This is a genomic window from Sphingomonas sp. (assembly GCF_017304635.1).
In the GTDB taxonomy this organism is placed as follows: Bacteria; Pseudomonadota; Alphaproteobacteria; order Sphingomonadales; family Sphingomonadaceae; genus Sphingomonas.
Map to the genome: position 1 here is coordinate 1 of NZ_JAFKMA010000001.1, position 113,374 is coordinate 113,374.

General features: G+C 66.8%; 108 protein-coding genes, 2 tRNA genes and 2 rRNA genes (1 of these 112 cut by a window edge). 56 read left to right on the forward strand and 56 right to left on the reverse strand.

Features of this window, described 5'->3' with window-relative positions:
• The 3 genes from J0I47_RS00005 to J0I47_RS00015 all read left to right on the forward strand — a co-directional run.
• A 23S ribosomal RNA gene (locus J0I47_RS00005) occupies positions 1-383 on the forward strand; the annotation flags it as partial.
• 131 nt (positions 384-514) lie between these two features.
• Positions 515-629: ribosomal RNA gene (rrf, locus tag J0I47_RS00010) — 5S ribosomal RNA — on the forward strand.
• A 112-nt stretch (positions 630-741) separates the two neighbouring features.
• Positions 742-818: transfer RNA gene (locus tag J0I47_RS00015), tRNA-Met, on the forward strand.
• A 77-nt stretch (positions 819-895) separates the two neighbouring features.
• Here the strand turns inward: J0I47_RS00015 and J0I47_RS00020 are convergent.
• The 5 genes from J0I47_RS00020 to J0I47_RS00040 form a co-directional block, all read right to left on the reverse strand.
• Complete coding sequence (locus J0I47_RS00020) at positions 896-2,095, reverse strand: histidine-type phosphatase (protein WP_294044391.1); 1,200 nt, start codon at positions 2,093-2,095, stop codon at positions 896-898.
• Position 2,096: 1 nt separating this feature from the next.
• Positions 2,097-3,119 (reverse strand): Ca2+-dependent phosphoinositide-specific phospholipase C, encoded by a 1,023-nt coding sequence (locus tag J0I47_RS00025; RefSeq protein WP_294044392.1) that lies wholly within the window; start codon positions 3,117-3,119, stop codon positions 2,097-2,099.
• Positions 3,120-3,202: 83 nt separating this feature from the next.
• Positions 3,203-5,881 (reverse strand): TonB-dependent receptor, encoded by a 2,679-nt coding sequence (locus J0I47_RS00030; RefSeq protein WP_294044393.1) that lies wholly within the window; start codon positions 5,879-5,881, stop codon positions 3,203-3,205.
• A gap of 251 nt (positions 5,882-6,132) precedes the next feature.
• Positions 6,133-7,332, reverse strand: a complete 1,200-nt coding sequence (locus J0I47_RS00035) for a DUF2252 family protein (protein ID WP_294044394.1) — start codon at positions 7,330-7,332, stop codon at positions 6,133-6,135.
• A 9-nt stretch (positions 7,333-7,341) separates the two neighbouring features.
• A complete protein-coding gene (locus J0I47_RS00040; RefSeq protein ID WP_294044395.1) occupies positions 7,342-8,601 on the reverse strand; it encodes an Nramp family divalent metal transporter in 1,260 nt (419 codons plus the stop codon).
• A 284-nt stretch (positions 8,602-8,885) separates the two neighbouring features.
• On the opposite strand from J0I47_RS00040, the gene J0I47_RS00045 reads away from it, so the two are divergent.
• From J0I47_RS00045 to J0I47_RS00055, 3 genes are all read left to right on the forward strand, one after another.
• The gene (locus tag J0I47_RS00045; protein WP_294044396.1) at positions 8,886-9,755 is read left to right on the forward strand and encodes an aldo/keto reductase family oxidoreductase; all 870 of its coding nucleotides are present in this window, start codon (positions 8,886-8,888) and stop codon (positions 9,753-9,755) included.
• An 85-nt stretch (positions 9,756-9,840) separates the two neighbouring features.
• Positions 9,841-10,443: a TetR/AcrR family transcriptional regulator gene (locus J0I47_RS00050; RefSeq protein WP_294044397.1), complete on the forward strand. Its 603-nt coding sequence runs from the start codon at positions 9,841-9,843 to the stop codon at positions 10,441-10,443.
• A 321-nt stretch (positions 10,444-10,764) separates the two neighbouring features.
• Positions 10,765-11,175 carry a hypothetical protein gene (locus tag J0I47_RS00055; protein WP_294044398.1) on the forward strand — a complete coding sequence of 137 codons (411 nt, stop codon included), beginning with the start codon at positions 10,765-10,767 and terminating at the stop codon, positions 11,173-11,175.
• A gap of 75 nt (positions 11,176-11,250) precedes the next feature.
• On the opposite strand, the gene J0I47_RS00060 is transcribed toward J0I47_RS00055, so the two are convergent.
• Entirely contained in the window at positions 11,251-11,922 is a 672-nt protein-coding gene (locus J0I47_RS00060) for a TetR family transcriptional regulator (protein ID WP_294044399.1), read from the reverse strand.
• Between the two features lie 78 nt (positions 11,923-12,000).
• Between J0I47_RS00060 and J0I47_RS00065 the strand changes: the two genes are divergently transcribed.
• Positions 12,001-13,410 carry an MFS transporter gene (locus J0I47_RS00065; RefSeq protein ID WP_294044400.1) on the forward strand — a complete coding sequence of 470 codons (1,410 nt, stop codon included), beginning with the start codon at positions 12,001-12,003 and terminating at the stop codon, positions 13,408-13,410.
• A complete protein-coding gene (locus J0I47_RS00070; protein ID WP_294044401.1) occupies positions 13,407-15,041 on the forward strand; it encodes a carboxylesterase family protein in 1,635 nt (544 codons plus the stop codon). The genes J0I47_RS00065 and J0I47_RS00070 overlap by 4 nt, the downstream gene beginning before the upstream one ends.
• A gap of 53 nt (positions 15,042-15,094) precedes the next feature.
• On the opposite strand, the gene J0I47_RS00075 is transcribed toward J0I47_RS00070, so the two are convergent.
• The 3 genes from J0I47_RS00075 to J0I47_RS00085 all read right to left on the reverse strand — a co-directional run bounded on the left by J0I47_RS00075 (position 15,095) and on the right by J0I47_RS00085 (position 21,086).
• Positions 15,095-17,362 (reverse strand): TonB-dependent receptor, encoded by a 2,268-nt coding sequence (locus tag J0I47_RS00075; RefSeq protein WP_294044402.1) that lies wholly within the window; start codon positions 17,360-17,362, stop codon positions 15,095-15,097.
• Between the two features lie 212 nt (positions 17,363-17,574).
• A complete protein-coding gene (locus J0I47_RS00080; protein ID WP_294044403.1) occupies positions 17,575-18,633 on the reverse strand; it encodes a glycosyltransferase in 1,059 nt (352 codons plus the stop codon).
• Complete coding sequence (locus J0I47_RS00085; RefSeq protein WP_294044404.1) at positions 18,630-21,086, reverse strand: aminotransferase class I/II-fold pyridoxal phosphate-dependent enzyme; 2,457 nt, start codon at positions 21,084-21,086, stop codon at positions 18,630-18,632. Before J0I47_RS00085 ends, J0I47_RS00080 begins: the two co-directional genes overlap by 4 nt.
• A 155-nt stretch (positions 21,087-21,241) precedes the next feature.
• Between J0I47_RS00085 and J0I47_RS00090 the strand changes: the two genes are divergently transcribed.
• From J0I47_RS00090 to J0I47_RS00105, 4 genes are all read left to right on the forward strand, one after another.
• Positions 21,242-21,592 carry a poly(R)-hydroxyalkanoic acid synthase subunit PhaE gene (locus J0I47_RS00090; RefSeq protein ID WP_294044405.1) on the forward strand — a complete coding sequence of 117 codons (351 nt, stop codon included), beginning with the start codon at positions 21,242-21,244 and terminating at the stop codon, positions 21,590-21,592.
• A 98-nt stretch (positions 21,593-21,690) separates the two neighbouring features.
• Complete coding sequence (locus J0I47_RS00095; protein ID WP_294044406.1) at positions 21,691-22,761, forward strand: alpha/beta fold hydrolase; 1,071 nt, start codon at positions 21,691-21,693, stop codon at positions 22,759-22,761.
• Positions 22,758-23,291, forward strand: coding sequence for a GNAT family N-acetyltransferase (locus tag J0I47_RS00100; protein ID WP_294044407.1), 534 nt, complete (start codon positions 22,758-22,760; stop codon positions 23,289-23,291). Before J0I47_RS00095 ends, J0I47_RS00100 begins: the two co-directional genes overlap by 4 nt.
• Positions 23,292-23,346: 55 nt before the next feature.
• Entirely contained in the window at positions 23,347-24,153 is an 807-nt protein-coding gene (locus J0I47_RS00105) for an alpha/beta hydrolase (protein WP_294044408.1), read from the forward strand.
• A gap of 167 nt (positions 24,154-24,320) precedes the next feature.
• Here the strand turns inward: J0I47_RS00105 and J0I47_RS00110 are convergent, their stop codons facing one another.
• The 9 genes from J0I47_RS00110 to J0I47_RS00150 form a co-directional block, all read right to left on the reverse strand.
• Complete coding sequence (locus tag J0I47_RS00110) at positions 24,321-24,767, reverse strand: phasin family protein (protein ID WP_294044409.1); 447 nt, start codon at positions 24,765-24,767, stop codon at positions 24,321-24,323.
• Positions 24,767-26,293, reverse strand: coding sequence for a wax ester/triacylglycerol synthase family O-acyltransferase (locus J0I47_RS00115; protein WP_294044410.1), 1,527 nt, complete (start codon positions 26,291-26,293; stop codon positions 24,767-24,769). The genes J0I47_RS00110 and J0I47_RS00115 overlap by 1 nt, the downstream gene beginning before the upstream one ends.
• 212 nt (positions 26,294-26,505) lie before the next feature.
• Positions 26,506-28,377 carry an ABC-F family ATP-binding cassette domain-containing protein gene (locus tag J0I47_RS00120; protein WP_294044411.1) on the reverse strand — a complete coding sequence of 624 codons (1,872 nt, stop codon included), beginning with the start codon at positions 28,375-28,377 and terminating at the stop codon, positions 26,506-26,508.
• A 60-nt stretch (positions 28,378-28,437) separates the two neighbouring features.
• The gene (locus J0I47_RS00125; RefSeq protein WP_294044412.1) at positions 28,438-28,680 is read right to left on the reverse strand and encodes a hypothetical protein; all 243 of its coding nucleotides are present in this window, start codon (positions 28,678-28,680) and stop codon (positions 28,438-28,440) included.
• Between the two features lie 65 nt (positions 28,681-28,745).
• Positions 28,746-29,126, reverse strand: coding sequence for a response regulator (locus J0I47_RS00130; RefSeq protein WP_294044413.1), 381 nt, complete (start codon positions 29,124-29,126; stop codon positions 28,746-28,748).
• On the reverse strand, positions 29,123-29,590 hold the full coding sequence (locus tag J0I47_RS00135) for a JAB domain-containing protein (RefSeq protein ID WP_294045821.1): 468 nt from the start codon (positions 29,588-29,590) through the stop codon (positions 29,123-29,125). The genes J0I47_RS00130 and J0I47_RS00135 overlap by 4 nt, the downstream gene beginning before the upstream one ends.
• A gap of 107 nt (positions 29,591-29,697) precedes the next feature.
• Positions 29,698-30,180: a hypothetical protein gene (locus tag J0I47_RS00140; RefSeq protein WP_294044414.1), complete on the reverse strand. Its 483-nt coding sequence runs from the start codon at positions 30,178-30,180 to the stop codon at positions 29,698-29,700.
• A 40-nt stretch (positions 30,181-30,220) separates the two neighbouring features.
• Positions 30,221-30,589 carry a hypothetical protein gene (locus J0I47_RS00145; protein WP_294044415.1) on the reverse strand — a complete coding sequence of 123 codons (369 nt, stop codon included), beginning with the start codon at positions 30,587-30,589 and terminating at the stop codon, positions 30,221-30,223.
• Positions 30,590-30,643: 54 nt separating this feature from the next.
• Positions 30,644-31,303: a helix-turn-helix transcriptional regulator gene (locus J0I47_RS00150; protein ID WP_294044416.1), complete on the reverse strand. Its 660-nt coding sequence runs from the start codon at positions 31,301-31,303 to the stop codon at positions 30,644-30,646.
• Positions 31,304-31,574: 271 nt separating this feature from the next.
• Between J0I47_RS00150 and J0I47_RS00155 the strand changes: the two genes are divergently transcribed.
• Genes J0I47_RS00155 through J0I47_RS00165 form a run of 3 tightly spaced genes read left to right on the forward strand, consistent with a single transcriptional unit; the run spans position 31,575 to position 36,262 of the window.
• Positions 31,575-32,966: an MFS transporter gene (locus J0I47_RS00155; RefSeq protein WP_294044417.1), complete on the forward strand. Its 1,392-nt coding sequence runs from the start codon at positions 31,575-31,577 to the stop codon at positions 32,964-32,966.
• A complete protein-coding gene (locus J0I47_RS00160) occupies positions 32,963-35,077 on the forward strand; it encodes an alpha-galactosidase (RefSeq protein WP_294044418.1) in 2,115 nt (704 codons plus the stop codon). The genes J0I47_RS00155 and J0I47_RS00160 overlap by 4 nt, the downstream gene beginning before the upstream one ends.
• A 51-nt stretch (positions 35,078-35,128) precedes the next feature.
• Complete coding sequence (locus J0I47_RS00165; protein ID WP_294044419.1) at positions 35,129-36,262, forward strand: glycoside hydrolase family 68 protein; 1,134 nt, start codon at positions 35,129-35,131, stop codon at positions 36,260-36,262.
• Here J0I47_RS00165 and J0I47_RS00170 read toward each other — a convergent pair.
• Complete coding sequence (locus J0I47_RS00170; protein WP_294044420.1) at positions 36,259-37,290, reverse strand: substrate-binding domain-containing protein; 1,032 nt, start codon at positions 37,288-37,290, stop codon at positions 36,259-36,261. The genes J0I47_RS00165 and J0I47_RS00170 overlap by 4 nt on opposite strands.
• A gap of 147 nt (positions 37,291-37,437) precedes the next feature.
• On the opposite strand from J0I47_RS00170, the gene J0I47_RS00175 reads away from it, so the two are divergent.
• Complete coding sequence (locus J0I47_RS00175; RefSeq protein WP_294044421.1) at positions 37,438-38,832, forward strand: glycoside hydrolase family 32 protein; 1,395 nt, start codon at positions 37,438-37,440, stop codon at positions 38,830-38,832.
• Here J0I47_RS00175 and J0I47_RS00180 read toward each other — a convergent pair.
• Positions 38,829-40,328: a tryptophan halogenase family protein gene (locus J0I47_RS00180; protein ID WP_294044422.1), complete on the reverse strand. Its 1,500-nt coding sequence runs from the start codon at positions 40,326-40,328 to the stop codon at positions 38,829-38,831. The two genes, J0I47_RS00175 and J0I47_RS00180, sit on opposite strands and share 4 nt — an antisense overlap.
• Positions 40,329-40,443: 115 nt before the next feature.
• Positions 40,444-42,990, reverse strand: a complete 2,547-nt coding sequence (locus J0I47_RS00185; RefSeq protein WP_294044423.1) for a TonB-dependent receptor — start codon at positions 42,988-42,990, stop codon at positions 40,444-40,446.
• A gap of 234 nt (positions 42,991-43,224) precedes the next feature.
• Between J0I47_RS00185 and J0I47_RS00190 the strand changes: the two genes are divergently transcribed.
• The 10 genes from J0I47_RS00190 to J0I47_RS00235 all read left to right on the forward strand — a co-directional run bounded on the left by J0I47_RS00190 (position 43,225) and on the right by J0I47_RS00235 (position 51,080).
• Positions 43,225-44,607, forward strand: coding sequence for a putative 2OG-Fe(II) oxygenase (locus tag J0I47_RS00190; protein ID WP_294044424.1), 1,383 nt, complete (start codon positions 43,225-43,227; stop codon positions 44,605-44,607).
• Between the two features lie 245 nt (positions 44,608-44,852).
• The gene (locus tag J0I47_RS00195) at positions 44,853-46,187 is read left to right on the forward strand and encodes a tyrosine-type recombinase/integrase (RefSeq protein WP_294044425.1); all 1,335 of its coding nucleotides are present in this window, start codon (positions 44,853-44,855) and stop codon (positions 46,185-46,187) included.
• Positions 46,184-46,537 carry a hypothetical protein gene (locus J0I47_RS00200; protein ID WP_294044426.1) on the forward strand — a complete coding sequence of 118 codons (354 nt, stop codon included), beginning with the start codon at positions 46,184-46,186 and terminating at the stop codon, positions 46,535-46,537. Before J0I47_RS00195 ends, J0I47_RS00200 begins: the two co-directional genes overlap by 4 nt.
• Before the next feature lie 79 nt (positions 46,538-46,616).
• A complete protein-coding gene (locus J0I47_RS00205) occupies positions 46,617-46,853 on the forward strand; it encodes a DNA-binding protein (protein WP_294044427.1) in 237 nt (78 codons plus the stop codon).
• A 9-nt stretch (positions 46,854-46,862) separates the two neighbouring features.
• Positions 46,863-48,257: a DUF3987 domain-containing protein gene (locus J0I47_RS00210; protein ID WP_294044428.1), complete on the forward strand. Its 1,395-nt coding sequence runs from the start codon at positions 46,863-46,865 to the stop codon at positions 48,255-48,257.
• Between the two features lie 340 nt (positions 48,258-48,597).
• Positions 48,598-49,173, forward strand: coding sequence for a hypothetical protein (locus J0I47_RS00215; protein ID WP_294044429.1), 576 nt, complete (start codon positions 48,598-48,600; stop codon positions 49,171-49,173).
• A 116-nt stretch (positions 49,174-49,289) separates the two neighbouring features.
• A complete protein-coding gene (locus J0I47_RS00220) occupies positions 49,290-49,466 on the forward strand; it encodes a hypothetical protein (RefSeq protein WP_294044430.1) in 177 nt (58 codons plus the stop codon).
• Positions 49,466-49,858, forward strand: a complete 393-nt coding sequence (locus tag J0I47_RS00225; protein WP_294044431.1) for a hypothetical protein — start codon at positions 49,466-49,468, stop codon at positions 49,856-49,858. The genes J0I47_RS00220 and J0I47_RS00225 overlap by 1 nt, the downstream gene beginning before the upstream one ends.
• Positions 49,852-50,532 carry a hypothetical protein gene (locus J0I47_RS00230; protein ID WP_294044432.1) on the forward strand — a complete coding sequence of 227 codons (681 nt, stop codon included), beginning with the start codon at positions 49,852-49,854 and terminating at the stop codon, positions 50,530-50,532. Before J0I47_RS00225 ends, J0I47_RS00230 begins: the two co-directional genes overlap by 7 nt.
• Complete coding sequence (locus J0I47_RS00235; RefSeq protein WP_294044433.1) at positions 50,529-51,080, forward strand: hypothetical protein; 552 nt, start codon at positions 50,529-50,531, stop codon at positions 51,078-51,080. The genes J0I47_RS00230 and J0I47_RS00235 overlap by 4 nt, the downstream gene beginning before the upstream one ends.
• Before the next feature lie 216 nt (positions 51,081-51,296).
• On the opposite strand, the gene J0I47_RS00240 is transcribed toward J0I47_RS00235, so the two are convergent.
• From J0I47_RS00240 to J0I47_RS00255, 4 genes are all read right to left on the reverse strand, one after another.
• A complete protein-coding gene (locus J0I47_RS00240) occupies positions 51,297-52,133 on the reverse strand; it encodes a hypothetical protein (RefSeq protein ID WP_294044434.1) in 837 nt (278 codons plus the stop codon).
• Between the two features lie 12 nt (positions 52,134-52,145).
• Complete coding sequence (locus J0I47_RS00245) at positions 52,146-52,673, reverse strand: hypothetical protein (protein ID WP_294044435.1); 528 nt, start codon at positions 52,671-52,673, stop codon at positions 52,146-52,148.
• Positions 52,657-53,067, reverse strand: a complete 411-nt coding sequence (locus J0I47_RS00250; RefSeq protein ID WP_294044436.1) for a hypothetical protein — start codon at positions 53,065-53,067, stop codon at positions 52,657-52,659. The genes J0I47_RS00245 and J0I47_RS00250 overlap by 17 nt, the downstream gene beginning before the upstream one ends.
• Before the next feature lie 192 nt (positions 53,068-53,259).
• Positions 53,260-53,336, reverse strand: a tRNA-Pro gene (locus J0I47_RS00255).
• A gap of 223 nt (positions 53,337-53,559) precedes the next feature.
• Here J0I47_RS00255 and yajC point away from each other — a divergent pair.
• The 5 genes from yajC (at position 53,560) to J0I47_RS00280 (ending at position 58,232) form a co-directional block, all read left to right on the forward strand.
• The gene (gene yajC / locus J0I47_RS00260) at positions 53,560-53,910 is read left to right on the forward strand and encodes a preprotein translocase subunit YajC (protein WP_294044437.1); all 351 of its coding nucleotides are present in this window, start codon (positions 53,560-53,562) and stop codon (positions 53,908-53,910) included.
• The gene (secD, locus tag J0I47_RS00265; protein WP_294044438.1) at positions 53,910-55,493 is read left to right on the forward strand and encodes a protein translocase subunit SecD; all 1,584 of its coding nucleotides are present in this window, start codon (positions 53,910-53,912) and stop codon (positions 55,491-55,493) included. Before yajC ends, secD begins: the two co-directional genes overlap by 1 nt.
• 104 nt (positions 55,494-55,597) lie before the next feature.
• Entirely contained in the window at positions 55,598-56,545 is a 948-nt protein-coding gene (gene secF, locus J0I47_RS00270) for a protein translocase subunit SecF (RefSeq protein WP_294044439.1), read from the forward strand.
• Positions 56,545-56,916, forward strand: a complete 372-nt coding sequence (locus J0I47_RS00275) for an Mth938-like domain-containing protein (protein ID WP_294044440.1) — start codon at positions 56,545-56,547, stop codon at positions 56,914-56,916. Before secF ends, J0I47_RS00275 begins: the two co-directional genes overlap by 1 nt.
• Before the next feature lie 77 nt (positions 56,917-56,993).
• Entirely contained in the window at positions 56,994-58,232 is a 1,239-nt protein-coding gene (locus tag J0I47_RS00280) for a DUF3089 domain-containing protein (protein WP_294044441.1), read from the forward strand.
• A 19-nt stretch (positions 58,233-58,251) separates the two neighbouring features.
• On the opposite strand, the gene J0I47_RS00285 is transcribed toward J0I47_RS00280, so the two are convergent.
• A complete protein-coding gene (locus tag J0I47_RS00285) occupies positions 58,252-59,424 on the reverse strand; it encodes a glycosyltransferase (RefSeq protein WP_294044442.1) in 1,173 nt (390 codons plus the stop codon).
• Positions 59,425-59,493: 69 nt separating this feature from the next.
• On the reverse strand, positions 59,494-60,318 hold the full coding sequence (locus J0I47_RS00290) for a class I mannose-6-phosphate isomerase (protein WP_294044443.1): 825 nt from the start codon (positions 60,316-60,318) through the stop codon (positions 59,494-59,496).
• Between the two features lie 138 nt (positions 60,319-60,456).
• On the opposite strand from J0I47_RS00290, the gene J0I47_RS00295 reads away from it, so the two are divergent.
• Positions 60,457-61,395 (forward strand): outer membrane protein assembly factor BamD, encoded by a 939-nt coding sequence (locus J0I47_RS00295; RefSeq protein ID WP_294044444.1) that lies wholly within the window; start codon positions 60,457-60,459, stop codon positions 61,393-61,395.
• 270 nt (positions 61,396-61,665) lie between these two features.
• Positions 61,666-63,330 (forward strand): DNA repair protein RecN, encoded by a 1,665-nt coding sequence (gene recN / locus J0I47_RS00300; protein WP_294044445.1) that lies wholly within the window; start codon positions 61,666-61,668, stop codon positions 63,328-63,330.
• Here the strand turns inward: recN and J0I47_RS00305 are convergent.
• Positions 63,327-63,653, reverse strand: a complete 327-nt coding sequence (locus tag J0I47_RS00305) for a hypothetical protein (protein WP_294044446.1) — start codon at positions 63,651-63,653, stop codon at positions 63,327-63,329. The genes recN and J0I47_RS00305 overlap by 4 nt on opposite strands.
• 98 nt (positions 63,654-63,751) lie before the next feature.
• Between J0I47_RS00305 and ligA the strand changes: the two genes are divergently transcribed.
• Positions 63,752-65,830 carry an NAD-dependent DNA ligase LigA gene (gene ligA, locus J0I47_RS00310; RefSeq protein WP_294044447.1) on the forward strand — a complete coding sequence of 693 codons (2,079 nt, stop codon included), beginning with the start codon at positions 63,752-63,754 and terminating at the stop codon, positions 65,828-65,830.
• A gap of 187 nt (positions 65,831-66,017) precedes the next feature.
• Positions 66,018-69,275 (forward strand): carboxypeptidase regulatory-like domain-containing protein, encoded by a 3,258-nt coding sequence (locus tag J0I47_RS00315; protein WP_294044448.1) that lies wholly within the window; start codon positions 66,018-66,020, stop codon positions 69,273-69,275.
• Between the two features lie 63 nt (positions 69,276-69,338).
• On the opposite strand, the gene J0I47_RS00320 is transcribed toward J0I47_RS00315, so the two are convergent.
• On the reverse strand, positions 69,339-71,615 hold the full coding sequence (locus J0I47_RS00320; RefSeq protein WP_294044449.1) for a TonB-dependent receptor: 2,277 nt from the start codon (positions 71,613-71,615) through the stop codon (positions 69,339-69,341).
• Positions 71,616-71,671: 56 nt separating this feature from the next.
• On the reverse strand, positions 71,672-72,088 hold the full coding sequence (locus tag J0I47_RS00325) for a hypothetical protein (protein WP_294044450.1): 417 nt from the start codon (positions 72,086-72,088) through the stop codon (positions 71,672-71,674).
• A 90-nt stretch (positions 72,089-72,178) separates the two neighbouring features.
• Here J0I47_RS00325 and J0I47_RS00330 point away from each other — a divergent pair, with 90 nt between their 5' ends.
• The 3 genes from J0I47_RS00330 to J0I47_RS00340 all read left to right on the forward strand — a co-directional run bounded on the left by J0I47_RS00330 (position 72,179) and on the right by J0I47_RS00340 (position 75,008).
• Positions 72,179-73,330, forward strand: a complete 1,152-nt coding sequence (locus J0I47_RS00330) for a histidine kinase (RefSeq protein WP_294044451.1) — start codon at positions 72,179-72,181, stop codon at positions 73,328-73,330.
• Positions 73,327-74,133: a LytTR family DNA-binding domain-containing protein gene (locus tag J0I47_RS00335; protein ID WP_294044452.1), complete on the forward strand. Its 807-nt coding sequence runs from the start codon at positions 73,327-73,329 to the stop codon at positions 74,131-74,133. The genes J0I47_RS00330 and J0I47_RS00335 overlap by 4 nt, the downstream gene beginning before the upstream one ends.
• Before the next feature lie 122 nt (positions 74,134-74,255).
• Positions 74,256-75,008, forward strand: coding sequence for an isocitrate lyase/phosphoenolpyruvate mutase family protein (locus J0I47_RS00340; protein ID WP_294044453.1), 753 nt, complete (start codon positions 74,256-74,258; stop codon positions 75,006-75,008).
• 136 nt (positions 75,009-75,144) lie between these two features.
• Here the strand turns inward: J0I47_RS00340 and pyrE are convergent, their stop codons facing one another.
• The 9 genes from pyrE to hisG all read right to left on the reverse strand — a co-directional run bounded on the left by pyrE (position 75,145) and on the right by hisG (position 84,050).
• The gene (gene pyrE, locus J0I47_RS00345) at positions 75,145-75,741 is read right to left on the reverse strand and encodes an orotate phosphoribosyltransferase (RefSeq protein ID WP_294044454.1); all 597 of its coding nucleotides are present in this window, start codon (positions 75,739-75,741) and stop codon (positions 75,145-75,147) included.
• Between the two features lie 48 nt (positions 75,742-75,789).
• On the reverse strand, positions 75,790-77,829 hold the full coding sequence (locus J0I47_RS00350) for a prolyl oligopeptidase family serine peptidase (RefSeq protein WP_294044455.1): 2,040 nt from the start codon (positions 77,827-77,829) through the stop codon (positions 75,790-75,792).
• A 163-nt stretch (positions 77,830-77,992) separates the two neighbouring features.
• Positions 77,993-80,110, reverse strand: a complete 2,118-nt coding sequence (locus J0I47_RS00355; protein ID WP_294044456.1) for a sodium-translocating pyrophosphatase — start codon at positions 80,108-80,110, stop codon at positions 77,993-77,995.
• 100 nt (positions 80,111-80,210) lie between these two features.
• Positions 80,211-81,053: a thiamine-phosphate kinase gene (gene thiL / locus J0I47_RS00360; RefSeq protein ID WP_294044457.1), complete on the reverse strand. Its 843-nt coding sequence runs from the start codon at positions 81,051-81,053 to the stop codon at positions 80,211-80,213.
• The gene (locus J0I47_RS00365) at positions 81,050-81,226 is read right to left on the reverse strand and encodes a DUF4169 family protein (protein ID WP_294044458.1); all 177 of its coding nucleotides are present in this window, start codon (positions 81,224-81,226) and stop codon (positions 81,050-81,052) included. Before J0I47_RS00365 ends, thiL begins: the two co-directional genes overlap by 4 nt.
• Before the next feature lie 11 nt (positions 81,227-81,237).
• On the reverse strand, positions 81,238-81,711 hold the full coding sequence (gene nusB / locus J0I47_RS00370) for a transcription antitermination factor NusB (RefSeq protein ID WP_294044459.1): 474 nt from the start codon (positions 81,709-81,711) through the stop codon (positions 81,238-81,240).
• A gap of 1 nt (position 81,712) precedes the next feature.
• Positions 81,713-82,108: a hypothetical protein gene (locus tag J0I47_RS00375; RefSeq protein ID WP_294044460.1), complete on the reverse strand. Its 396-nt coding sequence runs from the start codon at positions 82,106-82,108 to the stop codon at positions 81,713-81,715.
• A complete protein-coding gene (gene hisD, locus J0I47_RS00380; RefSeq protein ID WP_294044461.1) occupies positions 82,105-83,391 on the reverse strand; it encodes a histidinol dehydrogenase in 1,287 nt (428 codons plus the stop codon). Before hisD ends, J0I47_RS00375 begins: the two co-directional genes overlap by 4 nt.
• A complete protein-coding gene (gene hisG / locus J0I47_RS00385; RefSeq protein WP_294044462.1) occupies positions 83,388-84,050 on the reverse strand; it encodes an ATP phosphoribosyltransferase in 663 nt (220 codons plus the stop codon). Before hisG ends, hisD begins: the two co-directional genes overlap by 4 nt.
• A gap of 170 nt (positions 84,051-84,220) precedes the next feature.
• On the opposite strand from hisG, the gene J0I47_RS00390 reads away from it, so the two are divergent.
• Positions 84,221-85,321: a DUF2332 domain-containing protein gene (locus J0I47_RS00390; RefSeq protein WP_294044463.1), complete on the forward strand. Its 1,101-nt coding sequence runs from the start codon at positions 84,221-84,223 to the stop codon at positions 85,319-85,321.
• Here the strand turns inward: J0I47_RS00390 and J0I47_RS00395 are convergent.
• The 7 genes from J0I47_RS00395 to J0I47_RS00425 form a co-directional block, all read right to left on the reverse strand.
• Positions 85,318-86,223 carry an alpha/beta hydrolase gene (locus J0I47_RS00395; protein WP_294044464.1) on the reverse strand — a complete coding sequence of 302 codons (906 nt, stop codon included), beginning with the start codon at positions 86,221-86,223 and terminating at the stop codon, positions 85,318-85,320. The genes J0I47_RS00390 and J0I47_RS00395 overlap by 4 nt on opposite strands.
• A gap of 157 nt (positions 86,224-86,380) precedes the next feature.
• Positions 86,381-87,643: a DUF1996 domain-containing protein gene (locus tag J0I47_RS00400; protein WP_294044465.1), complete on the reverse strand. Its 1,263-nt coding sequence runs from the start codon at positions 87,641-87,643 to the stop codon at positions 86,381-86,383.
• Positions 87,644-87,850: 207 nt separating this feature from the next.
• Positions 87,851-88,921, reverse strand: coding sequence for an HD-GYP domain-containing protein (locus J0I47_RS00405; protein ID WP_294044466.1), 1,071 nt, complete (start codon positions 88,919-88,921; stop codon positions 87,851-87,853).
• Between the two features lie 134 nt (positions 88,922-89,055).
• On the reverse strand, positions 89,056-89,958 hold the full coding sequence (locus tag J0I47_RS00410; RefSeq protein WP_294044467.1) for a pirin family protein: 903 nt from the start codon (positions 89,956-89,958) through the stop codon (positions 89,056-89,058).
• Positions 89,955-90,395 carry an NUDIX domain-containing protein gene (locus J0I47_RS00415; protein ID WP_294044468.1) on the reverse strand — a complete coding sequence of 147 codons (441 nt, stop codon included), beginning with the start codon at positions 90,393-90,395 and terminating at the stop codon, positions 89,955-89,957. The genes J0I47_RS00410 and J0I47_RS00415 overlap by 4 nt, the downstream gene beginning before the upstream one ends.
• A 167-nt stretch (positions 90,396-90,562) precedes the next feature.
• Positions 90,563-91,273, reverse strand: a complete 711-nt coding sequence (locus tag J0I47_RS00420; protein ID WP_294044469.1) for a glutathione S-transferase — start codon at positions 91,271-91,273, stop codon at positions 90,563-90,565.
• Positions 91,260-91,556 carry a BolA family protein gene (locus J0I47_RS00425; protein WP_294044470.1) on the reverse strand — a complete coding sequence of 99 codons (297 nt, stop codon included), beginning with the start codon at positions 91,554-91,556 and terminating at the stop codon, positions 91,260-91,262. Before J0I47_RS00425 ends, J0I47_RS00420 begins: the two co-directional genes overlap by 14 nt.
• Before the next feature lie 39 nt (positions 91,557-91,595).
• Here J0I47_RS00425 and J0I47_RS00430 point away from each other — a divergent pair, with 39 nt between their 5' ends.
• From J0I47_RS00430 to J0I47_RS00450, 5 genes are all read left to right on the forward strand, one after another.
• Entirely contained in the window at positions 91,596-92,198 is a 603-nt protein-coding gene (locus J0I47_RS00430) for a J domain-containing protein (RefSeq protein WP_294045822.1), read from the forward strand.
• A gap of 165 nt (positions 92,199-92,363) precedes the next feature.
• The gene (locus J0I47_RS00435; protein ID WP_294044471.1) at positions 92,364-93,572 is read left to right on the forward strand and encodes a PLP-dependent transferase; all 1,209 of its coding nucleotides are present in this window, start codon (positions 92,364-92,366) and stop codon (positions 93,570-93,572) included.
• A 17-nt stretch (positions 93,573-93,589) separates the two neighbouring features.
• Positions 93,590-93,988 (forward strand): Co2+/Mg2+ efflux protein ApaG, encoded by a 399-nt coding sequence (gene apaG / locus J0I47_RS00440; protein ID WP_294044472.1) that lies wholly within the window; start codon positions 93,590-93,592, stop codon positions 93,986-93,988.
• Between the two features lies 1 nt (position 93,989).
• Positions 93,990-94,547: a GNAT family protein gene (locus tag J0I47_RS00445; RefSeq protein WP_294044473.1), complete on the forward strand. Its 558-nt coding sequence runs from the start codon at positions 93,990-93,992 to the stop codon at positions 94,545-94,547.
• Positions 94,520-94,786 (forward strand): hypothetical protein, encoded by a 267-nt coding sequence (locus tag J0I47_RS00450; protein ID WP_294044474.1) that lies wholly within the window; start codon positions 94,520-94,522, stop codon positions 94,784-94,786. Before J0I47_RS00445 ends, J0I47_RS00450 begins: the two co-directional genes overlap by 28 nt.
• A 59-nt stretch (positions 94,787-94,845) precedes the next feature.
• Here J0I47_RS00450 and J0I47_RS00455 read toward each other — a convergent pair whose 3' ends face one another.
• The 4 genes from J0I47_RS00455 to J0I47_RS00470 form a co-directional block, all read right to left on the reverse strand.
• Positions 94,846-96,072 (reverse strand): hypothetical protein, encoded by a 1,227-nt coding sequence (locus J0I47_RS00455; RefSeq protein WP_294044475.1) that lies wholly within the window; start codon positions 96,070-96,072, stop codon positions 94,846-94,848.
• 65 nt (positions 96,073-96,137) lie between these two features.
• On the reverse strand, positions 96,138-98,123 hold the full coding sequence (gene parE / locus J0I47_RS00460; protein WP_294044476.1) for a DNA topoisomerase IV subunit B: 1,986 nt from the start codon (positions 98,121-98,123) through the stop codon (positions 96,138-96,140).
• 48 nt (positions 98,124-98,171) lie between these two features.
• Complete coding sequence (locus tag J0I47_RS00465; RefSeq protein WP_294044477.1) at positions 98,172-98,393, reverse strand: hypothetical protein; 222 nt, start codon at positions 98,391-98,393, stop codon at positions 98,172-98,174.
• A gap of 35 nt (positions 98,394-98,428) precedes the next feature.
• Entirely contained in the window at positions 98,429-99,112 is a 684-nt protein-coding gene (locus J0I47_RS00470) for a GcrA family cell cycle regulator (protein WP_294044478.1), read from the reverse strand.
• Positions 99,113-99,215: 103 nt separating this feature from the next.
• Between J0I47_RS00470 and J0I47_RS00475 the strand changes: the two genes are divergently transcribed.
• The 7 genes from J0I47_RS00475 to queE all read left to right on the forward strand — a co-directional run bounded on the left by J0I47_RS00475 (position 99,216) and on the right by queE (position 105,725).
• Complete coding sequence (locus J0I47_RS00475) at positions 99,216-100,025, forward strand: ABC transporter permease (protein WP_294044479.1); 810 nt, start codon at positions 99,216-99,218, stop codon at positions 100,023-100,025.
• 106 nt (positions 100,026-100,131) lie between these two features.
• On the forward strand, positions 100,132-100,593 hold the full coding sequence (locus tag J0I47_RS00480) for a hypothetical protein (protein ID WP_294044480.1): 462 nt from the start codon (positions 100,132-100,134) through the stop codon (positions 100,591-100,593).
• Positions 100,594-100,731: 138 nt separating this feature from the next.
• Positions 100,732-101,928, forward strand: coding sequence for an aspartate aminotransferase family protein (locus tag J0I47_RS00485; RefSeq protein ID WP_294044481.1), 1,197 nt, complete (start codon positions 100,732-100,734; stop codon positions 101,926-101,928).
• A 150-nt stretch (positions 101,929-102,078) separates the two neighbouring features.
• Positions 102,079-102,999 carry an ornithine carbamoyltransferase gene (gene argF / locus J0I47_RS00490; protein ID WP_294044482.1) on the forward strand — a complete coding sequence of 307 codons (921 nt, stop codon included), beginning with the start codon at positions 102,079-102,081 and terminating at the stop codon, positions 102,997-102,999.
• A gap of 156 nt (positions 103,000-103,155) precedes the next feature.
• Positions 103,156-104,055 carry an Hsp33 family molecular chaperone HslO gene (locus tag J0I47_RS00495; protein WP_294044483.1) on the forward strand — a complete coding sequence of 300 codons (900 nt, stop codon included), beginning with the start codon at positions 103,156-103,158 and terminating at the stop codon, positions 104,053-104,055.
• Between the two features lie 325 nt (positions 104,056-104,380).
• On the forward strand, positions 104,381-105,073 hold the full coding sequence (gene queC / locus J0I47_RS00500) for a 7-cyano-7-deazaguanine synthase QueC (protein WP_294044484.1): 693 nt from the start codon (positions 104,381-104,383) through the stop codon (positions 105,071-105,073).
• Positions 105,074-105,083: 10 nt separating this feature from the next.
• Entirely contained in the window at positions 105,084-105,725 is a 642-nt protein-coding gene (gene queE / locus J0I47_RS00505; RefSeq protein ID WP_294044485.1) for a 7-carboxy-7-deazaguanine synthase, read from the forward strand.
• A gap of 42 nt (positions 105,726-105,767) precedes the next feature.
• On the opposite strand, the gene J0I47_RS00510 is transcribed toward queE, so the two are convergent.
• The 3 genes from J0I47_RS00510 to lipB all read right to left on the reverse strand — a co-directional run bounded on the left by J0I47_RS00510 (position 105,768) and on the right by lipB (position 107,616).
• Positions 105,768-106,442, reverse strand: a complete 675-nt coding sequence (locus J0I47_RS00510) for a hypothetical protein (RefSeq protein ID WP_294044486.1) — start codon at positions 106,440-106,442, stop codon at positions 105,768-105,770.
• Positions 106,443-106,626: 184 nt separating this feature from the next.
• On the reverse strand, positions 106,627-106,857 hold the full coding sequence (locus J0I47_RS00515; protein WP_294044487.1) for a hypothetical protein: 231 nt from the start codon (positions 106,855-106,857) through the stop codon (positions 106,627-106,629).
• Positions 106,858-106,929: 72 nt separating this feature from the next.
• A complete protein-coding gene (lipB, locus tag J0I47_RS00520; RefSeq protein ID WP_294044488.1) occupies positions 106,930-107,616 on the reverse strand; it encodes a lipoyl(octanoyl) transferase LipB in 687 nt (228 codons plus the stop codon).
• Positions 107,617-107,770: 154 nt separating this feature from the next.
• Between lipB and J0I47_RS00525 the strand changes: the two genes are divergently transcribed.
• Positions 107,771-108,601: a hypothetical protein gene (locus J0I47_RS00525; RefSeq protein ID WP_294044489.1), complete on the forward strand. Its 831-nt coding sequence runs from the start codon at positions 107,771-107,773 to the stop codon at positions 108,599-108,601.
• Positions 108,598-109,362, forward strand: coding sequence for a hypothetical protein (locus J0I47_RS00530; protein ID WP_294044490.1), 765 nt, complete (start codon positions 108,598-108,600; stop codon positions 109,360-109,362). The genes J0I47_RS00525 and J0I47_RS00530 overlap by 4 nt, the downstream gene beginning before the upstream one ends.
• A 76-nt stretch (positions 109,363-109,438) precedes the next feature.
• Here J0I47_RS00530 and rpmB read toward each other — a convergent pair whose 3' ends face one another.
• Positions 109,439-109,729, reverse strand: coding sequence for a 50S ribosomal protein L28 (rpmB, locus tag J0I47_RS00535; RefSeq protein ID WP_294044491.1), 291 nt, complete (start codon positions 109,727-109,729; stop codon positions 109,439-109,441).
• Between the two features lie 163 nt (positions 109,730-109,892).
• Here rpmB and J0I47_RS00540 point away from each other — a divergent pair, with 163 nt between their 5' ends.
• From J0I47_RS00540 to J0I47_RS00550, 3 genes are all read left to right on the forward strand, one after another.
• On the forward strand, positions 109,893-110,132 hold the full coding sequence (locus J0I47_RS00540) for a hypothetical protein (RefSeq protein ID WP_294044492.1): 240 nt from the start codon (positions 109,893-109,895) through the stop codon (positions 110,130-110,132).
• 21 nt (positions 110,133-110,153) lie between these two features.
• Positions 110,154-110,582 carry a nucleoside deaminase gene (locus J0I47_RS00545; protein ID WP_294044493.1) on the forward strand — a complete coding sequence of 143 codons (429 nt, stop codon included), beginning with the start codon at positions 110,154-110,156 and terminating at the stop codon, positions 110,580-110,582.
• Between the two features lie 165 nt (positions 110,583-110,747).
• Positions 110,748-112,046, forward strand: a complete 1,299-nt coding sequence (locus J0I47_RS00550; RefSeq protein ID WP_294044494.1) for a hemolysin family protein — start codon at positions 110,748-110,750, stop codon at positions 112,044-112,046.
• A gap of 188 nt (positions 112,047-112,234) precedes the next feature.
• On the opposite strand, the gene J0I47_RS00555 is transcribed toward J0I47_RS00550, so the two are convergent.
• Complete coding sequence (locus J0I47_RS00555; protein WP_294044495.1) at positions 112,235-113,071, reverse strand: hypothetical protein; 837 nt, start codon at positions 113,069-113,071, stop codon at positions 112,235-112,237.
• Positions 113,072-113,130: 59 nt separating this feature from the next.
• Positions 113,131-113,374 carry the 3' end of a phosphoribosylamine--glycine ligase gene (gene purD / locus J0I47_RS00560; RefSeq protein ID WP_294044496.1) on the reverse strand. Its footprint extends 1,064 nt past the window's final position, so 244 of the gene's 1,308 nt are visible here — the last part of the coding sequence; its start codon lies beyond the right edge, outside the window; its stop codon occupies positions 113,131-113,133.

Sequence of the window (113,374 nt, forward strand, 5' to 3'; positions counted from 1 at the left end):
CTCGATGTCGGCTCATCACATCCTGGGGCTGGAGCAGGTCCCAAGGGTTTGGCTGTTCGCCAATTAAAGTGGTACGTGAGCTGGGTTCAGAACGTCGCGAGACAGTTTGGTCCCTATCTGCCGTGGGCGTCGAAATTTGAGAGGAGTTGACCCTAGTACGAGAGGACCGGGTTGAACGTACCTCTGGTGTACCTGTCGTCGTGCCAACGGCGCAGCAGGGTAGCTATGTACGGACGGGATAACCGCTGAAAGCATCTAAGCGGGAAGCCTCCCTCGAGATAAGATTTCTTAGGACGGTGGTAGACCACCACCTTGATAGATCGGATGTGGAAGCGCGGTAACGCGTGGAGCTAACCGATACTAATTGTCCTATTCGCGCTTGATGAGTCCCACCATCAATGACAGCTTTGGGCTGTCTGGTTGGATGATTGAGTTCGACGCCAGATTGAATTGATTACGATTGCATAAGGTGCATCGATTTTAGACCCTTCACCCGCATCCGCAGGCTTCATTGCCTGGTGGCCATAGCGTCGGTGTCCCACCCGATCCCATCCCGAACTCGGCCGTGAAACCCGACTGCGCCGATGGTACTATCGCTCAAGCGATGGAAGAGTAGGTCGTCGCCAGGCATTGCAGCTTGCGGACGCGCGTGGAGAGAACCCATTCACTTGTCTGCCCGCGAAGGCACGCCTCGCCTCCGCCCATCGCGGAGGCGTTCGTGTCTCCGGGGCATCACGTTGGCGCGGGGTGGAGCAGCCCGGTAGCTCGTCAGGCTCATAACCTGAAGGTCACAGGTTCAAATCCTGTCCCCGCAACCAACCCATTTTCTCAAAAATCCGATCGGTACTCGGCGTCGTAGTCGGGAGCCCATTTGAAACGTGTGTCGACCGCTCGGCTAGCGCGTTACGTGCATTGCCTGAGCGGTGTGTCGGCGCAAGATCAGCGCAAACCGACGTGTCGAGCAGAGCGTGCCGCAAGCAGGAATCCGAACGGCGGTGAGAGTGAAGGCGCGACCGGTGGTGCGCAGCATCACTGGCGACTGCGTGCGATAGGATATGCGGACGAACGTTCGCCGAGTTCGCGGGTCGCGCAACCGCTCGAACAGCAGGCCGCCGCCTGGCGGGATGTCGTTGACGGCATAACCGGGCGCGATCAGGTCGATTCCCAGCACCGCCGCCAGCGCGGTGACGTTGGTGTCATGCCCGACCAGCACGTCCAGCCGCGGACCGTGCGCGAGCGACGAGAGGACGCGCTTGCCGAGCCCGGCCGCCTGGTAGGCGGCCATGTAAGGCGGCCGCGTGAAGACCGCGAACAACGCGGCGTGCAGCGTTCCGAGCCGCCGCAACATCGCTGCGCCGGCTCGGCCCCAACCGACGGATGCGGTCGGCATTCCTTCGAGATATTGGAGCAGCAGTATCTGGGCGATGCCCGAGCTTGACCGGATCGGGCCCTTCAGGACGATACCGTGACCGTCCGGGTCGGCGCTGATGTCGGCCGGGCCGGTCGCGAGACAGTCGCCGCCGCACGCGAGCACGCGGTCGAGCAGCGCCAGCGCCCGGCGGTGCCGTCGGACCAGCGTCGGCATCCCGCCGGTCGTGTGATTGATGTCCGCGATCGCGGCACCGGCGTCGAACGATGACGGCCGGCCGGCGAGCGGTTCGAACAAAGGGTCGGTCACGCCGGGGTCGCGGTGGTCGACGGCCAATCCGCAGCCTGGGGCGAAACCGCGTGCATATGCCTCGCCGCTGGCGATCGTGCGGTCGACGCTGTTGGTCGTGATCCGCACCGTCCCGGCCACTGGACAGCCGGTGGCGGGGAGCAGTCCGCGCATCGCCAGGAAGCGACGATCCGCCGCGGCGACGATCTCCAGCATTTTCGCGCCGTGGGGCGTGATCTGCCCATCCGGCACGCTCCAGCGAGGCCAGGGGGCCGCCGTGCGAGTCGCTTCCGGAACTTCGCCGAGCAGCGGCGCCCGGATGCCGTGCCGGATCACCAGCACGGCGCGCTCGACGATCAGCCGCGAGCGGGCGAATGCCGGTTCCGTCGGCGACACGGCTAAGACCAGCAACAAGGCCGCATGAAGACTACGGCGCATGTCAGGGCGTCACGGTGCAGCGATAGGTCACGCGCAACGGGTTGCACCGCGCCATGCGCGCGTCGGGCAGGGTCACGGTAAAACCGAGCCCGATCGGATCGGGGGCGCCGGGATAATAATCGGTGCTGACGGCCTGGGCGCCGCTTTCCGCCGCTGCCTGTGCCTTGCGCTGGTCGTGCGCGCGCGCTTCGACCGTGTTCGCGTCGGTGCGGGTGCGCACGATCACGCCAGCCTTCACCCAGTCGCGGATGCGCGCGCCATCGGCCAGCGGATCCTGAACGATCTGGATCGCGCTTTCGGGTTGGTCGTCGGGATACCAGCCGAACATCGCACGCCCCGCGAGCGACGGGTGGCCCGTGCGATAAGCGTCCGAGACGGCCGGGCGCACGTCGAACAGGATGTAGATTCGTCCCCGCGCCGCCGCGAGCGACGGCCAGCCCCGCGTGCGCACCGCCTCGCGCAAGGTGGCGGATCGTCCCCGCACCTCGTCGGGCGTGATGAGGCGGCGGCCGGGAATGGCCCGGCGAATTTCCACATCCAGCGCGTCGAGCAGCCGCGCATCGTCGAGCGGCAACGGCTGCGTGATCGGCAGGTCGCTCCTGGTGTCGGCTGCGTTGATGGTCAGCATGATCGGCAGATGGCCCGGATGCGCCCGCGACCAGGCGTCGATTTCGCCCAGACAGCGCTGGAGCGTCACGCAATCCGACAGATAGTCGATGTCGGGAATGTGGAAGACCTTGAAACCCGGCTTCGCCATCGCCGCGCGATCGAAGCCGGTCGCTTCGCCCGTCGCGTGCGCCAGCCGCTCGCCGGCCGGATCAGCGTAGCGTCCGCCCTCCGGATCCGCGAAGATATCGATTTCCAGCTGACGCACGCCGCGATCGAGCTGTCGCGACAACGGCAAATGATAATAATCGAGTGCCGCCGCCAGCTTCGGATCGCGCCGGTACAACTCCGCCATCACCGCCGCCGGAATCCGCGCCTTGAAGCTGTTGTGCGATCCCAAGACCTGGATGTCGTTCATATGCAGTGGCGGACGCGACGGAGGAGCGGCGACGGCCGCTCCTCCCAGCATAGCCATCGCCACAAGGATCGATGGTCCGCGCATCAGAATTGCGCCCGCACGCCGAACAGCACGGTGCGGCCCCAATAGTTGATCTCGCCGAAGCGCAACGCGTCGTCGTTGTAGGTGTAGAGATGGGCACCCGACAGGTTGATCGCCTCCACGCTCAGCGTGACGTTCGGGATCACCCGTACCGCGATGCTGCCATCGAGTGTCCCGAACGGCGCGGTATAGGTCGGCGCCTGCGTGGTACTGCCGGTGCTCGACAGGTAACGGTCGCGCCAGACGTAGGACAGCCGAGCGGACAGCGGCCCCTTGTCGTAGAAGCCGACGATATTGAAGCTGTTCTTGGACAGGCCGATCAACTGATCCCTGATCGGGCGCGAGCCCGCCGTGTAGCTCGCCTTCACCGACGTGTGGGTATAGGACGTCTGCACGCCCAGCCCGTCGAACGGCGCCGGCAGGAAGGTGAAAACCTGGTTGTAGGCCGTCTCCAGCCCATAGACCTTCGCATTGCCGCCATTGACCTGCGTCGACAGCAGGACGGTGCCGCGTCCCGGAATGTCGATGTTCACGTTCTGCTGCGTGATGTAATTGTCCATCGCCTTGTAGAACAATGCCCCGGTCAGCGATCCCGAACGGTTGAAATACCATTCGAGCGACCCGTCGAACTGCGTCGCCAGGAACGGCACCAGCTGCGGATTGCCGCCGCTGGCGGTCGGCGCGTCGGTGGACACGGTGATGCGCGGGGCGCTGTCGGTGACGTTGGGACGCGTCAGCACGCGGCTTGCCGCCAGCCGGGCGATCAGGTCGTGGGTCAGTTCGGCGCGCAGGTTGAAGCTGGGCAGGACGTTGTTGAACGTCTTCGGAAAGCTCGCCGGGGTCGGCGCGGAGCCGATCGTCAGCGTCCCGCTCGCGACCTGATCGGTATGGACGTAGCGCGCGCCGATATTGCCCGTCACAGCGATCCCGCCGAGGTCGAAGCCGTAATCGGCACGGACATACCCGCTCGCCACCTTCTCGGTCACCACGAACGACGAACGCAGGTCGCCGGCCGTCAGCGGTGATGCCTGCACGTCCGGCGTGAAGAACGCGTTCAGGTAGACGCCCGTCACCGGCACGAGGAACCGGCGCAGCGTGTTGCCGTCGACGCCCTTGAGGAAATCGTCATACGGCATCTGTTCGTACGCGCCGCTGCCCAGCGAGGTCAGCGGCGTGGTGGTGCCCGTGGCGACGATGAAGTCGCGGCGGAAGTAATCGCGCTTGCGCCAATGATACTCGATGCCGGCCGCGAATTTGGTGAAGAATCCACCGACGTCATACGTCGCGTCGCCGCGCGTGAAGAAGTCCCAGTCCTTGCTGTTCTTCGGCGCGATGTTGAACTGGTAGAGGCTGTAATTCGCCGGGTTGGTCGGATCGACCGTGGTGGTGAAGGTCGGGATGACCTTGTAGCCCGCCGACGCGTCATAGGTCAGCGGCGCGAAGAACATCGCGCGGCTGCGCACCGTGCCCACCCGGTAATCGGGGTGGAAGCTGTGCGCGAACGACCAGTTCGCGTCCCCTGACAGGTGCCAGCGATCGGCATCGTAGGTCTGATGCAGCCCGACCGTCAGCAAATCGTGGCGGTTGAGGCTGTATTCGCGGGACGCCATGAACCGGACGTCGTTGATCGTCGCAGCGACCACGGTCTTGCCGTCGGTCTTGACCGTGGACGGCACGATCACCGGGCGATGGCCGGACACGCTGGTGTCGTCCGGATAGATGTCGAGGCCGAATTCGTCATAGGCGACGTCGAGCCGCGTCGCGAGGATGTCGAGCGTCGTTTCCAGCCCCGCCGCCGGGCGCCACTGCGCGGAGATCATGCCCGACAAGCGCTGACGCTGTTCGGTCTCGATCGTCGGGCGCGTGCGGGTCGGCGTGTAGAATCCCGCGGCCAGCCCGCCTGCCGCCGCCGCCGTGAACTTGTCGAGGTTCCAGCCGAAGTTCATGAAACGATCGTTGCGGACCGCCTTGCCCCAATATTGCGCGCCGGCGAGGAGACCGAAGGTGCCGTCCGCATTGGTCGCGCTGGCGATGACGGTCGCGTTCGGCTTCACCTGATGCGTCTGGCTGGTGTAGGTGCCGCGCAGGTTGAGCGTGGTCTTGTTACCGACGTCGAGCGGGCGGAACGTCTTGACGTCGATATTGCCGCCGAGCGCGCCTTCGGTCATGTCGGCGGTCGGCGTCTTCACGACGTCGATGCTGGCGGTGAACTCCGCGGGCAGCATCTCGAACCGGAACTGGCGACCGTTGGCGCCGCCATTTTCGATCAGGTCGTTGAGCGCGACCGTCCGGCCGTTGAGCAGGGTGCTCTGGAACTGCGGGCCGAGGCCGCGCACGCTGACGTACAGGCCCTCGCCGCGCGGCCGTGTGATCGCGACGCCGGTGACGAGTTGCAGCGCTTCCGCCACGTTCTGCGTCGGGAACTTGCCGATATCGGTCGAGCTGATCGAATCGAGCCCGTAATCCGCGCGGCGCTTGGCCTCCGTCGCGGCACGCAGGCTGCGCGCGTAGGTGCCGTTGACCACGACTTCCTGCCCGGCATCGGCGTCGGCACTCGTGTCGGCCGCGGCTTGCGGAGCCTGAGCGTCCTTGCCCGCCGTCTGCGCGTGTGCGGCGGACGAGATGCCAGTCATCAGGACGCACGCCACCGAGCCCAGAAACAGGCTTCGATACATTTTCATTTGTAGAATCCCCCAAAGATGCGACCCTTGGCCGCTGCCGGGGCACCTAGGAGTGGCTGGTTTCAGTGCGGCGAAATCGCGATGACAGAATGGCGACGATCGCGCGCGAGGCGGCATCGTTGATCGGTGCATCGATGTCGCGCGGTTCGCTCACCGCGTGAAGAAGCCGGAAGGCTGTGAGCCTAAGCCGACCTCCATCCGATGCTGCACGCGGTGTTACACGCCCGATCGGCGCAGGTTGGTCTGGACGATCAACTCGCCCGCGCCGGATGTTCCGCCACGCTCCGGCAATGTTCGAGGTAGCCGACTTCGTGGCGGCCGGCGAGTTCGAACACGCTGCGCCATAGCCAGGACGGCGCGTCGTCCGCGTGGCGGTGGGACAGGAGGGTCTTGCGCCAGTGTGCCCGGTCGGCGGCGTCGAGCTGGCGGCCATGCGCCTTGCCGACGACATAGGCAAGGTAGTGCGCGGCGCGCACCGCTTGTTCGGTGTTGAACTGGTCGACTTCGATCTTGAGGTCCTGTGGCATCAATTCGCGCACGAACACCGATGCGTCGAGGAAGCGCGCTGCCGCGATGCGCTCGCCGAGATTGGGGGAAAGCGCGCGCGCCGCCGCAACCACGCGCTCGGCCGGGATGCCCGGCATGCGCGCGCCCTTGGCCGCCGGTGCGACCGGCTTCACCGCTTCCTTGATGTCGACGAGCGCATATTCGCGATCGCGTTCGTCGCCGAGGTCGAGAATGGCGGCGAGCCGTCGCAGGCCGAGCGAACTGCATCCCTTCACCCAATAAGCGGCATCGACCAGCTTGACGCAGTCGTCCGCCTGCCGCTGCTTGAGCGCCAGCACCATGCGCGTCACGCCCGCGTCGTCGAACACCGCGTCGACGCCCCGCCGTTCCGCGGCGGTCAGGTCCCAGAACCTTTTGCCCAGCGGGATTTCGGGCTTCACATCCTCGAGCCGTTCCTTCGCTAAGTGGCGCCAGCGTCGTCCCAGCGCGCGCCGTTTCACCGTTCGCACCGCGTCGGGTTCCGGCCCGTGGTCGTCGCCGTCGGGTGCGTCCAGCGCGCCGACATAACCGGCCACCATCTGCTCCAGCATGTGCGTCGTGGTCACGCCCGGCAGGTCCGAACTGCGCGCGGCCGTCGCCAGCGACAGGCCGAGGCGGATCACGTCATGCAGCGGATTGCCGATCACCGCCTGGTCGAGGTCGCGGATCTGGATGGCGACATGGCCGCGCGCGTCGGCGATCGGGCCCAGATTGCCGACATGGCAATCGCCGCAGATCCAGATGGCGGGTCCGTCCGGCAGGTTCGCCGCAGCGCGGGACTCGGCCAGCCACTCGTAGAACTTCGCCGTGTTCCCGCGGACATAGGCGTGCGTCGACCGCGCCATCTTCATCGTCCGGCGAGCATCGAGAATGGCGGTCCGCTCGTCGGCGTCGGGTAGCTTCATGTGATCTCCTCAGGGCAATACCACCATGGCGACGGCGGCGGCGGCCATCACGCCGGTCGCGATCCAGCCCAATGCCAGCAAACGCCGCGGCGCGGTGAAACGCCCCATCGTGTCGCGGCGCGACACCACGACCATCATCACCGCCATGATCGGCACCGCGACCACGCCGTTGACGATCGCGCTGTAGAAGAGCGCCTTGATCGGATCGAGCGAGGACCAGTCGATCACCACGCCCAGGATCGTCGCGGCGGCGATGATCGAATAGAAGCCGACCGCTTCCCACGGCTTGTGTTCGAGCCCGCATTTCCAGTCGCGCGTCTCGCCCACGGCATAGGCCGCCGACCCCGCGAGCACCGGCACCGCCAGCAGTCCGGTGCCGATGATGCCGAGGCTGAACAGCAGATAGGCGAAGCGGCCGGCGACCGGTTCCAGTGCCGTAGCGGCGTCGGCGGCGGTCTCGATCGTCCTGCCCGATTGGTGGAGCGTCGCCGCCGTCCCGATGATGATCGCGATCGCGACGAGGTTGGAGACCGCCATCCCGACCAGCGTGTCGATCCGGATCCGGCGGAACTCGCTACGCGCCTGTTCGGGGGCTTTCAGCAGGGGCTTGGCGTCGGGTTTCTGCGCGACTTCCTCGACCTCCTGCGCGCTTTGCCAGAAGAACAGATACGGGCTGATCGTCGTGCCGAAGATCGCGACGATGAACGAGACGCTCTTCGCGCCGTCGAGCTGCGGGACGAGCCCGCCGAGTACGTCGCGCCACTCGACATGAATGACCAGCAGCAGCGCGACATAGGCGAACAGCGCCAGCGTCAGCCACTTGAGGAACGCGGCATAGCGGCGATAGGCGACGAACAGTTGCAGCATCAGCGAACCGACCGCGAACGCGACCGTCATCACATGCGCGCTGATGCCGAACGTCAATTCGGCGGCGCTGCCCATCGCGGCCAGGTCGGCGCCGATGTTGATCGTGTTGGCGACGAACAGCAGCACGACGAGCCCGGTGACGGCGGGCCGCCAGATCACCTGTGCCATGTTCTTCGACAGGCCGCATCCGGTCACGCGCCCGATATGCGCGCTCACGAGCTGGACCGCGCACATCAGCGGGTAGCTCAGGACCATCGTCCATAGCAGGCCGAACCCGAACTGGGCGCCAGCCTGCGAATAGGTCGCGATGCCGCTGGGATCGTCGTCGGCCGCCCCGGTGATAAGCCCGGGCCCAAGCTGATCGACCAGCGCGACCGAGCGGATGCGATTGCGGACCGTCATCGAGCGGCTGATGTCGCGGATATCGAGAGCGGGGCTACAGGCGATCCTGAAAGCGAAACGGCATCGAACATACGCAAACTCCAGTCGATACGGATGCGAAACCGTTCAGCCGGTCGGTGGTTCCCTGCGCTAACCTTCTGATATTCCGTTGAACCCGGAAAGTGCGAGGCGGATTCCAGTGCTGGTTCAGCCGCCCAGGCGTTCGTCATGGCGCGCTCACGCCGATCTCGCGCCCATGCAACGGTTCGCGCCACCTGTATGTTGAGCGACAAAGGAGACGGTCCATGATCGAACGGGCAGGTATCTATTCGCTTGGCGGCCGCATGGTAAAGCGGCTCGGCTATGGCGCGATGCAGCTTGCGGGACCCGGGGTGTTCGGGCCGCCGCGCGATCCCGATCAGGCGTTGGCGGTATTGCGCGCCGCGGTGGCGGCCGGCGTGAACCATGTCGACACCAGCGATTTCTATGGCCCGCACGTCACCAACCGGCTGATCCGCGAGGCGCTGTCCCCCTACCCCGACGATCTGGTGATCGTGACGAAGATCGGCGCGCGGCGCGGCGAAGATGCCTCATGGTTGCCGGCGTTCGAGCCCGACCAACTGGTTCGTGCGGTCGAAGACAATCTGACCAATCTCGGCCTGGAGTCGCTCGACGTCGTCAACCTGCGGCTGATGTTCGACACGCACGGCCCGGCGGAGGGGCCGATCGCGGCGCCGCTGAAGGTTCTCGCCAACCAGCAGCGGCAGGGGCTGGTGCGGCAGATCGGCATCAGCAACGCCACGCCGACGCAGTATCGCGAGGCCCGCGACATGGTCGACATCGCGTGCGTGCAGAACCAGTACAATCTGGCGCATCGCGACGACGATGCCTTCATCGACGCGTTGGCGGAGGATGGCGTCGCCTACGTCCCCTTCTTCCCGCTCGGCGGCTTCAGCCCATTGCAGTCGGCGGCGTTGTCGGCGGTGGCCGAACGGTTGAGCGCCACGCCGATGCAAATTGCCCTGGCCTGGCTGCTCCAGCGCTCGCCCAACATTCTGCTGATTCCGGGGACGTCGTCGCTGGCGCATCTGGAGGAAAATCTCGCAGCGGCCTCGCTGACGCTGCCGGACGATGCCATCCGCGAGCTCGATGCGATCGGAGCGAAAGCTCCTTAGGATACGACACGACTACGGCCGGCGGACAGCTTCCCAACTCGACGCGTCTGGACTTGGCTTATCGTCGCATTATATACCGGCCGTTATGGAACATGCCGTCGTTCGTGGCCGCCCGCGTGAGTTTTGCGTCGATCAAGCGCTGGTCGCGGCGTTGCGCGTGTTTTGGAGCAAGGGGTATGAGGGCGCGTCGATGACCGACCTCACCGATGCGATGGGGATCACGCGCCCCAGTCTCTACGCCGCGTTCGGCAACAAGGAAGAGTTGTTCCGCAAGGCGCTCGACCTCTATCAACGCGAGAAGCTGAGCTATATCAGCGAGGCGCTGGAGGCGCCGACCGCGCGCGGGGTCGCCAAGCATTTGCTGGAGGGGGCGCTCGCCAACCAGACCGGCAAGTCGGAGCCGCATGGCTGCCTGGGCGTCATCAGTTCGGTTGCGTGCGGGGCGGAGGCCGAGTCGATCCGCCAGGACGTGCTCGAACGCGGCAAGATCGCGCATGCGGCGCTGGTCGAACGGATGGAACGTGCGATCGCGGATGGCGACTTTCATGGTCTTGCCGACGCCGATGGCATCGCCAATTATCTACGCGCGTTACTGCAGGGCATGGCGGTGCAAGCGGGGGCCGGCGCCTCTCGCGAGGAATTGCAACGGCTGGTCGATACCAGCCTGGCGGTCTGGCCGAGCCGATAGGATCCCGGCTCGACAGCGCCGATCGGATAAAAATATCGGTCGGTATAAAATAAAGCTTGATCCGTCTCTGGCCAGTTTATATACTGCATGGTACAGAACGAGGATCGACCACGCCACTCAGAGTCAAGGGAACAGGCCAGACGCGTATCGTATCCTGACCTGCCGTTAGCATAACCGTCGTCCCCAGTTGTCCGTGACTCCCCGTCGCGCTTTGCGGGACTGCTCGTGTCCGATGAACAGATTGCCCGGCGATGCCCCGTCGCCGGGAACGGGCCGGCGCTCGCCCCACGCGCCGGCCCCAAGAACAAGGAGGAAATGGCCATGGCCTATCTCGATTTTCCCGCGACCGGTGGCGGTGCCGCCGTACTCGATCGCCCCGCCGCGCCGCCCCGGCACTTCCAGCGCATCGGCAAGCCGGCCGAATTGACTCCGCTCGAGTGGCAGGTCGTGGCGCTGGCGCAGCGCGACAAGCTGACCTCCATCCGTCCGGCCGGGCGAGTGACGCGCGCGATCCGCTGGCTGTTCGGCTTGCGGGTGTCCAATGCCCTGTCGGACGACCGCCTGGAGGCACTGCGTCGGATTGCCGTGCTCAGTTGGTATCGCGGGTTCGCGGTCGCATCGGCCGAAGTCCGCGCGTTTCTAGCGGCGGGCTTCACCCCCGATCAATACGAACTGCTGCTGGAGCGGATCAGCGCCGCTCGTGCGCCGTTGCCACGGCAGTTCCGCCGATGAACATGGCGTCCCCCGTCGATGCCATGCCGCAACGGCTACCGCTCTAGCAGCGCGCCGCCTGAGCCCGCTCCCCGGTCACTTGCAGATCGCGCGGAAGCCGCCGGCCATGAATGTGGCCATGTATTGCTTTACCGCGATGAAGTCCTCGGACTTGGCAAGGCCGCCGGACAGCTTGTCGATACGGCCGGTGCGGGCGAGGGTGAGCATCAGCGCGCCGGTGACGAAGTGATAGCCCCAGAAGATCGCGGCTTCGTCGGCATCGGGCATTGATTTCTTGAGCAGCTCGATCAGCCGTAACACCACCGGATCGAAATTCCTGTCCATCAGGTCGGCGCCCCAGGCCGGGGTGTTGGCGACCTGCGCACCGAGCTTGGCGTAATTGCGCCAGCCTTCGCCACCATCGATATAGAGGTCGAGATCGGTGTCGAGGAAGGCGTGGAGCGCGCCCTCCAGCGTCGGCTTGCCGCCACACGCGCGCTCGTAATCGTCGAGCGCCTGCATCCGCCGTTCGCTGGTGACCGCCGCGCGGCGAGCGAAGACGGCGTCGAACAGGGCTTTCTTGTCGTCGAAATAATAGTTCAGCAGGGTGTGGTGGACGCCCACTTTCTCGGCGACTTCCTTCAGCCGGACGCCATACAGGCCATGCTGCGAGAACAGTTCCTCGGCGGCGTCGAGGATCTGTTCGACCGTTTCCGCGCGCTGCTCGGCCTTTCTGGAACGGCGCTTCGGGGCGGCGGTCTGAGTCACGCCTTTCCCTTCACTGCTCGACGCTCGTCCGTCAAGCGATGCGTCCGAGACATTCACTCAAACGATAGTGATGTTGACATGACGTCGGGCCGCGTCATGATGGCGGAAAACGGCCAGTCGGGATCGGGCCGGGATCGGGAGAGCGAGGATGAGGGGTCGATCGGTCGGGCCGCTGCGGCGAATGGTGCCGGTGTTCGCATGAGCGTGTCGTCCCCGACCGCGCCACCCCGGATCGCCCCCGGCGCCTGGGTCATGCTCGTCGCGCTGACCTTCGTCTATGTGCTCAATTTCCTCGACCGGCAGTTGCTGGGCATCCTCGCCAAGCCAATCCAGGACAGCCTGAAGATCACCGATGGCCAGCTCGGCCTGCTGAGCGGACTGTATTTCGCGTTCTTCTACTGCTTCATCGCGATCCCGATCGGGTTTCTGGCGGATCGCATCGATCGTGTGAACATCCTGTCGCTCGCCTGCGCGATCTGGAGCGCGGCGACGACCGCGTGCGGGCTCGCCACGACCTATCCGCAACTGGTGATCGCCCGGATGACGGTCGGGTTCGGCGAGGCCGGCGGCGTGCCGCCATCCTACGCGCTGATTACCGACACCTTTCCGCCGGGCCGGCGCGGCATGGCGTTCGGCATCTACAATCTCGGCCCGCCGATCGGGGCGGCCTTGGGGATCGCGTTCGGGGCGTCGATCGCGGTGTGGTTCAACTGGCGCGCGGCGTTCATCACGATCGGCGCGATCGGCATCGTCACCGCCGTCCTGCTCAAGCTGCTGATGCGCGAGCCGGTACGCGGCGCGACCGATGCCGTCGCGACCGACCTGTCGGGCGGAAGGGCAGGGTTCGGCGCGACGCTCCGGATGTTCTTCACGCATCCCGTCCTGATGCTGGCATCGCTTGCAAGCGGCGCGACGCAGTTCGTGACCTATGGCCTCGGCAATTTCGCGGTGCTGTTCCTGCAACGCGAAAAGGGGATGACCCTGTCGGAAGTCGCGGTGTGGTATGCACTGGTCGCGCTGATCGGGATGAGCACGGGAATGATCCTGTCCGGCCGCGTGATCGACCGTTTCACGCAGCGATCGCGCGTCGTCTATGCGGTCGCGCCGGCGCTGTCGCTGGTGGTCGCGTTGCCGTTCTTCCTCGGCTTCGTTTGGGCGCCGGGCTGGCCATTGGCGCTGGTGTTCCTGACGATCGCGAACGTCTTCAACTACTTCTATCTCTCGTCCGCCGTCGCGCTGGTTCAGGGGGAGGTGCGGCCGGACCAGCGCGTGCTGTCGGGTGCGCTGCTCCTGCTGGTGATGAATTTCATCGGCCTCGGTCTTGGCCCGACCTGGGTCGGCGCGGTGAGCGACTGGTTCAAATCGCACGGCTACGCCCATGCGCTGCAACTGGCACTCTACACGCTGTCTCCTGCCTATCTGGTGGCGATCGGATTGTTCCTGCTGCTCGCCCGGCGGCTCCGCACCGAAGAAAGGATGTCGCGATGACGTTGCGTACGATAGCGGCGCTGGCTGCCGCGACGATGGCTATCCCCGCTGGCGCGCAGACGGGGCCGGTGGTCGCGGCTCCCTCGGGCGCGGTGAGCGGGGTCGCCGATGGCGACGTGACCGCGTTCAAGGGCATCCCCTATGCCGTCCCGCCGGTCGGTGCGCTGCGCTGGCGCCCGCCGGTCGCGATGAAGCCGTGGCAGGGGGTGCGCGCCGCGACCGCGTTCGGCCCGGCCTGCGTTCAGCCGCAGAGCAAGGCGCCGGTCTCGGTCTATTCGCCGCCGCAGCCGATGCCGGTCAGCGAGGATTGCCTGACGCTCAACATCTGGGTGCCGAAAAACGCGCGCCATGCGCCGGTGTTCGTGTGGATCCACGGCGGCGCGCTGGTCGGCGGGTCGAGCCGCGAGCAATTGTACGATGGCGGCAAGCTGGCCGAGCGCGGGATGATCGTCGTGTCGATCAACTATCGGCTCGGCGTGCTCGGCTATCTCGCGCACCCCGCGCTCAGCGCCGAATCGCCGCAGCGCGTGTCGGGCAATTACGGCCTGCTCGACCAGATCGCGGCGCTGAACTGGGTGCGCTACAACATCGCGGCGTTCGGCGGCGACAAGGGCAACGTGACCATCGCCGGCGAGTCCGCGGGCGCGCTGAGCGTCATGTACCTGCTGGAATCGCCGCTCGCGCGCGGACTGTTCCACCGGGCGATCGCCGAGAGCGCTTACATGGTCACCATGCCCGAGTTGAAGAAGGCGACCTACGGCATGCCGTCGGCGGAAGCCGCCGGGCAGATGCTGGGCGGCGCGGTGCAGGCGCCCGACTTGGCGACACTGCGCGGAATGGGCGCGCAAGCGATTACCGACGCCGCCGCCAAGGCCGGCTGGTCGCCATGGGGCGTGATCGACGGGCTGGTGCTGCCGGCGCAGATGACTGCCACGTTCGATGCCGGAAAGCAGGCGGCGGTGCCGATCCTGGCCGGGTTCAACCAGGGCGAGATCCGGTCGCTGATGATGCTGGCGCCCAAGCCGCCCGCCAGCGCCGATGACTACGCGAAGGTCATCCGTGATCGTTACGGCGACCTCGCCGACGCTTTCCTCACACTCTATCCGGCCGCCGACTACACCCAGAGCATCATCGCCGCGACGCGCGATGCGCTGTACGGCTGGACTGCCGAACGACTGGTGCGCAAGCAGACCGCACTGGGGCAACCGTCCTATCTCTACCTGTTCGATCACGGCTATCCGGCGATGGACGAGGCCGGGCTCCACTCCTTCCACGCGAGCGAATTGCCCTACGTCTTCGGCACGATCGATCGCACCCCGCCATTGTGGCCGAAGATCCCGGCGGACGCGAACGAACGCGCGCTGTCGGATGCGATGCTCGATTACTGGGCAAGCTTCGCCATGACCGGCCGACCGCTGGCGGCGAACGCGCCGGCCTGGCCCGCCTTCGGCCAGGCGATGCGCTACATGCATTTCGCCGCGACGCCGCAGCCGGGCACCGGCCTGATGCCCGGCATGTACGTGCTCAACGAGCGCGTGGTGTGCCGCAAGGCGAAGGCCGGGATCGCCTGGAACTGGAACGTCGGTCTGGCGGCGCCCAAGCTGCCGGGGCGAACCGCCGGCTGCGACTGACCGACTGCTGCGGCATGATCGCGATCATCGCGATCGTGCCGTTGCATTACGGCCTAGAAGGCCTTAAGCACCTTGACCCCGTACTGCCGCGGCGACCCCGCGAAATAGAGCCCGCTGTTCAGCGCGGCGACGTAATGCTGGTCGGTCAGGTTGGTCGCATAGGCGGTGAGCGTCAGCGTGCCATGGGTGTAGGCGATCTGCGCGTTCAGGATCTTGCGCGCCTGCAACAGGTCGCCGCGATTGACGTTCTCGAACAACGTCGCCCACTGGTTGCCGACATAGCCGAAATTGGCGCGCGGCGTGATCGTGTCGCCGTTCGCCAGCTTGGCCTCATATTCCGCGCTCAGGTTGAACGTGACGTTCGGCGCATAGGTCTGGCGCCGTCCGGCAAGATTGATGCAGTTGGTCGCGGTCGCGGCACCCCCTTTCAGCGGATCGCACGCGCCGGTCGCCGCCGCGCGCGGGTCGCTGGCGTAGAACTGACCGAGTTCGCTGTGCAGCACGTTGACGCCGGCGCCGAACTTGAACCCGCCGACCGTGGCGTCGATCTCGCCCTCGAACCCGTAGATCTTGGTCGCGTTGGGCACGTTGAGTTCGATCCCGAAGGTCGGGAAGGTCGGATAGCCGATGATGACCTGGAAGTTCTTGTAGTCGTTGTAGAAGCCGGTCAGCGTCGTGCGGACGTGGCCGTTCGCCCAATTGGCCTTCCAGCCGGCTTCGTACGACGTCACGCGCTCCGGCTCGAACGGCGCCGGGTTGCCCAGCCCGACCGGCACGTTGAGCCCGCCCGGCCGGAAACCGGTCGCGACGAAGCCGTACAGATACTGGTCCGGGCTCAGCTTCCAGCCGAGCGACGCCTTGTACGAGAAATTATCCGACTTGACTGTCTGCGTCTGGTTGATCGGCGTGCCGTATTGCAGCACGTTGACGTAATTGGTCGAGCGGCTGGCGGTGTAGCGGCCGCCGAGTTCGAGCTTCAGGTTCGGCGTGATCTGCAACCCGATCTGGCCGAAGCCCGCCAGGCTACGCTCCGGATTGCGGCCGGCGAGCTGGTATTTGCACGCCGCCAGGTTGAACCCGTAGCACACGTCGATCGTGAAATTGTCGAACGGCCGCGGAAAGAAATAGGTGTTCCACATCCCGAACCCGCCGATCAGCCACGTGAAGCGGCGATTGTCGGGCGAGGTGATGTTGAACTCCTGGCTGAACTGAGTCTCCGTCACGGTATCGAAGAAATACTGGTTCTTGATCGTGCCGGTGGTCGGATCGACGATGTTCGACGCGGTGCCGTCCAGGTCTGCCCTGTAGAGCGTGTTGCCAGTCTGGAACCCGGTGACCGAGCGGAACTTGGTGCCGTCGTTGGTGTCGTATTCGAGCTTCAGCACCGAGCGCACGAACTTGTCGCGCGCCCCCTGCGGCGTGTTGAGCTGGATGTCGTACAGGTCGCGCTTGTATGCCGGATACGCATCGCTGTGCTGCCAGAACGGCGAGGCGGGGTAGGCGCCCGAATCGAGCCAGTCGACATCGGTCTTCGACAGGACCGAGAAATGGTCGTTCGGCTTCCACAGGAAGCTGACGCGCCCGGCGAGATAGCCGAGGTTGCCGGGATCGTAGGGATAGGCGCTGCCGCCCGCCCCGGTGATGTGGAAGAAGCTGTCGCGACGCTGCCCGAACAGCGCGATGCGCGCGGCAAAGGTGTCGCTGACCGGAATATTGATCGCGCCCTGAATGCCGAAGTCGTTGTAATTGCCGTAATTCGCGTTGACGTAGCCGCGAATGCCGCCGTTGATGACGGGATCGTTGGTGTTGACGAACACCGCGCCGCCGGTCGCATTCTGTCCGACGATCGTGCCCTGCGGCCCGCGCAGCACCTGGATGTTGGCAACGTCGAAATAGGGCTCCATCTGAAAATAGCCGGGAAAGGTCGGCACGCCGTCGCGATAGGTGATGACGCCGGTCGTCGTCTGCGTATTGTGCTCGGCCTTGCCGATACCGCGGACGTTGAAGTCGTTGCCCTGGCCGAAATTGTTGACCACGATCGACGGCATCGCGAACTGCAACGCATCGACGTTCGTCACGCCCTTGTTGCCCAGATCGGTCCCGGTCAGGACCGAGGCGGACAGTGGCGAGGTCATCAGATTCTCGGTTCGGCGAGTCGCGGTGACGACGATCTCGCGCGGCGCATCTTCCGCGGTCGCGGTCTCGTCGGTCTGCTGTGCGGGGGCGGACGTAGAGGCGCTCGGTGCGGTCTGTGCCGACGCTGCTCCGCTACAGACGACCGCAAGCGCCGATGCGCTCAGCAACCACAGGCAAGCCTTCATGCCATCCTCCCGATCTTTCTCGCACGCTCTCAGGCGGCCGGCGGCGAAAATGGCGCAAAAACTCATCGCACACAATACTATTTCTCATGAGAGTGAATGTCTGTTTGGCAATGCGCTTAGTCGCGTCGCAGCGATGGTGAGGATTGAGTTGCCATCGCTCGCTGCCTTCTGGCTGACGGCCAGGCTGCCAGATGCCGGCTTGTGATTGGGGGTCAGGCAGCGCGTCCGCGTTTCGCCTTGGCGCTGCCGCGCAGGCCCGCCATCAGCAACTCGTCGAGCCGCGTGTAACCGAGCCCGAGATGATCGGGGCGAATGCCTGCCGCCTGGCCGATGCTGACTGTCCCGGCCTTGAGCGCCGTGCGGACCATCTTGCCCCAGCGAAGCGCGGTTTCCCAGCGGATCAGGCGTAGATTCTCGTCATCGATCGGGCGCGTCGCGAGAAAATGCGCTTGCAGCCCGGTGAGCAGCGCGCCGATTTCGGCCAATGTCGCCGCGTCGGGGACGGCTTCGCCCTCCATCAGGTGCCGCACGATCAGTCGCGCCTTGGCGTCGGGCAAGGCGACGCCTTCGTCAGTGTAGCGCTCGGCAAGGACGCGCGTGGCGTTGGCCTGCATCGTTTCCGTATAACGCTGCGACGCGCCGCCGCCGTGGCGACGGTAGAGGAGGAGCGGCTCGTCGATCCGGGCGATCCCGCCGTGCCGCGCTAGGCGGTGGTAGAGGTCGAAATCCTCGGCATAGCGATAGTCGGGTCGAGTGAACTCGCCGGCGGGCAGCGCCGCGCGGCGGATCATGGCGGTGGACCAGACCAGCGGATTCTCGATCAGCAACAGCCACTCGATCAGGCGCGGCGTGGTCACCGCGGCCTTGGCATGCGCGCTGACCGCGCCGTCCTCCAGGATGTTGGCGCTCGCTCCGACCAGGGCGATGTCGGGGTGCGCGTCGAGATAGGCGACCTGGCGCGCGAAGCGGTGCGGCAGGCAGATGTCGTCCTGGTCGAGCCCGGCGAGGTAACGCCCGCGCGCTTCGGTCACCGCGCGGTTGCGGCTGCGCACCGGGCCGCCGTTTTCGTCGGCATGGATCACGCGCAGGCGCGGGTCGCGCACGGCGGCGAGCACCTCGCGCGTGTCGTCGGTCGAGCAATCATCGACCACCACGATTTCGAAATCGGCGAAGCTCTGCGCCCACAGGCTGTCGAGCGTCTCGCCGGTCAGCGCCGCGCCGTTATAGGCGGCCATGACGACGCTGACGGTGGGCGCAGGCGACGGGGTCACGCGACCGCCTGGACCGCTTCGCCCAGCACCTGATCGACGATCATCTGGCCGACGTCGTTCTGCCACAGCCACAGACCGTTGGCCTGCCCGCGGAAGCTCGCCTCGCCGCCGAGCCGACCCCACGGCACGAACCCGGCCGCGAGCCCGATGCCATAGGCGCCGGGGATCGGACGGTCGTGCGCGTCGAGCAGGCGGCAATGCCGATCGACCATCGGCCGCCCGGTATCGGCGGCGAGGGGAAGCGGGCGGCCCTGATCGTCGCTGAGCGCCAGCGCATGCGGGCGATAGCCGAGCGCGCCGACGACGAGGTCGGCCTGCTCGATGATCGTGCGAGCACGGGCTTCGTCGTCGCCGATCCGGTGCGTCGCGACGCGTGGCTCGGGCGCGCGGCCATCGACCTGCAACATGCGCAGCACCAGCTCACGCGCCTCCAGCCGGAACCCGCCGAGGCGATAGACGAATCCCGACACTGGGCAGATGTCATCGTCGCCGAAATCAGTGAAACTGTCGGCGCGCGCGGCGTCGGGGGAATGGTAGAAGGGGCGCAAGGGGCGGCGGTGGAGCAGGGTGATGCCGCCGGCGCCGAATGCGATGCCGGGGCGGCTGCGCAGCATCAGCGCGACGCTGGCGAGCGCGCTGGTCGAGCCGCCGATGACGGCGACCTTCGGCGCGCGTTTGCTGCGCAGCAAATCGGCCGCGCGATCGAGCCCGCCGAGCGCCAGTAGCTCGTCGGATTGCATCAGCCGGCCGGCCGCGAGTCGATGCAGCGGGGCGCCCGCGACTTCCTCCGTGGCCAGGCGGTCGAGCGGCTGGTAGCCACCGGTCGCAACGACCAGATTGGCGGCGCGATGCTCCCGCTCGCGCCCGTCGGACAGCCGCCGGACGGTCACCGACCAGCCGCCGCTTACGCGCTTCGCGCTCACCACGTCGTGTCCCGTCGCGACGCGTCCGCCGTTCTGGGCGACGATTCCCGCGAGCCGGTCGCCGGTCACGCGGAGCAGCGGGCCGGCATCGACCAGCGGTACGCCAAGCGCGCCGACGAACTTGGCGACCTGCCGCGCGGCGGGATGGTCGATCAGCGTGGCGATTTCCGGATAGGGATTGTCCTTGACCGCCGACAGGAACGTCTCCGCCGTCGAATCCGACGAGATGGCGTAGCGGCCGAGCCGCCCGCCGCCGAGCGCGTCGTCGCGCTCGGCGATGGTCAGGCCGGCCTGCGCGAGGGCGGCGAGCTGGCCCTGCTTCGCCGCCGCGGTCAGCAGCGCGGTGCCGGCGGGGCCGCCGCCGACGACGATCAGGCGATCCATCGCGCGCGGGCTTGCGGCGATGCGCGGCGCGCGCGTGGCGGCGTTGACGCGGCTCGCGATCCACGCCGCATCCTCGGCCGTCATCCTGTCGGTGATCGGCAGCGAGACGATCCGCGCAGCGACGTCGTCGGCGACCGGAGTCGGTCCGGCGAGCGCATGGTCGCGGATCCACGGTTGTTGCCCCAGATGCGGGCTGAAATAGGCGCCGCAGCCGATGCCGTCGGCCGCCAGCGCGGCGATCACGCGATCGCGATCGGCATGCGGTGGGAGCAAGGCGGGCAGGAATTGCGTCGCGCGGCGTTCCCCGGCGACCGTCTGCAACGTCACGCCGTCGAGACGGTCGCGATACGCCGCCTCGACCGCGCTGCGGCCGGCGACAACGTCCCTGATCTCGGCGAGCTTCAGCCGCGCCATCGCGGCGACGATCTCGGCCATCTTGGCGTTGATGCCGGGCATCACCGCCGACCGGCTGCCGGCGAACCCGAAATTGTTCATCGAGCGCATGTCGTCGATACGCGCCGCGTCGCCGCAATGGATCAGGCCGCCCTCGGCGACGGCGAAGGTCTTGGTCGCGTGGAGCGAATGGACGATCGCGAACGGCGCGCCGCTGCCGAAGCCGCGGCCGGCGGCGTCGATCGTGCCGAGCGAGGCGGCGGCATCGACCACCACGCCGACGCCGTAGCGCTCCGCCAGCCATGCATAGCGGTCGAGGTCGATCGCCGTCCCGAACGTCGCATAGGGCACGATCACCGCGACGCGGTCGCCATGCCGCTCGAGCAGGCGTTCCTCCGCCGCCGGACAGAGCGTCCAGCTCTCCGGATCGATATCGCCGATCAGCGGGGTCAGCCCGCACCATTCGGCCGCCTGCGCGGTCGCGGCGAAAGTCATCGCCGGCATCAGCGCGAGCCGACCCTTCGCGCCCTCGCGACCGATCGCCTGGCGGATCGCCAGCATCAGGCCGAGCGTCGCATTGGCGACCCCCAGGCACGCGCCCCGTCCGCCGAACAGCCGCTCGGTCGCCTCAGCCTCGAACGCGCGCAGCTCGGGGCCGTTGTTCGAATAGACGCCCGACGCCTCGACGCGGCGGAGCACGTCGAGATGCTCGCTGAGCCGCGGCGGGTTGGGATCGACCAGGGGAAAGCGCATGGATGCCATGGTCGCGGCTTGTGCCAGCGCGACCTTAAAAAAGCGGTTACGCGCACCGTAAGCAACACCGCGCCGGTGCCCCATCCGCGACATGCTGCACTCGTTCCGCGCAGCAATTCGCTTGACGCGTCGCGCCGCGCGACTCAGGATGTGTCATGACCAATACCGATCCGGCCGCGCTGTTCCGCGAGATGCTGGGCGAATGGGAGAAGATGGCCAACACTGTCGGCGGCGGGTTCGCCCGCTCCGACGAGTTCGCCCGCGCCATGCACGGCGCGACCGCGGCGCAGCTCAACTCGCAAGAAGCGGTCGGCGCGATGATGACGCGCGCGCTCGCCGCCGCCAACATGCCGAGTCGCGCCGAGATCGAGGACCTGTCGGCCCGGCTCGCGCGGATCGAGGCGCAACTCGCGCGGATCGAGGAGCGGCTCGGCGGCTCGCCCCCGCGCGCCGACCGGCCCAAGCCGAAACGCACGCGCAAGCCGCCGTCGGAGAAAACGGGCTGAGCCGTCCCTCCGCCAGTATTCCTGCGAAAGCAGGAGTCGAGGGCCACCGGCGCTTCGCCTGCGGCTCTGGGCTCCTGCTTTCGCCGGAGCGCGCTTAGATGGCCACCGCGCCGCTCGACTTCGCCGACGCCGCCGCGCGAGAATTCGAGCGCGCGATGCAGCGCAATCTGAAGGGGCTCGACTATTTCCGCACCAGCGGCCCGTCGCTCGGCGCGACGCCGAAGGACGTACTGATCGAGCGCGGAACGATGCGGCTCTACCACTACCACGCGATGAGCGACGAGGTGTACCGCATCCCCGTCCTGCTGGTGATGGCGACGACCAATCGCGGCTACATCTTCGACATGGTGTCGGGGCAGAGCTTGGTCGAATATCTGCTGCGCGCCGGGTTCGACGTGTTCATGCTCGATTGGGACGCGCCGCGCGCCGACGAGAAGTCGCTGAGCCTCGAAAGCTACGTGCTCGACTTCCTGCCCGCCGCGGTCGCGCGCGTGAAGGCGGAAAGCGGCGAGGACGACATCAACCTGGTCGGTTACTGTTTCGGCGGGGTGCTGTCGCTGCTGTGGGCGGCGCTGCATCCCGGGGCGGGGCTAGCCAACCTCGTCACCTTCACGACGCCGGTCGACTTCGCGCAGATGAAGCTGTTCCAGGCCTGGGCCGACCGCCGCTTCTTCGACGTCGACAAACTGGTCGACACGCTCGGCAATTGTCCGGCGGATCTGCTCTACACCGCATTCGACATGCTGCGGCCGGCGGCGCGGACCGCGGGCAACATCCGGCTCTACGACAATCTGTGGAACGACGAGTTCGTCAAATCCTACCGCATGTTCGATCGCTGGACATCGGACAGCCTGCCGCTCGCGGGCGAATATTTCCGCCAGACGACCAAGAAGCTGATCTGGGACAACCAGTTGATGGAGGAGCGGCTGGAGGTCGGCGGTCGCCGCGTAGATCTGGCGACGATCACCGCGCCGTTCCTGCACGTCACCGCCGAACACGACCATATCGTGCCGACCGCCGCCTCCGCGCCGCTGCTCGGGATGATCGGATCGGCCGACAAGAGCGAGATCGTACTGAAGGGTGGGCATGTCAGCCTGGTCGCGGGCGGCAACGCGATCAAGCGGCTGTGGCCGAACCTCGTGCAATGGCTGGGAGAACGATCGACATGAGCCACGCCATCCGCCGTTTCCGCGAGCAGGATCGCGACGCGATGATGGCGTTCGCGGGGGCGCTGCCCGAGCATGACCTGCTGTTCCTCAGCCGCGACATCCGCGAACCGCGCGTGATCGCGGCATGGCTGGCGGCGATCGAAGCGGGCGAGATCGACAGCCTGGTCGCCGAGGAGGACGGCACCATCGTCGCGACCGCGGCGCTGGTCCGCGATCCGCTGGGCTGGTCAGCGCATGTCGGCGAGGTGCGGTTGCTGGTGTCGGCCGACCGGCGCGGGGCTGGGCTCGGGATCGACCTGCTCCAGGGCATCTTCATGATCGCGCGCGATCGTGGCCTCGCCAAGCTGGTCGCGCGGATGACGGTCGATCAGGCCGCGTCGATCGCGTTGTTCAAAGGCGTCGGGTTTCGCGCCGAGGCGATGCTGAAGGACCATGTCCGCGGCCGCGACGGCCGCAGCCACGACCTCGCCATCCTCAGCTACGACGCCGCGCGCGTCGCGGCGCGGCATCGGGCGGCGGGGATCGAATAGGGATCGAAAGGCGGGACGGCGCGTAGAGGTCGCTCGCGGGGCAGGAGAAACGTGAATGCCGAATGCCGTACAATCGACGCCGGTCGGACCGACCATGGTCAAGGCGCCGTCCGCTTTCCTGGCGCTGACCGAATTGCCGCGCGCGTTGATGGAGCTGGGCTCGCTGCCGTTCGCCGCGCCGCTGCTCGCGACGCTGCCGCAGGGCGATGGGCATCCGGTGATCGTGCTGCCCGGGTTCGTCACCAGCGATCGCTCGACCGGTATCCTGCGCGCGTTCCTGAAGCGGCACGGTTATCAGGCGCATACCTGGAATCTCGGCCGCAACCTCGGCCCGCGCGCGATCGGGCGCGAAGGGGAGAAACTGCTCGCGCGCGTCCAGGCGGTGTACGAGGCGACGGGACAGAAGGTATCGCTGGTCGGGTGGAGCCTGGGCGGCGTGATGGCGCGGCTCGTCGCCAAGCGCATGCCCGATGCGATCCGTCAGGTCATCACGCTCGGCTCGCCGTTTTCGGGCAGCCCCAAGGCGACCAACGTCTGGCGTGCCTACGAATTCCTGACCGGGCAGAAGGTCGACGACGACCATACCAGGGGTCAGCTGCACGAAGTGTCGGCACCGCCCCCGGTGCCCTCGACCGCGATCTATTCGCGCGGCGACGGCGTGGTCGCGTGGCAGAATTGCTGCGAGGAAATCGGGCCGATGTCTGACAACATCGAGGTCTATGGCAGTCATTGCGGCCTGGGCGTCAACGCCGCCGTTCTCTACGCGATCGCCGACCGGCTGGCGCAGGCGGAGGATGCGTGGCAGCCGTTCGACCGCAGCGGCTTGCGCGCGTGGGTGTATCCGTCGGCGGGACATGCGTGAGGTTGGGCTGACACCTCAATCACGTCATCCCCGCGAAAGCGGGGACCCATCTTGGATGCTATCGGCCAGACTCAACGGTGGTGTTGTGAGGCGAGCGTAGGACATGGGTTCCCGCTTTCGCGGAGATGACGCAGTTGGCTGGGCGGCCGTTGAAGCGGGCCCGATCCTCAGCCCTTCTTCCCGCCGCCCATCGCATCCTTGCCGAATTGCATGATGAGCTCGCCGATCTCCCGCGCGTGGGCCAGACTGCGGGCGCCTTGTTCGCGCAGGTAATCGCCCTGGATCTTTGCGACTTCGGCCGGGTTCTTCGCTCCCGCCGCCTTGCGCATCGCGGCGAAGGCTTCGTGGCTGTTGCGTTCGGCCTGTTCGATCATCTTTAGCCCGACCGACGAGCCCTGCTTCGCGATCTTCTCGCCGGAGGCGCGCAGGCCCTCGCCGATGCCCTCGACCCGGTCGGCGGCAGACTTGGCGCCGGCGGCGGCGCGGTCGGTCGCATCCTTCGTCGCCTGCGCCGCGCGGTCGGTCGCGTCCTTGGCGCGCTCGGCGGCCTTGTCGGTCGCGTCCTTCGCGCGCTTGGCTTGCTTGTCGATCGCGTCCTTGACCTTCTTCGCCATCACTTCGCTCCTTTGGCTGCGCGCCCGGAGGCAGGTCTGGGCGCGGGTTTGCGGGCAGGCTTGTTCTCGTTAGCTTCCTTCTTCGGTGCTTCCTTCTTCGGCGCGGCCGGTTTCAGCGCCGCCGCCTTCAACGCCGCGAACGACGCGCGCAGGGCGTCCGCATAGGCGTCGGGATCCGGCAGCATGTCGCGGTCGGCGGTGAACGACACGGCGATCGTATCCACATAGGAATAGACCGGGTGGATCAGTCCCATGCTGTCGAACACCGGCGCGGTGCCCATCATCGCCAACATCTTCGCGCCGCAGAAATAGAGCGGTACCTTCGGCCCCGGCACGTTGGTGACTACGACGTTGAACGCGGGCGCGTGCATGTTGGCGGCGCCGACTCGCGTGTAGAGCCGCGCGCCCAGCCCGGCGAGGCCGGAAGGGATCAGCTTCGAATAATCGGCCAAGTTCTTCGCCCCGACCGCATTCGTCATCGCCTTCGAATTGACCGCCTCGTCATGGACGAAGCGCAGGCGTTCGAGCGGGTCCTCGATCTGCGTGCCCAGACCCACCACCATCGCCGAGACGAGGTTGCCGAGCGCGGCCTTCTCCCCCTCCTGCCGCACCGAGATCGGTGCCATCGCGGTCAGCGTCTCCTTGGGCAGGTCGTTCCTGTCCTTGAGGTAATGGCGCAGCGCTCCGCCGACCACGGTCAGGATCACGTCGTTCACGGTCGCATCGGGCACCGCTTCCTTGATGGCGCGGACCTCGGCCAGCTTGAACGGCACCGCGTCCCACACGCGGTGCGCGGAGACCTTGCCGTTGAACCGCGTCTTGGGGGCGGGACGCGTGTTCTTGAGGCTCACATCGCCCTTGCCCGCCTGCACCGCCAGCTTGGCCATGCCGGGCAGCGAGCGCCCGATCGTCTCCGCGATCCGCATCGGCTGGAGCAGGTTGTTGAAATAACTCCGCGTCAGCAGGTCGGCGACGCGCGGCATGTTCTCGGGCTGCCACGTGTCGGGCTTGTCCGGCGCGGCCACGTCCGGATTAAGGTCGTGGACGGCGGCCGACATCTCGACCCCCGACATGCCGTCGATCGCGGCGTGGTGGACTTTCGAGACCAAAGCGAAGCAGCCAGGCGGCAGGCCGGGGATGTTGTCGAGCCCCTCGACCACGGTGAATTCCCACAGCGGCTTGGTCAGGTCCATCGGCCGCGCATGCAGTCGCGCGACCTGGATGCACAGCTGGCGCCAGTCGCCGGGTTTGGGCAGCGCGATGTGGCGAACGTGGAATTCCAGGTCGAACTCGGGATCCTCGATCCAATAGGGATGGTCGACGTCGAACGGCACGCGCACCAGCCGCTGGCGGAACGATCGCGCGCCGGGCAGGCGCTGTTCGATGAAGCGCAGGATGTCCTTGAACCGCACGAACCCGCCGGGCGCGGTCGCGGGATCGTAGATGCCGACCGAGCCGATGTGCATCGGCGTGTGCGGGGTTTCGAGATAGACGAACGACGCGTCCTGCGCGCTCAACTGCTGCATCGGGCGGCTCTCCTGCTCGCGCCGGGTGTGGCCGGTCGCGGGGCGAGCGTAGCAGAGGTAGGGCGAGGGGGCGAATCGGTGATTTGTAGAGCGCGTGCCAAAAACGTACCGTCACCCCGGCCTCGTGCCGGGGCCCACCGCGCCGCAAAACCAACAGTCGCGGTGCTGGCGGCGCGGTGGATGCCGGGACGAGCCCGGCATGACGGTTTTGCTTACGCCGCGATCGCTTCCAGCTTCTCGCTCGCCTCCATCCACGCCGCCTCGGCCGTCTCGATCTTCGCCTCCACCTCGGCGCGGCGCTTCATCAGGTCGGTCATGGTCAGCTTCGTCAGCGTCGCGTCGGCCGAGGACGGGTCGAACATCGCGCGGTCGATCGCGCTGCGCTGTTCGGTCAGCCGGGCCAGTTCCGCCTCCGCCGCCTTCGCCGCCTTGCGCAGGCCCTGGCTCGCCTCGCGCGCTTCGGCGGCGGCGCGGCGTGCGTCCTTCTTGTTGAGCTTCGACACTTCCTTCGCGGTGTCGGCGGCGTCCTTCGTCAGCACGAAGGCGATGTAATCGTCCAGGCTGCCGTCGAATTCCTTCGCCGTTCCGCTGTCCACGAGAACCAGCCGGTCGGCCGTCATCTCCAGCATGTGGCGATCGTGGCTGACGATGACGACGGCGCCCGAATATTGGTTGAGCGCCTGGATCAGCGCCTCGCGTGCGTCGACGTCGAGGTGGTTGGTCGGCTCGTCGAGGATCAGCATGTGCGGCGCGTCGCGAGTGATGAGCGCGAGCGCCAGCCGCGCACGCTCGCCGCCCGACAGCTTGCCGACCTTCGTGATCGCCTTGTCGCCCGAAAAGCCGAACCGGCCGAGCTGACCGCGCACCGCGCCGGGCGTCGCGCCCTTCATCTGGATCGTCATGTGCTGGAGCGGAGTCTCGTCCGCGTCCAGTTCCTCGACCTGATACTGCGTGAAATAGCCGACGCGCATCTTGCCCGACGCGGTCATCGTGCCGTCCATCGGCGCGAGTTGCGCGGCGAGCAGGCGGGCGAGGGTGGTCTTGCCGTTGCCGTTGCGGCCGAGCAGCGCGATGCGATCGTCGGGGTCGAGCCGCAGGTTGAGGCGGCTGAGGATCGGCGTCTCGCCATAGCCGACGCTCGCGAGGTCGAGCGTGATGAGCGGCGGGCGCAGCTCGCTCGGATCGGGGAAGTCGAAGCTGAGCGACGGATCGTCGAACAGTTCGGCGATCGGCTGCATCCGCGCCAGCGCCTTGGCCCGGCTCTGCGCCTGCTTCGCGGTCGAGGCGCGGGCGGAGTTGCGGGCGATGTAATCCTGCAACTTCTCGCGCTCCGCCTGCTGCTTCTGGCGGGCGGCGGCGATCTGCGCCTGGCGCTCGGCCCGCTGGCGCTCGAACGAATCGTAGCCGCCGGGGTAGAGCCACAACTTGCCGCGCTCGAGGTGGAGGATGTGGTCGACCACGTTGTTGAGGAAGTCGCGCTCGTGGCTGACCAGCACGATCGTCGCGGGATAGGATTTCAGGAAATCCTCCAGCCACAGCACCGCTTCGAGGTCGAGATGGTTCGACGGCTCGTCGAGCAGCAGCAGATCGGGCTGCGAGAACAGCAGGCTGGCGAGCGCGACGCGCATCTTCCACCCGCCCGAAAAGCTGTCGAGCGGGCGGTGCTGCGCCGCTTCGTCGAAGCCCAATCCGACCAGGATCTGCGCGGCGCGGCTGGGCGCGGTGTAGGCGTCGATCGCCATCAGCCGGTCGTGCACCTCGCCGAGACGGTCGGGGTCGTGGCTGGTCTCGCTCTCCGCCATCAGCGCGGCGCGTTCGGTATCGGCGGCGAGCACCGTCTCGAACGGGGTCGCGTCGCCGTGCGGCGCTTCCTGCGCGATATAGCCGAGCCGGGCGCCGCGCGGCATCGCCGCCTCGCCGGTATCGGGCTCCAGCATGCCGGCGATCACGCGAACCAAAGTCGTCTTGCCGGCGCCGTTGCGCCCGATCAGCCCGACGCGGCTCCGCGGCGGCAGCTTCGCGGTCGCGCCGTCGAGGATCGTCCGCCCGCCGAGGCGGACCGTGATGTCGGTCAGGTTGAGCATGATGCGGCCGCCAATAGGCGCGTTCGCCGCATCCGTCATCCCCGGGCGGCGCGGGTGGGCTCAGCCGCCGGTCTTGGGTCGTCGCGGGTCGATCGTGGCGGGACAGCGCGCCCGCGCCTTGTCGGCGATGCGGCGCCAGTTGGCGGCGACGCCGGCATCGTCGCTCAGCGCGGCCTGCCCGTCGGCGATCTCCGCCGCGCGCGCGCCGACCTCGCCGACCAAGGCGGCGGCGAATTCCTCCAGCAGATCGTCGACGGCCCTGGTGGGGCCGGCAGGGTGGGGCATCGCGCGATCGGTTTCCATGGTCGGGCGCGCTTGCTGCCACGGCGAGCCATCGCCGCGCAACGGTAATTGGAACCGGTTGGGAACTATTCCTGGGCGGCGTGGAGCAAAGCGGCGATCGCGCAGGCCAGTTTGGTCGGATCGTACGGCACCGCGATCACCCCGGCCGCCCCCATCGCGCGATACTGCGCACGATCGCTTTCGCCGATGCGGCGGGACAGGAACACGATCGGCGTCGTGCGGCAGGCGGGCAACCAGCGCACCGCCTCGACCATAGCCTGGTCCATGTCGCGCGTCGTCGCGCCGAGCAGGATCAGGTCGAACGGCGTATTCCGCTTGCGCAGCAACGCCAGCGCGGCGTGCGCCGATTCGGCCGTTTCGACCGCGAAGTCGCTATCGAGCTGAAGCGCCAGTCGCGTGACCGTCCTGAGATCGGGATCGTCGTCGACGAACAGTGCACGGATCATCGCGCAGCGGCCATGGCCAGCGCGGGCGCCACCTGGGGAGTGGAACGCCCGCGCTGACGCTTCGCCGCGCATGCGCTGACGAAACCGGAACGGGTGACGATGAAATGGTCGACGAGCTCGATCCCCAACGCGTCGAGTGCGTGGTCGAGGGCGAGCGTCTGGGCGATGTCCGCGCGGCTGAATTCGCGCGTGCCCGACGGATGGTTGTGCGCGACGATCACCTTCATCGCGCGGACTTCCAGAGCGCGCGCGGCGATCGTGCGAATCGAGAAAGGCGCGCTGGTCGGCGTGCCGATGCCATGCAGTTCGTCGGCGATCAGTCGGCTGCCGGCGGTGAGGTAGAGGATCCGGACATGCTCGTCGGCCTCGTCCGCCAGATGCGTCATGAGGTACGCGTTGAGCGCGGCCGAATGCGGCAGCACCGGCCGTTGGTCGAGCCCGGTGCGCGTGACTTGGCGAAGCACCTGTCGCGTCGCTTGCAGCAGCGCGACGACGCGACGGTCGTCGGCGACCCGCAACTGCCGCGCCGGCGGTGCCGCGAGCAGCGATTCGAGCGAGCCGAACTCGGTAATCAGCCGATCGGCGAGTCCCGGTCGATCGCCGCCGACCGGCCCGAGGAGTCGCTCCAGGAGCTTTCGGGTCCGAACCGTTTCACGCGATTGTGGTGCCGGAGCGTGCCGAGCCAGAGCAGGACTAGCATCGGATAAGCCCATACCACGCTGCTGATCCAATAGAGCAGCGGCAACATCCGCGGATCGGCGATCTTGAGCAGATGCCCCATCACCTGCAGCAATTGCATCGCCGCCATGCCTATCGGCCAGTACCGGTTGGCCCGTAATGCAATGGCCAGCAACGCGATCAGCAGCGCCGTGTCGACGCCCATCGTCCCGACCTCGACCCCATGCCATTGCATGCCCAGGCGATTGGTGATGATCGACAGGATGAAGGCCAGAAGGAACAATCCACCGACCAAACGCTCGGGCTGACCGCCACGCCATAACGCATAGCCGCACACCCCTAGCCAGGGGAGCAAGAAGAGGAGAGCGGTCGCCACCGCCGGAAACGATCATGATCGCTGCTCCTCGTCAAGCAATCTACGCAGCGACCTTCAACGTACGCTTCGCGGGTTGAGCCAAGTTACCCGAGCTCGGGCATGGCCATGACGGACCCCAATCGTCATCGCTGGCACCCAGGATCTTGGCGACGCGGCCATATTCCTTGTGCGCTTCGGTCAGCATGCGGCGGCCCTCGACCTGCGCGGTGATGGCTTCGCTCAGCTTGGTCAGCGCCGATTGCGCGAACCCGGCGGGCAGCTTCGCATCGGCGAACTGCTCGATCGTCGTGCCCATCAGCCTGGTCAGCGTGGTGATCGACGCATCGGTATCGCGCTCGGCGGCGAGCACGGCGGCGGAAACCGCCAGGATATGCGAATATTGCGGATGACTGGTTGGATCGACGCGCATCTTGCCCTCCGTCGCGCCAACCGCGACGGGTCGAGCGCGCTCAATGCAACGGCGTCAGTGCGAAAGCGATTTGAGGAACGTCGCCAACCCGTACAATGCCCCGACCCCAGCACTCACCGCGAAGAATGCAAATCCGATAATCACGGTGGCGGCCAGGATCAGTGCGCCCCTGGTCGTAATCGACAAGTCACTCGGTCTCGCCCCCTCGGCGATCTCCCGGAAGACGTCGCGCCATGTTGGCCGACCCGGAACACCGCCGAAGCGCCGCTGATCGATGACGGCGTCGTTGAGCAAGTCCAGCGGCCGGTCGCCATCGATCGAGCGGTCGAATGATCCACCCGGCGCCCCGCCGACCAGCCCCAGATTTTCGTATGCGAATTTCTGGGGGGCGAAATCCTGGGGTGTGCCGAGAGCGACTTCGTGCTCGGCGAGCAGCATCGCGGCATGCTTGCGGTCGCGCGCGCCCAGCTTCGTCCGCGCCGACCCGATATAGGCGTCCACCGTCCCCGCCGCGATGCCCAGTTCGCGCGCGATCTGCCCCGATCCCTTCAACGCGCGCACGCCGCGCAAGCACTCACGCTCGCGGGGGGTCAAAGCGTCGAAAGCGGAATCGTCCATGGCTTTGCTGATACCCGGTTTGCACGAATGATTCACTATAAAGTGACCGGCGCGGGCGCAGTGCTGGATAAGGTCTATGCATTTGTCGTCGAGCAATCGGCGCCCACGAACACCCTCGATCGACGCCGTGCAATGACGCGCAACCGTGGTTTTCCATTATTCGTGACCGGCAAGGCTGGAAGGGTCGTAAGGCTTCGATTGGGGTCTGCCAGCGATATCGGGCGTTTACAGAAACGTCGATATCTCGGTCCTGTAGTGGGATGGTTGCCTCGCCACATTTCCGGCCAAAGGCATTTACAATCGATTGCAGTCATGATTTATCGGCTCTGACACATCCGGCGGCAGATCGGGTACAGGAGAGGTATCCATGACCGGTGACCGCAAGCCCCACCTTCCGTTCTTCCGCATTCTCGAGATGAATCTCGGCTTCCTCGGCCTGCAATTCAGCTTCGGGTTGCAGCAGGGCAATATGGCGCCGATCTATTCCTATCTCGGCGCGAAGGAGGCGGAACTGCCGTTGCTGCTGCTGGCCGGGCCGCTGACCGGGCTGATCGTGCAGCCGATCATCGGTGCGCTGTCCGACCGCACGACCGGACGCTGGGGCCGGCGGACACCGTATTTCCTGTTCGGCGCGGTCCTGTGTGCGCTGGGCCTGTTCTTCATCCCTTTGTCCAATTCGCTGCTGATGGCGCTGTCGCTGCTGTGGCTGCTCGATGCCGGCAACAACATCACGATGGAGCCGTACCGCGCCTATGTCTCCGACCGGCTGTCGCCGCCGCAGCACGAGATCGGCTTCCTGACGCAAAGCGCGTTCACCGGGCTGGCGCAGATGCTGGCGTTCCTGACGCCGGCGATCCTGGTCTTTTTCGGGATGAATCAGGATTGGGTCGATGCGCACGGCATTCCGTACACGGCGCGCGTGGTGTTCATGATCGGGTCGGCGCTGTCGCTGGCGACGATCCTCTATTCGGTGAAGCGCGTGCCCGAACTGCCGCTAGACGCTGCGGAGATCGCCGCGATGCGGGCCAAGCCGCGCGGGGTCGCGGCAACCTTCGCCGAGATCGCGGAGGCGATCCGCGACATGCCGCCGGCGATGCGCAAGCTGGGGCTGATGAGCCTGTTCCAATGGTACGGCATGGCCGCCTATTGGGGCTATGTCGTCTATTCGATCGGGCGATCGGTCTATCACACGGCCGACCCGCTGAGCTCGGGCTTTCACAGCGCCGTCCTGACCAACGGCGTGATGGCGGCGTTCTACAACGGCATCGCGTTCGTCTCGGCGTTCCTGATGGTGCCGGTGGCCAAGCGGATCGGGCCGGGGGTGGTGCACGCCGCGTGCCTGGCATTGGGCGGAATCGGCATGCTCGTCCTGCCGCATGTCGGGTCGGCGACGATGCTGTTCCTGCCGGCGATCGGCATCGGGCTCGCTTGGGGCAGCATCATGGGCAATCCGTACGTGATCCTGGCCGGGTCGATCCCGCCCGAGCGGACCGGGGTCTATATGGGCATCTTCAACATGATGATCGTCATCCCGATGATCCTGATCGCCTTCACCCTGCCGCTGATCTACGGCGGCGAGCCGGTGACGGTGTTCGGCCTGTTCACGATTCCCACGGTGGTCGACGTGCTGCACGGCGACCCGCGCAACGTGCTGACGCTGTCCGGGCTGATGATGGTCGCGGCGGCGGGATCGGTGCTGTGGGTGCGCGAGGGGCGCCGCGGCGTGATCGCGCCATCGTCGCGACCGGCCTTGTCGTGAGCGACTGGCTGGCGCTGCATGGGCGCCGTTCGAGTATCGTGCTGGAACGGTCGGCGGGCGCGCCGATCTGGCGGCATTGGGGCGCGCGGCTGGCGGCGGACACGCCGCTGGCGACGATCGAGGCGAGCCAGTCGCCGCTGTCCTTCTCCCCCGATAGCGGCGTGCCGCTGACGACCGCGCCGGGGTTCGGGCTCGGCTGGTTCGGGCCGAGCGTGCTGCTTGCCGACCGCGACGGGCGCGACTTCACTTGCGCGTTCGAAACGACTGGGACCGAACAAGCGGGACAGACGATCAGCATCCGGCTGGTCGATCGGGCCGCGCGGATCGCGCTCGACCAGACGCTCGCGCTCGACCCCGACAGCGACGTGCTGACGCTGTCCGCCGTCCTGACCAACCAGGGTGACGCGCCCCTCGCCGTGCGCTGGCTGGCGGCGGGGATGCTACCGTTGCCGGCCGACTGCGCGACCTTGCGATCCTTCCACGGCCGCCACAACGCCGAGTTCGTCGAGACGCGCGAGCCGATGCCGAGCCATGCCTGGCTGCGACAGGAACGACGCGGGCTGACCGGGCATGCCGGCCCGCCGGGCCTGTTCGTGCTGGGCGAGGGCGCGGACTGGCACCGGGGCGAGGTGCGCGGCGTGCAGCTGGCCTGGTCGGGCAATCATGAGCTGCTGATCGAGTGTCAGGCGGAGGGCGGCTGGACGCTGGCGGCCGGCGCGTGGCTGGCGCCCGGCGAAGTGCGGCTGGCGCCGGGCGAGAATCTCGCGACACCGGCGCTGCTCGCGACCTATTCGCCCGACGGACTGAACGGAGCGAGCGCGAATTTCCACACCGCGATCCGCGCGCGATTGCCGTGGGCGGAGGGGCGGATGCGGCCGCGGCCGGTCCATCTCAACAGTTGGGAAGGGCGGTATTTCGACCAGGACGAGGCGGCGATGACGGCGCTGGCGGAGCGCGCGGCGGCGGTCGGGGTCGAGCGGTTCGTGGTCGACGACGGCTGGTTCGTCGGGCGGCGCGACGATCGGGCGGGGCTGGGCGACTGGACGGTCGATCGCGCGAAATATCCGGCCGGGCTGCGCCCGCTCGCCGATCATGTCCGCGGCCTCGGCATGGAATTCGGGCTGTGGGTCGAGCCCGAGATGGTCAACGCCGACAGCGACCTGTTCCGCGCGCATCCCGACTGGGCGCTGGCGGTCGCGGGGCGGCCGGTCGTCACCGCGCGCCATCAACTGGTGCTCGATCTGTCGCGGGACGAGGTGCGCGATCATCTGTTCGATGCGCTCGACACGCTGCTCCGCGAGTTGCCGATCGCCTATCTGAAGTGGGATCATAACCGCCATCTCGCCCCCGCCGGCGGCAGCGATGGGCGCGCACGCTATGTCGCGCAGGTCGAGGGCGTATATGCGCTGATCGACCGGTTGCGCGCGGCGCATCCGGCGGTCGAGATCGAATCCTGCGCGGGCGGGGGCGGGCGGATCGACGCGGCGATGGCGGCGCGGACGCATCGCTTCTGGGCGAGCGACAATCTCGACGCGGTCAGTCGAGTCGCGATCCAGCGCGGTTTCCTGGCGTTCATGCCGCCCGAGATGATGGGCGCGCATGTCGGCGCCAGCCCGGCGCACGCGACGGGTCGCCGGCAATCGCTCGCTTTTCGCGCCGCCGTCGCGCTGCCGGGGCATTTCGGGATCGAGCTCGATCCGGCGCGGCTCGCCGCGGACGACGTGGCCGAGCTGGCGGCGTGGGTGGCACGCTACAAGGCCCTGCGCGATCGGCTGCACGCCGGCCGGACATGGCTCGGCGAGGGTAGTGACGGGATCGTGTGGCAGGCGGTCGGCTCGACCGATGCCATCCTGCTGTTCGTGACGCGGCTGACTCCGCCGGTCGGCCGCGACGCACCGGTGCGGTTGCCGATGATGGCGGGCGAGGGCGACCTCGACGTCCGCCTGCTCGCGACGGCGTCGGACGGCCGCCACGCCGAGGAACCGGCGCTGTTCGCGGCGATGCGCGGGGAGGGCGTCCGCTTGTCGCGCGACGGGATCGCCGCCGCCGGCCTGCCGCTGCCGCCGATGCGCGCGGAAAGCGTCGCGATCTTCGAACTGGTGGCGGCATGAGGGTTTATCGCATGCGCTATCCGCACCTCACTTTTTCTGGGACCATATCGCATGGCTGATCCTGCCGACCTCATCCGCTGGCGTCCGTCCGCGATCTCGCGCTGGCGGCCCGAGCGCTTCGACGTGGCGGCGGCCGAGCTGCCGCTGATCGCCGCGTCCGACGCGCGGCCGATCCTGCCCGAGCTCGATTTGTGGGACAGCTGGCCGCTCGAGCATCCCGACGGCCGCATCGTGCGGCGTGGTGGACGCGAGTGGTGGTTCATGCTGTCGGCACCGCGCTTTCCCGATCCCGGACAGCGCCACGACGCCGCGCGGATCCGGTTGATCGCGCGCGATGGCGACGGCTGGCACGATTTCGGTCCCGCGCTGCCCGACGATGCCAATCCCGGCAGCCGCGAATGGGCCGGCTCCGCCGTCTTGTGGGACGAGGACGGCCATCTGTCGCTGTTCTTCACCGCCGCCGGGCGGCGCGACCGGCCGCACAGTTTCGAGCAGCGCATGTTCGTCAGCGATGCCCGCCTGACCGACGACGGCATCACCGGCTGGACCACCCCGCGCCAGATCGTCGCGAGCGACGGCCGCCGCTATTCCCCCGCCGACGAGGCCGATGGCGAACCCGGCGCGATCAAGGCGTTCCGCGACCCCGCTTTCTTCCGCGACCCGGCGACGGGCGCCGACCATGTGCTGTTCGCGGCGAGCGCAGGGTGGGACGCGGATTCCTATAACGGCGTCGTCGGCGTCGCCACGCGCGACGGCGACGGCTGGCGGCTCGACGATCCGCTGGTCGAGGCGGTCGGCGTCAACAACGAGCTCGAACGGCCGCATATCCGGATGTTCGGCGGGCGGTATTACCTGTTCTTCTCGACCCAGGGGCGGACGTTCTCGCCCGAATGGCAGCGCGGCCCGAACGGGCTGTACGGACTGGTCGCCGATACGGTGCGGGGGCCGTGGCGGCCGGTCAACGGCTCCGGGCTGATCGCCGCCAACCCGGCGAGCGAGCCGACCCAGGCGTATAGCTGGTGGGTCGACGGCGACGGCCGCGTCCACAGCTTCATCGATCATTGGGGGATGCGGGGGCGCGGATTCGCCGACGATCTCTCGCTGCTGCGCGGCCAGTTCGGGGGAACGCCGGCGCCCGTCTTCGCGATCGCCGCGGACGGCAACGGCGTCCGGATCGAGCGCTAGGCGCTGTCGCGCACGACGAGCTCGACGGGGAGTACGACCGAGGGGTCGTCCTCGCCGCCCATCCGCGCGAACAGGGCGTCGATCATCAACCGCGCGCCGTGCCGGATGTCCTGCCGCACCGTGGTCAGCCGCGGCACAGTCTGCGTCGCCAGCGGCAGGTCGTCGAACCCGACCACCGCGATCCGTTCCGGCACGGCGACATCGTGATCGGCGAGCACGCGCAACGTCGCCATCGCGGTCAGGTCGGAATGCGCGATGATCGCGTCGATCGAGCCGTCCAGCCGCTCGATATGCGCGGCGATATCTTCCTCCATGCCGTCGGCGGCGAGGTGGGTCTTCAGCACCGCGATCTCGCCGATGCCTGCCGCCTGCGCGGCCTCGCAGGCCCCGCGATAGCGTTCGGCGATCTCCGGCGGCGCGATGTCGCCCATGAACGCCAGCCGCCGCCGCCCGCTCGCGATCAGGTGATCGGCGGCGAGCCGTCCCCCGGTGCGGTTGTCGGAGCCGATCACGCATTGCCGCTGGCCGTCGGCATGGTGGCCCCAGACGACGAGCGGCCGGCACCAGGCGGCGACGCGCTCGATCGTCGCGACCTGGTTCGACTGGCCGATCACCAGCACGCCGTCGAGCATACCGGAATCGACGATCCGTTCGAGCCAGTCGTCGTCGTCGGGCACGACGCGCGACAGCATCAGGTCGTAGCCCGCCTCGGTCAGCCCATCGGCGAGGTAGCCGAGCAGCGCCATGAAGAACGGGTCGGAGATATGCTGGGTGCGGTCGTGGCCCAGCGGCACGACGACGCCGACGACGCCGGTGCGTTGCGTGCGCAGCTTGCTCGCCATCTGGTTGGGGCGGAAATTGTGTTCGCGGGCCAGCGCCTCGATCTTCTCGCGCGTCTTGGCGTTCACCACCGACTTGCCGGCGAGCGCGCGCGACACGGTGCCCGCCGACACGCCAGCCATTTTCGCCAGATCGTCGAGCGTGCGGATCGTGCGGCCGCCGCCTGCGCGTGGATTACCCGTTTTCATTCAACCCCTTGGCACGGCCGATTGCCGGTGTGCCGAGCCATTGTAACGTTCTTCCCGGCAAAATCCACGCTTTGCGAACACGGTATTGCAATCGATTGCATAGAGCGATAGCGCAGTCGGCGTTTCGCCTTTCACCGAGGACATGCGATGCGCCCCGCCTATCACTATGCGCCTGCCGCGAACTGGCTGAGCGATCCCAACGGGCTCGTGTTCGTCGATGGCGAGTGGCATCTGTTCTACCAGTACAATCCGCACGGCGACCAATGGGGGCACATGGCCTGGGGCCACGCGATCAGCCGCGATCTGGTCGCGTGGGACGAGCGCCCGCCGGCGCTGCTGGAGGACGAGCGGCACCTGATCTTTTCGGGCAGCGCGGTGGTCGATACGGCGAACAGCGCGGGGTTCGGGGCAGGGGCATTGGTCGCGATCTACACCGGCGCCAGCCAGCAGGGCGGGCATCAGGTCCAGTGCCTCGCCGCGAGCAACGACGGCGGGCGCAACTGGCACAAGTTCGACGGCAATCCGGTGCTCGACCGCGACATGGCCGATTTCCGCGATCCCAACGTGTTCTGGCACGAGGGGACACGGCGCTGGATCATGGTCGTCGCGCTGTCGAACGAGGATCGCGCGTTGGTCTATGCATCGGACGATCTGAAGGCGTGGCGTGAGGTGTCGGCGATCGGGCCGTTCGGGCTGACCGGGCGCGTGTGGGAATGTCCGCTGCTGATCGAACTGCCGGTCGAGGGCGGCGAGGCGACGCGGTGGCTGTTCAAGGTCGACCTGCTGGCGGGCGGGCCGGGCTCCGGCGCGATCGCGCTGACCGGCACGTTCGACGGGGAGCGGTTCGCGGCCGATCGCGATGCGACCGGCGAGGTGGCGGTGATCGAGGTCGATTACGGGCGTGATTTCTACGCGGCGATCGCGTGGCACGCCCCGCGCGATGCCGCCGGGCGACCGTGCTGGATCGGCTGGATGGGCAATCACGGTTATCAGGCGAGCTTGCCGCACCGCGGCTGGCGCGGGGCGATGAGCGTGCCGCGCTGGATCGGGTTGCGGGTCGAGGGCGACCGCTATCGGCTGGTGCAATCGGTCGAGCCGGCGGTCGCGGCGGCGTTCGTGCCGATGCAGCGCTGGTCGGGCATCGCCATCGAAAGCCGCATCCCGATCGCGTCGCGGATCGGGCTCGTGCGGCACGATCCGTCGCAGCCGGTGACCGTGACGCTGACGGATGCGGCGAGCGGTCGCGTGACGATCGCGATCGGAGAGGGCGGCATCGCGATCGACCGCGCCGCCGCCGTGCATGGCGCGTTCGACGCGACCGTGGATACCGCCGCGTTCGACGGCGCGATCGACCTGTGGCTCGACGTCGCGACGCTGGAGATCGCATCGGCGGACGGCGGCACCTGGGCGAGCCTGCAACATTGCCTGAGCGGGGAGATGGTCACCGTCCGGGTCGAATGCGCGGCCTTGGTGGATGTTGCGGTGGCGGCGTTCGTCGGCGAGGCCGACCTGCCCGCACGGAGTATCGCCGGCGCCCGCTAGGACGCGCGGCAATTCGCGGCGATGAAGTCGCGATGCAGCGGCATCCGCGCCGCCTCGGCGGTCATCGCGGCGCTCACCTTTTGCAGCCAGTCGTCCGACGCGGCGCGATAATCGAGGATCGGGTCGAGCCGCTCGGGCCAGTTGAACTGGCCGATATGCACCGCGGTCCACGACGCCGGGCCGAACAAGTCCATCTCGCGCGCGATCAGCCGGCCGAACCTGCGGAAATGGTCGATCTTGAACTGGAGCGTGTCGGGGATCGGCATCGCCGCGCACTGGCGCCACAGTGGCGAATCGTCGCGCTCGGTCAGCTTGTAGTGCAGGATCAGGAAATCGCGGATCCGCTCGGTCTCGTTGGCGGCGACGCGGTTGAACTCGTCGGTCACGACCGGATCGAAGTCGCGGTCGGGGAAGAAGGCGAGCAGCTTGGCGATGTTCGCCTGGATCAGGTGCAGGCTGGTCGATTCGAGCGGCTCCATGAACCCGCTCGACAGGCCGACCGCGATCACGTTCCGGTCCCAGCTCCGCCGCCGGCGGCCCGTCACGAAGCGCAAGGTCCGCGGTTCGGCCAGCGCCTCGCCGTCGAGATTGGCGAGCAGGGTCGCCGTCGCCTCGTCGTCGCTGATCCGCGCGGAGGCATAGACGTAGCCGTTACCGGTGCGATGTTGCAGCGGGATGCGCCATTGCCACCCGGCCGCGCACGCGGTCGATCGCGTGTAGGGCGTGAAATCGGGCGACGACGCGCACGGCACCGCGACCGCGCGATCGCACGGCAGCCAGTGCGACCATTCCTCATACCCGACCGCCAGCGTTTCCTCGATCAGCAGGCCGCGAAAGCCCGAGCAATCGATGAAGAGGTCGGCGGCATGCACGCGGCCATCGTCCATCGTCACGCTCTCGACGAAGCCGCTCTCGCCGGTCCGCTGCACCGACTGCACGCGGCCTTCGTGCCGCACGACCTCGCGCGCCTCGGCATAGCGGCGGAGGAACGCGGCATAGAGGCCGGCGTCGAAGTGATAGGCATAGTCGAAGGTCGACCGCACATTGCGCGGATCGCTCGACGGGCGGTCGAACCGGTTCGCCTTGGCCGCCGCCCACGCCATGCTGAGATCGTCCAGCGACAACGTTCCGCCCCGCGCACGCAGCGCCAGCCAATGCTGGTGGACCGCGGCGATGTCGAACGGCCGGCCGAACGTCCCGAACGGGTGGAAGTATCGATGCCCGACCCGCGCCCAGTCGACGAACTGGATGCCGAGCTTGAACGACCCCTGCGTCGCGCGGAGGAACTCCGCCTCGTCGATCCCCAGCGTCCGATTGAACAGGCGGATCGTCGGGATCGTCGCCTCGCCGACGCCGACCGTGCCGATCGCCTCGGACTCGATCAGCGTGATTGCACAGCCTTGCGGCAGGGCGTTGGCAAGCGCGGCGGCGGTCATCCATCCGGCCGAGCCGCCGCCGACGATCACGATCGAACGGATGCGGCGGTCGGACGTCATGGGCACGCTTTCTGCCGGACGGGCCGGGCAAAGAAAAGACGGGCCGGAAGCGTCATGCCTCCGGCCCGCCAGTGGCCGCGGGTAGCGAACCGCGCGGCGGGAGTAACTGTCGAGGTCAGAAGCTGAACCGCACCGATGCCTTGATCGCGCGTCCCTGCGCCGCGCCGGCGTTGAGCAGCGTGTTGTTGCTGCCGCCGACGAAGCCGGCCGCCCCTTGCAGCGCGACGACGTTGAACAGGTTGTACGCTTCCAGCCCGAGTTGCAGATGCTCGACCGGCCGCACCCGGATGAACGCGCCGAACAGCGCCGATCCCGGATAGATGTTGCCGTCGCCGCCCGGCGTGCTGGTCTGGCCGTTGACGCTGATCCCGACCTCGCCGGCCTTGGCGATGTCGTAGCTCAGCAGGCCGGTATAGGTCAGGTCTGGGATGTTGGGCGACTTCAGGAACGGCTGGCCTTGTGCCTTCGACACCTTCGAATCGTCGTACGTCGCGCTCAGCACCAGGTTGAACCCGCCGTTGCGATAGGTCGCGAACAGCTCGACGCCCTTGTCGCGATAATTGCCCGAGATGATGCAGGTCGGGGTGTTGACGCCCAGGATGTTGAAGCAGTTGGTCTGCGAGATCTCCTGCGACGAGATGGTGTATTTCGAATAGAAGCCCGTCAGTTCGACCGTGTACCGACCGCCGAGCAGGTCGCCGCGATTCTTCAGGCCGAGTTCGTATTGCGTGACCGGGAAGCGCGCATTGGCGAGGCCCGCCGAGCTCAACGTGCCGTCCGCGTTGAAATAGGACGGGGTCGAGCGCGTCAGGCGGTCGGCGTTGAAGCGGACGCCGTGCGAATAGCGGCCGAACACCGACAGCGACGGCGTCACCTTGTACAGCGCGCCGATCGAGTAATTGGTCGTGCTCTCGCCGAAATTGATGTTCTCCTTCGCCCCGTCATAGCCGAGCTGCGGGATCGAGGTGGTGACCTGCGCGCCGGTGCGGGGATCGGTCTGCACGATCTGCGCGGTCTTGACCGCCGTGCCCGAACTGCCCTGCGCCCAGCCGGATCCGTGGAAGAATTCCTCACGGATGCTGCCGTCGATGTTCAAATTGCCGATGTCGAGGCTGAGGTCGGCATAGGGCGCGTTGTCGGTAAAGGTCGCGTCGAACTGCTGGTTCCAGCCCTGATTGAACCCGGTCTGACCGCCGACCGCGAGCAGGTTGCCGGTCCCGTTGGGGCCGCTGACCAGATCGAGCTGCGCCGGGTTGCGCCCGGTCGCTTCGTTGATCGATCCGTTCGAATGCCAATCCTCGGCGATGCGCTGCGAATAATAGAAGTATCCGACCTTCAGGTCGAACTTCACGCTGCCGCCCAGGTCGCCATGGTACGACGCCGACAGGTCGTTGGCGACATGGTCCATGTGCGACATGTTGGTATGGACCGACGAACTGGCGCTGACATAGGTGCCGGTGAACAATTTCCCTGCATTCGGCCCGTTGGCGTAGATCAGCGACTGGCCCGCACCGACCGCGCCCGACGCCAGCCCGGCGCCGTAGAATTGCACCGCGAAGGTGCCGCTCATCCGCGCGACGCGCGCATTGTCGTCGATCGTGAGCCCGCCGCCGAAATCGTAATGTGTCTGCAACTGGACGTATTTCTGCTTGGTGCTGATGCCGTCGAGATTCTGCGTCTGCAACGAGCCGTCGGCATTGGCGAACAGCGCGTTCGAATTGAGCGCCGAATAGCCCGGAGCCTGGTTGCGCACGTCGCAGAGCGACGACGGGCGGATGTTGCTGACGCGATTGCCGCTCAGCGTGGCGGCGGTGATGCAGCCGTTATAGCTCGGCTCGCGCGTGTCGGCGACCTTGAACAGCAGCCGGACGTAGCCGCGATTGTCGGCCAGATCCTTGGTGATGTTGCCCTTCACCAGGTACGAGTTGCTGACGTTGTACGCGGCATGCTCGACCCCGCGGCCGACGTCGTAATAGCCGCCCAGGTTGTAATAGGTCGAATCGTTGATGCTGCCGCCGATCCGCGCGTTCAGCTTCGTGAAATCGTAATTGACGCCCTTCTCGATCTCGACGAACCCGCCGTCGTTGCGGCCGGTATAGCTGATATGGTTGAGCACCGCGCCGATCGCCTGCGACGCCAGCGTCGAGGCGGTGCCCCCGCGGATCGCCTCGACGCGCTGCGTCTGCGGGTCGGGATGCGTCCAGTAATCGTTGTTGCCGAACTGGATGTCGCCGAACAGCACGGTCGGCAGGCCGTCTTCCTGCACCTGCACGAACGGCGAGCCGCCGGTCGGGGTGCGCAAGCCGCGGACACCGATGTTCGAGTTGCCGCCGTCGCCCTGCGTACCCGCGACCTGGATGCCGGGAATCAGGCGATAGAGTTCGGCGGTGCTGGTCGCGTTGAAGTTCGCGATATCCTTGGCATCGACCGAGCTGATCGAGGTCGAGGTGTTGAGCTTGCTGCGGTCGCCGCGCGACGCGGTGACGACGATGTCGGCCAGCGTGTCCTGCCCGGCGGCGGGATCGGCGGGCGCCGCGCTCTGGTCGGCCGGGGCCGGGGAGCCGGCGGGCGGCGGCGCGGTCTGCGCCAGCGCTGGCGCTGCGACCAGCGCCAGCCCGATCGCGGTGACCGACGCACAGGTATAAAGGCCCGAAATTCGCATAGATCCCCTCCGAAACGATTTGACGTACTCCTTTCGCGGAGCATCGAGAGCCTATCTGCAATGTATTGCAATCGATTGCAAGTGGTTTTCGCAAAGGATTGCAGAGTTCGGCCAAGTGGCTATTTTGCTTGGATTCCGGGGGCAGGGGGAGGGGCCGATGACAATGCCGAGTATCCGGCCGATCCGCCTGGTTTCGGATCGAACGCCACACCACTCTGTCCGCAAAGGGATGCCGTGCCGGTGACCAATGCGGCGCGCGACCGGCTGAGGCAGGGATTCGCCTTCCGCGCGACGCAGCGGATTGAGGAGGCGGTCGCCACGATCGACGACGCGGCGGCGCTGGCGCCCGACGACGCCGCGATCGCGCTGGCGCAGGCGCGCATCCACTGGGAAAGCTGGCGCCCCGCCGCCGCCTTGTTCGCGCGCGTCACCGAACTGGCGCCCGACGATCCCAACGCGATCGGCGGGCTGACCGCGGCGCTTGCCGTCGAGGGGCGGCACGATGCCGCGGACGCCTTGCTGCAAGCGACCGTGACGCGTCACCCGGCATGGGTGGACGGTCATCTGCAACTCGCGCAATTGCGGCACGGTGCGGCGGCGGACGCGTTCGACCGCAGTTTCGCCGCGGCGACGCGGGTCGTGCCGACGCACCTGCCGCTATGGCTTGCCTGGTTTCGCCTGCTGGCGACGGCGCGCGACTGGGCCGGCGCGCGGCGCGTGCTCGCGCAGGCGACCGCGCAAGCGGGGCGGCAGCGCGCGCTCGATCTCTGCGCGATCTTCCTGGCCAGCGAATCCGACGAAGCGGCGACCGATCCCCGGCTGTTCGACGCGGCGGCGGGCGTCGACGACCCCGGGCTCGACCTGTGCCGCGTGCGCTTCTGGTTGCGCAACGCTCGCCCCGATCGGGCCGAGGCGATCGCGCTGGCACGGATCGACGGGCCGGCCGCGCGCACCTTCTGGCCGTATCTGTCGCTGGCCTGGCGACTGATGGACGATTCGCGCGCAACGTGGTTCGATGGCGGCACTGCCTATATCGCGGCGACCGACATCGAGATGCCGCCGGCGGAGCGAGCCGCCCTCGCGGCCACCGTCCGCGGATTGCTCGCGACCGGCCGCCGCCACCTCGAGCAATCGGTCCGTGGCGGCATCCAGACCGAGCGCAACCTGTTCTTCCACCACGATCCGACGATCCAGCGCGCGCGCGGACGCGTGGGGACGGCGGTCGCCGACTATATCGCGGCGCTGCCGCCGATGCTCCCCGGCCATCCGTTGCTCGGGCCGGCGCGCGACACGATGCTGTTCGAGGGTAGCTGGTCGGTGCTCCTGCGCGGGGACGGCCACCACGCGCCGCACACGCACAGCCGCGGATGGATCAGCTCGGCATTCTATCTCGACCTGCCCGATACCGCAGGCGACCCCGACCCCCATGCCGGCCACCTCGCTTTCGGCACGCCACCGCTGGAGCTCGGACTGGATTTGCCGCCAATCCACCGCGTCGAACCGGCCCCGGCGAGGCTGGTCCTGTTCCCCTCGACGACATGGCACGCCACGCTGCCCTTCGCGACGGGCGAGCGGTTGACGATAGCTTTCGACGTCGCGGTGCCCGCCGCCGGATGATGCCAGGATGAGTAACGCGGGCCTGTCCGCCAAATATTTGGTCGGGGCGACAGGATTCGAACCTGCGACCCCCACACCCCCAGTGCGGGCCAGCGAGTTTTCCGGGCGTTACCCAAATTTACGCCAGATGCCGTTAACCACGGATTTCCGCCGTTTTTGAACTACCGGCCTTTACAACCGATGGCGTCCAGTGGCACCAGATTACCGAAATCTGATGCCCATTTGATGCCCGGAGCGATGCCCACATGGCAAGGTCGAAGCTAACGAAGACGGTCGTTGATGCGCTCGAACCGCGCGACAAGGATTACGTCGAATGGTGCGGCAAGCTGTCAGGCTTCGGCTGTCGCGTGCGCCCCAGCGGTCGCAAGGTGTTCATCATTCAATACCGCATTGGCGGGGTTGGCACCGTCCGCAAACAGAACATCGGTAAGTATGGTCCCGGCGGGCTTACCGTTGATGAAGCATGGGATCGGGGAGACAAGCTTTTGCGCGTTGCGCGCGATGGCATCGATCCTGCCGCAGCGGAGAAAAAGAAGAAAGCCGAACTGACTGTCGCCGAACTATGCGACGAATATATCGAACGCGGTTGCGGGAATAAGCGCGCATCGACCGTCGATACCGACAAGGCCGCGCTTGATAACCACGTTAAGCCGTTGCTCGGTTCGAAGAAGATCAGCGACGTTACCGACGCCGATTTCAAGGCGTTCATGCGCGACGTTGAGAAGGGCAAGACGGCAACAACGATCGTGACGAAGAAGGGCGAACGTCCCGGCGTTCGCGGCGGCGCTGGCGTTGCCCGTCGCACGGCCCGCGTGTTGAGCGGCGTATTCACCTACGCGGTTGGCGAAAAGTATCTCGAAAAGAACCCGCGCGGCACCGTGAAGATCGCCAAGGACAACGAGAACGAACGCTACCTTAGCGCCGACGAAATCGATCGGCTCGGCGCCACGATGCACGAAGCCGAACACGCCGGCTTGCCGTGGGCGTTGCGGGAAGGCGCCAAGGCCAAGCATCGCGCCAAGGACGCCGACACGCGCCGCGCCCCGAAAATGTCGCCGCACGCCATCGCCGCCATTCGGCTGTTGCTCGCAACCGGAATGCGATCGGGCGAAGTGTTGACGCTCAAGTGGGAATTCTATGACGCCGAAAACGGCTTCCTGTATCTGCCTGTTACGAAGACGAAGAAGCGCGTCGTCGTGCTTTCCGACTTCGCCCGCGAAATCCTCGATACGCTCCGCAAGACCGCCACGAAGGGCCATCCCTACGTCATCGAAGGCGAAGGCGAAAATGAACACCGCACCGACTTGAAGCGGCCTTGGGCGCAAATCATTGCCCACGCTGGCCTTGGCAAAGTGCGGCTTCACGATATCCGCCACACCTTCGCGTCGCACGCCGCGTTGGACGGCATCAGCCTGTCCGTTGTGGGCAAGCTGCTAGGCCATAGCCAAACCGCCACGACGGCGCGCTACACGCACTTCGCCGAAACGGCGTTGCGTGCCGCCGCGAACCGGGTCGCGACGCCGCTTTCCGACAAGATCGCGCGCCAATCGAACGTCGTCCCGCTTAAGGCTGCGTCGTGACCGCGAAGCGCGGAAGGCCGGTTGGCACGAAACGACGTGCCGAAGCCATCGCCGCCGCCCGCGCGATCCTAGCCGGTCAATTCGCCGACGTGCGCGAAGCTGCTACCGCATTGCGCCCGGCGCGCATTGGCAGCGATGAAGGCTTTCGCGACTTCATCGCAACCGTCGAAGAAGAACTACATGCGATTGCCGAAGTCGAGCCGGTTAGCATTCGCGCCGCTCGCGCATCGAAGGACCGGGGCCGCAATCGTCGCGCGCAACCGATCGTGCAGCGTCAAGAAATGAACGCGACGAAGCGGCACATCAATGACGTGTTGGGATGGTCGCTGCAAATCCGCGATCCGAATTAATTCCCCCCTGTAGGGCCGATCGGGGCCGGATATCCGAAGCCATCTCGCGCCACCCCGGCGCATTCAAGGAGATGGCAGTATGGAACCCGCTTGTATGCGCCGCGACAAGGCGGCGGACTATCTCAAGGAGCGATACGGCTTCGGCTCGGCCAACACGCTTGCCAAGCTGGCGGTGATCGGCGGCGGGCCGGTGTTCCGGCGAATCGGGCGCTGGCCGGTCTATACGGCGGCGGACCTAGATGCGTGGGCAGCGTCGCGCATGTCGGCGCCGGGCCGATCGACCGCCGAAGTCGGCTCCGCGCGTAGCGCCGCATAGGAACGCCCAATGTCCGACGTAACGCCGCCGCCCGGATTGGTCGGCGAAGTGGCGCAGTTCATTTACGCTGCTGCGCCGCGCCAGATCGAAGAAGTCGCCCTTGCGGGCGCTATCGGTTTTGTCGCCGGTATCGTCGGTCGTTCCCACAATGTGAACGGGACCGGGCTAAACCAATATGTCCTAGTCCTAGCTGACACTGGAATGGGCAAGGAAGCCGCCGCATCCGGTATCGGGCAAATCATCAGCGCGCTAACGAAACCGTCGCCGGGAAACCCGTTCGGGTCGGCTCACGCGGCAAGTTTCGTTGGACCGTCCGATATGGCATCGGGTCAAGGTCTTTTGCGAACTTTGTCGCGTCGAAAGCCGCCATCGTTCGTTTCGATCGTCGGCGAATTCGGACTTCGCTTTGCCCAAATGGCGCAACCGCGCGTGAACGCCGCCGACGCCGCGCTGCTTCGCGTGATGTTGGACTTATACAACAAGAGCGGCGAAGGCCGGGTATTGGGCGAAACGGTCTATAGCGAGAAAGAACGGGATACCGCCGCGATCGTCGCGCCCGCTGTCTCATTCCTTTGCGAAAGCACGCCTAGCACCTTCTTCGAAAACCTAAGCGAAGCGATGATAACCAATGGCTTGCTTCCGCGCTTCATAATCATGGAGTTCAAAGGCAAGCGCCCCGCACGCAACAAGGAGGCTGACAAGGTTCGCCCCGAACTAGCTATGCTAGAGCGCATCGCAAATTTGATGAGTTATTGCGCCAGCGCAAATCAGAACAATTCCGTTACGCATGTCACGATGGCTTCGGACGCCGAAGAATACCTAGATCGCTTCGATTTGTATTGCGACGAACGGCACGACGAAGCCACCAATGACGTAAACCGCGAATTGTATAGTCGTGCCCACATGAAGGCGGTCAAGCTTGCCGGTCTGATTGCCGTAGGGGGCGATTTCGAAAATCCGATCGTCACGCTCGATATCGCAATGTGGGCAACCGCACAGATCGAACGCGATATCGCTCGGCTTATCGTCCGGTTCGATAGCGGCGACATTGGTGTCGTTGCCGGAAACGAGGCGAAGCAGGAACAAGCCGTTCTACGGTGCATACACGAATATCAACATGGCGAGTTCAAGCGGTTCGCCAACTACGGTGTATCCGAAGAAATGCACAACATCGGCGCCTTCACGCAAACTTACATATCGAAGCGTGTCCGCAACCTTCCCGCATTCGATGATAAAATTGGGCGCACGAAGGCAATCGAACGGGTGTTGCACAGTCTCGCCCACACTTCGGCGGTGATCCAAGAATTCTCAACCGAACAGACGCTTGCGACATTCGGCACAAGAGCGCGCACATTCATCGTCAACGACTTCGACGCTTTCAATGCCATGCTTCGGTCGCCGTAGACTGGGCATAAGAGCCGAAAACCGCAGAAATCCGCCATTTAAGAACGTAAGAAGATAGAGCAATCGGACCCCACCGCCCCCGACCCGGCGCCTTGCTGCTCAACTGTCTCTTATCTTCTTATATTCTTAAATGAAGTAAAAGATAAGGTATTACAGTAGTTTAGCTGTCCAATGGATTTCTTACCGCTCTCTTATTTCGCCGACCACCGCACGCATGGTGTGCGACTATGCGGTTCATTGTTCGGCGATTCTCGCGAAGTTTCAAACGCTTGCGGAGTGCGCGTGATCGCCGCCGAATTGTGGGCAGCATATAGGTAGCAATTAATTCGAGGCATTCGACATGACCAACGATATTCAGTTCAATGACAAGGCGCATTCGATCATTTCGGATTTGCTCGACCGCAACGAAGATCGGCTTGTTCGCAACAGGGATTGCGAACCGGAGCGGGCCAACGATCGCCTTGCATATGACTATATCATGCGATGCGCGACCATGAGCCGGGGCGCGACGACATTCATATTTCACGATGAGCGCGTCGGAACGGAGTGCTTCCTGTTCGATCTTCACGGCTCGCTCGCGAAAATTCGTTCGAAGCGTAACCGGGTCGCTTGCACGGCGCAGCTAATGCAGTTTCAGCGGGATTATTTCCCGCAATACAATTCCATTCTACGGCTCACGTATCTGAATGAACTTTCGAAGATCGATCATAGACAAAACTGCATTCTAAACGGAGTAATAAAGTTAGCTGCCGCAAAATTGCCGAACGTTCGAAGCGATATTCGACGCAAGCTTCGAAGTCTAGGTTATGGATACGATGCATTATTGGTTGCTGATGACACGCTAGAGCGGGAATTAGCTAGGCCAAGGGCAGGAATATTCACGATCTCGCTTGACAATACTTCCGAGTCGGCTTGATAAAAGGGACGGAATTAGGCTCTAACTGGCTGAATATCGTGTCTTGGACTTCGCAAAAATCGCAGGAAACAGCGCCTCCCGCGCCGACCCCCGCCCCCCGGCGGTATCGGTGCCGCTTGGACACCGCGACGGACGTGCGCCGTGAGATGCAACGCATCTACCGGGAGAGCCGGTCGCAGATGATATCGGTCGATCACGCGAGCAAATGGGCGAACATGCTGTCGCTGATCGTGCGCGCGATCGAGACGACGGAAATCGAGCGCCGACTCGACGCGATCGAGGCGCGGGGCTGATGACGCTTCGGGGCATCAAAGGCCGGTTGAGTCGGGCGGAAAGCAACGGCGGGGCCGACGACAAGGGGCCGATCCCGCGCGTCCTGTTTGTGGGCATCAACGAAACCAAGGCCGAAGCCTTGGCGCGTTTCGCCGAACAGTATCCGCACCGCCCGGCAAATCACGCGCTGCTTATCCTGCCCTCAAAGCCGCGCACGCCGGACGAAGAAGCGATCTACGAAACCCGCTTCGAATTATCGCAACGTGCCGTTGTGCAAGCCGCGCAAAGCGAGCGCCGCGCGCCCGTCGTTACGCCCGTCGCCGACGTGCCGCCGCACCTAGCCCGATATTGGAAAACTGCCCCGTCGAAAGCGTCGATCGACGCGCCGGGGAATTGGAGGCCGAAATGCTAAATCGCAACGATACCGCGCTTCGTTTTGTCGAGCGGATGCAAGTCCCGACCGGGCGCCATGCGTCGTTGGGGAAGCCCGACGAATACAGCAACGAACCGCGACGGCTTATTCAGGCGGCGAATGATGCGATGGCTAAGGCCGTCGATGTAGTCGTTCGGGTTGCCAAAGACGAAGGTCGCACCGTCGCCGCTCGAAATCATCGGGCGATGCAGGAAGCCGATGCGCTTGGCGCGACGCTCGCCAAATCGCGTGACGGCTTGCGCACCGAAGCCGATAAGGTCGAAGCTGCCGCAAGGGCGATGATCGCCGACAAGTTCACGCTCGACCCATCCCGATCGTTTTTCCACAATTTGAAGCACGCATGGGTTGCGGAAAAGTATCGCGATCCTGCCAACGGCAAAGTGGCGATCGACAAGGCAATCAAGCAGGATTTCGAACTGGCGGCGGTGATCCATTCCAACGAAGGCTATCTTTTGGGGATGAGCGATGAAGTTCGATTGAACTTCGCGTCGCACGGCCTTTTAGCGCATATTCCCGAAGCCGACGCCGAACTTGGGCGGGCCGATGCCCTTCGAACCGTTGCCGATCGCTATGACGGTGTGATTAAGGACGCGCATTCGTCGTTCTATCTGCGCGGTGCAGCGATGGCTTACGAACGGACGCACGTCGAATGAATGCGCTCGCACAACAGCGCCTTGCCGCGCTCGCCGGTTGGTTCGACCGAAACTCGCGCCAAGGTTGGACGCCGCTCGGCGACAAGCTGTTGATCGGGCAGTTCGCCGCGATCGTGCCCACAAACTTCGCCGAACCGCCGCCGGTCGTTGACTATCACCCCGACGCATTGCCGTTCTTCGTGAGCGACGAAGCTTGTGTGGGCATGTCGTTTGCCGACTTCGAAACCGGCGCCCCCGCGACGCAGGATCGCGGCGATCAGCGACTATCGCACGTGCTATGGTTGGTGAACGACGGCAAGCTGCCGCCCTTCGGCCTTGTGCCCTTGATCGACCCGCGAGAGCCGATCGGGGAGGCGGTGGCGCGGGCGGGGCTGGCGATCGACCTAGACGCCTTCCCGGTGCTGGCGGTGCCCCTGTGGCCGCTCAACGCCAACGCGCAATATGTCCTAGGGCATCGGCTCCCCTTTGCGCCCAAGCCCGGCGCCGCCGACCCAGACATGCCGACCGACCCCATGCCCGCCGGTTTCGTCGGCAGCGATCGATTCTAAGGCTTCGTCGCGCGATAGTGGTCCTTCGCTATCCGACGCAGCGGGGGAGTAGCCGTCCGGTTGCACCGAACCGGGCGGCTATTTCGTCTTAGAGGCGACCGCAACATCAATGATGCGAAGGTCGCGGGTCGGAAAAGACGAATTTTCGGCGTGTTTTCAAAGGTTCGCTGCCGATCACCGCCGCTTCGAACATTGTGGGCAGCATATGGGTAGCAATTACGTTGACGCTGGTTCGTTTTCGCTGTTCGGCCGCACTTGCGCGAGTTCCCATTTGACGTAGTTTTTGTGACCGCAGGAGCATGAGAACGAGCCAACTTCGTCATGCTTCATTTCCATGAAATAACGCCAAGGCAAATGGCATTCGGCGCGGCAAGACTCGCAATTCACGTCGATGGTTTGCGGTTCAAAATAGAAATCTTCGCCCTGCTTTTCCGTCTTCCAAGTCAGTTTGCAATTCGGATTGATGCAATGAATTTGTTGGCCGTGACGTAACAGTTTTGCCCGACGCTTGTTCTTTTCGCCGCATGCCGGGCAATCAAATGAGACTTCCATGCCGATGCCGCTAAAGGTCATCGTTCCCTTTGCGAGACGGCGAAGTTCCTCAACGACTTCCTCCACCTTCGCACGAATAGCGGTTTTGTCGCCGTAGTCGGCAATGGCATCGTCTCGGTTTTTGGGAACACGGACGTGTAGCGCCAGTTTTGCAAGTGCTTGCCACATTTTCGAGATGCGTTTCGGATCGAAGCCAATTTCCGTTCCGACTTCCACGAAATCGTCATCTTCGGGCTTAACGTCCGGATTGCGACCAACCATTAGGGTCATGGTTTCGGTGACGTTTTCGTCAACGTCGGTCATTAGCGTGTTGACGATCTGGCCGGGTTGCCACTTTTTAAGCTGATCGTGGGATATGTAGTCGTGACGCTGGCGAAGTCGGTCGTAGCACACCTTCTCTAGCGCAAGGCGTGCTTCGAGCGCGGCATACGTGACGCTTTGATCGGTATCCTGATCGAGCAAAGCCGTGATGCGTTCAATGATCGGTGGAATATTGAGCATGGCACGAGCCAGTTAGCCGAAGCCGATCCGCTTCGGTGGACGACCGCCATTCGTCCAAAAATCGAGCGCATCGCAGATATGGCCGTATGTGTCTTCCGCGATCGATTTCATCGCGGCAAGTAGCTTCGCGTCGTCCTTCATGTCGAATGAAAGCGCGCCGTTCATCATTGGCGAATTCAGGGTTAGTTCCGTCCCGTCGCGATCGATATCGATCGGCCAAACGATGACAACGTTCGGCAACACGGCGGGACCGGCCTCAAGCTGGATACCAAGCCCAATCGTTTTGCCCTGTTCGCTGGACGTGACGGCATCATGTGGGCTGTCAACGCGCTCATAGCGATCATATTCGGGCGTTGGGCCATGATCGAATTTGTAGAAATAGATGCTAGATTCGTCGCAACCGCAGCTTTGTGCGACTTCGTGTCGAAGCACCGCCGCGATCCGATAATGCACCAAACGTTCGTCGCCGCCGCGTTCTAACACGGCCTTGAACTTATGGCTGATTGTCGCCCAACGATCGGCGCTACTGGCTTCGGCCATCTTCCAATTCCTTCGGGGCTTCGTCGCTCGGCACCTTACTGTCCGTTTCGATCGATATTTCGCAACCGATTTCGCGGAGCCGGTCTTGTTCGTCCCGACTGATTTTCAGTGCGCCATCGAATTTCAGCGAGAATTTGCCGCCCTTCTTTGCGAACGGCTTCAATGTGCGGTAGATGCCCGCCAGCAATAGCCCTGTTTTCGCGGCGTCGTTGACGATGATCCAAATTTGATGGGCTTCGGTGAGCGCCGCCGACTTATTTAGGTCTTCGGTGATGCTAAAGCTATCGTCGCCATCCGCCTCGGCCTTGTTGGCGAATGCCCACAACGCATCGCTCGCCTCGTCGTCGTTCGTCCGGATACCGATATCGGCGTGATCGCCCCACGTATCGAGCATTGCAGCACCCCCGTTCGCTGTTTGAAGCGGCATTTCGACGCGCGACGAAGGTAAGTGCGAGGCCGAATCTTTCCAAGGTTTCGGCGGGTAGCGCGACAAGCGCAACTGCTACCCATATGCTACCCGTAAGAGCCGTTTCGGCGACCACAGCGCGGGCGTCGCTGCTAATTTGTTGTTTTTGCTCTCTGAAATTGGTCGGGGCGACAGGATTCGAACCTGCGACCCCCACACCCCCAGTGTGATGCGCTACCAGGCTGCGCTACGCCCCGACCAGGCGAGGCCGCCTGTCGAGGCGGCTTCGGAAGGCGGGCGTCTAGGGCGTCGGGGGCGGGGATGCAAGCGGTAGCGCGCCGCGTGCCGTGCGGCGGACACGGCACGCCGGTTGCGTGGCCGCGCGCATGGTGATAGCGCGCGGCGCTTGATGCCGGCGCCTGGTATATCCGGGTTTTTCGGGGGAACGCGCCGGACCCGCCTTATCGAATCAGGACGACGATGCTCATTCCTTCCGCTTACGCCCAAGCCGCCGCGACCGCGCCGGCCCCCGCCGCCGATGCGTTCGGCGGAACCGCGATGTTCCTGATGCAGATGCTGCTGATCGGCGTGGTCTTCTACTTCCTGATGATCCGCCCGCAGCAGAAGCGCGCCAAGGCGCTGCGTGATTCGCTGGCGGCGATCAAGAAGAACGACCAGGTCATCACGTCGGGCGGCATCCTGGGCAAGGTGAGCAAGGTCGCCGACCCCTATGTCGAGCTCGAAGTGGCGCAGGGCGTGAAGATCCAGGTGGTCAAGGCGACCATCACCGAAGTGATCCAGCCCGTGTCGAACAAGCCGGCCAACGACTGATGCTCGATTTCCCGCGCTGGAAGGTCTGGTCGATCGTCGCGGTGCTGGTGGCGCTGTGCGCGCTGGCGGTGCCGAGCTTCTTTTCGGAGGACCAGACCAAGGGTTGGCCGGTCCATCCCCGCATCAACCTGGGTCTCGACCTCGCCGGCGGCAGCTACCTGCTGCTCGAGGCGAATACCGACGACCTCATCAAGACGCTGGTGAACAACAAAGCGCAGGACGTCATCAACGAGATGCGCCGCGCGCCCGCGATCAAGACGGGGACGGTCTCGACCGACGGCGGCAAGGTCAGCTTCATGCTGCAGAATGTCGGCCAGCTCGAAGATGCGCGCCAGCGGCTGCTCTCGATCACCGGCGGCGGCGCGGGCATGACCGGCCAGCGCGTGTGGGACATCGCCGTCGTCAATTCGTCGACCTTCGTGCTGACCCCGACCAAGGCGGGTACCGACCAGCTCATCAAGGATGCGATGAACTCCGCGACCGAGGTCGTGCGCACGCGCATCGACAAGCTCGGCACGCGCGAGCCGACCATCCAGCAGCAGGGCGGCAACCGCATCATCGTCCAGGTCCCGGGCCTGAAGGACCCCGCCGCGCTGAAGGAACTGCTCGGCAAGACCGCCAAGCTCGAGTTCAAGATGGTCGACGAACGGCCCTACACGCCGGGCATGGTCGTGCCGCCCGACGACGAGGTGCTGCCGTACAAGGAAGGCCCGCCGGGCTCGAAAATCCTGGTCCAGCGCCAGGCGGTCATCACCGGCGACCAGCTGACCTCGGCCAAGCAGGCGTACAAGCAGGAGGACAACAGCCCGATCGTCGACTTCAGCTTCGACAGCGTCGGCGGCAAGAAGTTCGCGCAGGTGACGCAGGTCAATATCGGCCGGCGCTTCGCCGTGGTGGTCGACGGCGAAGTGATCTCGGCGCCGCGCATCAACTCCGCGATCCTGGGCGGCTCCGGCTATATCGAGGGCAGCTTCACCGTCGCCTCGGCCAACACGCTGGCGATCGCGCTGTCGTCGGGCAAGCTGACCGTGCCGTTGAAGGTGGTCGAGGAATCGAGTGTCGGTCCCGACCTCGGCAAGGACTCGATCAACGCCGGGATCAAGGCGTCGATCATCGCGGTCGTGCTGGTCGTGCTGTTCATGCTGGCGACGTACGGCCGGTTCGGCATCTATGCCGACTGGGCGGTGGTCATCAACGTGCTGGTCATCATGGGCGTGCTGGCGGTCATCAACGGGACGCTGACGCTGCCGGGCATCGCCGGCTTCGTGCTGACGATCGGCACCGCGGTGGACGCGAACGTGCTCATCAACGAGCGTATCCGCGAGGAACGCCGGCGCGGGCGCAGCGTGATCCAGTCGGTCGAACTGGGTTACAAGGAAGCCAGCCGCACCATCTTCGAGGCGAACATGACGCACGCCATTTCGGGCGTCATCATGTTCCTGCTCGGCTCGGGCCCGGTCAAGGGGTTCGCGGTCGTCCTCCTGATCGGCATCGCGACCAGCGTGTTCACCGCCGTCACCTTCACCCGGATGCTCGTCGTCCTCTGGCTGCGGAAGAACCGTCCGCAGACCATCAACATATGACCGCTCCCATCATCGTCGCCCCGGCGCAGGCCGGGGCCGCCGCGTTTCGGCCGGCCCCTTGCAACATAACGACCCCGGCCTCCGCCGGGGTGACGGGTTAGATTATGCGCCTGCTCAAGATCGTTCCCGACAACACCAACATCGATTTCGTCCGCCTGCGCTACTGGGCGTTCGGACTTACCGCGCTGCTGACGCTGGCGGCGATCGCGCTGGTGCCGCTGAAGGGCCTCAACATGGGCGTCGATTTCGCCGGTGGCCTGATGATCGAATACAAGTTCGCGACGCCGCCGGGCGTCGACCAGGTGCGGAGTTCGGTCGATCGCCTCGGCCTGGGCGACGCCGCGCTGCAACAGCTCGGCGATCCCAACCGCCTGTCGATCCGCCTGCCGGTGCAGCAGGGCGGCGAGGACGCGACCAACGTGGCGGTGACCAAGGTCACCAACGAGCTCGCGAAGGACTTCCCGGGCTCGTCGTTTCAACGCCAATCGACCGTTTCCGGCAAGGTTTCGGGCGAATTGATCCGTAACGGCGTTCTCGCCGTGGTGCTCGCGGTGATCGGCATCTGCCTCTTCGCGATCTTCCGCTTCGAATGGCAGTTCGGCGTGTCGACCGGGGTCGCGATCCTGCACGACGTATTGATGACGCTCGGCTTCTTCGCGCTGACGCAGTTCGAGTTCGACCTCAATATCGTCGCCGCCGTGCTGACCATCATCGGCTATTCGATCAACGACAAGATCGTCATCGACGATCGCATCCGCGAGAATATGCGCCGCTACCGCAAGATGGATATGCGTGAAATCATCAACCTGAGCGTCAACGAGACGCTGCCACGCACCGTCATGACCTCGCTGACGATCCTGCTGGCGCTGTTCTCGCTGCTGATCTTCGGCGGGCACGTGCTGCGCGGCTTCACCGCGGCGATGATTCTGGGCGTGTTCGTCGGGACCTATTCGTCGATCTACGTGTCGTCGTCGCTGCTCATCACGCTGGGCCTGCGGGCCGAGCCGGTCGCCGATGCGCGCGGCAAGCCCGCCGGCGAGCGAGTCGGCTGATGCGGATGGACCGGGCCCGCGCCGACGGGCCGGTCGTCGCCGGAATGTCGCCGCAGGGATTTCGCGTCGACGAGAACGTCTATCGCGCACTGACGCTGACGCCGCAGCGCGCCGATGGCTGGACGCCGCCGCCGCTCGTAGCGCTCGACGAGGCGGCGCTGGCGGCGATCCTCACGCTCGATCCGAAGCCCGAATTCCTGCTGCTCGGCACCGGCGCGACGCTGGTGCGACCGCCGCCGCCGTTCGTCGCGGCGCTGACCGTGCGCGGCATCGGGCTGGAGGCGATGGACAGCCGCGCCGCCGCGCGCGCCTGGGGCGTATTGCGGGGCGAGGGGCGCTGGATCGTAGCGGCGTTCTACCCGATCGCCTGACGCGGCACCGGCACGCTTGATCGCACCGTGGCGCGCGATAAGCTTCCCGCGACGGAATCACCTGGGGAGGGGTTGGCATGCGACAGTGGTTGACGATCGGTGCGCTGATGGCGGCGGCACCAGCGCTGGCACAGACGACGGCGGTGCCTGCGCCGGTGGCCGGTGCTCCGGCAGTGCAAGCGGTGCCGGCCGCACCGGTCTACGCGCCGATCCCGGCACCGGTCTACACCAACGACGATGCGTGGCTGTGCCGACCGGGTCGCAAGGACGCCTGTGCGGCCGACCAGACCGTCACCGTCATCCAGGCCAACGGCCGGCGCAGCATCGCCAGGTTTAAGGCCGATCCGCAACCCGCTTACGACTGCTTCTACGTCTATCCGACGGTGTCGCTCGACCCGACACCCAACAGCGACCTCAACATCGGTGACGAGGAACGCGCGGTCGCGGCGTCGCAGGCGGCGCGGTTCACGTCGAAGTGCCGCGTCTATGCGCCGATGTATCGCCAGGTCACGCTGACCGCGTTGCGCGACATGCTGGCGGGCAAGGCGACCCAGGCCGATCGCAGGCTCGCCTTCCTCGACGTGCAGGCGGCGTGGTACGATTACTGGAAGCGGTCGAACGGCGGGCGCGGCGTCGTGCTGATCGGGCACAGCCAGGGCGCCGGCATCCTGAAGCAGCTCGTCGCCGACACGATCGAGCAGAATCCCGACATGCGCCGCAACATGATTGCCGCCTATCTGATCGGCACCAACGTCGCGGTCCCGGCGGGCGGCGAGTTGGGCGGCGACTTCAAACGGACCAAGCCATGCCGGACGACCGACCAGTTCGGCTGCTTCGTCAGCTATGCGAGCTTTCGCGCCGATTCGCCGCCGCCGGCCAACAGCCGGTTCGGCGTGATCGCCGATCGCCCGGGCATGGTTGCGGCCTGCACCAATCCGGCGGCGCTCGGTGGCGGCAAGGTGGTCAGCGATGCGATCTTCGGCGCGAAGGGGGCGGGGCTGGCCTCGGCGCCGATGGGTCCGTGGACCAGCGACGGCGCGCCGGTGACGACGCCGTTCGTGTCGGTGCCCGGGCTGATCTCGACCGAGTGCGTATCGAACGGCGGGTTCAACTACCTCGCCGTGACGGTCAATGCCGATCCCAAGGACCCGCGCACCGACACGATCGTCGGCGACGTGATGATTAACGGGATGGTCGCGAAGGAATGGGGCCTGCACCTGATCGACATGCCGGTCGAGATGGGCAACCTCGTGTCGCTCAGCGAGCGTCAGGCGGCGGCATGGCGCGGGACGCCGATGCCGGCGTCGCGGCGGTAAGGAAAGGCGCTCGCGGTCGTCAGCGTGCCGCGGCGACCAGCCCCGCCAGATGGTCGTACAGTCCGGCGGCGTTCGCCGCCCAGGTGAAGCGCTCCGCCCCCGCGCGGGCGGCCGCTTGCGGGGTGCGATCGGCCAGCACCGCGGCGATGCCCGAGGCGAACCCGGCCGCCGAGCGGCCGACGATCCGGCCATAGGCGCGCTCGGTCACGACCTCGGTCGCGCCGCCGACATCGGGAATGACGATCGGCGTGCCGCACGCCAGCGCCTCGATCCAGGCATTGGCGAGACCCTCGCTCGTGGACGCCAGCGCCATCACGTCGGCCGCGCCGAGCAGTTCGGCCATCTCGCCATGCGGCACAGCGCCGAGCAATGTCACGCGATCTTGCAGTCCGAGCTCGGCGATCAACTCGGTCAAAGCGCTGCGCCGGTTGCCTTCGCCCGCGATCATCAGCCGCGCGTTGGGCAGTGACTTCATCGCGGCGACCACGATCTCGTGCCCCTTGCGTTCGATCAGCGCGCCGTTGGAAACGATCAGCGGCCCGTTGACCTTTAGCGCCGCCTTGGCCGCACCGCGATCGCGCGGCGCGAAGGTGCCGAGGTCGACTCCGGTGCGGTGCACACGGATGCGGTCGGCGGGCATGCCCATCGCCACCATGTCGCGCTTCATCGCGTCCGACACTGCGAGCAGGCCGGCGGCCTCCAGCCCGGCGCTACGCACCTGGCGCGCTGTCGCGGCGGCGTTGCCCCAATGGTGGATGTCGCTGCCGCGCGCCTTGATCGACACCGGCACGCCGAACGCCCTGCCCAGGACAGCTGCGGCCGGACCGTCGGGAAAGAAAAACGAAGCGTCGATCACGTCGAACGCGAATTCGCGCCGCAGGTCGCGGAGCAGCGGCAGCAGGGCGCGCGTCAGCGACCTGGCATGAAACCGCCCGCCCGTCCCCGGCACCGCGAGGAAGCGCGGGCGATAGACGTCGAGCCCCTTCCACTGTTCGCCGAGCGGCAGCTTGGCGAGCGCCGCGTGCCGCCCGCGCAGCGACAGCGGCGCCGGCGGCAGACCGACCGGCGCGACGACGCGCAGCTCGACGTCAGGATGCGCGGCGAGCCCGAGCGTCTGGCGCTCGACGAAGATGCCGAAATTGCGCCGCGTCGCATCGGGAAACAGGGTCGACAAAGTGAGGACGCGCAGCATGACGGCGCACCTTAGCGGCGAAATGGTTAACGCGGACGAAACCGTCCGGCGGATACGACCTATCCTGGGTTAGATCCGCCGATCGCCGGGATAGGCGAACAATATGTCGCTGCCTGCCTCCGCATAGATATGTGCGGTCCCGGTCACGGTGACGCATTCGCCCGCGCGCCACGCGACGCCATCGGCTACGCCCGCACCCTTCAGCGGTGTCAGCCAGGCGGTCACGCCATCGGGCAAGGTGACCTCGCGATCGCCGCCCGCCCAGCGTTCGAGCACGAATTTCGGCCCTTCGACCAGGATCGTGCGACCCTCGCCGACTTCGCCGACGATCGGTTGCGGGGTGATCGGGTTGGGGTCGGCGACCGCCAGCCCGTCGTCCAGGTGCAGTTCGCGGTCTGAGCCGTAATCGTAGAGGCGATAGGTGAGGTCGACGTTCTGCTGCGTCTCGACCAGCGTGATGCCGCCGCCGATCGCGTGGATCGTGCCGGCGGGGCAGTAGAGGAAATCGCCCGCCTTGACCGGTTTCCAGTCGAGCATGTCGACGATCGACCCGTCCTCCGCGCCCTGGCGCAACGCCTCCCGCGTGGTCGGCTCCTTCGTGCCCATGGCGATCGTCGCGCCCGGTTCGGCGTCGAGGATCACCCAGCATTCGTCCTTGCCGCGCGGGAAGCCGGCCTTCTGCGCCTCGGCATCGGTCGGATGGTCCTGCACCGACAGCCGCTCGCCGGGGAACAGATATTTGATGAGCAGTTCGGGCTTGCCGGCATCGGGCGTCTGGAACCAGATCTCGCCGATCGGCGGCGCATCGGGCGCGGGGTTGGCGAAGCCGGGCCACAGATCGTGGCGACCCCACGGTTTCTCGACTCGCTTGGTGGCCAACAGGGTCGCGGTCATCGGCAATCGTGCTCCTGATTGAAGATAGCGGCCCGCCAACGCGCAGGCCAGCGGATGCGATCCCCTGACGCTGCCGCGAAAAAGCCACAAGCGAAAACCATTGTTCGCATCCCCGCCGCTCGGCTAAGGCACCTTTCCATGCGTATCTCCTATCGTCCGATCGTCCTCGCGCTGACCGCTGTCGCCATTCTTCCCGTCGCGGGCTGTGCCGGCCGGGGCGGCCTGAAGAAGGGCGACCTGCCCTATGTCGCGCGCGACGTCGGCACACTCTACACGCTGGCGAAGCGCCGGCTCGACCAGGGCCGCTACAAGGAAGCGGCGCAGCTGTTCGACGAGGTCGAGCGCCAGCATCCCTATTCGATCTGGGCCCGCCGCGCGCAGCTGATGAGCGCGTTCAGCTATTACATGGACCGCAGCTACACCGAATCGATCCAGGCGGCGCAGCGCTTCATCTCGGTCCATCCGGGCAACCGCGACGCGGCCTATGCCTATTATCTCGTCTCGCTCGGCTATTACGAACAGATCGCCGACGTGACGCGCGACCAGAAGATCACGCAGCAGGCGCAGGACGCGCTGGGCGAAGTGGTGCGGCGTTTCCCGACCTCCAAATACGCCGCCGACGCGCGGTTGAAGATCGATCTGGTCCGCGATCACCTGGCCGGCAAGGAAATGGAGATCGGTCGCTTCTACGAGACGCGCGGGCAATGGCTGGCGGCGACGCTCCGCTTCCGCGCGGTGATCGACAATTACCAGACGACGACCCACACGCCCGAAGCGCTGATGCGGTTGACCGAGACCTATCTGGCGCTCGGCGTGCCCGAACAGGCGCAGAAGGCGGCGGCGGTGCTCGGCGCCAACTACCCCGGCACCGACTGGTACAAGCACGCCTACGACCTGATGCAGAAGCATCCGTACAAGCCGGTCGCGCCGCTGGCAGCCGGCGAGCCGGCGATCCCGCTCGGCATGAAGGATGCGCAGCCGGTCGCGCCGGGCACCCCGGGCGTCGCCGCCAAGGACGAAGGGCGCGGCTCGACCGGGACCAGCAACACCGGCGGTGCCGGCAACCTGCCGAAGTAAGGCGTTTTCCTACAGGACATCGACCTGATATCCCCGCCGGCGGCGCAGGCCGTCGCGCGAGAGGAGGTTCGGTGGCGCGGGTAGTACGGGGCGCGGGAGGTCGCGCGCGGGGGCGACCCGGCGTGATGGAAGCGTCGCGGCCGGTATCCGCACCTCGCCGATTGCGTGAAGTTCGCCCGGCACCTGACCGGTCTACCCCCGTCAAGTTTGTCAACTTTGCCGCCGTGGACGCCCGTTGCCGGGGCGGGGTGCGCTCCCTAATGAAGGGTGATGCTGACCGCGCTGGCCATCCGGGACGTCGTGTTGATCGAGGCGCTCGACCTCGAGTTTCGCGACGGCCTGGGCGTGCTGACCGGGGAGACCGGGGCGGGCAAGTCGATCCTGCTCGACGCGCTGGGGCTGGCGCTGGGCGCGCGTGCCGATAGCGGGCTGGTGCGTGCGGGCGCCGCGCAGGCGGTGGTCACGGCGAGCTTCGACGTCGCGCTCGAAGGCGGCCCGATCGCCTCGCTGCTGGCGCAGAACGGCCTCGACGTCGAGCCCGGCGAGCCGCTGATCGTGCGCCGCATCGTCAAGGCCGATGGCGGCAGCCGCGGGTTCGTCAACGACCAGCCCGCCTCGGCCGGGCTGCTGCGCGAACTCTCGCAGCATCTGGTCGAGGTGCATGGCCAGCACGACGATCGCGGCCTGCTGGCCCCGGCCGGGCATCGCGCGCTGCTCGATGCGTTCGGCCGGTGCAGCGCGGCGGCGACGGCGCGCGCCTATCGCGGCTGGCGCGAGGCGGAGGATGCGCTGGCGGTGGCGCGGGCCGAGATCGACGCCGCCGTCCGCGACCGCGATTGGCTCGAACATGCGGTCGGCGAACTCGACGCGTTCGCGCCGGAGCCGGGCGAGGAAGAAGCGCTGGCCGATCGCCGCCGCGTCATGCAGCGGTCGGAGAAGATCGCCGACGACCTCGCGGCGATCGACCAGTTCCTGGAAGGGTCGGACGGCGGATTGTCGCGGCTGCGCCAGGCGGCCCGCGTGCTCGAACGCGTCGCCGACGCGCATCCGACGCTGGCCGACGCGCTGGCCGCGATCGATCGCGCGGTGACCGAGGGCGCGGTGGCGGAGGATCGGCTGAAGGAAGCGCGCGACGCCCTGTGGTTCGATCCCGCCGCGCTGGAGGGCGACGAAGAACGGCTGTTCGATCTGCGCGCGCTCGCCCGCAAGCATCGCGTCCAGCCCGACGACCTCGCCGCGCTGGCCGACGACCTGCGTGGCCGGCTCGACCGACTTAATTCGGGCCAGGAGGGCGTCGGCGCGCTCGAATCGCAGGTCGCCATGCGCAAGGCCGAGTACGAACGGGCGGCGGATGCGCTGGCGGCGGAGCGGCAGGCGGCGGCGGGCCGCCTCGACACGGCGGTCGCGAGCGAGCTCGCCCCGCTCAAGCTCGACGCCGCGCGCTTCCGCACGGTGGTCGCGCCGCTCCCGCCCGAGCAATGGGGGCCCGGCGGCAAGGACCGGGTCGAGTTCGAGATCGCCACCAATCCGGGCGCGCCGTTCGCCGCGCTCGCCAGGATCGCGAGCGGCGGCGAACTGTCGCGCTTCATCCTCGCGCTGAAGGTTGCGCTGGCGGAGGAAGGCGGAGCGGCGACGATGGTGTTCGACGAGATCGACCGCGGCGTCGGCGGCGCGGTGGCGTCGGCGATCGGCGATCGGCTGGCGCGGCTGGCAGAGCGGACCCAGGTGCTGGTGGTGACGCATAGTCCGCAGGTCGCGGCACGTGGGAGCCGGCATTTCTTCATCGCCAAGTCGTCCGACGGCACCGTCACGCGCACCGGCGTCCACGCGCTCGACGAGGGCGAACGCCGCGAGGAGATCGCGCGGATGCTGTCGGGCGCGACGATCACCGACGAAGCCCGCGCGCAGGCCGGGCGGCTGCTCGAAGTCGCCTAGAAGGGCAGCTTCAACCGCACCATCGCGGCGGGGCCGCAGAAGCCGCCGACGCAATGCTGTTCCGCGTGGCTGTCGATCGTGCCGTTACCGACCTTCGCCGTCATCGGCGGCAGCGGCGTGCCGTTGGGCGGCGGGCCGATCGGGCGCAGGCGATAGCGTTCGCTGTCGCTCTTGCCGCACACGACGACGTCGTCGCTGTCGCCGTCCTTGGGCGGGCAGGACCGGACCAGCGTCGTCGATGGCGGCAGGAGCGGACCGATCGTCCGCGGCTTCGCCGGTGGATCGAGCACCACTTGCGCCACCATCAGCATCGCGACGAGCATATGCCATCTCCCCCGCCTATCAGGATCGCTGTCGCAGCCAAACGCAGCCAAAATGCGGCACGCATTCCCTCGCCGGGCGGCTCTGCTAAGCAGGCGCGATGACGACTCCGCTGCCCGCCGACGACATTGCCGCCGCCGCCGAACTCGAAACGCTGGCGGCCGAGATCGCGCGGCACAACCGGCTCTACCACATCGACGACGCGCCGGAGATTTCGGATGCCGATTACGACACGCTGGTACGTCGTAATGCCGCGATCGAGGCGGCGTTCCCGCACCTTGTCCGCACCGACTCGCCGAGTGCGAAGGTCGGCGCGGCGCCCGCCGGGCATCTGGCGAAGGTGGCGCATGCCCGGCCGATGTTCAGTCTCGACAACGCTTTCGACGACGATGAGGTTCGCGAGTTCCTCGGCCGGGTGCGGCGGTTCCTCGCGCTTCCCGAGGGCGCCGCGACCTTGCTGACCGCCGAGCCCAAGATCGACGGGCTGAGCTGCTCGTTGCGTTACGAGAAGGGCCGGCTGGTCCAGGCGCTGACGCGTGGCGACGGCCAGGTCGGCGAGGACGTCACCGTCAATGTCCGCACCATCGCCGACATTCCCGCCGTCCTGCCCGCCGGGGCGCCCGACGTGTTCGAGGCGCGCGGCGAGGTCTATATGGAGAAACAGGCGTTCGCGGCGCTCAACGCGCGCCTGCTCGCCGAGGCGGACGATCCCGAGAAAGCGCGCCAGTTCGCCAATCCGCGCAACGCCGCCGCCGGATCGCTGCGCCAGAAGGACGCGACCGTTACCGCGTCGCGCCCGCTGCGCTTCTTCGCCTGGGGATGGGGAGAGGCGAGCAGCGTGCCGGGCGATACGCAGAGCGCGGCGATCACGGCGATACGCGACTGGGGCTTTCCCGTAACGCGCCAGTTCCAGGCCGGCGGCGACCTCGACGCCGCGCTCGCCGCGTACAAGGCGATCGAGGCGGAGCGCGCCGACCTTCCGTTCGATATCGACGGCGTCGTGTACAAGGTCGACCGGCTCGACTGGCAGGCGCGGCTCGGCTTCGTCGGCCGCGCGCCGCGCTGGGGTCTCGCCCACAAATTCCCGGCAGAGCGCGCGCAGACGACGCTCAACGCGATCGAGATCCAGGTCGGGCGCACCGGCAAGCTGACCCCGGTCGCCAAGCTCGAACCGGTAACGGTCGGCGGCGTCGTCGTGCGCAACGCGACGCTGCACAATGCCGACGAGATCGCGCGGCTCGGCGTGCGGCCGGGGGACCGCGTCGTCCTGCAACGCGCCGGCGATGTCATCCCGCAGATCATCGAAAATCTGACCCGCGACGAATCGCGTGCTGCCTGGACCTTCCCCGACCATTGCCCGCAATGCGGCAGCGAGGCGGTGGCCGAGGAAGGCGAAGTCGACGTGCGCTGCACCGGCGGGCTGATCTGTCCGGCACAGCGGCTCGAGCGCTTGAAGCATTTCGTCTCGCGTGGCGCGCTCGACATCGACGGGTTCGGTGAGAAGACGCTGGTGGAGTTTCTCGATCTCGGCTGGATACGCGAGCCCGCCGACATCTTCCGGCTTGCCGCGCATCGCGACGAGCTGGTCGGGCGGGAGGGCTGGCAGGCGAAGTCGGTCGATGCATTGCTGGCGGCGATTGAGGCGCGGCGCCAGCCCGATGCGGCGCGACTGCTGTTCGGGCTCGGCATCCGTCACATCGGTTCGGTCACGGCGCGTGACCTGATGAAGATGTTCGTCGAGCTTCCCGCGCTTCGCGCCGCGGCCGAAGGCGTGCGCGCCGGCGATCCGGACGCGGCCGAACGCTTCGCGCTGATCGACGGCGTTGGTCCGGCCGTGGTCGAGGCGCTGGGCGATTTCTTCCACGAACCGCACAATCAGCAGGTGTGGGACGACCTGCTCGCCGAAGTGGCGCCGCCGCCGTTCGTCGTCGCGACTCGCGAGTCGCGAGTAAGCGGGATGACGATCGTGTTCACCGGCAGCCTGGAGACGCTGAGCCGCGACGAAGCCAAGGCACAGGCCGAAGCGCTGGGCGCGCGAGTCGCCGGATCGGTGTCGGCAAAGACCGGGCTTGTTGTGGCCGGACCGGGCGCCGGATCGAAGCTGAAAAAGGCCGCAGAGCTGGGGATCGAGGTGATCGACGAGGCGGGATGGGGAGCGATCGTCGCGGCGGCTAACTGACTTTGCGGTGATGCTTTTCTGCAACGCAGCATAACGATTTCCCGGCTGTCCACAGCCTGACCTTGCACTGTCATCGAACCGACATATTCTGCGTTCATGGGGCCGAGCAGCGGTGAGAACACCGGGCTTGGGCGGTCAGCGCCTTTAAGGGGAAACCATGCGACATCATCTGTTTATCGGTGCGGCCATGGCCGCGCTCGTCATGCCTGCCGCGGCCTACGCGCAGGAAACCACTGCCACCATTCGCGGCACGGTGACCGCCAACGGCACACCCGTCGCTGACGCTCAGGTCGTCGTCACCGACGTCGCCTCGGGCACCAAGCTGCAGACCAAGAGCGACGGCGCCGGCGCGTTCACCGCAGCCGGTCTGCGTGCCGGCGGTCCCTACTCGGTCGAAGTGACCAGCGCCTCGGGCAGCACCACCGTCACCGACATCTACACCGTCGTCGGTCAGCCGTACGAGTTGCCGGTCGATCTGACCGCTCAGGCGGCGCAGGGCGGTACCACGAACGACATCGTCGTTACGGCTTCACGGGTCCGCGGCGCCGGCGTGATCGGCAGCGGCCCGGCCACCGTGCTGACTGCGCAGGACATTTCGAAGGTCGCCTCGGTCAACCGCGACATTCGCGACCTAATGCGCCGCGATCCGTTCGCGACGCTCGACACGTCGCAGTCGACCGGCCGCCAAGTGACCTTCGCGGGTACCAACCCCCGCTTCAATCGCTTCACGGTGGACGGCGTGCCGATCACCGACAGCTTCGGTCTCAATCCTGACGCGCTCCCGTCGCGCCGTGGCCCGGTACCGCTCGATTCGATCGGCGAGTTCCAGACCAAGGTCGCGCCGTACGACATTCGCGAGGGCTTCTTCCAGGGTGGCGTCATCAACGCCGTGCTGCGTTCGGGCACCAATTCGTTTCAGGGTACGGGCTTCTACAGCATTAACACCGACGGTCTGACCGGCGAGCATCTGAAGCCCTATGTCACCAACACCACCGGCTATGCGCCGCAGCCCAAGTTCAGCAGCAAGGATTACGGCGTCGAACTGTCGGGCCCGATCATCAAGGACAAGCTGTTCTTCATGATCGCGGCGGAGCGTGTCCGTGCGACCAATCCGTTCAACGTCGCCGCCAACTCGCTGACTCAGGCGCAATACGACCAGATCACCAGCATCGCCAAGACCAAGTATGGCGTCGATGCCGGTGGCAAGCTGACCAGCCAGGGCGACAAGGACGACCGTATCGTCGGTCGTATCGACGCCAACATCGCGACGGGCCAGCGCCTGTCGCTGACCGGCATCTACACCAAGGACGCGATCAACGTCCTGGGCTTCAACAGCGCCACGTCACAGTCGACGCTGTCTAACGACTACGTCAAGCCGAACCGCCTCTGGGCGGGCGTCGCGACGCTGAACTCGACCTGGTCACCGGTACTTTCGACCGAAACCCGCGTCATGTACAAGGATTACAAGAGCGGTCAGAACCCGATCCTGGCGAAGACCGCGTTAGCGCTGGTCTGCAGCGACGCGGGCACTTCAGCGGCGATCACCGTCGGCACCGCCACGCAGTGTTCGTCGAACGTGACGTCGCTGGGCATCGGGCCGCTCGGCTCGGCGCAGACGAACGTGCTGCAAACCAAGACGTTCGACGTGCAGGAACTGATGCGCTTCTCGTTCGGCGACCATAACGTCCGGGCTCTGTACGATTACCAGCACGTGTCGAACTACAACCTGTTCATCGGGCAGACGGCGCAGCCGGCCGGTATTTCGTCGGGCGCGTATGGTGCGTACTATTTCGACTCGATCGCCGCGTTCCAGGCGGGCACCGCGCAAGCGTTTGGTTACGCCAACGCTACGACGGGTAACCCCAACGATGCCGCTGCGCGCTTCAGCTATGCCACCCACACGTTCGGCCTGCAGGACGACTGGCGCGTCAACTCGTCGCTGACGGTGACGGCTGGCGTCCGCTACGACCTGTTCGGCGGTCACGACCGGCCGCTGGTCAACGCGGCGTTCGTGGCGCGCGAGGGCTTCAACAACAACGCCTTCGTGAGCGGGCGTGGCCTGTTCCAGCCGCGCGTCGGGTTCGACTGGAAGGCGACGTCGCGCCTCAACATCCACGGCGGCGTCGGCATCTTCGGCGGTGGTACGCCGGACGTCTACATCGGCAACAGCTTCTCCTCGAGCGGTGTTCAGCCGGTGCTGTATTCGACCACGACCAATGCGGCATTCCTCAACAACGTCAGCCTGACGTCGGTGCCGGCCGGCGCTACCGCGGCGCTGAATGGTCTGCAGAACTCGCCGGTCGCGGCACTCGACCCGAACTTCAAAATCGCGTCGCAGTATCGCGGTTCGCTGTCGGCCACGTACGACTTCGATCTCGGGCCGCTCGGCGATCGCTGGCAGCTTGGCGCCAGCGTGCTGGCATCGAAGGTTCGCCAGGGGCTGCTGTATCGCGATGGTCGTGCGCGCCCGCTGACCAATTCGGACGGCAGCAATTCGCTGACCCCGGACGGCCGTCAGCGTTACTACGACATCACACCGACCAGCCAAGGCGGTCCGTCGGGTAACGCCGACACGATCCTGGGTAATACCACGCGCGGTCATGGCTATATCGGCGTCGTCAGCCTGCGGAAGAAGTGGGACTTCGGTCTCGGCCTGTTCGGCAGCTTCACTTATCAGGACGTGAAGGATCAGGCGGCGGTTACGTCGTCGATTGCATCGTCGAACTATGGCAACACGGCCTATTTCGACGCCAATGGCGGGGCTTTCGGTCACTCGAACGACGAGGTTCGGTACTCGTTCAAGTACAGCATCGACTTCGATCATGCATTCTTCGGCGACTACAAGACTCGCATCCAGCTGTTCGGCGAAACCCGCATTGGTTCACCGTACAGCTACACGATGCAGGACGCCGCGACGGTCAATGGTCGCAGTGCCGTGTTCGGGACGGCTGGCAACACAAGCCGCTTCCTGTTCTATGTGCCGACCGGTATCAACGATCCCAAGGTCACGTACTCGGATATCGATTCATCCGGGAATAGCGCGACTGCCACGCGGATCGATCAGATCATCAACTCCACTGGTCTAAGTAAGTATCGCGGTATGATCGCGCCGCGCAACGCGTTCAACTCGAAGTGGTTTACGAAGCTTGACCTTCACGTCGAGCAGGAAATCCCGACCTTTATCGGCAAGTCGCGGATTTCGCTGTTCGCCGACATCGAGAATCTGCCCAACCTCATCAACCACAATTGGGGTGAGCAGCTGCGTAACTTTTTCCCGTTCACGGATGTCGTGACGCGAGTCGCTTGTCAGACGGTCGGCAGCAATCCGTGCGGCAAATACGTCTATTCGTCGCCGAGCAGTGACACGTTCCTGGCCGATCAGCTGATTACCGTAAACGGCTCGTCGCTCTACTCGATCCGGGTCGGCGCACGCGTTTCGTTCTGATCGCGCCGTCACCGGGCCAAGAAAAAGGCCGCCATCTTCCGGGATGGCGGCCTTTTTTGTTAGCTAGAATCGCAGCGTCGCGTCGGCGTGGAACGTGCGTTGCGTGAACGGATGGAACAGGAAGTAGCGGTCGTTGGTGAGGTTATCGACACCCAGGCCTAGCGTGTACGCCCTGGTCACCGCGAACTGCGCGCGCAGGTCGGCGACCAGGTAGCGATAGAAGCCCTGATAGGTGTTGCCGATCGTGTCGCTGTTATCGAGCGTGCCGTAGATGCGTCTGGCGTAGCGCGCCGCGGCGGTCAGCGACACGCGGTCGATCGGGCGCCAGGTCGCCACGGCCGTCGCCTTCCAGCGCGGTACGCCGGGGATCGCCTTGCCGATGGCGGCGGGCAAGGCGGGGTCGGCGCGGGTGGTCGCGTCGGCATAGGTGACGCTGCCGGCCAGATCGACGCGCGGGATCACGTCGCGGCGGTCGATCGCGGCCTCGACACCGCGTGCACGCGTCCGATCGACGTTCTGGACGAAGGTCGCGATCGTAGCGGTGCCGTTGAGTGGACCGCTTTGCGACACCAACGCATCGCCGACGATCTCGTTGAACAGCGACAGACGCAGCGTCCCCTTGGCGCCGGCATGCTCGATCGCGAGTTCCTCCGACCGGGCATGTTCGGGGCGAAGAGTGGGGTTCGGCACGGCCGCGACCGGCGTCGTCACGACCTGGTAGAGTTCCCCGACCGTCGGAAAGCGCCACGCCTCACCGTAGGACAGACGCAACGTCAGCCCAGGAGCGGCACTCCAAGCCAGCGTCGCCTTGGGCGAGAGGCGGGCGGCGGACCGCTCGGGCTGCTGCGCCGCGATCGCTGGTGAGGCGGAGAAATTGACCCCGCCATAGGCGCGCCACCATTCCTGCCGCGCGCCGATCGTCAGCGTCAGCGGCGGGGCGATCGTCCAGGCGTCCTGCGCCCAGAGCGCGGCGGTGCCGGTGCGACCGAGCGATTGGAGCGTCAGCGCGCCCTCGCTCCCGCTCCGCCAGCCGCTCGTCGCATAACGATTGCTCGCCAATACGAAGCGGTCACCGTGCAGCCCGCCGCTCAGCACGTGCCCGCCGCCGGCGCGCCATGCGGCCTTGGCGTCGAGCGTCGTCCAGCCGGTGCCGTCGAGCCGCGTGATCGTGCCGGCGCCGCCGCCAAGCGCCGTGGGCAGCGCGGTGGTCGGGCTGCGTTGCGTATCGCGATCGAAGCGATAGCTGGTTGCGATCACCTGCCAGTCGACGGCGCGGCTATCGCCGGCCAGAGAAAGCGCGTGCGACCAATGCCGCTGGTCGGTCGTGTAAACGCCACCCGAAAAGGCGCTGGCTGCGATCGTGTATGGGCGCCCCTCGATATTGACCGACCCGGCATAGACTGGACCGCTCGCGCCGGTCAGGTAGGACGTCGCACTCGCATCGGTGCGGTTGAAGAACAGCGCGCCGGTATAGCTCAACCGCATGCTGGGCGTGAGGTCGAGGCCGAGGCGAAGCTTCGCGCGCTGCTGCCGCTGATCCTCGATCCCGCTTTCGCCGAACACGCGGATCGCCGCGCCGGTGCGGTTGAGGTCGGGCACCGCGCCGGTCACCGGCGTGCCGATGCTACCGGTCGCGGCGGGGACCAATGCAGTGACATAGGTCAGCGGCTGGCTGCGGCTGTGGACGTTGTCGTAGCTCGCGAAGATCGCGAGCGGTCCGAACCGGTCGCCGATCGTCGCGCCGAACTGGTAGGCGGGATAGGTCGCGTGCCCGGCATATTGGTCGTACGTCTGGACGCTGGTGCCGGCGGTGACGCTGCCCTCCAGGTGATCGGGCAGGCGCGTAGTGATGTTGACCACCGCGCCGATCGAATTGCCCGGATAGGCCGCCGCGAACGGGCCGTAGAGCACGTCGATCCGCTCGATTTCCTGCGGGCTGACCAGGCTCCAGCGGGGCGATGCGCTGGTATTGTTGTTGCCGATCAGCGCGGAGAGCAGCGCGCCGTCGGCGTAGATCAGGTTACGCGCGCTGGCGCCGAGCCCCGACGTGCGTGTCGCCAGCGGCGCTTGGGTGTCGCCGATGTGGCGTTTGCGCACGATCAGGCTGGGCAGATACTTGACCGTATCCTCGACGTTCATCGCGTTGACCTGGCGCGCGATCGTCTCGGCATCGGTCGAGGCGGTGGTCGCGGGCCCCTTGGCGGTGTCGCGCTGGCGCTGGTGCGTGATGACGATGTCGGCTCGCTGGTCGTCGTCGGATTCGGCCCAGGCGGGCATGGCGGAAGTGCTCGCCAGAACGACGAGCGAGGCGCGCCACAGCGCCCCGGTGGAAATAGTCACGATGTAAAACCCCTTGCAGAAACGCGATGCGCCGCCCAGTCTCGAGCGGCGGCGGTTCAGGCGAGGGCAGGCGGTCCGGTCGCGGGAGGCGGCGGCGCGGCGAGCCCGCGCCCCGGGAGCATGGCCAACGTGGCGGCCAGCGCCGGCGCGGTATCGCGGCGGAGCGGGATGGCGATCGCGAGCGGCGGCGCCATGTCGAGCGCGGCGATCCCGGCGAAGGCGCAGGGGTGGTCAGCGCGACTGCCGTGATCCTGCTTGTGGTGATTGCCGTCATGGTGGCCCGCCATCGGCATGGCCATCGGCTGGCCCGATGTCGTCGGCGCGGGCATGGCGCCATCGCATGGCATCAGCGCGATGCCGCCGTTCGCGGCGGCCATCGTCATATACCCCTGCGGCGTCAGCGCGCGCACCGACAGCGCCGCGATCAGCAGCACCAGCCAGACATATCGGCGCAGGGACCAGGCGGCAGCCATCGCGCGCTCCTATACGAGGGGATGGTTAATAAGCCATCGCTTTCGCCCGCTTTGCGCCCACGCGTGCCGCGGTGTAGGGAAGCGCCGCTGATGGCCACGCTACCCGCCTCCGACCTGCCGCCGCCCGCGCCGCCGCGCGGAGCCTGGCCCCCGGCGATCCTGTCGCAGCCGTTCTTCGAGAATAAGGGCCGCGCGTTCTGGCGGCTGCAGGCGATCGGCTGGTCGGGCTATCTCGTGCTGCGCTCGGTCTCGGCGATCTCGAACAATTTGCCGACCTCGGCGCTGGTCACCAACATCATCGAGGCGATCATCGGCTATTGCGTGACAGCGTTGCTGTCGACGCTCTACGGCTATTACCGCCGCCTGCCGCGGTTGAGCGAGGTGCTGCTGACGCTACTGACGCTCGGGGCGGCCACGCTCATCATCGCGACGCTCAACGCGTTCGCGTTCAGCCTGGTCAACCGGTTCGACAATCCCGGCCTGACGCTGCAACTCGTGCTGGGACAGCTGTTCCTGACGATGACGGTGCTCGCCGGGTGGACCGCGCTCTACTTCGGGATCAATTTCTACCTGATCGTCGAGGAGCAGTCGCACCAGCTCGAGCGATTGGAGACGCAGGCGTCGTCGGCCCAGCTGGCGATGCTGCGCTACCAGCTCAACCCGCATTTCCTGTTCAACACGCTCAACTCGATCTCGACCTTGGTGCTGCTGAAGGAGACCGAGCGCGCCAATGCGATGCTGTCGCGGCTTGCCGATTTCCTGCGCTTCACCCTCGTCTATGAGCCGACCGCGCTCGTCACCGTCGCGCAGGAAGTGCAGACGCTGAAACTCTATCTCGAGATCGAGAAGATGCGCTTCGAAAAGCGGCTGCGCCCGGTGTTCGAGATCGACCCGCGCGCCGAACGCGCCCGGCTGCCCTCGCTGTTGCTGCAACCTTTGGTCGAAAACGCGATCAAATATGCGGTGACGCCGAGCGAGGAGGGGGCGGAGATCGCGGTTTCCGCACGGCTCGTCGGCGAACGCGTGCGGATCGCGGTTTCGGACACCGGTCCTGGCTTGATCGAGAACAAGTTGGGGCCGAGTCTTTCAACCGGCGTTGGGCTCGCCAATATAAGGGACCGGTTGGTGCAGGCGTACGGGCCTGACCACCGGTTCGACGCTCGGTCTCTGCCAGGGGGCGGCTATGCTGTGGAGATCGAGATCCCGTACCAGTTGGACGATCCGAATAGAGAGGCCGCATGACTATCCGAACCATCCTGGTGGATGATGAAACCCTGGCGATCCAGGGACTTGAACTTCGCCTGAAGGCGCATCCCGACGTCGAGATCATCGACCGCTGCTCGAATGGGCGGGAGGCGATCCGCAGCATCAAGACGAACAAGCCCGACCTCGTCTTTCTCGATATCCAGATGCCAGGCTTCGACGGCTTCTCGGTGGTGCAGGGCCTGATGGAGGTCGAGCCGCCGCTGTTCGTGTTCGTGACGGCCTATTCGGAACATGCCCTGCGCGCGTTCGAGGCGCAGGCGGTCGATTACCTGGTCAAGCCGGTCGAGGAATCGCGGCTGGCCGACACGCTCGAGCGCGTCCGCCAGCGGCTGACCGAGAAGCGCGGCGCCGAGGAAGTCGAGAAGTACAAGGAAGCGCTGGCCGAGGTGTCGCCCGAGGCGGCGGGCGAGATCGCCGATGCCGGCGGCGGCGACGGCCATTCGTCGAACCGCTTCGAAAAGCTCATCAACATCAAGGATCGCGGCAAGATCTTCCGCGTCGACGTCGATTCGATCGAAGTGGTCGAGGCGGCGGGCGATTACATGTGCATCAAGACCGGCGACAACACGCTGATCCTGCGCCAGACGATGAAGGACCTCGAAAAGCGGCTCGACCCGCGCCGGTTCCAGCGCGTGCATCGCTCGACCATCGTCAACCTCGACCTGGTCCGCGAGGTGAAGCCGCACACCAACGGCGAATGCTTCCTGGTGCTCGATTCGGGCGGGCAGGTGAAGGTCAGCCGCAGCTATCGGGACGTGGTCGCGCGGTTCGTGCATTGACCTTGTTCCCCTCCCGCTTGCGGGAGGGGTAAGGGGTGGGCATACGCTCACCATGATCGACAACGCTTGAGAGGGGGCGGGTGCCCACCCCCGACCCCTCCCGCAAGCGGGAGGGGAGAGCAATGCCGACGCCTTACGAAACCTTCGCCACGCTGCACGTCCCCGGCGACCCGCTCATCATCTATAATTGCTGGGATCCCGGCAGCGCCGTCGCGATCGCGCGGGCGGGGGCGAAGGCGATCGCGACCGGCAGCTACGGCGTCGCGGAGTCGCTCGGCTTCTGCGACGGCGAGAAGGCGCCGCTGCCCCATGTGCTCGACAATGCGCGGCGGATCATGAGTGTCGTCGACCTGCCCGTGTCGATCGATTTCGAGGGCGGCTATGCCGTCGATCCGGCGGGTGTCGCCGCCAATCTCGGCAAGCTCGCCGCGACGGGCGCGGTCGGGTGCAACTTCGAGGATTCGGTGATCGGCGGGGAGGGCGTACATCCGCTCGATGTCCAGGTCGCGCGGATCGCGGCGGCGCGGTGCGGGGCGGGAGAAGCCTTCTACATCAATGCGCGCTGCGACCTGTACCTGCGGACGCCGCCGGAGCGCCACGATGCGAGCCTGCTCGACACCGTGGTCGATCGCGCGCAGGCCTATCTCGCGGCGGGCGGCAGCGGCATCTTCGTGCCCGGCCTGCGCGATATCGCGACGATCGCGGCGATCGTGCGGCGCACCGACGCCAAGCTCAACGTCATCCCCGCACCGGGCGCCCCGACCCGCCCGCTGGCGGACGCCGGCGTCGCGCGCGTCAGCTACGGTCACGGCCCATGGGCCGCGACGATGCACTGGCTCGAGGATCAGGCGCGAGGGGCGATCGACTGGCGCTAACCCGCCAAACTTGACAAACTTGACGAGGGTACGGCCTGAACATTCCGCCGCCCCGGCCGTCGAAAGATGATCCGGTTCAGGCACTTCGTCGCTGCTGGCAGCGAAATTCCAACATCGCCAGCCAAACGCGCCGCATCTATTCGACCGGCCGCTTGTCCTCCTCGGTCACGCCGAGATCGGTCGCGGTGAACAAGGCATGGAGCGTGATGCCGCGTTCGGCCAGCGTCGCGTCGGCGCCCTGTTCGCGGTCGAGGATGACGATCGCGTCGGTCATCACCGCGCCGGCCGCCGCGATCTGGTCGGCCGCCTTCAGGATCGACCCGCCGCTGGTCGCGACATCGTCGATCAGGACCACGTGCTTGCCCGCCAGCGTCTCGCCGCCGGCATCGTCGAGCCCCTCGACCATCAGCGAGGTGCCGTGCGCCTTCGCCGCCTTGCGCACGAACACCGCGCCGATCGGCCGGCCCGCGTCCCAGCTCGCCGCCGCGATCCCGCCGAGCAGCGGCACCGCGCCCATCTCCAGCCCGGCGACGTAATCCGCCGTCAGACCGTCCAGCACGCCGAGCAGCCCGCGCGCGCATTGCGCCGCGCCCTCGGGCGTCATCATCGTCGCCTTCATGTTGAAATAGACGCGGCTGCGCTTGCCCGACACGAGCAGGAAATCACCGCGCTTCAACGTGCGCGTCGCAAGCAAACGCCGCAGCGCCTCGCGGTCGTAGGTCGGTTTCGTCATCGGCGCTCCATCGGCGATCCCTTGGCGGGCGTCAACGCGATCCGCCGATCAGGCCGGGTTGAAGCGACTCAGGAATTTGGCGACTTCCTGCATCAACTGGACGCGGTCCGCCTCTCGCAACAAGTGATGCGTGTTGAGGGGCTGTTCGACGTAGAAGAAGTCCTTTCCCTCGACCTTGCCGACCTTTTTCAAACGCGCAACGAGGTCACGCGCTTGCGACGGCGGCACCCGGGTATCCTTGCCACCCTGTACGATAAGGATCGGAATAGTATATTTTTCCGGATGAAGTCCGGGCGACGCCTCGATCAGGTCGTTGCTCGCCGACCCCAGAAACGCCTTCGCGCCGTAGCGGCCCAGATAATTCTTGTCATACCGCACCATCGCCGGAAGGTCGTGGACCCCCGCACCGGCGATCGCGCAACGGTATTTGTCGCCATCGCGTTCCGCCGCTCGCGACGCCGCATAGCCACCATAGGACCAGCCGAAAATGCAAACGCGCTTCGGGTCGACGATACCTTGTTGCGCCAGCCAGGGAATGGCGTCGTTCAGGTCGTCCTGCATCCGATAGCCCCACGAATGCTCGGATGCTTTCTCCCAGTCGCTGCCATAGCCGGTAGAACCGCGATAATTGGGTTGGATCACGACATAGCCCATCTCGGCGAGAGATTGCGCCCAGCCATAGACGTCCCAATCAGCCTCGTCCCTCGCCCACGGGCCACCGTGCGGCAGGACGATCAATGGTAGCTTCTTCTCACCGGTTCGATGCCGCGGCATCGTCAATATCGCTTCGATCTGCTTGCCGTCCGACGCCGGATAGCGAACGACCGATACCGGATTGAGCACCGCGTCCTTCAACGTATCGTTGGCGTAGGTCATTCGGCCGATGCTGCCCGAAACGGTATCGAACAGATACCACGACTCGGCTTGACCGAGCCGGGCGACACGGAACAAGATCATCTCGCGCTTCGCATCGGTCGTCGCGATCATGACATTGCCTTGCCCGAAGCTCTTTTCGAGTACGGCCTGGATCTCCTTGAGGCGAGGGTCGAAATAGGCCCAATGCTCTCGGTCCGACGTGTAACGCACGCCGAGCAACCCGGCGCGATCGAACGTCGTTGCCGCGCCGTCTTCGTCGATGTCGTAACCCGGTACGCCGAACACCTTCTTGCCGAGCTTCATCGTCGCGAGATCGTAGTCGTATAGCGCGCGAAAGCCGTCCTGACGCGAGATCACATAGGCTTTCTTGCCGCCGGCAAGAAAAATGTCGGGCACGGCGACGCCAGCATAGCGATCAGGTACGCCGTCGAATATCAGCTTGAGCGGCTGATCGGCACCACCCCGATAGTAAAGCTTTACGCGACCGGTCTCGCGATCGCTGGACGTTCCGATACGAACCACGCCATCGGCATCCGCCGTCCATGACTGAACCGATGGGTTCTGCTTCATGGCGACGCTGTATTTTCCCGTATCGAGATCGACATCGATGACTTCGGGATTGTTTATCAGTTCCGTGCTGAAGTCCATTTCGCCGGAAAAATCGTAGGGTCGCCGCTCGAGCAAGATGTGGGGGCGCCCGGATCGTGACGACCAAAGCTCGCGGGTCTGTCCGACGCCAAGGTCGGTGCCTAACCCGGTCGTGACCTTTGTTGCGCGGTTATAGCCTATATAGCGATAGTTATCGAACCAGCCGCCGCCGATATTATCCCGAGCCGTATATACGATCACAAGGTGATCGGAATCCACCCAGTGATAGCCATATAATTGGCGATCGTCTTGCTTGTCGGACGCTGCTTCGTTCGACCGCGCGATGAACTGAATCTTGCCGTCCTCCGGATGTACGGGAACGATGGCAAGCAGTTGTTCGCCGTTGGCGCGGATACGGGTCGCCAGCCACTTGCCGTCGGGGCTCATCCGCGGCTGGCTGATCAATGGGAAGCGAGCGAAAGTGTCAATCGGTATGGTCTTGTCGGCCCATTCTGTTGTCGGGGGCGTGACCTGTGCCTGTGAAGCGGGTCCCACGACCAACGCCGCAGCCGAGCCCGCCAAGTAAAAGCCGGCCATCAGCTTGGCCCGAAAAGTCCGAGTCATCGTTGCCCCATTAGTAGAAACCGGGTGGATCGATTCAGCATAGGCGGCTCATCGGGCAAAGCACAGCCCGCTTATATACTTGATATACGGGACCGGTGCCGAAAGTGCCGTTTGCCGTTGGGATGACGGGTCGGTGTATGCCGACCCGTCATTCCACACGGGCTCAGTGACCCGCCGCCAAAGCCGCGAGCAGCAGCAGCGCGACGATGTTGGTGATCTTAATCATCGGGTTGACCGCCGGGCCGGCCGTATCCTTGTACGGATCGCCCACGGTGTCGCCGGTGACCGCGGCCTTGTGGGCGTCGCTGCCCTTGCCGCCGAAATTGCCGTCCTCGATATATTTCTTGGCATTGTCCCAGGCGCCGCCGCCCGAGGTCATCGAGATCGCGACGAACAGGCCGGAGACGATCACGCCCATCAGCATCGCGCCGACGGTCGCGAAGCCCTGTTCGCGATTGGCGACCGCCTGGACGATGAAGAACACCGCGATCGGGCTCAGCACCGGCAGCAGCGAGGGGATAATCATCTCCTTGATCGCCGCGCGCGTGACGATGTCGACGGTGCGGCCGTAATTGGGGCGGCTGGTTCCTTCCATGATGCCCTTGTCCGCGGCGAACTGCGCGCGGACGTCCTCGACGACGCTGCCCGCCGCGCGGCCGACCGCGGTCATGCCGAACGCGCCGAACAGGTACGGCAGCAACGCCCCGAGCAGCAGCCCGACGATGACGTACGGATTGCTGAGCGTGAAGTTGATCGTGCCGATCCCGAGCTGGGTCGCATAGCGGCCGAGGTCGGTGGTGTAGGCGCCGAACAGCACCAAAGCCGCCAGCGCCGCCGAGCCGATCGCATAGCCCTTGGTCACCGCCTTGGTCGTGTTGCCGACCGCGTCGAGCGCGTCGGTGCGGTGGCGGACGTCGTCGGGCAGGCCGGCCATCTCGGCAATGCCGCCGGCATTGTCGGTGACCGGGCCATAGGCGTCGAGCGCGACGACCATGCCGGCGAGCGCCAGCAGGCTGGTCGCGGCGAACGCCACGCCCAGGATGCCCGCGATCTGGTAGGTCGCGATCACCGCGACGACGATCACGATCGTCGGCAGCGCGGTCGATTCCAGGCTGATCGCCAGGCCCTGGATGACGTTGGTGCCGTGACCGGTGGTCGATGCCTTGGCGATCGACTTGACCGGGCGATAGTTGGTGCCGGTGTAATATTCGGTGATCCAGACGAGCAGGCCGGTGACGGCGAGCCCGATCAGCATGCACCAGAACAGCCCCATGCCGGTGAACGTCACGTCGCCGGTCGCGCCCGCGACGGTCATGGTCTGGTTGAGGTCGACGAGCGTGTATTTCGTCGCGACGTAGATCGCCGGAACCGACAGGATCGCGGTGGTCCAGAACCCCTTGTACAGCGCCCCCATGATCGACTGGCCGCCACCGAGGCGGACCATGTAGGTGCCGATGATCGAGGTGATGATGCACACGCCGCCGACGATCAGCGGCAGGCTCATCAGCGCGAACAGGTTCTGCGCATCGGGCAGCAGCAGCGCGATCGACACCATGGTCAGACCGAGCGTCACGACATAGGTCTCGAACAGGTCGGCCGCCATGCCGGCGCAGTCGCCGACATTGTCGCCGACGTTATCGGCGATCGTCGCGGGGTTGCGGGGATCGTCCTCCGGAATGCCGGCCTCGACCTTGCCGACCAGGTCGGCGCCGACGTCGGCGGCTTTCGTGAAGATGCCGCCGCCGAGGCGCGCGAAGATCGAGATGAGCGAGGCGCCGAAGGCGAGGGCGGTCAGCGCGGCGACGATCTCGTGGTCGCCCGGCTCGAGGTGCTTGACCCCGGTCAGGTACCAGAAGATCCCCGCGATCGACAGCAGGCCGAGCCCCGCCACCAGCATGCCGGTGATCGCGCCCGAGCGGAACGCCATCGTCAGCCCGCCCTGCAAGCTACCGCGCGCGGCCTCCGCCGTGCGCACGTTGGCGCGGACCGAGATGTTCATGCCGACGAACCCGGCGACCCCCGACAGGATCGCGCCGATCAGGAACGAGACGGTCGACAGTCCGCCGAGGGTGAAGAACAGGATGACGGCAACGATGACGCCGACGATCGCGATGGTGGTGTATTGGCGGCCGAGATAAGCCTTGGCGCCTTCCTGCACGGCCGACGCGATGTCCTGCATCTTGTCGTTGCCGGCCGGCGCACGGAGCACCTGCTGACTGGTGATGAAGCCATAGAGCACGGCAATCAGGCCGCACGCGATGGCCGCGTAGACGATCGTCATTCCTCTTCCCCTGCTACTCGTACGTCGCCGGTCGGCGCGCACTCTTTCCCTAGGTGGGGAGAGGTATAACCGGGCATCGGCGCGGCGCAAGCGCCGGAAGTCAGTGCTGGTACCCGAGCGGACCGGCGACCGGACGACCGTCGAGCAGCACGTCGTGGTCGCAGCGCGGCAGGACGCGACCGATGGCGCGGGCGGGAAGGGCGGGGTCGAGTGGTCCGGCGGTCAGCAACAGCGCGTAATCGTCGCCCCAGCGCATGTCCGCCTCGTCGAACAAAGGCGCGATGTCGATCGTCACCCCGCTCGCCGCCGCCATGCGCGACGCGTCGAGCAGCAGGCCGTCCGACACGTCCATCATCGCGTGCGCGTGCGGTGCCAGCGCGCGGCCCTCCGCGAGGAGCGGGCGTGGGCGGAGGTAGGCGAGGTGGTCGGTGTCGCTCGCGGTTCCGCCCTCGCTCAGGCCCAGCCAGCCGCGCCGCGCCGCGCCGATCGTGCCCGCCAAGTACAGCGTATCGCCCTCCCGCGCACCACTCCGCGCCGGCACCGGCCGCGTGGTCGCGCGTCCGATCGCGGTGCAGCCGAAACTCGCCGGCCCGGCCGGTCGGATGGAGTCGCCGCCGAGCAGCGGTACGTCATACTCGCTCAGGATCGCGCGCAATCCCTCGACGAACCGCTCGCTGCCATCGCCCAGGCTCGCCCCGATCAGCACGCCGACCGGCTCCGCGCCCTTGGCGGCAAGGTCGGACAGGTTCACCGCGACCAGCTTCCACGCAATGTCGAACGGATCGGTGCCGGGCAGATAATGGACGCCCTCGGCGATCATGTCGTGCGTGACGATCAGCGCTTCGCCGCCGATCTCGATCACCGCCGCGTCGTCGGCCAGGCCCCGCGCGCCGGGATGAAGCGGCAGCCCGCGCAATGCGGCGATGAAGTCGGCTTCGGTCACGGCTCGCGCCTGGCGCCGTCCAGTTCACGCTCGCGGCGTCGCGCCTCGGCTTCCGCCGCCTGCCTTTCCGCCTTGGTCCGGCCGAAGGCGGCGCGATTGGCCGCGGCCTTCGCCGCTGCGTCGGTCCGCGCCTTGGCCTTGCGGGCGCGGTTGAGGTTGACGATCTCGGCCATCGCGCCGGCGATCAGCCCCGAGGCTCGCCCTCGCGAGCCTCCTTCGCCACCGCGTCGAGCACGCCGTTGACGAACCCGGCCTCGCGCTTTTCGTAGAAGGCGCGGGCGACATCGACATATTCGGTGATGACGGTGGCGACCGGCACGTCGGCGCGCGCGAGCAGTTCGTAGGTCGCGGCGCGGAACAGCGCCTTCATCGGCTTGTCGAGCCGCTCGATGCTCCACCCGGCGGCGAGCTTCGCGGCGATCGCAGCGTCGATCTCGCCCTGCCGCGCCAGCGCCCCGGTCACGACGTCGTCGAAGAAATCGATATCGGCCTCGTTATACTCGGCCCCCTCGATCTCCGCGCCCAGCCGATGCTGGTGGAACTCGACCAGCAATTTGGCCTGCGGCGTGCCCTCCATCTCGTGCTGATAGAGCGCCTGCGTGGCGGCAAGGCGCGCGGCGGCGCGGGCTTTCGTACGGGCGGCGGTTCGACGTGACATTTCAGTTGCGGGACCATTTCTTCAAAGGTTCTTGTGCAGCGAGCGCCACACTTGCGTCGTCGCCCGGCTCGATATTGATGACATGCTCGGGGCCAAAGGGAATTTCGGTCCCTACCCAAAACGCATCGTTCTCGGCAATCGCATTGGGCTCGTTGTCGAGCAACCCGAAGTACCGGTCACTCGAAATTTCGCTGACCACTACCCACATTCGTTCGACCGAGACAGGATCTTCCTCGTTATTTACGCTGATCTCGAAAATCAGCTTTGCGAAATCGCCGATACGAAGCGACCGGCGCGCAATGAAGTCCGGAATCCAAAACGTTTCTGGTGCTGCGGCATGCGCCTCTTCGCCACTGCGCAGCGCCCAGCCATCATCGAAGAGCGCGGGCTCTCTCATTTCAATCGCAGCGCCACCGACCGGGCGTGCGCGGGCAGGCCCTCGGCTTCCGCCAGCGCGACTGCCGCCGGACCGATCGCGGCCAGGGCGGTGGCGTCGAGCGACAGGAAGCTCGTCCGCTTCATGAAATCGAGCACCGACAGGCCGGAGGCGAAGCGCGCGCGGCGGCCGGTGGGGAGGACGTGGTTGGGCCCGGCGACGTAATCGCCGACCGCCTCCGGCGTGTGGCGGCCGATGAACACCGATCCGGCATGCTTGACCATGTCGAACAGCGCGTCGGCATCGTCGCACGCCAGTTCGAGATGCTCGGGCGCGAGGCGGTTCACCAGCGGCATCGCCTCGGCCAGGTCGGTGGTAACGATGATCGCACCGTTCGCGTCCCAACTCGCTCGCGCGACCTTCGCGGTCGACAGCGCACCGATCTGGAGGTCGACCGCGTCGGCGACGGCGCGAGCCAGCGCGGCATCGTCGGTGAACAGGATCGACTGGCTGGAGGGGTCGTGCTCGGCCTGGCTCAGCAGGTCGGCGGCGATCCAGTCGGGCGAATTGCGGCCGTCCGCCACCACCACGATCTCGCTCGGCCCGGCGACCATGTCGATCCCGACCACGCCGTAGAGCTGGCGCTTGGCCTCCGCGACCCAGGCATTGCCCGGCCCGCACACGACATCGACCGGCGCGATCCGCCCGGTGCCGTAGGCGAGCGCGGCGATCGCCTGCGCTCCGCCGATCCGCCAGATCTCATCGACCCCGGCGACGTGCGCGGCGGCGAGCACCAGCGGATTGACCGCGCCGTCGGGGGTCGGGGTGACCATCACCAGCCGCTCGACCCCGGCGACCTTGGCGGGGATCGCGTTCATCAGCACCGAACTGGGATAGGCCGCGCGCCCGCCGGGAACGTAGATCCCCGCCGCATCGACTGCGCGCCACCGCGCGCCGAGCCGGGCGCCGACCGCGTCGGTCTCGTCGCGATCCTCCGGCTTCTGCTTCAGGTGATAGGCGGTGATGCGTTCGGCGGCGAGTTCGAGCGCGTCGCGCAGGTCGGGCGCCAGCGCGTCATGGGCGGCGAGCCACTCCGCCTTCTCGATCCGCCAGCCGGTCTCGTTCAGGTCGTGGCGATCGAACTTGCGCGTGAAGGCGTGGACCGCGGCATCGCCCTCGTCGCGCACGCTGGCGACGATCGTCCGCACGTCACGCGCGACATCGACATCGGCCTCACGCCGCGCATCGACCATCGCCGCGAACTGGCGCTCGAAACCGGGTTCGGAGGTGGACAGGCGGATCATGCCGCTGCCGCTCCCACCACCGCGCGCCGGAACGCTTCGACCAGCGGGACCAGCTCGGCGCGAGTCTTGAACGCGGCGCGGTTGACGATCAGACGGCTGGTGACCTCGGCGATCGTCTCCACCTCGACCAGGCCGTTTTCCCTGAGCGTGCGGCCCGACGACACCAGGTCGACGATGCGCGGCGCGAGGCCGAGCGTCGGCGCCAGCTCCATCGCGCCGTTCAGCTTGACGCATTCGGCTTGGACCCCGCGCGCGGCGAAATGGCGTTTCGTGACGTGCGGATATTTGGTCGCGACGCGGACATGGCTCCACCCGCGCGGGTCGTCGCCGGCGGCGAGTGCGGCCGGCTCCGCCACCGACAGCCGGCAATGGCCGATGCCGAGGTCGATCGGCGCGTAGAGCTCCGGATAGTCGAACTCGGCCAGCACGTCCGATCCGACGATGCCGAGCTGCGCCGCACCGTGCGCGACGAAGGTCGCGACGTCGAACGCGCGGACGCGGATCAGGTCGATGTCGGGGCGGTTGGTCGCGAAGCGCAGCGCGCGGCTGTCCTCGTCGGCGAAGGCCGGTTCCGGCTCGACCCCGGCGCGTGCGAGCAACGGCGCCGCCTCGGCGAGGATGCGGCCCTTGGGCACGGCGATGACGATCGGTTGAGCCATGCGCGGGGCTTTACTTGTGCACGTGCGAAGGAGCAATGCGTCGGTGTGTGGTCTGCTTTGAGCGGACGGGCGGTACCGGCCCACGCCCCCACCCGACCTCCCATTGCAGGATACCTTGTGGGAGGTCGGGTGGGGGCGTGGGCCGGTGCCGCGACAATAAGGAGTCGGCGATGGCGGGTGAGGAGAATAATCGCGGCGCGTTCCGCATCCAGGAATTCTACTGCCGCACCATGGACGCGCCGATGTATGCGCGGCTGTGCGCGGCGATCGCCGACGGGCTGACGCGCGAGAGCCGGACAGGCGCGCGCGTCCTCGACTGGCCCGGCGAGCCGACCCGCGACGCGCTGCCGCTGCGGCTGTGCGGCGGGCTCCATGCCTTGGTGCGGGCGGGCAAGGATGACGGGCTCGCCCGCGTGTTCGCCGGCGAAACGACCGATCCGGCGGCGATCGCGGCGGCGCTCAACGCCGCGCTGGTCGCGCATGACGCGGCGATGCTGCCGTGGCTCGACGGCCCGCCGCAGACCAACGAGCCCGGGCGGTCGGGTGCGCTGATGCTTGGCCTGATGGAGATCGCGCGGCGGCACGGGCCGAGGATCGAGGTGCTGGAGATCGGATCGAGCGCGGGGCTCAACCTGCTGATCGACCGCTACGCCTTCGACCTGGGCGGTACGCGGGTCGGGCCGGCCGACGCGGCCGTCACGATCGCGCCGGAGTGGCGCGGCGCGCGGCCGGCGCCGGTGCCGCTCGACATCGTGTCGGTGCGCGGGTGCGATATCCGGCCGCTCGACGCGACCGATCCCGCGGTCGAGACGCGGCTGCTCGCTTATGTCTGGCCGGAGACGCCGGCGCGTGGCGAGCGGCTGAAGGCGGCGATCGCGATGCAGCGGACGCAGCCCGTCGATCTGGTCGAGGCGGACGCCGCCGAGTGGATCGAGGCGCGGCTGGCCGAGCCGCAGGCGGCCGGCGTCACCCGCGTCCTGATGCATTCGGTGGTGTGGCAGTATCTGCCCGAGCCCGTCGCCGAGCGGATCCGCGCGGCGATGACGGCGGCCGCCGAGCGCGCCACGGCGGAGCGTCCGCTCGGCTGGGTGATGATGGAGCCCAACCGCGAGTCCGCGCGGCAGGAAGTGCGGGTGCGCAGCTGGCCGGGCCATGGCGAGTGGCAGCTGCTCGGGGTCGCGCACGCGCACGGGACGTGGGTCGGCACCGACCTCGGCATCATCGACGGCCAGCTCGGTCTCCCCGAATCGGCCAAGGTCACCGCCGGCTAGGCACCGCGTTCGCGTGGCGCCAGCCACGCGCGCATCGCGTTCGTCACCTGCTCCGGCGCTTCCCACGGCGCGAAGTGGCCGACGCCGTCGAGACGGTCGATCGTCAAATCGGGGACCAGCGCGTCGAGCCCCTCCAGCTGCACCGGCAGCAGCGCCTGGTCGTCCATTCCCCAGATCACCAGCGTCGGCATCCTGAGCGGCGGGAACGGCGCGTCGAGGAAGGCGGGGCGCGTCGGGGTCTCGTCCATCCCCGGCACCTGCACGGCGCTCGCGCGGTACCAGTTGAGCATCGCGGTCATCGCGCCGGGCTGGCCCCATTGCTCGAGATAGATCGGCTTTTCCGCGGCGATCTTCGCCCCGTCGACGTGCCGCATGAAGCTGTTGTCGAAGAAATCGGCCAGCCCGACACGGTCGAGATAGGCGTCGAAGTCGGGGTTGCGGAAGGCGGTGATATACTGGCTCGCCGCGCGCTGCGCCGGATCGTCGAACAGCGATTTCTGGAAGATGAACGGGTGCGGCGCGTTGACGATGACGAGCCGCGCGACGCGATCCGGATGGTTGAGCGCCGCCATCCACGCGATCGCGCCGCCCCAATCGTGCCCGACCAGCGTGAAGCGATCGATGTCGAACCGATCGGCCAGCGCGATCAGGTCGGCGACCGGCTTGTCCGGCGTGTAGTTGGCCACGCCCGCCGGCTTGTCCGATCTGGCGAAGCCGCGCTGGTCGGGGGCGAGGACGAAATGATCTTCGGCGAGCTCGGGAATCTGGTGCCGCCAGGTGCGGTGCGATTCGGGAAAGCCGTGGAGCAGGATGATCGCCGGGTTCGCCGGATCGCCCGCCACCGCGACGTCGAGTTCGATCCCGGTCGACAGCGCCACGCGCTGGAGCTCGAATTCCGCCATGTCCCACCGCTCTCCCGACGTTGCGATTGCCCCGCCACCGGGCCGAAGGTGGCGAAGTTGACGCGCAAAGGCGCCGTCCTTCGCCCCGCGGCGCTTCGCCATGCCGGGAACCGGCGACGATAGTGACAGGCGACATCCTACATTGCCAGCCCGCGTTTCACGGATGGACCGGCGGATCGACCAGCACCGTCGAATTGCCGTAGCCGTAGCCGGCGCTGGTCTTGAGCTGCTTGCCGTTGCCGAGGTCGCCGCCGTTGCACGACAGCAGCAGGTCGATGCAGTGGCTGGTCCAGCGCTCCATGATGCTGTCCTCCCACGCGCCGAACCAGTCGGAATGGAGCGTGGTCCCCGGCACCGCCCAGGCCATGCCGGGCATGCGGTCGGACGAGAGATACCAGGTGTCCGCCGTCGCCGACTCGTTGCCGCTGCGGTCGAGGGTCGAGTCGGTGGTGAACCAGGCCGCGATCTGGAACTGCGGGATGATATAGGGGTGCGCGGCGTCGCACTTGGGCTGCCCCCACGTATCGTAATATTGATACGCCAGGTGCGAGCGATGATCCGCGCTGTCGAGCTGCGTGCCGTTCCAGCAGATCGGCGCGACGACGACGGCCCCGATCCGCGCACCGACCGGGCAACCGGCCGCCGCCTGCGCGATGTCGGGGAAGTGGCCGCTCACCCCGCCGGCGCCGTCGCAATTCCAGTAGAACAGGCCGCTGTTCGACGGGCTCGACATGTTGAACCCGAACACGAAGCGCAGGCCGCGCGGCAATGCGACGCAGGCGGTCGCCTCGATCGCGCAGCGCGGGTCGCTGGCCGGCATCCGCTTGTAATAGATCTGGGCATAGTCGGCCATCACGACCTTGCCCTTGCCGTTCATCAGCGCCGGCATCCAATAGGCCGAGCGGTTGAGGAAGTTGTTGCACGTGCTGTCGCCGGTCGTGCGCAGCGACTGGTAGCTCGAATTCGCGTCAGCCAGCGTGTTGCCATAGAAGGTATGCAGGTGCGACTTGCCCGACTGGCCCGGATAGACGACGGGATCGTCGTACGCGTTGTGGCTCGGTGCGCAGAGGAAACGGAACGCGCCCTGGTCGACGTCGTGCCCGGGAATGTCGCCGGTGCCCCAGGCGGGCTGGAGATAATCGTCAACGCTGCCGATGCCCGACGACACCGGATCGAGACCCGCGAGCGACGGTGCCGGAACGGGCGTGCCCGCCGTCGTCGCGGTCGGCGACGGGGTCGGCGTGGGTGATGCGGTCGGCGTGGCGGCGGGTGTCGCCGTCGGTGCCGGACTGGGCGTCGGCGTGCCCGAAACGGGGCCCGCGGTCAGCGATGGATTATCGGATTCACCGCCCCCGCAACCCGCGAGAGCCAGAACGACGAGCGCCGGACCGAACAGCCGGACGCGAGAATGGATTTTCAACTCGATACATACCTTGACGCCCCCACCAACGTAAGGCGGCCCTCAAAGCGTATGCATTCCAGCAGGTTAATGATGTTGCGGGGAGCCGTGGCGATTAGCCGACCACTTGAGGAACCGTTTTCATCTCATCGCTGGCACGGACCGTTTGGTCTGGATCGGCCATAATTCGTTGGGCCGGCAAGGCGGCATTACCCGAATCGGTGACGGTTATTCGGACAGTTCCAGCAATTGCGTGCGCAGCGTCGGCCAGTCGTCGAACCGCCACGTCTCGGGCCGCTCGATGCCGATGATCGGATCGGTCTTGGTGCTGATCCGCAGCCACGGGATCGTGCCGCCGCTCGCATAACGGAACACCGCGACCATCGGGTGTAGCGGGTCGCGCTCGGTCTCGTCGAGCACGACGCCGAGCCGATCGCTGCGCAACCGAACCAGCGCGCCGGGCAGGAAAGTGCCGACGACACGACCGAACGCGCGCACCAGCCCGGTGTCGAACTCGCCGGGATGATCGCGCATATGGTCGATCGCCTGGCTCGACGACCATTTCGGCTGGCCCGGCGGCGGCGACGTCACCTTGTCGTAGAAGTTGCAGATCGCGGCGATCCGGGCGTTGCGCCCGACCGCATCGCCCGACTTGCCGGCCGGAAAGCCGCGCCCGTCGGGGCGCTCGTGATGATCGCGCACCACTTCCAGCACCAGTTCCGACATGTCGGGCACGCCTTGCAGCATGGCGTAGCCGCGCGCCGGATGCTCGCGGATCGCGGCCTTGTCCTCGGGCGTCATGCCGGCATGCGGCAGCAACAGGTAGGCGGGCAGCACGGCCTTGCCGATATCGTGGAGCAACCCGGCGAGCCCGGCGTCGCGAATGTCCTCCGGCGCGAAGTTAAGCTCCTGCGCCATCGCCACCATCCAGCCGCACACCGCGACCGAATGCGTGAAGGTATATTCGTCCTGCTGCCGCAGCCGGGTGATGCTGGGCAGCGCGACCGGATCGCGCATCAGCGAGGCGGTGACGCCGTCGACGATCTCGACCAGCTCGGTCGTCTGGACCGCGCGGCCTTCGCGCGCGGCCGCCATCTGCCCCGACATCGCGTCGCGGCCCGCCTCCAGGATCTGGCGCGCGCGGGCGCATTCCTCGCGGTGCGACGCGGGACGCGCGCGCAAGTGGAGTTCGCGGGCGCGCCCGAATACCGGCCGCTTCGGGGCCACCGACCGCAGTGGCGTCGTACTGGAAGGACCTCGCCAGTCGCCCGACAGCATGGCGCCGTCGTCTTTCGTCATCATCGTATCGCGTCCCGCTCATGGTGATACTGTCGGTGGCCGACAGCTCACTTTGGCGGATGCAATAATCGATCATCCTCTACAAAAAAGACGCTACGGCGTCCGCGATTCCATTATGGGTAGTCTGATCGAGATCAAGGGTATGTGGCGGTCTTCGGCACCTCGGGAATGGGGATGAACTCCCGTTCGTCGCCGGGCACCAGCGCGAAGCGGCCCGCCTTCCAGTCCTGCTTGGCCTGGTCGATCCGTTCCCGCCGCGAGCTGACGAAGTTCCACCAGACGTGGCGCTCGGTCGCGAACGCCGCACCGCCGCACAGCATCACGCGACCGCCGCCTGCCGACCGCAGCGTCATCGCCGCCCCCGGCTTGAGCACGTAGAGCGTGTTGATCGCGAGGGACATGCCGTCGAGTTCGGCCTCGCCCAGCGCGAGATAGACCGCGCGCTCGTCCGCGCCGGCATCGATCGGCACGCTGGCGCCGGGGTCGAGCAGGATGTCGGCGTAGATCGTCTCGGCATAGGTGGTGGTCGGCGCCCGCGCTCCCCACAATTCGCCCATGATGACGCGCGCCGTCGCGCCATGCCCGTCGATCACCGGCAGCGCGGCCTTCTCGACATGCTCGAACGCGGGGTCGATCTCCTCCTGGTCCTCCGGCATCGCCAGCCAGGTCTGGATGCCCGACAGCGCCGGTCCGTGCGCGCGCTCGTCTCCGGGCGAGCGTTCCGAATGCGCGATGCCGTGGCCGGCGGTCATCAGATTGACAGCCCCCGGCTCGATCCGCGCGAAGGTGCCGAGCGAATCGCGATGGTCGATCGCGCCGGCGAACAGGTAGGTGACGGTCGACAGGTTGATGTGCGGATGCGGGCGGACGTCGATCCCGGTGCCGACGTCGAGATGCGCCGGCCCCATCTGGTCGAAGAAGATGAACGGGCCGACCATCTGGTGCGGCTTCGACGGCAGGGTGCGGTGGACCTTGAACCCGCCGAGATCGTGCGTGGTCGGCGTGATGACGCGATCGATGAAGTCGTTGCTGCTCATGGGTTCAGCTCCGCGAGGATGGTGGTCAGGTCCTGGGGGAAATAGGGCTCGTCGAGCGTGGCGAGGTCGCCGGGCGCGAACCAGCGCCACGTCTGCATGACGCGGCGTTCGAGCGCGGTATGGCCGGCGGGATCGACATCGGCGGTGTCGGCGCGGACCAGGAAATAGCGTTCGTCGGCCGTCACCTCGATGCCCTCGATGGTCAGGAAATCGACTTCGCGGCGGAGCACTTCGGGTCCCGGATCGGCGGCGATGCCGGTCTCCTCCAGCAATTCGCGCCGCGCCGCCGCGGCGTAGCTCTCGCCCGGATCGACCGCGCCGCCGGGCGTGCACCAGAAGGGCGGCCGCCCGTCCTCCGGCGTGAAGCGGAACAGCAGGATGCGGTTCACCGGATCGAGCAGCAGGATGCGCGCGGCGGGGCGGGGGGTGCGGGCCATGCGAGGGAGATAGCGCCAGCTTGCCGCAAGCGCATCAACCAGTCGCTGAACGCTGCGTTTCCCAGCCCACACCGTCACCCCGGACGTGTTCCGGGGTCCAACCCTCCCCGGGCGCTAACGCTTGTGGATGGTTGGATGCCGGGACAAGCCCGGCATGACGGTTTGGGTCAGGCCGCGTCCAGTTCTGGATAATGCCGGAAGATGCCTTGCTCGTTGAACGGGATGCGGCGGTCGCTGGCGAGGTAGGCGGCGACGCCCGGCAATTCCGCCACGCGATCGTGCAGCGCGACCAGCGCCGGATAGCCGCCCTCGATCGCCGTCATCCGCCGCGGAAAGGCGTAGCGCAGGCCCTCGATCACCTGGAACAGGCTGGTGTCGATCGGCGACCATTGATCGCCCGCGACGAAATCGCCCGGCAACGCCTTCGCCGCGCGCTCGAAATAGCCGAGGAACTTGGGCATGCGCTGTTCGCGAAAACCCTCGGCATAGCGCGCCGCTTCCGCCGTCTGCTTCTCGTACGTCTCGTCGAGCGCGACCGGATGGTGCGTGTTGTGCACCTCGATCATGAAGTCGCTGACCGTCAGTTGCAGCTGGATCGTCCAGAACAGTTTCGCTTCGTCGTGCGGCGCGAGGCCGTGCGCGTCGGCGACATAGGTCAGGATGTGCGCGACCTGCGCGATCGTCATCGTGCCGGTGTCGAGATAGGGCGGGGCGAACGGCGCGAACGGCTGCCGCGCCTGCATGTCCTTCATCAACGCCTCGGCGCCCTGCTCGCGCGCGCAGTCGATATAGGGCACGCCGGCGCCCTCCAGCGCCAGCCGCACGAACTCGCCGCGGCCCTGGATCGAAGGCCAGTACCAGAGTTTATAGGGGGCCATGTCCTTCTCCCGGTGCCCGCGCCCGGATGGCGAGCGCGTGGATACGGGAGGACAACAGATCGGCGAGCGCCTGGTTCACCAGCCGTTGCCGCGCGACGCGATTGAGCCCGACGAACGCGGGACTCTCGACCGTGACCGTCCAATGCGATTCGCCGGTGCCGTCGTCACCCAGGTGGCCGGTATGGTGGTGGCTGTCGTTGACGACCTCGAGCGCGGTCGGGGACAGCGCGTCGGCGAGGCGACGGTGGATTTCGGGGCCAAGCGGCGTAGCGGCGACGGTCATCGCGCCTATATACAGCGTTTTGGTCCGAAAGCCCGTCCGCTGTCCGTTCCCCCGAAAGATCGTCCCAACACCCGCTTCCACGGTCGTGTCGAAGGCACCGGCCGCACCTGCGACGAGCCGGGCTGTGCCGAGCCGGGCGAGTTCCGCGCGCCGTTGCTGGCCGGCGCGACGCCGCGCCGCGACGGGCCGGGCGCGTTCCGCTACCTCTGCCTCGACCATGTCCGCGCATTCAATTCGGGCTACAATTTCTTCACCGGGATGAGCGCCGACGAGATCCACGACGCGCAGCGGCCGCTGGCGGGGTGGGAGAGCGAGACGCGCGCGTTCGCGCAGGGCGGTGCCGACCGGCCGCCGCGCTGGGCCGATTTCGGCGACCCGCTCGACGCGATCGGCGCGCGCTTCCGCGAGCGGATGGCGGCGGTGCGCAAGGACGGCAAGCCGCTGAGCCAGGCCGACCGCCGCTCGCTCAAGGTGCTGGGGCTCGACCCCGACGCCGACCGGCGCGCCTTGCGGACGCGCTATTCGGAGCTCGTGCGCAAGTTCCACCCCGATCGCAACGGCGGCGACCGCAGCATGGAAAAGGCGTTGCAGGAAGTGATCGCGGCGTATCAGCAGCTGAAGAAGTCGCCGGCGTTTGCGTAAGGGAAATCCTCCCCGTTCACGGGGAGGTGGCGCGCGTAGCGCGACGGAGGGGGTGAGCCTCGGCCGTGGCGCCTGCGGCCTCCCCCCTCCACCGGCTTCGCCGGTTCCCCTCCCCGCAAGCGGGGAGGATTGATTTATGCGCCCCGTCCCCGCAAAGCCCCGCCCATGAAACGCCGTACCGGACAGGACCGCTCGATCACGCAACACTGGCGCCCGGCGACGCAGGCCGTGCGCGGGGGGACGGCGCGGTCGGATTTCGGGGAGACGTCGGAAGCGCTCTTCCTGACCTCGGGCTACAGCTACGACACCGCCGGCGACGCCGCCGCGCGGTTCGCGGGCGAACAGGTCGGCATGACCTATTCCCGCCTCCAGAACCCGACCGTCGAGATGTTCGAGCAGCGCGCCGCGATGCTGGAGGGGGCGGAGGCCGCGCGCGCCACCGCGACCGGCATGGCGGCGATGACCGCGGCGCTGCTGTGCCAGCTCCAGACCGGCGACCATGTCGTGGCGGGGCGCGCCGCGTTCGGCTCGTGCCGCTGGCTGGTCGACACGCTGCTGCCGAAATTCGGGATCGGCGCCACCGTGGTCGATGCCCGCGATCCGCAGGCGTTCATCGACGCGACCCGGCCCGAGACCAAAGTCTATTTCTTCGAGACGCCGGCCAACCCGACGATGGACATCGTCGATCTGGCGGCGGTGTGCGGCATCGCGCGCGAGCGCGGCATCACCAGCGTGGTCGACAACGCCTTCGCCAGCCCCGCGCTGCAGCGGCCGATCGAGTTCGGCGCCGACGTCGTCGCGCATTCGGCGACCAAGATGATGGACGGCCAGGGCCGCGTGCTCGCCGGCGTGGTGTGCGGGAGCGAGGACTTCATCACCAACACGCTGCTGCCGTTTCATCGCAACACCGGCCCGACGCTCAGCGCGTTCAACGCCTGGGTGGTGCTGAAGGGGTTGGAAACGCTCGATCTCCGCATCCGCCGCCAGAGCGAGAATGCGATCGAGGTCGGCCGCTTCGTCGAGGGACGGGTGCCGCGCATCCTCCACCCCGGCCTGCCGAGCCACCCGCAGCACGATCTCGCGATGCGCCAGATGGACGCGGCCGGCAGCATCTTCGCGTTCGAACTCGACGGCGGGCGGGCGCAGGCGCACGCCTTGCTCGACGCGCTCCGGCTGATCGACATCTCGAACAATATCGGCGATTCCCGCTCGCTGATGACGCATCCCTCCTCGACCACGCATTACGGGGTGGCCGAGGACAAAAGGATCGAGATGGGCGTGACCGAGGGGCTGCTGCGCTTCAACGTCGGGCTGGAGGATCCGGCCGACCTGATCGAGGATCTCGACCAGGCATTCCGCGCGGTCGGGTTGTAACGATGGCGGGCGGCGCGATGACGGCGCTGTTCCCCAACGTCGCGGAAACGCGACAGGTGACGGTGCGCGTGTCGGTCAGCTACCTGCCCGAACAGTCGGAGCCGGCGCGCGGGCGCTGGTTCTGGGCCTACCACGTCCGGATCGAGAATGACGGATCGACCGCGGTCCAGCTGCTGACGCGGCACTGGATCATCACCGACGGCCGCGGCGCGCGCCATGCGGTCGAGGGCGAGGGCGTGGTCGGCGAGCAGCCGGTGATCGCGCCGGGCGCCTCGTTCGACTACGTCTCCGGCTGTCCGCTGGCGACCCCGACCGGGCGGATGGAGGGCAGCTATCACATGATCGCGGAGGACGGATCGACCTTCGACGTCGCGATCCCGCGCTTCGCCCTGGTCGCGCCGGCGGTCGGGGCGTGACATGGAGCGGGAGGGTCCGCGGGTCCCGACCCTGACGACCGAGCGGCTGGTGCTGCGGCAACTGCGCGCCGACGATGCCGATGCGCTGCACCCGATGTATGCCGATGTCGACGCCACGATGTACGGCAGCCACCCCGCCACCAGGACGATCGCGGAAACGCGCGAGCAGGTGGCGAAGCGGGCCGCTGCACCGGACTGGCGGGCATGGGCGATCACGCGGACCGGCGACGATACCGCGATCGGCACGGTTGCGAGCTACGAAAAGCGCCAGGGCAAGGTGACCGAGATCGGCTATTTCCTGTCACGCGCGCATTGGGGGCAGGGGATCGTCACCGAAGCGGTCGCGGCGTTGCTCGACCGGCTGTTCGCCGAAGGACAGCGGCGGGTGTTCGCCGATACCGATCCCGACAACACCGCGTCGACGCGCGTGCTCGAGCGGCTGGGCTTCACGCCGGAGGCGCGCTTGCGCGCCGAGTGGGAGACGCATATCGGCGTGCGCGACAGCCTGATCTGGGGCTTATTGGAACCCGAATGGACCGCCGCCCGCCACCGAACCTGAACGATCCCACCGAGCGCATCGCGTACCGGCAGGAGTTGCGCCGTATCGCGCGCGGCGTTCGTTATGGCGGCGTCGCGATCACCTTGGCCGGCGTGGCGCTCGCCCTGCTCCGCGCGAAGCTGTGGCCGCACGTGCCGAGCGTCGCGGTGATCGTCGTCATCGCGCTCGGCGCACTCCTGATGCTCACTGCGATCGCGCTGCGCACGGCCTACCACGCGGCGCGAATGCGCGGCGATTGACGTTCCACGTCTCGTAGGACGCTACCGTTTATACCAACTGCATAGTCAGCGGTTGGCCATTATTGTTTCGCTTTTTGCAACTTCGTGCTGCCGTCGGGGGCGGCGGTCGGATCGACCGACAGATCAAGTGTTTCGATTTGCGGGGTCGCCTCGCGAGACGGAATATGCGACCCGATCGATGCATCGACGACCCGAGCGGTCAGGGTATATCGTTCGACTCGCAGAACCCCGGGCGCCGACGCGTCCATGTTGAGGGGCGCGTAGCGGCGGCCCCGGATCGACTTGATGATCGGGGCGATCCATGTGGGCGTTCCTTTTTTGCCGGCGCGCAACACATCGACATCGGACACGTGTCCATCCGGTCCCACCCAGAAATCAATGTCGACCCATTCGCCGTCGAAATTCTGACGCGCGACCAATTCCATATCTGAAACTGTGCCACCTGAACTGGCCCGTGCATCGCCTTCGATGTAATCGTACGGCGGAGCGTAGAGGAGGATCGGCGCCTTTACCGATTTGTCCGTGCGGAAATTTGCGATCAGGCGGTCGACGGCCCCGGGATCGCCGGTCTTGGCATCGAGCATCGCAATGGTGATCCGCGCCGCCTCGCCAAACGGTTTCATCCGGGGATCGGGATTGTCGATCAGCCAGGCCGCCGCCTTCTTCGCCTCGGTCTTGTAGCGATAGGGAGGATGACTGGCGAGTTGGCTATACAGGCCGACGATGCGAAAACGTGCCAGTCCTTGGACGGTGAGCAGGCCCAGCGCCGCGGCTCGTTTCTCCACGAGGGTGTAGCGGTCGATGGCTTCGTGGTAGCGATAAAAACGCACCAGCATGTCGCCGACCTCGAGGTCGGCGCCCAAGATGCGATAGTCGTCTGCGGCTAACCCGGCTTTCAGCGAGCGAAGCGAGCCGTACACGCCGGTTATGTAGGTATCGGCGTCGCCCAGATGCTCGGCGACCCGATAACTGGCCCGATAAAGATAAGATACCGAGACCGGGTAATCTTTGGCGAAACCCCTGTTGCGGCCGAGCGACTTGCGCAGCGTCACGCTGGCATCGGCATATTTGCCATCGACGAACTGCTGTTCGGCAACCTTTATCGTCGCGGATATGTCTTCGTTCGGAGGACATTTGCGCGCGAGGCACGCGTCAAGGTTTTTTTGCAGATCGTGCAATCGTACGCCCGTAACGACGACCGTATTGCCGCTGGTATCGGCGGGCTTTTCCTGGGCAAATACCGGTGTGGCGGTCGCCAGGGCGACAATGGGCAGCACACGCAACATCGACGACCTCCGTATGACCGACCCAAGACTAGCCGATACCTTTGCTCGTCGGAAGATAGTTCCCGTCACGCGTCGATCGCTTCCTCGTCCAGCCGGGCCGCGTTTTCTTGGATGAAGGCGAAGCGGTGGGCGGGGTTGGTGCCCATCAGGCGGTCGACCAAGTCCTTCACGCCGGCGCGCTCCTCATATTCCTGGGGCAAAGTGATGCGGATCAGGCCGCGGCTGGTCGGAGCCATCGTCGTTTCCTTGAGCTGGCCCGGGTTCATCTCGCCCAGCCCCTTGAACCGCGACACCTCGACCTTCTTGCCCTTGAACACGGTTCGTTCGATCTCGGCGCGGTGGGCGTCGTCGCGCGCGTAGAGCGACTTCGCGCCGACGGTCAGGCGATAGAGCGGCGGCTGCGCGAGATAGAGATGCCCGCGCCGCACGATGTCGGGCATTTCCTGGAAGAAGAACGTCATCAGCAACGTCGCGATGTGCGCGCCGTCGACATCGGCGTCGGTCATGATGATGACGCGTTCGTAGCGGAGGTTGTCGGGCTGGCAGTCCTTGCGCGTGCCGCAGCCGAGCGCGAGGATCAGGTCGGCGATCTCGGTATTGGCCAGGATTTTCGCTGATGTCGCAGAGGCTACGTTCAGGATCTTGCCACGGATCGGCAGGATCGCCTGAGTCTTGCGGTCGCGCGCCTGTTTGGCGGAGCCGCCGGCCGAATCCCCCTCGACGATGAAGATCTCGGTCCCCGCCGGATCGTCGGCGGAACAGTCGGTCAGCTTGCCGGGCAGGCGGAGCTTGCGCCCGCTGGTCGCCGACTTGCGCTTGACCTCGCGCTCCTGCTTGCGGCGGAGGCGCTCGTCCATCCGTTCGAGCACGTAGCCGAGCAGCGCTTTCCCGCGGTCCATATTGTCCGACAGGAAATGGTCGAAATGGTCGCGCACCGCCTTTTCGACCAGCCCGGCCGCCTCGGGCGAGGTCAGGCGGTCCTTGGTCTGGCTCTGGAATTGCGGGTCGCGGATGAAGACCGAGAGCATCAGCTCGCAGCCCGTCATCACGTCGTCGGCGGTGATGTCCTTTGCGCGCTTCTGCCCGACCAGTTCGCCGAACGCGCGGATGCCGCGAACGAGAGCCGCGCGCAGGCCCGCTTCGTGCGTGCCGCCGTCCGGCGTCGGGATGGTGTTGCAATACCAGCTATAGCTACCGTCGCTCCACAGCGGCCAGGCGACCGCCCATTCGACGCGCCCCTGCTGCTCGCCGGGAAAGTCCTGGTTGCCGGCGAAGAACTGCGCCGTCGCGGTCTCGCGATCGCCGATCTGTTCCTTCAGGTGATCGGCGAGGCCGCCGGGGAACTGGAATACCGCCTCGGTCGGTGTGTCGTCGGTGATGATTTCCGTCGCACACTTCCAGCGAATCTCGACGCCCGCGAACAGATACGCCTTCGACCGCGCCAGCTTGTAGAGCCGCGTCGGCTTGAAGTGCAGTTCGGGACCGAAAATCTCGGGGTCGGGCGTGAAAGCGACCGACGTGCCGCGCCGGTTGGGCGTCGGGCCGAGCCTTTCGAGTGGCCCCAGCGTCTGTCCCTTCGAGAAACGCTGGCGGAACAGCTCGCGGTTGCGCGCGACTTCGATCACCGTGTCCTCGCTCAGCGCGTTGACCACCGAGATGCCGACGCCGTGCAGCCCGCCCGATGTCGCATACGCCTTGCCCGAGAATTTGCCGCCGGAGTGCAGCGTCGACAGGATCACTTCAAGCGCCGACTTGCCGGGGAACTTGGGATGCTCGTCGACCGGCATGCCGCGCCCGTTGTCGACGATGGTCAGGCGGTTACCCGCCTCCAGCGTGACCTCGATCCGCGTCGCGTGCCCCGCGACCGCCTCGTCCATCGCATTGTCGAGGATTTCGGCGGCTAGGTGGTGCAGCGCGCGCTCGTCGGTGCCGCCGACATACATGCCGGGGCGCCGCCGGACGGGCTCGAGTCCCTCCAGCACCTCGATCGAGGAGGCGTCGTAATCGCTGGTCGGCCTGGATGTGCCGCCTTCAAACAGGTCGTCGGACATGCGGAACGTATAGGGGGTGGCGAGTTACGCGTGCAAGCGTATCGCCGATCAGGCGTCCGCGAGGTCGAGGCGGCGTTTGACGAGGCCGACGTCGCCCCGGATCTGGTCGAGCTCGACATTGATGCGCGCGATATCCACCGCCATCGTCGCGACATGTTGCTCCAGTGACGACAATCGCATCTTCACCGACGCCATGTCGCGACGAAAGTCCGCAAACTCGCCATGGAGCCGCTTCAGCAGTTCGTAGGTGAGTTTGGCGGTGTCGCTCATTCGCGCAATCTACCGCCGAAACCCTGCGAAGCCCATTAACGCACGCGCGGGCCGCCGAACGGCAGCGGGGGTGGGGGGCGACGGTCGCGGCGGGGGAGCTGCGCCTGGTAGGCGTGACCGCAATGCGCGACGCAATACGGGAAGCCGGGGTTCACCTTCTCGCCGCAGAAATGGAAATCGGGTTCGCCGGGATGGCCGAGCGGCCATTTGCAGACCTTGTCGTTCAGATCGAGCAGGCTGGTCTTGTCGGCCATTTCGGGCGACGGCTTGGCCGGGACCAGCCGGCGGGGCGGGGCGGGGGCGATCGGCGGCTGCTGTTCGCCCGGCGCCTGACGCACGAAGCCGCCGGGACCGACCGAGCGCAGGATCGGCTGCGGCGGGGCGGCGGCGGGCTCGCCGACTTCGGTGACGGTGGTGATCGGCGGCGCGGTGTTGATGGGCGCGCGGGGGGGTGCCGCCGGAGCGGGCGTCGAGGCCGCGGGCGCGGCGGCGGCTGGCTTCCTGACCGGGGCGGCAGCGGCGGGTGCGGCGGCAGGCGCCGCGGCCTCGCTGTCGTTCGCCTTCACCGGCGACGGCCGCGATTGCAGCCCCAGGCGATGCGCCTTGCCGATCACGGCGTTGCGGCTGACCCCGCCCAGCGCCTCGGCGATCTGGCTCGCGGTCTGGCCCGCTTCCCACATCTTCTTGAGCGAGTCGATCCGCTCGTCGGTCCAGCTCATCCTTGGTCCTTTCAAACTCGTCGCGGGCGGTTGCGGGTGCGTGCATCCGGGCCTAACTGCCCAGGTCATGGACGCGCCCACTCCCGCTCATCAAAACCTTGCGATGACGCCGCCCGGCGTTCCGGTGATCCGAAGCGTGAATTGGGGCGGCCTCAAGACCCTCTATGTGAAGGAGGTGCGCCGGTTCTTCAAGGTGCACCTGCAGACGATCTGGGCGCCGGCGGCGACGACATTGCTGTTCCTGGTCGTTTTCACCATCGCGACGGGGGCGAAGCGGCCGGTCACGGTCGGCGGCGTCGACATCCCGTTCGCCGATTTCATCGCCCCCGGCCTCATCATCAGCCAGGGGATGATGGGCCCGGCCTTCGCCAATGCCAGCTTCTCGTTGCTGGTCGGCAAGATCCAGGGGACGATCGTCGATTACCTGATGCCGCCTTTGTCCACGCTTGAACTGCTGGCGGCGCTGGTCGGGGGCGCGATGACGCGGGCGTTCTTCGTCGGAGCGATCGTATGGGCGGCGATGGCGCTGTACGGCGTCGGGGTCTGGCCGCAGCATCTCTGGGCGGTGGTGTGGTTCGGGTTCCTGGGCGCGATGTTCCTGTCGCTGCTCGGCGTCCTGACCTCGATCTGGGCGGACAAGTTCGATCATGCCGCGGCGGTGACCAATTTCGTGATCGTGCCGCTCGGGTTGCTGTCGGGCACCTTCTATTCGGTCGACCGGCTGGCGCCGGCGTTCCGCGCGTTCAGCCATATGAACCCGTTCTTCTACATCATCTCGGGCTTTCGCTACGGGTTCCTCGGCACCGCCGATTCGCCGATCGTGGTCGGCAGCGTGGCGGTGTTCGGGCTCGACGTCGTGCTCGCGATCGTCTGCTACACGCTCCTCGCCAAGGGGTGGAAGATCAAGAGCTGACCCGCGCCATCCGGCTGAACGGCGGCTGCACGCCGCATTCAGCCTGCACGCATCGCGACTCGCCTAGACCGGCTCCAGCACCGACATGGTGCCAAGGAGGTAGGTTATGCGTAAGGCTCTCGTTTCGATCGCCGCCCTCGGCGCCGCGCTGGTCGCGGTTCCGGCGATGGCGCAATCCTATGGCTATCCCGACGCCAATTACGGCCCGCAGGCGTGGCACCATGGCGGACAGGGCGGCTATCGCCCCGATCGCGTGTCGGTCGATCAGGTCCGTTATGCGGTCGATCGCGCTATCCGCAGCGGGCGCGTGTCGGGACGCGAGGCGTGGGCGCTGCGTCGCGCGGTCGACGACCTCCAACGCCGCGACTGGCGGGCGCAGCGCGACGGCTATAGCTGGGACGAGCGCCGCGACATCGACATGCGCGGGCGCGAGATCCTGCAGCGGCTGCGCTACAGCGACGGCTACGGCGGATATGGCGATGACGGCTATGGCGATCGCGGCCCCGGTGCGCCGCCCCCGCCGCCGCCCGGCCCTCCGGGACCGCCGCCGCCGCCCCGCGGCTGGTAGTCGAGCGACCGAACGGCGGGTGGCGACACCCGCCGTTTTCGCATGGTGTTGACGCTCGCCGTCCCCCCCAAGTAAATGCGCGCGCCGGGCGGTCCCATTCCGGGGCCGCCTTTTGCATTTTTATGAGGAGTCAGGCCCGTGACGATCACCCCGCTCATGCCCGTTTACCCGCGGTGCGGGGTGCGGCCGGTGCGAGGCGAGGGGGTCTATCTCTACGGCGAGCGCGGCGAGCAGTATCTCGACTTCGCCGCCGGCATCGCGGTCAACGCGCTGGGGCATGGGCATCCGAAGCTGGTCAAGGCGATCGCCGACCAGGCGGCGACGCTGATGCACGTGTCGAACCTCTACGGCAGTCCGCAGGGCGAGAGTCTCGCACAGCGCATCGTCGACATGAGCTTCGCCGACACGGTGTTCTTCACCAATTCGGGCGTCGAGGCGATCGAGTGCGCGATTAAGACCGCGCGCCGCTATCACTACGTCAACGGCAATCCGGAGCGGCACAAGCTCGTCACGTTCAAGAACGCGTTCCACGGCCGCTCGATCGGCGCGATCTCCGCGACCGACCAGGCCAAGATGCGCGACGGGTTCGAGCCGTTGCTGCCCGGGTTTGACTATGTGAAGTTCAACGACCTAGCGGGTGCGCTGGCGAAGATCGACGGCGAGACGGCCGGCTTCCTGGTCGAGACGGTGCAGGGCGAGGGCGGGATGACTGCCGGTACGCCCGAATTCATCCGCGGCCTGCGCCAGGCGTGTGACGAGCACAGGCTCTTGCTCATCCTCGACGAGATCCAGTGCGGCTACGGCCGGACCGGCAAGATGTGGGCGTACGAGCATTACGGCATCACCCCCGACATCATGACGGTGGCGAAGGGCATCGGCGGCGGCTTCCCGCTCGGCGCGTGCCTCGCGACCGAGGAAGCGGCCAAGGGCATGGTGATCGGCACCCACGGCTCGACCTATGGCGGCAATCCGCTGGCGATGGCGGCGGGCGAGGCGGTGCTCGACGTGATGCAGGAGCCGGGGTTCCTGGAGCATGTGACCGCAATGGGCGACCGCCTGCGCGCCGCGTTCGAGCAGCTGATCCCGAACCACGACCATCTGTTCGAGGAAATCCGGGGCAAGGGCTTGATGCTCGGCATCAAGATGAAGGAGCCGGCGGTCAGCCGCGATTTCGTGGCGCATCTCCGCGACAATCACGGCCTGCTGACGGTCGCGGCGGGCGAGAACGTGTTCCGCGTCCTGCCGCCGCTCGTCATCGAGGAATCGCACATCGCCGAATGCATCGAGCGCCTGAGCGAAGGCGCCCGGACCTTCGCAGGGCCGAGCGATGATTGACGGTATCCATCACCCCTCTCCCCTGGGGAGAGGGGCAAGCCGCGCAGCGGCGCGGGGTGAGGGCTGGGTCGAGACGCTAGCCGTTCCGACCTGTCCTCACCCTCCCGCCGCCTGCGGCGGCTCCTTCCCTCTCCCAGTGGGAGAGGGACAGTGACGCGCCACTTCCTCAACCTCTCCGATGCCGGACCCGACGGCGTCGCCGCGATCTTGGCCGATGCGATCGAGCGCAAGGCGGCGCGGGCCGGCTGGCCCAAGGGCAAGCCCGATGCCGACGCCCCGCTTAGCGGGCGCGTGCTCGCGATGGTGTTCGAGAAGAACTCGACGCGCACGCGGTTCAGCTTCGACGCGGCGATCCGCCAGCTCGGCGGGGCGGCGATCATCTCCGACGCCGGGCAGATGCAGCTGGGTCGGGGCGAGAGCATCGCCGACACCGCGCGCATCCTGTCGGGCTATTGCGACGCGATCATGATCCGCACCGACGATCATGCCAAGGTCGTCGAGATGGCGGAATACGCCAGCGTGCCCGTCATCAACGGCCTGACCGACTATTCGCACCCCTGCCAGATCGTCGCCGACCTCCAGACGATCATCGAGAGCGGGCGGTCGCTGCCGGGGCTGAAGGTCGCGTGGCTGGGCGACGGCAACAACGTGCTGGCGTCGTTCATGGAAGCCGCCGGGCTGATGCACTTCGACGTCGTCGCGGCCTGTCCGCAGGGGTTCCAGCCCTCCGACGCCGACGTCGCGCTGGGGCAGGGGCGGGCGACGATCGTCGGCACCGCGAAGGAAGCGGTCGAGGGCGCGGACGTCGTCGTCACCGACACCTGGATCTCGATGGGCCAGGCGCATGCCGAGACCAAGCTGGCGGCGATGATGCCGTTCCAGGTCGATGCCGCGCTGATGGCGGCGGCGAAACCCGACGCGAAATTCCTCCACTGCCTGCCCGCGCATCGCGGCGAGGAAGTGACGCCCGACGTGATCGACGGCCCGCAATCGCTGATCTGGCAGGAGGCGGAGAACCGGCTGCATGCGCAGAAAGCGATCCTGCGCTGGTGCTTCGGGCAGATCGGTTGAGGTTGCGGGCGCGCATCCCGCTCACCAAATAGCCGCCATCCTCGCGAAAGCGGGGACCCATTTCCGACGACTTCCACGATCACGACGGCTGTGATGCGCGGTTAGCGCGGGAGATGGGTCCCCGCTTTCGCGGGGATGACGTTTTGAGGATTTGCCGTGACCGACCACACCCCCGACATCGACGAAGCGATCGGCTTCACCCTTCCCGGCCGGCATGCGCGCGGGCGGATGGTGCGAGTGGGGTCGGTGCTCGACACGATCCTGTCGGCGCATGCCTATCCGCCCGCGATCGAGGCATTGCTGGCCGAGGCGCTGACGCTGACCGCGCTGATCGGCGCGACGCTGAAGGATCCGTCCGGGCAGCTGACGTTGCAGGCGCAGACCCAGGCCGGCGTCGTCACGCTGCTGGTGTGCGACTATCGCGGTGGCGAACTGCGCGGGTACGTGCAGTACGACGCCGACCGGCTGGCCGAGGCGCCCGCCGACCCGACCCTGTTCGCGCTGTTCGGTGAGGGATATCTGGCGATCACGTTCGACCTCGCGTCGTCGGGCGAGCGGTATCAGGGCATCGTCCCGCTCGACGGCGAGACGATGGCGCAGGCGGCCGAGAGCTATTTCGTCCAGTCCGAGCAGATTCCGACGCTGATCCGTATCGACACCAAGCGCGACACCGCCGGGCGGCACGTCGCCGGCGGGCTGTTCCTCCAGCACCTGCCCGAGGGCGAGGACGGGCGCGAGCGGCTGCACACCCGGCTCGACCATCCCGAATGGGAGCATGTCGCGATCCTGGGCCAGACCGTCGCCGCCGACGAACTCGCCGACCTCGGACTGCCGTTCGAGACGCTGATCTGGCGCTTGTTCAACGAGGAGGACGAAGTCCGCCTGCTCGCGCGCACCGCGATCACCAAGGGGTGCCGCTGCGACCCCGCTTACATCGCCAGCGTCCTCGCCAAGTTCACGCCCGAAGATCGCCGCGAGATGGCCGACGAGGCCGGCATGATCCAGGTCGATTGCAAGTTCTGCGCGCGCGCCTTTCCGGTTCCCGCCGACGCGTGAGCGCGCGTTAAGCCGAGGTTTAGACTTATTCTGCCATATTCCCGTCATTGCTTTCGGGCATGCTTTTCTCCCTGTTAGACGCATGGAAGCGTCCAGACTGGGCCATCTCGCAAGGGGTGGCCCTTTTCTTTGTAGCGTAGGGCGGAAAAACCAAATCCTCCCCCCGCAAGGGGGGAGGTGTCAGCGTAGCTGTCGGAGGGGGGGTCAGAGACCAACTATCGTTTCGTATCCGCCCCCTCCGGCGCCTTCGGCACCACCTCCCCTGGCGGGGAAGGATGCGGCTGGGTTGCAGCCACGGCTCGAAGCGCCTAGCGCGCGGGAAATCATGAAGGACGAACAACGACCCCTGGCGGTCGCCCTGATTTCGGGCGGCCTCGATTCGATGGTGACCGCGGCGTGGATGAAGGAGCGGGGCTATCGCCTGCTCGCGCTGTCGGTCGATTACAACCAGCGCCACCAGATCGAGCTCGCCGCCGCGCGCCGTATCGCGCACGTGCTGGGGGCGGAGCGGCACGTCGTGCTGCCGCTCGACCTGCGCGCGTTTGGCGGGTCGGCGCTGACCGCGGAGATCGACGTTCCCAAGGGCGGCGTCGGCGCGGACATCCCGGTCACCTACGTGCCCGCGCGCAACACGATCTTCCTCTCGCTGTCGCTCGGCTGGGCGGAGGCCGCGGGCGCGCGCGACTTGGCGATCGGGGTCAACGCGCTCGATTATTCGGGCTATCCCGACTGCCGGCCCGAATTCATCCAGGCGTTCGAGGCGATGGCGGCGCTGGCGACCAAGGCCGGGGTCGAGGGCGAGCGGTTTCGCGTCCACACCCCGCTCCAGCACCTGTCAAAGGCCGATATCGTTCACGAGGGCGCGCGGCTGGGGCTGGACATGGGGCTGAGCTGGTCGTGCTACGACCCGGCGCCGGGCGGGCTGCATTGCGGGCTGTGCGACAGTTGCCGGCTGCGCGCCAAGGGGTTCGAGGAAGCGGGCATCGCCGACCCGACCGCCTACGCGACACGGCCCTGAGGATCGGGGCATGAGCTATGCCGTCAAGGAGATGTTCCTGACGCTCCAGGGGGAGGGCGTGCAGGCCGGACGCCGCGCGGTGTTCGTACGCTTTGCCGGGTGCAATCTGTGGTCGGGGCGCGAGCAGGACCGTGCGCAGGCGATCTGCCGCTTCTGCGACACCGATTTCGTCGGGACCGACGGCGATGGCGGCGGCAAGTTCGCCGATGCGGCGGCGCTGGCCATGGCGGCGGCGGCGATGTGGGGCGAGGGGACGGCGGAACGCTTCTGCGTGCTGACCGGGGGCGAGCCGATGTTGCAGGTCGACGACGCGCTGGTCGATGCGCTGCACGGCGCGGGGTTCACGATCGCGATGGAGAGCAACGGGACGCTCGCTGCGCATTCCGGGATCGACTGGCTCTGCGTCAGCCCCAAGGCGGGGAGCGACGTGGTGCAGCGCACGGGCGATGAATTGAAGCTGGTCTGGCCGCAACCGGGCAGCGATGTCGCCGCGATCGAGACGTGGGACTTCGCGCACCATCTGGTGCAGCCGCTCGATACCGGCGACGCGGCCGGCAATGCGGCGAGCATGGCGGCGGCGATCGCGCTGGTGATGGACCGCCCGCGCTGGCGCCTGACGTTGCAGGCGCACAAGCAACTGGGCCTGCGGTAGGACGCGCTCCCCCCATGTGGCGGCGAGCGCGGTCCGCCGCTGCTACCGCTTCTTCTTCTTGCCCTGACGGCCGCACTCGCTCGGATAATAGACGTCGCGCTTCCAGCAACTGGGATCGGTATCGGGATAGCTCGACGGCAGCACGACCATATAGCGCGGGAATTGCTGCTCGCCGTAAGGGATCAGGCTGTTGCGCATCTGGCGCATGTAATTGACCGCGACGTCGCCCATCTCACCGCGCTTGGCGAAGATCAGCTCGCGGCCGACCTCGCTCGCGGTCTGGCAGAAATTATACTGCGCGCTGACCGTCGCGAACGCCGAATAGGTGCGCGTGCCGAACTTGTCGAACGCTGCCTGGCCCGCCGCCTTGGTCTTGTTGACCCGCGTGAAATAGCCGGTGAGCGCGTTGAGCGCCCCCGTCAGCTCCGTGCCATGGTCGCGCAGCAGCGCGTTGTAATGATCGACCGTCAGCAGCGACGGCGCGAAATCGCATTGCAGCGCGGCGACGTTGAGCGCGGCGCGCAGGTTCCAGACCAGTCCCGCGCGGACTTCCGCCGGGGTCGCCCCGGGCAGCGTCATGCCGAGTTCCGGCTCCAGCCCCGTCACCGGCGCCCCGCGGAAATCGTACGACTTCATGAAGAATTGCGCCGATGCCGGCGTCCCGGCGCACAGACCCGTGGCGACCATCAGGCCCACCATGCAACGCACGATTGTCATCCCCGTCCCTTCGAACCCCCGTTCGACCGCCATTCTCTACGGCGCTTCGTGCGGGCACCCAAACACTTTTGTCGTTTTTTCGCACGAACTTCGGCGAATCGAAAGGGGCCGCCCGATGGTCGGACGGCCCCTTCCTCAACCACACCATCCGCCAGCGCGTCGCCGCGCGCGGACGGCAAGCGAATTACATCGCGTTGCCGGTCGTGGTGTTGGTCGTCGTGGTCGTGGTGTTGGTCGTCATGGCGCCGGCGGCGTTCATGTCGGTGCCGTTCATGGCGTCCATCGACGGGGTCATCGTGTCGGTGGTGTTGGTCACCTCCGTCGCGGTGTTGACTTCGGTCGTGTTGGTGGTCTCGGTCTTGGCGCAGCCAGCGACCGCCAGGGCGGCGGCGGCGAGGACGATGAAAGAACGCATTTTGGAAGCTCCCTTAAGGTAACGGATTTGGCTTAGAGGTGGGCCCCCTTAATACCCAAATCACGCTGGGCATTAATCGCTATTGGCGGTCGGCTCAAGCAAATTTGCTTTCCGGCGCAACCCGCCGAGGAAACCGGGCAGCCGCCGGGCGAGCGCATCGTCGAATGTCGTAGCGGAAAGCGCGACCCTCAGTGCGGCGGCGCTGGTCACCGGATAGTCGGGCAGGCCGCACGGCACGATGCCCCCGAAATGCGTAAGATCGGGGTCGAGATTGACCGAAAAGCCGTGGAGCGTGACCCAGCGCTTTACCCGCACGCCGATCGCGCCGATCTTCGCTTCCGCCGTGCCTGTCCCGGTCCAGATGCCGACGCGCCCCGGCTCGGCCCGCGCCGCGATGCCGCAATCGCCGAGCGTCGCGATCAGCCAGTTCTCCAGCTCGTGGACGAAACAGCGCACGTCGCGCCCGCGCTGGTCGAGGTCGAGCACCAGATAGCCGACGCGCTGCCCCGGCCCGTGATAGGTATAGCGCCCGCCGCGCCCCGCCGAGACCACCGGGAAGCGCGGATCGAGCAGCTCGGCCGGGTCGGCGCTGGTCCCGGCGGTATAGACCGGCGGATGTTCGAGCAGCCAGATCAGCTCGCGCGCGGTCCCGTCGCGCACCGCCGCCGCGCGCGCCCCCATCGCCGCCAGGCTCTCGGCATAGGGCACCGGCTCGGGCGAGACGCGCCATTCGATGTCGTCGGGCGGGGCGAGGGTCATGGCCGGCCTGCGATATGGGGTGGCGCGGCGGAAAACAACGATCGCGGTGCGGCGACCGCGCGAACGGCGGAAATGGCGGCCTCGCGCAAATCGCGATGGCAGTCGCTGTGTCGCTCGGCTAAGGCAGGGCGATCAAGGTTCGGGGAGGCGCGCGATGGTCGACATGGGCAACATCTGGGACCGCACCGTCGCGTTCGTCGGCGACCATGCCCGCGCGATCGTGCCTGTCGCGCTGCTCGCGTTGCTGCTGCCATTGTCGATCGGCAACGTGATCTCCGGCGCGGCACAGGCGTGCGACGACAGCATCAACCCGCTGGTCGCAGGCGTGGCCGGGGTCGTGCTGGTGCTGCCGACGCTATGGGCGCAGCTCGCGCTGTCGGCGCTGGTGCTGGCGCCTGAGGGCGGCGCGGGGCCCGCGCATCGCGCCGCAACCGCGGGGCTGTGGCGCGCGATCGCGGCGATGCTGGTGATCTTCGTAGCGTTCGCGATCGTCGCGATACCGCTCGCACTGGCGATGCCGGCCGGCGCCGGCGCGATGCGCGGCGGGTGCGATGCCGCCGCCACGGCGGGGCAGTTCCACGCCGTCGGCTGGTTCCTGCCGCTCTACGGCGTGCTGTTCGCGGTGGCGGCGGTGTTCGTATCGGTGCGACTGACGATGCTGTATCCGGTGATCGTCGCCGAGCGCCGTAGCGTCGGCGCGATCGGCCGGGCGTTCCGGCTGAGCGCCGGGATTACCTGGAAGCTGATCGGCGTGTGGCTGGTGTTCGGGATCGTCTATGTGATCGCGTGGATGGCGGCGTCGAGCGCGATCGGCGCGATCCTGCGGCTGCTCGCGCCCGGCGCCGGGCCGTATGCGGTGACCTCGATCCTGCTCGCGATCATCGTCGCGGCGGTACGCACCGCCTTCACCGTGATCGTCGCGACCTTCGCCGCGCAACTGTACTGTGCGGTGACCGGCCCGGGTGTGGAGCGAACCACGGCGTGAGGCTGCGCGCATCGACGGTACTCGCCGACGCCTGGGCGGCGTGGCGGACCGACTGGACCATCCTGACCGCGATCGCGGGGGCGTTCCTGTTCCTGCCGCAACTGGCGCTGCTGCTGCTGGTGCCGGCGCTGCCCGATTTGCCGCCGATCACGAGTTCCGACCCCAACGATCCCGGCGTGCAGGCCGCGCTGACGATCATCGCCGACTGGTTGTCGCGCTATGGCGGGTGGCATGTGCTGGTCGTGTTGGTCGCCATGTTCGGGCAGTTCGCGATCGTCGCCTGCTACGTGCTGCCCGAACGGCCGAGCGTCGGGCGCGCGCTGGTGACGGCGCTCACGCTGTCGTGGCGGTTCATCCTTGCGACGATCGCGTGGATGCTGCCGCTGGGCATGGCGCAGTTCCTGACGCTGGCGGTGGTGCCGTTGCTCTATTTCCCGATCACCGCGCTCGTGTCGGCGCGGATGCTGCTGGTCGGGCCGGCGATCCTGGCGGAGCGGCCGATCGGCGCGCTGGCCGCGATCGGGCGGAGCGTGCGCGCGACGCGCGGCAACATGCTGATGCTGGCGACGGTCATCCTGGGGCTGGTGATCGCGCAATATCTGCTGACGATGCCGACCGTGCTGGCCGACCAGTGGATGGCGCTGCACGCGCCCAACCCGGTCGCGCGGGCGATCGTCGACGTCGCGACCTCGGCGGTGCTGGCGACGGGCGGGATCGCGCTGGCGCTGATCCAGGTCGCAGCCTGGCGCAGGCTCGGCTGAACGCGATCAGCCCGCCCCTCCGGTGGAGAGGCGGGCCGATGAAGATCGCGATCCGGCCGCAGCCGAAGCGAGAAGGTTACGCCGCGGCGCTCAGCTTCTTCTTGACGTCGCGCTTCAGCCGACGTGCGCGCAGCGACAGGTCGTCGTCGCTGGTCTTGATGAGCCAGTTGTCGAGGCCGCCGACATGCTCGACCGAGCGCAGGCCGTGCGTCGACACGCGCAGCCGCACGCTGGTGCCCAGCGCGTCGGAGATCAGCGTCACGTTCTGCAGGTTGGGCAGGAACGTCCGCTTGGTCTTGTTGTTGGCGTGGGAAACGTTGTTGCCCACCTGCCGGCCCTTGCCGGTCAGCTCGCAAATGCGCGACATGTGTCTAATCCTGAGTTTCGGGCCAAGACGTGCCTGGCCCCGGAAAGGTCGCGCCGATAGCGGGAAGCGCGGCGCGGGTCAACAGATTCGCTGGCCGTCCACGCAACCAGCCTCGCGCCGATGAGTTTATTACGATAACGACTCGATTTTCCAGGAGGGAATGATGCGCTTTCTGCTTGGCCTGATCGCGATCGCCGCGATCGTCGTCATCGTGTTGCTGTGGACGGGGATGCTGACGCTGGGCGGCTCGGTCGGGTCGATCAAGGTGACGGGGACGCCGCCGGACATCACCGCCAACATGGCGACGGTCAGCGTGGGGACGGAGAACAAGGTGATCGAAGTGCCCAAGGTCCAGATCAACAAGCCTGGCCCGGCACCGTCGCCGACCGCGCCCGCGCAATAACCATTGCGCCTGCCGCCCCCGATGCGCGCCGCGCTCGATGCGGCGCAGGCGGCGGCCGACGCGGGCGAGGTGCCGGTCGGCGCCGTCGTGATGCTGGGCGACCGCGTCGTCGCGACCGCGGCCAACGCGCCGCGTGCGCAGCACGACCCGACCGCGCATGCCGAGATGCTGGCGATCCGCGCGGCGGCGGCGGCGATCGGCGACGACCGGCTGAGCGATTGCGACCTGTGGGTGACGCTGGAGCCCTGCGCGATGTGCGCCGGCGCCATCGCCCATGCCCGCATCGCGCGGCTCTATTACGGCGCGAGCGATCCGAAGGGCGGGGCGGTCGAACACGGCCCGCGGCTGTTCGGACAACCGACGATCCACCACCGGCCGGACGTCTATGGCGGCATCGGTGAAGGCGAGGCGGCGGCGTTGCTGCGCGGGTTTTTCGCGCGGCGACGATAATTCTACATCGTCACCCCGGCCTTGTGCCGGGGTCCACCATGCCGCAAGTGCGATCGATCGACCCTTTGGCGACGGCGCGTGCCGCACGGTGGATGCCGGGACGAGCCCGGCATGACGGAGGTGATTTGCGTCGCGCGAGGTCATCCCTATAGGGTCCAGCATATCATGGCGCCTTATCCCTGGATCGACGTCGTCATCATCCTCGTGCTCGTCGCGGTCAACGGCGTGTTCGCGATGAGCGAACTCGCCATCGCCTCGTCGCGGAAAGCGCGGCTGGAGGCGATGGCGCGGACCGGCAGCCACGGCGCGCGCGCGGCGATCGCGCTGGCGGCCGACCCCGGCAAGTTCCTGTCGACGGTGCAGGTCGGGATCACGCTGATCGCGATCCTGTCGGGCGCCTATTCGGGCGAGGCGCTGGGCGGGCCGACCGCCGACCGGCTCGAACCGCTGGGACTGAGCCACGAGACCGCCCAGACGGTCGGCTTCGTGCTGGTGATCGGCGTCACCACCTTCGTCTCGCTGATCGTCGGCGAACTGGTGCCGAAACAGATTGCACTCCGCTCGCCGGAACCGATCGCGGCGATCGTCGCGATGCCGATGACGTGGCTGTCGAAGGCGGCGGCGCCGGTCGTGTGGCTGCTCGATTCGACCAGCAAGGCGATCTTCTGGCTGCTTGGCATGCGCCGCGAGAGCGAGGACCAGGTCACGGCGGAGGAGCTTCATCTGATCGTCGCCGAAGCGTCCAAGTCGGGCGTGATCGAGGAGCATGAGCGCTCGATCATCTCCGGCGTCGTCCGGCTGGCGGACCGCCCGGTGCGCGAAGTGATGACGCCGCGGACCGAGGTCGAATGGCTCGATGTCCGGCTCGACCCGCAAGGGATTCGCGAGCGGCTGGCGGCGTCCCCGCACACGCGGCTGCCGGTCGCCGACGGGTCGGTCGACGCGGTGATCGGCGTGGTCCAGGCGCGCGACATCGTCGCGGCGGCGATCAAGGGCGATCCGCTCGACCTGAAGGCGTTGATGCGGGCCGCGCCGGTCGTGATCGACCAGCTCGACGCGATGGACGCGCTCGTCCGCCTGCGCCGCGCCGACGTGCCGATGGCGCTGATCCACGACGAATACGGCCATTTCGAAGGGATCGTGACGCCCGCCGACCTGCTGGCGGCGATCGCCGGCGAGTTCGCGTCGGACGCCGACCCCGACGAGGCGCCCGATTTCGTCCAGCGCGACGACGGCAGCTATCTGGTCGCGGGGTCGGCGTCGGCGGACCTGCTGGCGGAAAAGCTCGACCTCGACCTGCCCGACGACCGCGACTATGCGACCGCCGCCGGCTTCGCCCTCGCTGCCTTCCGCCGCCTGCCGGGCGAGGGCGAAAGCGTCACCGAACAGGGCTGGACGTTCGAGGTGGTCGACCTGGACGGACGCCGCATCGACAAGTTGCTGGTGTCGCGGGCGCGGGGTTAGGCGCGCAGTTCGTATACGCTGCGCTGACATCCGAAGCCCCCACCCCGGCGAACGCCGGGGCCCAGTTGGAATGGCGGCGGTGACGGCGCAGCGTTTCTCATGATCGTCCCCCAACTGGGCCCCGGCTTCCGCCGGGTTGGGGACGGACAATGAAGGACGGTGAACGGGGCGATGGGCGTCGAGCCGACTTACCCCAGTTTCCCGAACTCCGCTTCGTAGGCGGCGGTGTCGCCGCTGGCGAGCAGATTCGCCTGGTCGAGCCAGCGGTCGCGGGTCATGCGGCCGGCGAAGGTGCCGAGCTGGGCGTCGAGGGCGGCCGCGTCGGCATCGCTGAGCGCGGCGAGCTGATCGACGCGCGTGACGCCGCGTTCGGCGAGCAAGGCGGCGACCTTGGGACCGAGGCCCTTGATCGTGGTGAGGGCGAGGGCGCCGGTGAGGGGGGCTTCGGGGGCCGGCGCTGCCGGCGGGGTGATGGCCTCGGATATCGGGGCGGGGGCGGGGGGAGTAGCCGGCTCGGAACCTACGGCCGCGATCGGTGTCGGTTCGGGCTGGGCAGCGTTATCCTCGGCGACAGGTTTGGACGCCGAATCGATCTCTGTCGCTTCATCCTCACCCTTCCCACCGCCTTCGGCGGCGGGCCCCTTCCCTCTCCCATCGGGAGAGGGAGGGAGCGATGCAGCCGCGGAAGGGTGAGGGTGAGCCGGTTCCGATTCGGACGCGTCGGGCGTCGGCTCGTTCTCGTCACGTAGCGAGCGAGCAGGCGCCGCCTTGGCGCTGGGCGCGGGCCTCGGCTCTGACGCCGGCCGGGCCCCCTCCACCGCCCGATCGGCCGGATCCGCTTCCTTTGCCACCTCCGGCGCCGGCGCCACGTCGCCCGATGTCGGCGCGGGAGTAGGCTCGACGCCCGCTTCCTCCGCGCGTTCCTCGGCGGCGTCGATCGCCTTGTGGCGCTGGCGCGCGAGGTAGTTGCCGTAGATCATCCCGGCGATCACCACCGCCGCGCCGATCGCCAGCAGAATCAGCACGATTACCGTCCAGCTGAAGAATTGCGCGGCGGCGCCGCCCGGCGTCTGTGCTGGAGGATTCATCGTCTGACTGCCCCTTCGTGTTCGCGCGTCGATACCGCAACGGCCGCGTCGCCGGAAAGTGCCCGCCAGCCGATGTCGCGCCGGCAGAAACCGCTGGGGAAGTCGATCGCGTCGACCGCGCGATAGGCGGCGGCCTGTGCCGCCGCGACGTCGTGCCCGGTCGCGGTGACCGCGAGCACGCGCCCGCCGGCCGCGACCAGTTCGCCGCCGGCGAGCTTCGTCCCGGCCTGAAAGACTTTC

Coding starts and splice junctions, on each gene's coding strand:
- J0I47_RS00020 (WP_294044391.1), bottom strand. CDS start 2,095: ATGCGCCGTAGTCTTCATGCGGCCTTGTTGCTGGTCTTAGCCGTGTCG.
- J0I47_RS00025 (WP_294044392.1), bottom strand. CDS start 3,119: ATGAACGACATCCAGGTCTTGGGATCGCACAACAGCTTCAAGGCGCGG.
- J0I47_RS00030 (WP_294044393.1), bottom strand. CDS start 5,881: ATGAAAATGTATCGAAGCCTGTTTCTGGGCTCGGTGGCGTGCGTCCTG.
- J0I47_RS00035 (WP_294044394.1), bottom strand. CDS start 7,332: ATGAAGCTACCCGACGCCGACGAGCGGACCGCCATTCTCGATGCTCGC.
- J0I47_RS00040 (WP_294044395.1), bottom strand. CDS start 8,601: ATGACGGTCCGCAATCGCATCCGCTCGGTCGCGCTGGTCGATCAGCTT.
- J0I47_RS00045 (WP_294044396.1), top strand. CDS start 8,886: ATGATCGAACGGGCAGGTATCTATTCGCTTGGCGGCCGCATGGTAAAG.
- J0I47_RS00050 (WP_294044397.1), top strand. CDS start 9,841: ATGGAACATGCCGTCGTTCGTGGCCGCCCGCGTGAGTTTTGCGTCGAT.
- J0I47_RS00055 (WP_294044398.1), top strand. CDS start 10,765: ATGGCCTATCTCGATTTTCCCGCGACCGGTGGCGGTGCCGCCGTACTC.
- J0I47_RS00065 (WP_294044400.1), top strand. CDS start 12,001: ATGACGTCGGGCCGCGTCATGATGGCGGAAAACGGCCAGTCGGGATCG.
- J0I47_RS00070 (WP_294044401.1), top strand. CDS start 13,407: ATGACGTTGCGTACGATAGCGGCGCTGGCTGCCGCGACGATGGCTATC.
- J0I47_RS00075 (WP_294044402.1), bottom strand. CDS start 17,362: ATGAAGGCTTGCCTGTGGTTGCTGAGCGCATCGGCGCTTGCGGTCGTC.
- J0I47_RS00085 (WP_294044404.1), bottom strand. CDS start 21,086: ATGCGCTTTCCCCTGGTCGATCCCAACCCGCCGCGGCTCAGCGAGCAT.
- J0I47_RS00090 (WP_294044405.1), top strand. CDS start 21,242: ATGACCAATACCGATCCGGCCGCGCTGTTCCGCGAGATGCTGGGCGAA.
- J0I47_RS00095 (WP_294044406.1), top strand. CDS start 21,691: ATGGCCACCGCGCCGCTCGACTTCGCCGACGCCGCCGCGCGAGAATTC.
- J0I47_RS00100 (WP_294044407.1), top strand. CDS start 22,758: ATGAGCCACGCCATCCGCCGTTTCCGCGAGCAGGATCGCGACGCGATG.
- J0I47_RS00105 (WP_294044408.1), top strand. CDS start 23,347: ATGCCGAATGCCGTACAATCGACGCCGGTCGGACCGACCATGGTCAAG.
- J0I47_RS00110 (WP_294044409.1), bottom strand. CDS start 24,767: ATGGCGAAGAAGGTCAAGGACGCGATCGACAAGCAAGCCAAGCGCGCG.
- J0I47_RS00115 (WP_294044410.1), bottom strand. CDS start 26,293: ATGCAGCAGTTGAGCGCGCAGGACGCGTCGTTCGTCTATCTCGAAACC.
- J0I47_RS00120 (WP_294044411.1), bottom strand. CDS start 28,377: ATGCTCAACCTGACCGACATCACGGTCCGCCTCGGCGGGCGGACGATC.
- J0I47_RS00125 (WP_294044412.1), bottom strand. CDS start 28,680: ATGGAAACCGATCGCGCGATGCCCCACCCTGCCGGCCCCACCAGGGCC.
- J0I47_RS00130 (WP_294044413.1), bottom strand. CDS start 29,126: ATGATCCGTGCACTGTTCGTCGACGACGATCCCGATCTCAGGACGGTC.
- J0I47_RS00145 (WP_294044415.1), bottom strand. CDS start 30,589: ATGCGCGTCGATCCAACCAGTCATCCGCAATATTCGCATATCCTGGCG.
- J0I47_RS00155 (WP_294044417.1), top strand. CDS start 31,575: ATGACCGGTGACCGCAAGCCCCACCTTCCGTTCTTCCGCATTCTCGAG.
- J0I47_RS00165 (WP_294044419.1), top strand. CDS start 35,129: ATGGCTGATCCTGCCGACCTCATCCGCTGGCGTCCGTCCGCGATCTCG.
- J0I47_RS00170 (WP_294044420.1), bottom strand. CDS start 37,290: ATGAAAACGGGTAATCCACGCGCAGGCGGCGGCCGCACGATCCGCACG.
- J0I47_RS00175 (WP_294044421.1), top strand. CDS start 37,438: ATGCGCCCCGCCTATCACTATGCGCCTGCCGCGAACTGGCTGAGCGAT.
- J0I47_RS00180 (WP_294044422.1), bottom strand. CDS start 40,328: ATGACGTCCGACCGCCGCATCCGTTCGATCGTGATCGTCGGCGGCGGC.
- J0I47_RS00185 (WP_294044423.1), bottom strand. CDS start 42,990: ATGCGAATTTCGGGCCTTTATACCTGTGCGTCGGTCACCGCGATCGGG.
- J0I47_RS00195 (WP_294044425.1), top strand. CDS start 44,853: ATGGCAAGGTCGAAGCTAACGAAGACGGTCGTTGATGCGCTCGAACCG.
- J0I47_RS00205 (WP_294044427.1), top strand. CDS start 46,617: ATGGAACCCGCTTGTATGCGCCGCGACAAGGCGGCGGACTATCTCAAG.
- J0I47_RS00210 (WP_294044428.1), top strand. CDS start 46,863: ATGTCCGACGTAACGCCGCCGCCCGGATTGGTCGGCGAAGTGGCGCAG.
- J0I47_RS00215 (WP_294044429.1), top strand. CDS start 48,598: ATGACCAACGATATTCAGTTCAATGACAAGGCGCATTCGATCATTTCG.
- J0I47_RS00225 (WP_294044431.1), top strand. CDS start 49,466: ATGACGCTTCGGGGCATCAAAGGCCGGTTGAGTCGGGCGGAAAGCAAC.
- J0I47_RS00230 (WP_294044432.1), top strand. CDS start 49,852: ATGCTAAATCGCAACGATACCGCGCTTCGTTTTGTCGAGCGGATGCAA.
- J0I47_RS00235 (WP_294044433.1), top strand. CDS start 50,529: ATGAATGCGCTCGCACAACAGCGCCTTGCCGCGCTCGCCGGTTGGTTC.
- J0I47_RS00240 (WP_294044434.1), bottom strand. CDS start 52,133: ATGCTCAATATTCCACCGATCATTGAACGCATCACGGCTTTGCTCGAT.
- J0I47_RS00245 (WP_294044435.1), bottom strand. CDS start 52,673: ATGGCCGAAGCCAGTAGCGCCGATCGTTGGGCGACAATCAGCCATAAG.
- J0I47_RS00250 (WP_294044436.1), bottom strand. CDS start 53,067: ATGCTCGATACGTGGGGCGATCACGCCGATATCGGTATCCGGACGAAC.
- yajC (WP_294044437.1), top strand. CDS start 53,560: ATGCTCATTCCTTCCGCTTACGCCCAAGCCGCCGCGACCGCGCCGGCC.
- secD (WP_294044438.1), top strand. CDS start 53,910: ATGCTCGATTTCCCGCGCTGGAAGGTCTGGTCGATCGTCGCGGTGCTG.
- secF (WP_294044439.1), top strand. CDS start 55,598: ATGCGCCTGCTCAAGATCGTTCCCGACAACACCAACATCGATTTCGTC.
- J0I47_RS00275 (WP_294044440.1), top strand. CDS start 56,545: ATGCGGATGGACCGGGCCCGCGCCGACGGGCCGGTCGTCGCCGGAATG.
- J0I47_RS00280 (WP_294044441.1), top strand. CDS start 56,994: ATGCGACAGTGGTTGACGATCGGTGCGCTGATGGCGGCGGCACCAGCG.
- J0I47_RS00285 (WP_294044442.1), bottom strand. CDS start 59,424: ATGCTGCGCGTCCTCACTTTGTCGACCCTGTTTCCCGATGCGACGCGG.
- J0I47_RS00290 (WP_294044443.1), bottom strand. CDS start 60,318: ATGACCGCGACCCTGTTGGCCACCAAGCGAGTCGAGAAACCGTGGGGT.
- J0I47_RS00295 (WP_294044444.1), top strand. CDS start 60,457: ATGCGTATCTCCTATCGTCCGATCGTCCTCGCGCTGACCGCTGTCGCC.
- recN (WP_294044445.1), top strand. CDS start 61,666: ATGCTGACCGCGCTGGCCATCCGGGACGTCGTGTTGATCGAGGCGCTC.
- J0I47_RS00305 (WP_294044446.1), bottom strand. CDS start 63,653: ATGCTCGTCGCGATGCTGATGGTGGCGCAAGTGGTGCTCGATCCACCG.
- ligA (WP_294044447.1), top strand. CDS start 63,752: ATGACGACTCCGCTGCCCGCCGACGACATTGCCGCCGCCGCCGAACTC.
- J0I47_RS00315 (WP_294044448.1), top strand. CDS start 66,018: ATGGCCGCGCTCGTCATGCCTGCCGCGGCCTACGCGCAGGAAACCACT.
- J0I47_RS00325 (WP_294044450.1), bottom strand. CDS start 72,088: ATGGCTGCCGCCTGGTCCCTGCGCCGATATGTCTGGCTGGTGCTGCTG.
- J0I47_RS00330 (WP_294044451.1), top strand. CDS start 72,179: ATGGCCACGCTACCCGCCTCCGACCTGCCGCCGCCCGCGCCGCCGCGC.
- J0I47_RS00335 (WP_294044452.1), top strand. CDS start 73,327: ATGACTATCCGAACCATCCTGGTGGATGATGAAACCCTGGCGATCCAG.
- J0I47_RS00340 (WP_294044453.1), top strand. CDS start 74,256: ATGCCGACGCCTTACGAAACCTTCGCCACGCTGCACGTCCCCGGCGAC.
- pyrE (WP_294044454.1), bottom strand. CDS start 75,741: ATGACGAAACCGACCTACGACCGCGAGGCGCTGCGGCGTTTGCTTGCG.
- J0I47_RS00350 (WP_294044455.1), bottom strand. CDS start 77,829: ATGACTCGGACTTTTCGGGCCAAGCTGATGGCCGGCTTTTACTTGGCG.
- J0I47_RS00355 (WP_294044456.1), bottom strand. CDS start 80,110: ATGACGATCGTCTACGCGGCCATCGCGTGCGGCCTGATTGCCGTGCTC.
- J0I47_RS00365 (WP_294044458.1), bottom strand. CDS start 81,226: ATGGCCGAGATCGTCAACCTCAACCGCGCCCGCAAGGCCAAGGCGCGG.
- nusB (WP_294044459.1), bottom strand. CDS start 81,711: ATGTCACGTCGAACCGCCGCCCGTACGAAAGCCCGCGCCGCCGCGCGC.
- J0I47_RS00375 (WP_294044460.1), bottom strand. CDS start 82,108: ATGAGAGAGCCCGCGCTCTTCGATGATGGCTGGGCGCTGCGCAGTGGC.
- hisD (WP_294044461.1), bottom strand. CDS start 83,391: ATGATCCGCCTGTCCACCTCCGAACCCGGTTTCGAGCGCCAGTTCGCG.
- hisG (WP_294044462.1), bottom strand. CDS start 84,050: ATGGCTCAACCGATCGTCATCGCCGTGCCCAAGGGCCGCATCCTCGCC.
- J0I47_RS00390 (WP_294044463.1), top strand. CDS start 84,221: ATGGCGGGTGAGGAGAATAATCGCGGCGCGTTCCGCATCCAGGAATTC.
- J0I47_RS00395 (WP_294044464.1), bottom strand. CDS start 86,223: ATGGCGGAATTCGAGCTCCAGCGCGTGGCGCTGTCGACCGGGATCGAA.
- J0I47_RS00405 (WP_294044466.1), bottom strand. CDS start 88,921: ATGACGAAAGACGACGGCGCCATGCTGTCGGGCGACTGGCGAGGTCCT.
- J0I47_RS00410 (WP_294044467.1), bottom strand. CDS start 89,958: ATGAGCAGCAACGACTTCATCGATCGCGTCATCACGCCGACCACGCAC.
- J0I47_RS00415 (WP_294044468.1), bottom strand. CDS start 90,395: ATGGCCCGCACCCCCCGCCCCGCCGCGCGCATCCTGCTGCTCGATCCG.
- J0I47_RS00420 (WP_294044469.1), bottom strand. CDS start 91,273: ATGGCCCCCTATAAACTCTGGTACTGGCCTTCGATCCAGGGCCGCGGC.
- J0I47_RS00425 (WP_294044470.1), bottom strand. CDS start 91,556: ATGACCGTCGCCGCTACGCCGCTTGGCCCCGAAATCCACCGTCGCCTC.
- J0I47_RS00435 (WP_294044471.1), top strand. CDS start 92,364: ATGAAACGCCGTACCGGACAGGACCGCTCGATCACGCAACACTGGCGC.
- apaG (WP_294044472.1), top strand. CDS start 93,590: ATGACGGCGCTGTTCCCCAACGTCGCGGAAACGCGACAGGTGACGGTG.
- J0I47_RS00445 (WP_294044473.1), top strand. CDS start 93,990: ATGGAGCGGGAGGGTCCGCGGGTCCCGACCCTGACGACCGAGCGGCTG.
- J0I47_RS00450 (WP_294044474.1), top strand. CDS start 94,520: ATGGACCGCCGCCCGCCACCGAACCTGAACGATCCCACCGAGCGCATC.
- J0I47_RS00455 (WP_294044475.1), bottom strand. CDS start 96,072: ATGTTGCGTGTGCTGCCCATTGTCGCCCTGGCGACCGCCACACCGGTA.
- parE (WP_294044476.1), bottom strand. CDS start 98,123: ATGTCCGACGACCTGTTTGAAGGCGGCACATCCAGGCCGACCAGCGAT.
- J0I47_RS00465 (WP_294044477.1), bottom strand. CDS start 98,393: ATGAGCGACACCGCCAAACTCACCTACGAACTGCTGAAGCGGCTCCAT.
- J0I47_RS00470 (WP_294044478.1), bottom strand. CDS start 99,112: ATGAGCTGGACCGACGAGCGGATCGACTCGCTCAAGAAGATGTGGGAA.
- J0I47_RS00475 (WP_294044479.1), top strand. CDS start 99,216: ATGACGCCGCCCGGCGTTCCGGTGATCCGAAGCGTGAATTGGGGCGGC.
- J0I47_RS00480 (WP_294044480.1), top strand. CDS start 100,132: ATGCGTAAGGCTCTCGTTTCGATCGCCGCCCTCGGCGCCGCGCTGGTC.
- queC (WP_294044484.1), top strand. CDS start 104,381: ATGAAGGACGAACAACGACCCCTGGCGGTCGCCCTGATTTCGGGCGGC.
- queE (WP_294044485.1), top strand. CDS start 105,084: ATGAGCTATGCCGTCAAGGAGATGTTCCTGACGCTCCAGGGGGAGGGC.
- J0I47_RS00510 (WP_294044486.1), bottom strand. CDS start 106,442: ATGACAATCGTGCGTTGCATGGTGGGCCTGATGGTCGCCACGGGTCTG.
- J0I47_RS00515 (WP_294044487.1), bottom strand. CDS start 106,857: ATGCGTTCTTTCATCGTCCTCGCCGCCGCCGCCCTGGCGGTCGCTGGC.
- lipB (WP_294044488.1), bottom strand. CDS start 107,616: ATGACCCTCGCCCCGCCCGACGACATCGAATGGCGCGTCTCGCCCGAG.
- J0I47_RS00525 (WP_294044489.1), top strand. CDS start 107,771: ATGGTCGACATGGGCAACATCTGGGACCGCACCGTCGCGTTCGTCGGC.
- rpmB (WP_294044491.1), bottom strand. CDS start 109,729: ATGTCGCGCATTTGCGAGCTGACCGGCAAGGGCCGGCAGGTGGGCAAC.
- J0I47_RS00540 (WP_294044492.1), top strand. CDS start 109,893: ATGCGCTTTCTGCTTGGCCTGATCGCGATCGCCGCGATCGTCGTCATC.
- J0I47_RS00545 (WP_294044493.1), top strand. CDS start 110,154: ATGCGCGCCGCGCTCGATGCGGCGCAGGCGGCGGCCGACGCGGGCGAG.
- J0I47_RS00550 (WP_294044494.1), top strand. CDS start 110,748: ATGGCGCCTTATCCCTGGATCGACGTCGTCATCATCCTCGTGCTCGTC.